Origin of the sequence: Rathayibacter sp. VKM Ac-2927 (genome assembly GCF_022815525.1) — a bacterium.
Lineage (GTDB): Bacteria > Actinomycetota > Actinomycetes > Actinomycetales > Microbacteriaceae > Rathayibacter > Rathayibacter festucae.
Window position 1 is genome coordinate 1 of the sequence record NZ_JALGRT010000008.1, and the last position, 115,343, is coordinate 115,343.

Sequence of the window (115,343 nt, forward strand, 5' to 3'; positions counted from 1 at the left end):
GCCTCCTCAAACGAGCCCTCTGCCGCGAACTCTTCCCCCTCCTCTGCCGACCTTGACAAATAGAAGCTTCGAGATCCTCCGTTGTCGGAGCGGGAGGCGATCGGCCCCTCGTGACGGAGGGGTGGGTCTCGATACGTCCCTGCGGGACTACTCGACCAGCATGAGAGAGAGATGCTGGTCTTACTTCCCCTCGCCACCGGGCCGGGACGGCGTCCCGCGCACGCCCGCCGTAGGCTGGCCGGATGACGTCCCGGGTGCGCCTCCTGCTGGCCTCGTCGCATCCCGGGCCGACCGTCACCGTCACCGTGCTGGCGACCGTGCTCGCCGCGGCGTCCGGGCACGCACCAGGGATCGTCGTCCTCGTGGCGCTCGCCGTCTTCGCCGGGCAGCTCTCGATCGGGCTGGCGAACGACTGGATCGACGCCGACCGCGACCGCGCCGTCGGCCGCACCGACAAGCCCGTCGCGCTCGGCCGGATCAGCGTCGGCGAGGTCCGCGCCGCGGCGCTCGGCACCGCCGCGGTCGCCGTCGTGCTCTCGCTCCTGCTCGGGCCGGTCGCCGCCGTCGCCCACCTCGTCCTCGTCGCCGCGGGCTGGGCCTACGACGCCGGACTCAAGCGCACCGCGTTCTCCGTCGTCCCGTTCCTCGTCGCCTTCGGGCTGCTCCCCGTCGTCTCCGTCGCGGCGGGCGGCGGGCAGCTGCCGGCCTGGTGGGCGGTCGCCACGGGCGCGGTCTTCGGCGTCGCGATCCACTGCACCAACGTGCTCCCCGACCTCGTCGACGACGCGGCGACCGGCGTCCGCGGCTTCCCGCACCGCCTCGGGCTGCGCCTCTCCGGCGTCGTCGCGTTCGGCTCGCTGATGCTCGGCGCCGTGCTCGTGCTGCTCGGCCAGGTCGTGGGTGACGATCCGGTCGGCGGCCCGGGAATCGTCCTCGCCGTCGTCGCGACCGTCGCGGTCCTCGTCCTCGCGGCCGCCGGCGTCCGCCTGGTGCTCACCGGCCCGCCGACCCGCACGCTGTTCCGCCTGGTGATCGCCTCCTCGCTCGTCCTCGTCGTCGAGCTCGGCCTGGCGGGCGCGCGACTCGTCGCCTGACCGGCCCCGGCAGCCCCGGCAGCCCGAGCAGCCCGACCGCCGGCCCTACGACCACCGCATCGAGTACACCCGCGCGAGCAGGTCCGAGGTCGGCAGCGCCAGCAGCGCCCGCAGCAGTCCCTCGCGCCCGAGCAGCCCCGCGCCGCCGGCCGGCCGTCCCGCCGCCATGTTCAGCTCGGCCTGCCGCGCCGCGCGCCGCGCCACTCGCATCCGCCGCCGGGCGAAGGCGGGGAACGGCCCGGCCCCACCACTGCGCACGGCGTCCGCGAGCAGCGGCGCGAGCTCGGCCGCGTCGAGCCAGCCCAGGTTCATCCCCTGCCCGCCGATCGGACTGATCTCGTGCGCCGCATCCCCGATCAGCACCACCCGGCCCACGCCGATCCGCTCCGCCGCGCGCCGCCGCACCTGGAAGCCGCTGAGCATCGTGCAGGTCGCCGGGTCGGGCTCCGCGCCGGTCCGCGCCCGCACCACGGTGCTGAGCGCCAGGGCGGAGGCCGGATCGGGCGCCGCGTCCGGCCGCCACGCGGGCGCCACCAGATCGTCACCCGCGAGCGCCACGTAGCGCCGCCGCCCGCCCGGCAGCGGGAACGACTCGATCACGCCGTCCGGCCCGACGTCGACGAGCGCCGACGACGCCCGCGCGGCCGGCTCCGGGTCGGCGAAGTCGCCCATCACGTAGGAGTCGGGGTAGTCGCGGCCCGTGCTGCGGATCCCGAGCAGCTCGCGCACCGCGCTGCGCGCCCCGTCCGCGCCGACGACGAAGGCGGCGCGCACCGTTACTGGAGCGCCGTGCTCGTCCGCCCCGGTCGCGTCGACGTGGTCTCGCCCGCGGTCGAGTCCGGTCAGCGTGACGCCCGAGCGCAGCGCGTCCGGCGCCACCTCGCGAAGCCGTTCGCGCAGGATCGACTCGGTCCGGTGCTGATCGAGGGTGACGACGTACGGATGCGTGCGCGAGGCCCGCGCGAACGACAGCGCCCCGAGCACCCGGCGCCGGCTCACCGCGACGCCCTCCGCGACCCGGACGCCCTCGGCGAGGATCCGCTCGGTGGCACCGATTTCGGCCATCGCGTCGAGCGAGGGCGGATGGATGCCGATCGCCCGCGACCCGGCGGGCACCGCGGTCCGCCGCTCCCAGACCTGCACGTCGACCCCGCGCCGGGCGAGCAGCGCGCCCAGCAGCACGCCGACCGGTCCGCCGCCGACGACCAGCACGTCGGTCCGCTGCAGGCTCATCCCCCCATGCAATCAGACGCGCGAGAGCGACAGGCCGGAGAAGAACGTCACCGCCCCGAAACAGCCCCGGCATCTGCGCTCCCTAGCCTGGCCACGGTCTCCGCGGTCGGCGCGGAGCACGACGCCGCTGAACGGGGCACACATGAGTGGGAACACGGTCCGCCGCGACGCGATCAAGGACGTCGAAGCCTACGTCCCGCCCGCGGTCGTCTTCGATCAGACCGAGGCGCCGGGCGAGATCTTCGGCTCGAACGTCTTCAGCACGATCGTGATGCGGCAGCGCCTGCCGAAGTCGGTCTTCAAGTCGGTCATGGCCACCATCGAGCACGGGGCCGTGCTCGACCCGCTGGTCGCCGACGCCGTCGCCTCGGCGATGAAGGACTGGGCGCTCGAGAAGGGCGCCACCCACTACGCGCACGTCTTCTACCCGCTCACCGGGCTCACCGCCGAGAAGCACGACAGCTTCTTCGAGCCGGTCGGCGACGGCTCGGCTCTGGCCGAGTTCGCCGGCAAGACCCTGGTCCAGGGCGAGCCCGACGCGTCGAGCTTCCCCAACGGCGGGCTCCGCAACACCTTCGAGGCCCGCGGCTACACCGGCTGGGACGTCACCAGCCCGGCCTACGTGCTCGAGAACCCGAACGGCAACACCCTCTGCATCCCGACCGTCTTCGTCTCGATGACCGGCGAGGCCCTCGACCACAAGACGCCGCTGCTGCGCTCGCAGCAGGCGATGGGCGAGCACGCCGTCCGCATCCTGAAGCTCTTCGGGCACGTCGCGCCGAAGCCCGTCGTCTCGTTCTGCGGACCGGAGCAGGAGTACTTCCTGATCGACCGGCACTTCTTCCTCGCCCGCCCCGACCTGCTGAACGCCGGCCGCACCCTCTTCGGAACCAAGCCGCCCAAGGGCCAGGAGTTCGACGACCACTACTTCGGCGCCATTCCGGAGCGCGTGCTCGGCTTCATGATGGACACCGAGCGCGAGCTGTTCAAGCTCGGCATCCCCGCGAAGACCCGGCACAACGAGGTCGCTCCCGGTCAGTTCGAGATCGCCCCGATGTTCGAGCGCGGCAACATCGCCGCCGACCACCAGCAGCTCCTGATGACCACGTTCAAGTCGGTCGCGAAGAAGCACGGGATGGAGTGCCTCTTCCACGAGAAGCCCTTCCTCGGGGTCAACGGCTCCGGCAAGCACGTCAACTTCTCGCTCGGCAACAGCGAGCTCGGCTCGCTCCTCGTCCCCGGCGACACCCCGCACGAGAACGCGCAGTTCCTGGTGTTCTGCGCCGCAGTCATCCGCGCGGTGCACCGCTACGGCGGGCTGCTGCGCGCCTCCGTCGCCTCCGCCTCGAACGACCACCGCCTCGGTGCCAACGAGGCCCCGCCCGCGATCATCTCGATCTTCCTCGGCGACCAGCTCGCCGACGTCTTCGAGCAGCTCGCGAAGGGCCCGGCGACCTCGTCGAAGGGGCGCGGCGCGATGCAGATCGGCGTCGACACCCTGCCGATCCTCCCGACCGACCCGGGCGACCGCAACCGCACCAGCCCGTTCGCCTTCACCGGCAACCGCTTCGAGTTCCGCGCGCCGGGCTCGATGCAGTCGGTCGCCGGCCCGATGGTGACGATCGCCACGATCATGGCGGAGTCGCTCGACTTCGCGGCGACCGAGCTGGAGACCGCGGTCGCCGCCGGTACCGACTTCGACACCGCGGTGCAGGACCTCCTGACCGCGATCATCACCGAGCACGGCGCGGTCGTCTTCAACGGCGACGGCTACGCGGACGCCTGGCCGATCGAGGCCGAGAAGCGCGGGCTCGCCAACCTGCGCACGACGCTCGACGCCCTGCCCGAGCTGATCACCGACTCCGCCCTCGAGCTCTTCGAGAAGTACCGGGTCTTCAACCACCGCGAGATGCACAGCCGCTACGAGATCGGCCTCGAGCAGTACGCGCTGTCGGTCGGCGTCGAGGCGCGGTTGACGCTCGAGATGGGCACGACCTCGATCCTGCCGGCCGCCGTGCGGCACCAGACCGAGGTCGCGCTGAACGTCGGCGCGCTGAAGGCCGCCGGAGTGGAGCCGGATCTCGCGCCGCTGCACGAGGTGAGCGCGCCGATCGCCGACCTGCGCACGGCGCTCGCCACGCTGAAGGACGCGCTCGCCGCGGAGCCGGGCCACACGGCCCTCGCCGAGGCGGAGCACGCCCGTGCCGCGCTGATCCCGGCGATGGCGGCCGTCCGCGAGGCGGCCGACACCATCGAGGGGCTCATCGCCGACGACCTGTGGCCGCTGCCGACCTACCAGGAGATGCTCTTCATCCTGTAGCCGGGCCAGGCCTGATCGCCTCGCCCTGCTCGCCGCCTCAGCGCGCGCGGAGCAGGGCGAGGAACTCGTCCGCCATCGCCAGCTGGTCCTGCAGCTTCGCGCGGCGGAGCGACGCCTCCTCCTCGAAGGCGGCCAGCCGCGCGCGGATCGCGGCGGTCTCCTCCGGGGTCTCCGCCTGCTCCAGGCTGTCGACGACGCGGAGCAGCTCGGTCATCGCGTCGAGCGTGTAGCCGAGCGGCTTCATCCGGCGGATGAGCAGCAGGCGGTCGAAGTCGCGCTCGGTGTAGAGGCGGAACCCGCCCTCGGTGCGGCCGCTCGGCCGGAGCAGCCCGACCTCGTCGTAGTGCCGGATCGTCCGCAGCGACAGCGACGACCGGTCGGCGAGCTCGCCGATGCGCATGGTCGCCTCGACATCCTCGGCCGTCAGCTCGGTGCTGTGCTCGTCCGTCATCTCGACTCCGTTCCGTCAACCCTCACGTTACGGTAGGTTGGTCCGTCGTGTCCGTCCCCATCAGCCCGACCAGCCTGCCCGGGCCCCGCCCCGCCGTCGCGAACCGCGCGATCACCGTCCTCGACGCCCTCCGCTCACCGCGCCAGCTCTCCCGCGAGGTGCTCGCCGGCATGGTGACGACGCTCGCGCTGGTGCCCGAGGTGATCTCCTTCTCGGTCGTCGCGGGAGTGGACCCGATGGTGAGCCTCGTCGCGTCGATCGTCCTCGCGCTGACCATGTCGATCCTCGGCGGGCGCCCCGGTGTGATCACCGCGGCCGCCGGCTCCGTCGCGCTGGTCATCGCGCCGCTCGTCTCGGAGCACGGCGTCGAGTACGTGCTGCCGACGGTGATCCTCGCCGCGGTCATCCAGATCGTCTTCGGCTTCGCCGGTCTCGCGAGGCTGATGCGGTTCATCCCGCGCTCCGTGATGATCGGCTTCGTCAACGCGCTCGGGATCCTGATCTTCCTGGCGCAGGTGCCGCATGTCATAGGAGTGCCCTGGATCGCCTACGCCCTCTTCGCCGCGACCCTGCTGATCATCTTCGTGCTGCCCCGCTTCACCACCGCGGTGCCGGCTCCGCTGGTCGCGATCGTCGTCGTGACGGCCGTCGTCATCCTCGCGAACCTGGCCGTCCCGGACGTCGCGGACGAGGGACCGCTGACCGGGCAGCTGCCCGGCATCACGCCGTTCCTGGTGCCGCTGGACCTCGCGACGCTGCAGCTGATCCTGCCGACGGCGCTCAGCGTCGCCTTCGTCGGACTGATGGAGACGCTGCTCACCGCCAAGCTCGTCGACGAGATGACCGGCACCCCCTCGCACAAGGGCCGCGAGTCCTGGGCGCTCGGCGTCTCGAACCTGCTTGCCGGCTTCTACGGCGGCATCGCCGGCTGCGCGATGATCGGCCAGACCGTGCTCAACGTGAAGACCGGCGGCGCGCGCACCCGGATCTCGACGATCGTCGCCGGCGTCTTCCTGCTCGCGCTGGTCACCGGGCTCAGCTCGGTGATGGGCCGCATCCCGATGGTGGCGCTCGCCGCGGTGATGATGATCGTCGCGATCAGCACCGTCGACTGGCACAGCCTCCGCCCCTCGACCCTGCGCCGGATGCCCGTGCCCGAGACGCTCGTGATGGTCGTCACCGTGGTCGTCGTCGTCGCGACCGACAACCTCGCGCTGGGCGTGCTGGTCGGCGTGATCCTGGCGATGATCCTCTTCGCCCGCCGCGTCGCCCACGTCATCGCGGTCGAGCGCGCCCTCGCCGACGACGGCGCGTCCGTCCGCTACACCGTGACCGGCCCGCTCTTCTTCGGCAGCAGCAACGACCTCGTCGACCGCTTCGCCTACTCCGACGACCCGGCCGCCGTCGTCATCGACCTCGGCCGCGCCCAGATCTGGGACGCCTCCACCGTGGCCGCCCTCGACTCCATCGAGACGAAGTACCGCGACCACGGCGCCACCGTCACCATCGAGGGCCTCGACGAGCGCAGCACCGGCTTCCACCGCCGCCTGACGGGCCGCCTCGGCAGCTGACCCGCGTCCGTGCTGAGCGAGCGGCCCGCGGATCGGGCCCTCTCATGCTGATCGAGTAGCCCGCGCAGCGGGCGTATCGAGATCCACCACCGTCAGAACGCGAGTCTGCAGCCCCGCCCTGCTGGTGGTGGCGGGTCTCGATACGCCCCTGCGGGGCTGCTCGACCAGCATGAAAAGGGGCGCGGCGCGTCCTCGCCCTCGTCCGGCACGGTCCGGGTTGCGCGCGGGGGACCGAGTGGAGGAGCCTCGGAGGCCCCCGGAGTACGCTCGCGCGCATCCCTTCCGACGCTCAGCAAGGAGCACGACCATGACCGACGACGCTCAGGGCTTCACCCTCACCCGGCTGTTCGACGCGACGCCCCAGGAGATCTGGAGTGCGTGGACCGACCCCGACGAGCTCGCCCAGTGGTGGCACCCGCGCGGGCTGACCACTCCGCGCGACACCGTCGAGGTGGACCTGAAGGTCGGCGGCCGCTATGCCTACACGATGGTCTCGACCGCGAGCGAGGAGACCTACCCGACCGGCGGTGTCTACCGCGAGATCACGGCTCCCGAGAAGCTCGTCTTCACCTGGGGCGAGCCCGGCGACGCGGACGCGCCCGTCGTGACCGTGTCGATCCGCTCGGCCGGCGAGCTGACGCGCCTGACCTTCGAGCTGGCCGGCGTCGACGGCGAGCAGGGCGACGACTCGTTCTACGACGGCTGGGACCAGGCGATCGACGCGCTGGCCGACCACCTCGATCCCGCAGCCTCCGTCGCGGGCTGAGACCTTCGCCTCCCTGCTCGGAAGCGTCAACCCCTGGAGCGGACGCCGCTGCGCGGGGTTGTCTGGTGGGCCCGCTCGACTCCGAGACGCGGGAGAGACGGAGGGCGCCCTTGACCGCGCACACCAGCAGGAGCGGCGACCGCATCGCCGCCATCGAGACCTACGCCGACGACGCCGGCTGGCACAACCGCATCGCGGGCGCCGCCGTCCCGCTCACCCGCCACGACTCCCGCGAGGAGGCGGAGCGCCTCGGCGCCGAGATGGCGCGGCAGCGCGGCGGCGGCCACCGGGTCCTCGCCTAGCGGCGCTGCCCCGACCCGCGCCCGCCGCCGCTGCCCAGGGCCTGCCCAGGGCGCGGTGACACGCTGGCGGGAGCCGATGACGGCGAACCGGACGAGGGAGCAGTACCCGGCAGCACGACAAGACTGACTCGAAGGAGTGAGTCGTCGTGTCCTGGATCGTCCTGATCGTCTCCGGTGTCCTCGAGGCCGTGTGGGCCACCGCCCTCGGCAAGTCGGAGGGGTTCACCCGCCTCTGGCCGTCCGTGATCTTCGGAGTCGGCGTCGTCGCCAGCCTGTCCGGGCTGGCCTACGCGATGCGCGACCTGCCCACCGGCACGGCCTACGCCGTCTGGGTCGGGATCGGCGCCTCGCTGACCGTGCTCTACGGCATGTTCTTCGGCGGCGAGGGCTTCTCGCTCGTCCGCACGCTGCTGGTCCTCGGGATCGTCGGCTGCGTGATCGGGCTGAAGCTGCTGCACTGAGCCGGTGCTTTCCCAGGCGACGTTCCGCGCCAGCGCGTTGCAGGAGAACGATCGTTCCCCTAGGCTCGGAATCCCAGGGAGAGCGCCGGCACGGCAGGTGCTCCCCGCCCCGAAGGAGGAACCATGCCCACTCGTTCTGCACGCACCGCCTGGAACGGCTCGCTCGAGACCGGCGAGGGCCAGGTCGAGCTCTCGAGCTCGAAGCTCGGCACCTACGACGTCTCGTTCCCCAAGCGCGCGGCCGACGACGCCAACGGCTCGACCAGCCCCGAGGAGCTCCTCGGCGCCGCGCACTCGGCCTGCTACGCCATGCAGTTCTCGGCCGTCCTCGGCCAGGCCGGCGGCACCGTCGAGGCGCTCGACGTCCGCGCCGACGTCTCCCTCGGCCCGGACTCGGCCGGCGGCTTCAAGCTGACCAAGATCGCCCTCGTCGTCAGCGGCGAGGTCTCCGGCATCGACGAGGCCGCCTTCCTCAAGGCCGCCGAGGACGCGAAGAACACCTGCCCCGTCAGCAAGGCGCTCACCGGAGTCGAGATCACCCTCGACGCCACATTCGAGGGCTGACGCTCCTCGCCCACGCACACGAGCACCCCGTCGCGCACTGCGGCGGGGTGCTTCTGCGTCCGGCGGGCGGATCCCGAGCACGTGCCCGCGCACAACATGAGCTGAGAAGGGGGTCCCTCCGCTGACAGAGGAGGCCGGGTGCTCTCAGCTGAGGTTGTGCGCGCCGACGCCGGCGACGGCGACCCCATGCTGGTCGAGTAGCCGCGGGACGCGGCGTATCGAGACCCGGGGTCAGGCGTCCGCGCGGTAGCGGAAGCCGGCGCCGAGGTGCTCCTCCGGCAGGCGGTCGCCGCGGCCGTGCAGCTTCTGGCGGAGCGTGCCCTCGACGTACTCGTCGGGGTAGGCGCCGCGGCGGCGCAGCTCCGGCACGATGAACTCGACGACGTCCTCGAAGGTGCCCGGGGTGATCGCGTAGGCGAGGTTGAAGCCGTCGACGTCGGTGTCCTCGACCCACTCCTGCAGGTGGTCGGCCACCTCGGAGGGCGAGCCGACGATGAACGGGCCGAGGCCGCCGATCGCGCCGAGCTTCGCGATGTCGCGGACCTTCCACTCGCTGCCGTCCTCGTTCGCCTCCTGGAAGTTGGCGACGGTCGACTGGATCGCGTTGCTCTTCACGTTGCCGATCGGCTCGTCGAGGTCGTACTGCGAGAGGTCGATGCCCATCCAGCCGGACATGAAGACCAGCGCGCCCTCCTCGCTCGCGTAGGAGAGGTAGTCGCGGTGCTTCGCGTGCGCCTTCTCGCTGGTCTCGTCGGTGATGATCGTCAGCAGCGTGTAGATCTTCGCGGAGTGGCGGTCGCGGCCGGCGGCCTCGAGCGCGTCGCGGATCCGCGAGACGGTGGCCTTCAGGCCCGCCTTGGTCGAGGACGCGACGAAGATCGCCTCCGCGTTGCCCGCCGCGAACCGGATCCCGCGCGGCGACGCGCCGGCCTGATAGATGACGGGGGTGCGCTGCAGCGACGGCTCCGAGAGGTGGATGCCGGGCACGGTGAAGTTCTTGCCGCGGTGGCCGATCTCGTGCACCTTCGCCGGGTCGGTGAACACGCCGGACTCGCGGTCGCGGATGACGGCGTCGTCCTCCCACGACCCCTCCCACAGCTTGTAGAGGACCTCGAGGTACTCGTCGGCGACGTCGTAGCGGTCGTCGTGCTCGAGCTGGTCCTCGTGGCCCATGTTGCGCGCGGCGCTGGGCAGGTAGCCGGTGACGACGTTCCAGCCCACGCGGCCCTTGGTCAGGTGGTCGAGCGTCGACATGCGGCGCGCGAACGGGTACGGGTGCTCGTAGGCCGTGCCGGCCGTGATGCCGAAGCCGAGGTGCTCGGTCGCGGCGGCCATCGCCGAGACGAGCAGGATCGGGTCGTTCACCGGGACCTGCGCGCCGTGCCGGATCGCGGCCTCGTTCGAGCCGCCGTAGACGTCGTAGGTGCCGAGGACGTCGGCGATGAAGATGCCGTCGAAGGTGCCCCGCTCGAGCAGCTTCGCCAGACCGGTCCAGTAGGAGAGGTCCTTGTAGCGCCAGGACTGGTCCTGAGGGTGGCGCCACATGCCCGAGGACTGGTGGGCGACGCAGTTCATGTCGAAGGCGTTGAAGCGGATCTGACGAGTCATCCCTCGATCGTGCCCAGAGTGGCCGGGAATCGGCACCGCTGTCGTCGCACGACGTCACAAAGCGATGGCCGTCGGACTGCACCCGCAACCCGAATCAGCTTCGCCCTTGATTCGGGTTGTAGCTTTAACCCGATACAACGCACCCGCTGGTTCGGGTTGTCGAAGGGAGCCCGATGACGTCCGAGTGGCCGGCGCACGAGTACGAGACGCGCCCCTGGCGACAGACCGTCCGGGCCGGCACGCGCGCTGACCGGATGCTCAGCGAGGTCGTGGTCGCCCTGCCGCCGCTGATCGCGGAGTCCTCCTGGGAGCCGCCGCCCGCCTCCCGGCCGGCCCTCGACGACGCCAGACACGCGGTCATCGCCCTGGACGCCGAGTACGGGAACCGGCTCGGCGTGCTCGGCCGGCTCCTCCTCCGCACCGAGGCGGTCTCCTCCTCCAAGATCGAAGACGAGGACGCGAGCCTGGAGGACTGCGCCCGCGCGACCATCGGCATCCGGGCGAACTCCAGTGCGACGTCGATGGTGGCCGCGGCCGAGGCGATGACGGGCATGGTCGACGCCGCCGGCCGGACGGGCCTGATCGACGAGGCGGCGATCCTCACGGCGCACCGGGTCCTGATGGCCGACGACCCGGTGGACGCCCGGTCCGCCGGGGCCTACCGGCCGATGCAGAACTGGATCGGCGGCAGCGACCACTCCCCGCGCGGTGCGGTGCACGTCCCCCCGCCGCCCGAGACGGTCCCGGCGCTGATGGCCGACCTGATCCGGTTCTCGAATCGGAGCGACCTCGACCCGATCGTGCAGGCCGTGATCGCGCACGCGCAGTTCGAGTCGATCCACCCCTTCACCGACGGCAACGGGCGCATCGGCCGCGCGCTGATCACCGCGATCCTCCGCCGTCGCGGGCTGACGAGGACCACGGTCGTCCCGGTGGCGTCGGCGCTGGTCGCGGATCGCGAGCGCTACTTCGAGCTGGTGAACGACTACCGGGACGGGGCGCTCGCGCCCTTCGTCGACGAGCTCGCGCGCGCCTGCGCGATCGCGGCTCCCGAATCGGCCCGGACGGCCGCCGTCCTCGAGGCGCTCCCGGCCGCCTGGTGGGCCGCCGTCCGGCCGCGGGCGGGGAGTGCGGCGGCGCTCCTCCTCGACGGGCTGCTCGACCACCCGATCGTCACGACCGCCCGCGCGATCGCGCTGACCGGACGGGCGCCCTCGAGCGTCGGCGCGGCGATCGGGCAGCTCGTCGCCGTCGGGGTGCTCACTCCGCTGACCGACCGGAAGCGGGACCAGGCCTGGGTGGCCGTCGACGTCCTGGACGAGCTGGCCGACCTGGAGGACCGCATCGGCACGGCGATGCTCGACGCGCAGTCGGGCTGAGCCGGCCGAGTGCGCGGGGCCGCGCCTACGCCAGCTCGCGGGCCAGGAAGCGCACGTGCTCGCGGATCTGGAACACCTCGCCGCCCTCGTGGCCGTTGAACGGGTAGACCCGGATCTCGCGCGGGCCGGCGTAGCGGTTGTAGGAGGCGTAGACGGTGGAGGGCGGGCAGATCTCGTCGAGCAGGGCGACGGAGAACATCGCCGCGACCTCGGCGTGCGGGGCGAACGAGGTGCCGTCGAAGTAGGACAGCGTGTCGAACACGAACGACTCCGAGCCGCGGTGGGTGCGCAGGTAGCGCACGACCTCGCCGTACGGCATGGTCTCCACGATCCGCACGGCGTGGCCGATGTGGCTGAGGAACGGGACGTCGATGATCGCGGCGCGCGCCGACTCCGATTCGCCGAGCATGCCCAGGACGCCGGCGACGGCGAGGCAGATGCCGCCGCCCTGGCTGCCGCCCGAGATCGCGACGCGCGCGGGATCGACGGCGGGGTGGGCCCGCAGCACGTCGAGCGCGCGGACCGCGTCGGTGAAGACGCGGCGGTAGAAGTGGTCTGCGGGGGACTCGATGCCCTGGGTCATGAAGCCGCTGACGTGCGGGCCGCTGCCGACGGGGTCGGGGGTGTCGCCGCCGCGGTGGCCGGAGCCCTGGCCGCGGGTGTCCATCACCAGGTGCGCGTAGCCGGCGGCGCTCATCGCGGTCCACTCGTCGACCAGGCCGCGGCCGCCGCCGTAGCCGATGTAGGTGACCAGCGCGGGGAGGGGCCCCTCGACGCCGCGGGGGAGGATCAGCCAGCCGCGGATCGGGTGGCCGCCGAAGCCGGAGAAGGTGACGTCGAAGGTCTCCAGGAGCGGGAAGCCGGCGTCGACGGGCTCGAAGACGGGCTCGGTCGCGAGGCCGCGGGCCTCGGCGATGGTCTCGCGCCAGAAGTCCGCGAAGCCCTCGGGCTCCGGCAGGTCGGGCTGGTACTGCTCGAGGAGCTCGAGCGGGAGGTCGAACTGCGGCATCGCGGTCTCCGGGGTCGTTCGTCAGCGGACGCTCGAACCTATCGCGGCGACGCGCGTCCGCGGTGCCTGGACGCGGCGTGGGAGTGCGCCCCAGGACGGAATTCCTCCCCTCCGCGGGCGTTCCCTTCCCCATGACCACTTACGGAATCATCGGAGCAGGCAACATCGGCAGCCAGGTCGCGCGCGCGGTCCTCGCCCAGGGCGACGAGGTCGTGATCGCGAACTCGCGCGGTCCCGAGACCCTCGCCGACCTCATCGCGGAGCTCGGCCCGAAGGCGCGCGCCGCAACCGCGCAGGAGGCGGCCGAGGCCGCGGAGATCGCGGTGGTGACCGTGCCGCTGAAGAACCTCGAGGAGGTGCCGGTCGCGCCGCTCGCCGGCAAGATCGTCCTCGACACGAACAACTACTACTTCGAGCGCGACGGCCGCATCGAGGCGCTCGACAAGGGCGAGACGACCACGAGCGAGATGCTGCAGAAGCACCTCCCGGAGTCGAAGGTCGTCAAGGCGTTCAACCACATCATGGCCGCGGACATCACGACCGACGGCACCCCGGCCGGCACCGAGGACCGCCGCGCGCTCGCCACGTCGAGCGACTACCCCGAGGCCGTGCACTTCGTCACCGACCTCTACGACCGCCTCGGCTTCGACACCGTCGCGATCACGCCGCTGAGCGAGTCCTGGCGCGTCGAGCGCGACCGCCCCGCCTACGTGGTGCGGCAGAACCGCGAGGAGCTCGAGGCCAACCTCGCGAAGGCCCCGCGCACGGTCTGACCGAGCGGTCTGTCCGACCCCTCGTCCCGCGGGAGGGGGGCAGCGCCTGCGACACTGGAGCGAGACCCACCGCGCACCAGTGAGCCCGCCGGCTCCGAGAGGAGAGGTCCGCGCATGCCCCCCGAGATCCCGGACGTCCCCGCCGTCGATCGGCTGACCCGCCGCGGCCTCACCCGCCGCGGCGTCGTGCTCGGCGGCCTCGCCGTCCTGCCGCTGCTGAGCGCCTGCACCTTCGACTCCGCGTCCCCCTCGGACTCCGAGCCGCAGGAGGCGCCGCGCACGCAGGCCGCCGCACCCGCCGGTCCCGTGGCGCTCGCCGCCGACGCCGCGAGTGCGAGCGCCCTGCTGTTCACCGCGGCGCCGCTCGTCGTCGTGGTGGAGGACGTGCCCGCCTCGGTGCTGCTCGCCGCGCAGGTGAGCATCGCCTGGGGCGTGCCGCTGCTGGTGGAGAGTGCCGGATCCACGTCGACCGCGACTCCCTCGGCCTCGCCGTCCGACTCGTCGATCGACGCCGAGCTCTCCCGGCTCGGCACCACCCGTGTCGTCGCCGTCGGCGCCGTCGCGGAGCACGCGGGTGTCGACACCGTGACCGCCGCCGCCGAGGCCGCCGCGATCGAGGAGGCGACCGGAGTCGCGGTCGACCCGCTCGACGCCGCCTCCCTCGTCGCCCTCGCGCCCGGCGCCCCCGCGGCGCCGCCCTTCGGCGCGCTGCCGGCGCGGGCCGAACCGCTCGCCGGGGTGACCGCCCTCGCCCAGGCCGCCGACGTCGCGGCCGTGGCGAACGCGCGCGCCGTCGGCGTGCCGGTGACCCTCGTCGGCGACTCCGTGACCGACCTGCTCGCCTCGGGCCCGGCCGTCACCGCGATCGCCGACGCGGGCGCCTCCTGCACCCTGCTGCTCGGACCGGTCCTCGCCGCGCAGTCGCTGCCGGAGTGGTCGGTGCGCGCCGCCGCGAGCGGCTGGCAGCTGCCCGGCGGCGGGCAGCGCCTCTTCGGCGGGCACCTCTACGTCGCGATCTACGGCACGCCCGGCGCACCCGTCCTCGGCGTGCTCGGCGAGCAGGGTCTCGACGCGACGATCGCGCGGGCGGAGGCGGTGGCCGAGCCGTACCGCTCGCTCACCGATCTGCAGGTGGTGCCGAGCCTCGAGATCATCACCACGGTCGCGGCGGGCAGCGCCGGCGGCGACGGCGACTACTCCAACGAGCTCGACCCAGCGGGCATACGCCCCTACATCGACGCGGCCGCCGCGGCGGGCATGTACGTCGTGCTCGACCTGCAGCCGGGCCGCTCCGACTTCCTCACTCAGGCGCAGGCCTACGAGGAGCTGCTGCGCCTCCCGAACGTCGGCCTCGCCCTCGATCCGGAGTGGCGGCTCGCGCCCGACGAGGTGCCGCTCGCGCAGATCGGCCGCGTCCAGGCCGCCGAGGTCGACAGCGTCTCGAGCTGGCTCGCGGACCTCGTGCAGCGCGAGGGCCTGCCGCCGAAGATGTTCGTGCTGCACCAGTTCCGGCTGTCGATGCTGCAGGACCGCGACAGCATCCGCCGCGACCGCCCCGAGCTCGAGTTCCTGATCCACGTCGACGGCCAGGGCGGCCAGCCCGACAAGCACGCCACCTGGAACGCCCTGCACGAGGGCGCCCCCGAGGGCATCGCCTGGGGCTGGAAGAACTTCTACGACGAGGACCTCCCGATGCTGACCCCCGCCGAGACGATGGCCCAGGTCGCCCCCCTCCCCGACCTGATCACGTACCAGTAGCCCCCCCCTTCCGCGAGATGCCACTTGTGCACGCGACACGCCGTGAAAAGCGTGCACAAGTGGCATCTCGCGGTCGGGGTCAGCGACATGAGCGCCGTCGAGGGAGACCTCGTCGATGTCGACGGTCGTCCTGGTGAGGAGGCGGGTCATGCTTCGTGCAGGCCACGCTCCAGGGTGTCCCCGGAGTGTGCGCTCGCGACCGCCGAGAGGAGTCGGCGAGCGTTCTCCGGGGAGTGGAGCAGATACGCGGTCTCGACCTGCGACTCGTCCTCCTCCGGCGCGCCTGCCATGAGAGGCTCGATCCTCTGACCCATACGAGCATGGTCCCAAGTCCACCCGGCTGACGTGTGAGTTCTCGCGAGATGCCACTTGTGCGCGCGACACGCCGTGAAAAGCGTGCACAAGTGGCATCTCGCGGAGGGGGACGGACGGGGCCGGGGTCAGGAGGGCTGGTGGGCGGCCTCGCGGCGGCCCTCCTCCTTGGCCTGCTCGACGAGGGCGGCGACGCGGCGGCGGGAGCGGGTGCGGCCGGCGAGGAGCGCGGCGAGGATCAGCGCGAGGCCGAGCAGGACGGCGAGCTGGGGCAGGGGGACGGCGGTGGTGGTGGTCGACTCGGTGAGCGGGGCGATGTCGACGGGGTCGAGGCCGTCGGGAGTGACGACGGTGGGGGCGACGGTGAGGTCGATGCCGACGGCGAAGAGGGGCCAGACGTCGTCGAGCGGGAGGGTGACGGCGCGGCGGTCGCCGGGGAGCAGCTCCTGCTGGGCGGCGTCGGCGGCGACGAGCGGTGCGGAGGCGCCCTGGGCGGTGGCGCTGCCGTCGAGGAGGAGGCGGACGTTGCCGGTGTTGACGATGTCGGCGGTGACGGTGAGGGCGCCGGGCTGGAAGGGGTTCCAGGAGAGGCGGTAGTCGCCGGCGAGGTTCTCGACGGCGACGGCGGGGGCGACGTCGCCGGTGACGCGGGTCATCACGCGGAAGCCGATGCGGCTCTCGACGCCGACGGAGGAGCCGCCGACGTCGGTGCCGACGGAGACGAGGGAGGCGGCGAGGCCGGCGGCGTGGTCGCCGGGCTCGGCGTCGTCGGGGACGGTGACGGTGAAGGGGACGATGCCGGTGCCGCCGGGTTCGACGGTGACGGTCTCGGGGGCGGTGATCCAGGTGCCGGCGTCGACGGACTCCTGGTCGGAGGGGAGCATGTTGAAGCGGCCCTTGTCGGTGAAGTAGCCGTCGGCCGCGTCGATGCGGAAGGTGACGGTCTGGTCGCTGAGGTTGCGGACCGCGGCCTGCTCCTCGGCGGTGGCGCCGGGGTCGAGGTCGAGCTCGACCCAGGAGCGCTTGTCGACGGCGCCGTCGGTCGCGGGGCTGACGGCCCAGGTGATCTGGTCGGTCGCGGCGGCGAGGGCCGGGGGAGCGGCGGAGAGCGCGAGCGCGCCGACGAGGACGGCGAGGAGGGCGCGGAGCACGGAGGTCATGGGGAGTCCAGGTTCTCACGGGGTGGAGGGGACGCGGGCCCTCTGCCTGCGGAGCGAGGAGGCAGCGGAGCGGGCTCTCTGCATGCTGATCGAGTAGTCCGCGGAGCGGACGTATCGAGATCCGGCGTGTTCGGCGGGGTGGGTCTCGATACGCCGCCTGCGGCGGCTACTCGACCAGCATGGAAGGGGCACGCCGGCGGCTGCTCGGCCGGCGTGCGCCGGCTCACTCGAAGAGGGAGAGGGTGAGCGTCGAGCTGTAGTCGCCCGCGTCGACGGTGGTCGGCGTCTTGAGGGTCAGCGCCGCGTTCGCGGTCCAGGAGCCCTCCTCGGCGACGCCGGCGGAGTCGTTGGTGATGGCGAGGAGCTCCTGGTCGACGAGGCCGACGCCGTCGGGGCCGCCGTCGAGGGCGGTGTCGACGACGTCGCCCTCGGCGACGAGGCCGGAGTCGCCGCCGTCGATCAGGTTCGGGGCCCAGCCGAGGTTCTCCGCGCCGATGGTGTCACCGGTCGACGAGGTGAAGTCGCTCGCGGTTCCGAGGACGTACCAGCCGGCGCCGTCAGGGATGTCCGCGGCGTCGCGGGTGTCGGTGACGGTGACCGTGGGGAGGGTGCCCGTGAACTGGCGGGCCACGCTGTTCGAGCCGTTCTCGGTCAGGGCGGTGGAGTCGCTCGCGACGGTCATCGAGAGCGAGCCGGGCGTGGTGAGCGGCGCGATCTGCACGTTGACATCGACGTCGTCGGCGCCCTGCTGCTCGTCGGCGAACGCGGTGCCGGCGACGCCGAGCAGGAGCAGGCCTCCGGCGATGCCGGCGGTTCCGCGGAGGAGGAAGGAGCGGGTGTTCATCAGGGTGTTCTCCGTTCTCGAGACGGCGTCGTCGCCGTCCGGTTCAGTGGTGTGGGGTCGGTGGTGTCGGGTGGTCGGTGAGGTCGGTGGGAGGCGCGAGCGCGTCAGCCGCAGCTCGCCGCCGCGTACGGCGCGGTGGCCGTCGCGGTGGCCGGCTTGCCCGCGACGAACGCGGTGGCCGTCGCGGTCGCGGAGCCGGCGGGCAGCGTGGCGGTGCGGGTCGTGAACGAGTGGGTGACCGACTTGCCGGCGGCCACCTCCTCGAACGTCTTCGAGCCCGAGGTCGAGGTGACGACCATCTTCACCGGGAAGGCGTTCGGGTTCGTCGCGACGACCGAGAGGACGACCTTGCCCTGCACGCAGCGGGTCGAGGCGGTGGCGGTCGCCGTGATGGCAGGGGCCGCGGTCGGCACCGTCTGCGGGCTGACGCTGGTGAGGGTCGGGACGACCTTCTGCATCAGGCCGGTCGCCGGGTCGAAGGTCACCTTGTCGATGGTGGTCTCGCGGTGCTGCCCGTCTCCGCCGGGGACGGCGAAGCGGTGGTAGGCGATGTACCAGTCGTCGGTGCCGGGGACGTTGACGATCGAGCTGTGGCCGGTGGCGAGGATGCCCTGCGAGGGGTCCTTCTCCAGGATCACGCCGCGGTACGTCCACGGTCCGTCGATGCTCGTCGAGGTCGCGTAGCCGACCTTGTAGTTCTCGGAGCCGGTGTCGTCGATCGAGTAGGTCAGGTGGTAGAGCCCGTTGCGGTGGTTCATGAACGCGCCCTCGCGGAAGTCCGTGAGGCCCGAGATCGTCTTGATCGTGCCGGCCTTGACCGAGAGCATGTCGTCCGAGAGCTCGGCGTACACGGGTGCGCCGTTGCCCCAGAAGAGGTAGCTCTTGCCGGTGGCCGGGTCGGTGAACGCGGCCGGGTCGATGGCCTGGCCGGACTTCACGGACTCGCCGTTGGTGATCATCGGGGACTGCTGCGCGGTGAACGGGCCCATCGGGTTCGACGCGACCGCGACTCCGATGGTCTTGCGGTCGAGTGCCGCGTTGTGGCCGGAGAAGTAGAAGTAGTACTTCCCGCCCTTCTCGATGATCGTCGGTGCCCAGGCGTTGCCGGTCGCCCACGGGACGTTCCCGTTCGCGCCGTCCAGGGTGAGGATCGGCTGCGCGGAGCGGGTCCAGTCGACGAGGTTCTTCGAGGACCAGGCGTAGAAGGTCTTGCCGCCCCAGCCGGGGAAGCCGTCGGCGGTCGCGTAGAGGTAGTAGGTGTCGCCGAAGACCGCGATGTTCGGGTCGGCGTAGAGGCCCGGGAGGACGGGGCTCTTCATCTCGACGGCCTTGAGCGTCCAGGTGGTGGTCGCTCCGCCGCCGGCCGGGGTCAGCACGACGGTCTGCGGGGTGCGCAGGTCGCGGACGGTGCCGGAGGCGGGGCTCGCGGTGACGCCCGCGGCGGTCGAGTAGGTGGCGGTGAGCTTCGAGCGGTCCGTGCCGGGCTTCACCGGGAGGGTGACGGTGCGGGTCGCCTGGTCGACGATCGGCGCGGTCTTCAGCACGTCGCCGGTGAGCGTCACGTCGGCCAGCACGGTGGTGTTGCCGGAGGAGGCGAGCACCTCCGCCGAGCTCAGCGCCCGGTTGTAGAGGGCGAACTCGCGGACCTGGCCGCGGAAGCGGTTGTCGGCGTCGTAGTTCGAGCGGCCGATGGAGTTCGCCGTGGTCGTGCCGCCGCCGATGTCCTTCGGGTCGGCCGTGACGGTGCCGCCGCCGACGCGGACGCCGTCGAGGTAGAGCGTCGCGGTGGTGCCGGAGAGCGTGTAGGTCAGCTGCGCCCACTGCCCGCGGGGCACGGCCGAGCCGGAGGAGACGGTCTGCTCGGTGGTGTAGTTCCCGGTGGTGAGGCTGGTGCGGTAGTTGTTGCCGGAGGTGAAGAGGTAGCCGTCGCCCGCTCCGTTGGTGGTGTTGCCGAGGCCGTAGAGGAAGTACGCGCCGCTCTGCGCGGGGTCGATCCAGACCTCGGTCTGCACGGTGACGTCGGTGACGCCGGCGAGAAGATTGTCCGGCAGCTTGATGTAGTCGTCGGTGCCGTCGAGCTTCACCGAGCCGGTCTGCCAGGCGCCGCCCGAGACGATCGTGCCGTTCAGGCCGTTGCCCGAGCTGTCGGTGACGGTCGTGCCGGAGCCGCCGTCGAAGGTGTAGCGGAGGATCTCGCCCTTCGCGTTCACCGGCTTCGGGGTCGGTCCGGTGGTCGTGCCGCCGTAGGCCGCGGTCAGGCGGGCCTCCTCGGCGCTGGAGAGCCGCAGCACCGAGCCGTGGCGGAAGGGCTTCGAGAACGAGTAGGTGTTCGCTCCGGTGGTGCCGACGGGCAGGGCGGTGAACCGCATGTCCGCGAGGGTGTCAGTGACGTAGGCGGAGTAGCCGAACGAGTCGCCCATCACGACCCAGCGGCCGTCGGGCAGCTGGTAGACGGTGAGGCCCTCGAGGTGGTCGGCGAGGCCGCGGGAGGTCTCCTCGCCGCGGGCGATCACGCGGGTCCACGGGCCGGCGAGGCTCGAGGCCTTGTCGACGACGGTGCGCCAGTCGGAGGTGGAGAAGCGGTAGTAGACGCCGTTCTCGACGGCGATGGTGGTGTCGATGATGTTCGGGCCGTCGGCGCTGTTGGTCGACGAGTTCTCGTCGAGCCAGACCGTCGGGGTGGAGAAGCTCTGGAAGTCGCGGGTGGTGGAGACGTAGACGCGCAGCGCCCAGTCGTCGGTGCTCACCTGCGTCTTGTCGCGGCCGGACCAGTAGACGTAGTACTGGCCGGTGGCCTCGTCCCAGATCGCCTCGGGCGCCCAGACGTTGCCCGCGTTGGGCGAGCCGGCGAAGACGAGGTTCTGCTGACCCCAGGTCACGAGGTCGGTCGAGCGCCAGACGACGAGCTTCTGGCTGGCGTTCACCTGGTCCCAGGAGCCGCCGCCGGCGGTGCCCTCGGCGTGCAGGTCGGTGCCGAGGATCCAGTACTCGTCGCCGGTGGGGGAGCGGACGAGGTGCGGGTCGCGGACGCCCAGCGTGCCGGCGAGGTTGGCGAGCACGGCCTTGTCGTTGTTGAGCTTCGACCAGTGCAGGCCGTCGGTGCTGGAGCCGAAGTAGATCTTCTCGTAGTCGGTCGACGCGAAGTGGGTCCAGAGGTAGCCGGCGTCGTACGCGGTGTCGAGGTCCGCGGGCGCGGCAGTCACGGTGACCGGGAGCTGCCGGGTGGCGGTGGTGCCGGCGACGGTCGCGGTGAGGGTGACGGGGGTCGAGGCGGCCTGGCGCTTCACGACGCCGGTGGTGCTCACGACGGCGGCGTTCGAGGAGGTCCAGGTGACGTCGTAGGAGCCGGCCTTCGCGGGCAGCGTGACGTTGCCGCGGACGTCGCCGGCGTTGACGATGCTCAGCGCGTCGAGCGCCTTCTGCGCGTCGGCGTTCGCCTCCTGCGCGGGCACGGTGGCGGTGAAGGTGCGGGTCTGCGTGGCGGAGCCGCGGGTGACGGTCGCGGTGAGCACGGCCTGGGCGCTGCCCGTGGCGGGCCGGGTGACGACTCCGCTCGAGGAGACGACGGCGGCGTTGCTGGAGGACCAGGCGATCGCGGAGCCGTTGGGCCCGGTGGTCGGCAGGGTGAGGTTCGCGGTGACGGCGGAGAGGTCGCCGAGGCTCAGTGCGGCGGCGTCGCGGGTGGTGCGCGTGGTGTCGCTCGCCTGGAGGGTGGCGACGTCGGCGGCGCTGAGCGCGCTGCTGTAGATGCGGAAGTCGCGCACCGAGCCGGCGAGGAACTTGTCGCCGGTGTAGACCGAGCGGCCGATCGCATTCGCGGTGGTGCTGCCGCCGCCGATCGCGCCGGGGGTGATGGTCACGCCGGTCTGCTGCGCGACCTGGGCGCCGTCGAGGTAGAGCCGCGCGGTATCGGAGGCGTCGTCCAGCGTGTAGGTGAGCGTCTTCCAGACCCCGCGGGCGAGGTCGGCGCCCGAGTTCACGGTCTGCTCGGTGGTCCAGTTGCCGGTGGCGATCGAGGTCTTGTAGCTGTTGCCCGTCGTGTACAGGTAGCCGTTGCCGGCGCTGTTCGTCGTGTTGCCGAGGCCCCAGATGAAGTAGGGGGTGCCCTGGGAGGGCTTCACCAGGACCTCGGTGCTCACGGTGATCGAGCTGAGGCCGGCGAGCACATTGTCGGGCAGCTTCACGAAGTCGTCGACGCCGTCGAGCGTCACGCCCGCGGCGCCCGAGGCGACCGCGCCGCCGGAGAGGACGCCGTCGCGGCCCTTGCCCGAGCTGTCGACGGCGACCGTGCCGCTCGTCTCGTCGAGCGCGTAGCGGAGGATCAGATCGTCGGCCGGGGCGGCTGCGGCGGACTGCGCCGTCAGCAGCGGGACGGTGAGGGCGAGCGCCGTCACGAGGACGATCGGTCGCAGGAAGGGCTTCATCGCACTTGCTCCTAGTTCGGCACCATTGCTGAAGGGAAAGGCTCCGGCACGCACCGGCGATGTTCACGGTAACACGATGTTGACGTCAACGCGACGGCAGTCTGTCACAAGTTCTCGGACCCGGGCTCGCCCCGGCCCGGGCTCCGAGGTCACCCGTCACAAGCGGTCGCCTTCGACGTCCGGACCCGACCGTTCTCGACGGATCGAGGGGATCCGCGGGGTGTCGTGAGCGCGGGTGCGGCTCAGGATGCGAGCTGCTGGACGCGCTGCTTCGAGAGGCCGAGCATCACGCCGGCGTCGGCCTGGCTCATGTGCGTCGTGCTGAGGAGGGTGCGGACGGCCTCACGGCGCAGGGCGGCGGCGCGGTCCTCGGCCTCCTCGGCCTGCGTGCGCAGAGTCTCCGCCTCGTGCCACGCGGTCGCGACCTCGGCGGGCAGCTCGTAGGAGAGGCGGATCGTCAGCTCCTCCTCCTCGACGTCGAGGAGGGCCGAGACGACACCGGTCGCCATGGCGGGCACCTCTCGGAGCGACCGCGCCTGCGTCACCGCGTCGAGGGCGGGGACGTGGATCATCCACCAGCGGCCCTCCCGGGTCACCACGGCGTCGAACGAGCGCTCCGTGGTGCGCAGCAGATCCGTGCTGGTCATGACGCCCTCCTCCTCCCCCCGCGATGCCGTTCGCACCTGTTGCGGTCGTTCATCGCCAGCCCGCCGGACTGCCCGGCTGGGCCCTGATGACCTGGCGGACGACTCCCGGAGACACCTTGCCGTGTCGCGGAATCGCGAGGACCTGCGTGCCGTCTGGGGAACCCCAGACGTTGTGCGGACCCTTCTCGCGGAGGAGCCGCCATCCGCAGGACTCGAGGAACCGCTCGACCTCGCGCTGCTTGACTTCCTTGACCACGGTAGCGGACCATACCCCCTTGTCAAAGCAGACAAGGGGGTATGGTCGCGCACCGACGCGGGGCGTCGGTCGGCGGGCGTCAGGTCCGGTTGCGGGCCATCACTGCGCGCTGCAGGAGCACGAAGACGAGCAGGATGCCGCCGGTGATGATGGTGGTCGCCTCGGGCGGGATGCCGCCGTCGCGGGTGATCAGGACGTTCATCAGGCCGAGGACCAGGGCGCCGATCACCGAGCCGAGGACGAAGCCTACGCCGCCGGTGAGCAGCGTGCCGCCGATGACGGTCGCCGCGATGGCGTCGAGCTCCCAGCCGGTGCCGGTGATGTTCTGCGCGCTGCCGAGGCGGGCGGTGTAGACCACGCCGGCGAGGCCCGCGAGGGTGCCGCTGATCACGTAGATGAGCAGCTTGGTCCGGACGACGGGCAGGCCCATCAGCGCGGCCGACGGCTCCGAGCCGCCCATCGCGTAGACCGTCCGGCCGAGGCGCGTGCGGTGCAGCACGAAGAACGCGGCGGCGACGACGAGCACGGCGATGATCACGCCGGGGCTGATCACGAAGTCGTTGACCTTCGGTCCGTCGATCAGCTTCATCGGCGTCGCGAGCGACAGCACGGCCGAGTCCTCGGGGAGGCGCTCCGGGACCGTGCTCAGCATCGAGGCGAGACCGCGGGCCAGGAACATCATCGCGAGGGTCGCGATGAACGGCTGGACGTTGAAGTACTGGATGAGCACGCCCGAGATCAGGCCGAACGCGGAGCCGATCAGCACCATCAGCAGCATCACGAGCCAGGGGTTCCAGCCGCTGTTGATGAGCAGCACGCCGCTCACGCTGCTGAAGGCGATCACCGCGCCGACCGAGAGGTCGATGCCGCCGGTGAGGATCACGAAGGTGAGGCCCACGGCGAGGATGATCAGGTGCGCGTTGTTGATCAGCAGGTTCGAGATCGTGCTCGCCTGCAGGATGCGCCCGTAGGCGACCTCGCCGTAGACGATCATGCCCAGGAAGATGACCAGGGCGGCGAGGGTCGGCAGCTTGTCGAGGTGCTGGCTCAGCCACGAGGTGGCGGAGGAGCGGTTCGACTTCGCCGGCGGGGCGGGTCGGGTCAGCACGGCGCTCATGCGGGGATCGCCTCTTTCTGCGGGACGCTGCGGCGCGCCTCGCGACGGTTCTTGAAGGCGGAGCGGACCCGCTCCGACTGCAGCAGGCACAGGGCGACGATGACGATCGCCTTGAAGGCGGGCGTCGCCGAGGACGAGACGCCGAGGAAGACGACCGTCTTGTCGAGGGTGGCGATCAGGATCGCTCCGACGGCCGCTCCGGTGATGTTGAACTTGCCGCCCGCGAGGGAGGTGCCGCCGACCACGACCGCGAGGATCGCGTCGAGCTCGAGCTGGTAGCCGGTGCGCGAGACGTCGACCGTCATCACGCTCGCGGTGGCGAAGACGCCCGCGACGCCGGCGAGCACGCCGGAGCCGATGTAGGCGGTCATCAGCAGGCCGCGGCGGTTGATGCCGGCGAGGCGGGCCGCCTTCGGGTCCATGCCGATGGCCTCGATCATCAGGCCGAGCGCGCTGCGGCGCACCAGGACCCCGACGACCACGACGATCGCGATGGCGAGCAGGAAGACGACGGGGAGTCCGAAGACGTAGCCGTTGGCGAGCCAGCGGAACGGCTCGTTCGTCGCGGCGGTGTTCTGGCCGCCCGTGATGACCTTCGCCAGGCCGCGGCCGGCGAGCATCACGACGAGCGTGCTGATGAAGGGCTGGAGCCCCACCACCGAGACCAGGATGCCGTTCACCGCGCCCAGCACTCCGGCGACCAGCAGCGCGAGGCCGAAGGCGGCCGCGGCGGCGCCGAGCGAGTCCGGCGCGCCCTGGGCGTTGAGGAACTCCATCGAGACGGCACCGGCGACGACCATGATCGAGCCGACCGAGAGGTCGATGCCCCCGGTCGCGACCACCAGGCACATGCCGACCGCGATCATCAGGATCGGGGCGGCGGCGCGGGCGATGTCGATCACGTTGCCGACGAGGTAGCCCGTGGTCGGGCTGACGGTGACGCCGAGGTAGCTCGGGTCCTTGACGACGTTGACGAGCAGCAGCAGCACGATGGCCACCGCTCCCCAGAAGTACTGACGGCGGATCAGGCTCGCGAGGAGCGAGCCCCGGTCCGGTCGCGTGTCGCTGCTCATGATGCGGCCTCCTGCGTGGCGCCTTCGAGAACGACGACGTCCTCGTCGACGACTCCCTCTGCGGCGATGGTAGTGACGATCGACTCCGCAGTGACAGCGGGTCCGTTGAGGATCTCCGCGATCACGCGGTGGTCCTTGAGGACGATGATGCGGTCGCTGAGGCGGACGACCTCGTCGAGCTCGGACGAGATGAAGACCACGGCGACGCCCTCGCCGGCCAGGGCGACGACCTTCTCCTGGATCTCGGCCTTGGCTCCGACGTCGATGCCGCGGGTCGGCTCGTCGAGGATGAGGATCTCCGGGGCGGTGGCCAGCCAGCGCCCGAGGAGCACCTTCTGCTGGTTGCCGCCGGAGAGCTTGCTGATCGGGCGGTCCGGGTCGGCGGGGCGCACGTTGAGCTCGACGAGGTACTTCGCGACGATCTCGTCCTTCTCCTTCTTGGAGAGGGGGCGGGCCCAGCCGCGCTTGGCCTGGACGGCGAGGATGAGGTTCTCCCGGACCGAGAGGTCGCGGATGATGCCCTCGTCGCGGCGGTTCTCGCTCGAGAAGGCGATCTTGTGCGCGAGGCCGGCGGTCGGCGTCGGGACGTCGATCTTCTTGCCGTGCAGCGTGATCTCGCCGGTGTCGGGCTTGTCGACGCCGTAGATCAGGCGGGCGAGCTCGGTGCGGCCGGAGCCGAGGAGACCGGCGAAGCCGACGACCTCGCCGCGGTGCAGGGTGAGGTCGGTGGACTCGATGGAGCCCTTCTTCGAGAGGCCCTTCGCGGTGTAGAGCGGGGCCTCGCGGTAGAGGTGGTCGCTGTCCGCGCGCTCGGAGTCGAGGGAGCGCAGGGCGGCGATGTCCTTGCCGATCATCTTGGAGATCAGCGAGGTGCGGTCCAGCTCGTGGGTGAGGTACTCGCCCACGTAGGTGCCGTTGCGCAGCACGGTCAGGCGGTCGCTGATCGCGTAGACCTGGTCGAGGAAGTGCGAGACGAAGAGGATCGCGACGCCCTCCGCGCGGAGGCGGCGGATGACGACGAAGAGGTTCTCGACCTCGTTCGCGTCCAGGCTCGAGGTCGGCTCGTCGAGGATGAGCACGCGCGAGTCGCTCACCGTGGAGCGGCTGATCGCGACCAGCTGCTGCATCGCGATGGAGAGCGAGGAGAGCGGGCGGCGCGGGTCGAGGTGGCCGAGGCCGAGGCGCTCGAGGGCGCGCTTCGCGGCGTCGTGGGTCGCCCGCCAGTTGATGCCGAAGGGACCGCGCACCTCGTAGCCCAGCATGACGTTCTCGCCGATGCTGAGGTTGGTGCAGAGGTTGACCTCCTGGTAGACGGTCGAGATGCCGGCCGCCTGCGCGTCCGCGGTGCCGGCGAGGCGCCGGGGCGTCCCTCCGACGACGATCTCGCCGCTGTCGATCTTGTAGACGCCGGTCAGCGCCTTGATGAGGGTGGACTTGCCGGCGCCGTTCTCGCCCATGAGGGTGTGGACCTCGCCCGGGAACAGGCGGAAGTCGACACCGTCGAGGGCTTTGACGCCGGGGAAGCTGATCGAGATGTTCTTCATCTCGACGATCGGAGGCGAATCCGCCATGTCGCGTCGTTCCGTTCTCGAGTGGCGCTGCTCTGCGCCGGAGGTGGGAGCGACCGGGACCCGCGGTGGAGTCCCGGTCGCTCCCGGTGGGGGGTGGTGCTTAGAACTTGCGGTCGGGCAGGGCGGTCGCCGCGGCCTCGGGCGAGTCGAAGGTCTCGCTCGGGACGACGATCGAGGACTCGACGGTCTCGCCGGCGAGGGTCTTCTCGACGGCGTCGAGGGCGGTCTCGCCGAAGAGCGGGTTGTACTCGGCGACGAAGCTGAGCTCACCGTCGGCGAGGGCCTGCAGGGCGTTCTTGGTGCCGTCGATCGTGGCGATCTTGACGTCGACGCCCGGGGTGAGGCCGGCCTCCTGGACGGCCTGGACCGCGCCGAGACCCATCTCGTCGTTCTGGGCGAAGACCATCTGGACGTCGTTGTTGTTCGACTTCAGGACGGTCTCGAAGACGCTCTTGGCCTCCTCGGTGGACCAGTTGGCGGTCTGCGCGCCGACCTTGGTGAAGGCGGAGTCGGCGCCGATGACCTCGTCCCAGCCCTCGTTGCGCTCGTTGACGACCGAGACACCGGCGGGGCCCTCGAGGGTGAAGTACTTGGCGCCGTCGGGGAAGGCGGTCTTCGCCCAGTCGGCGACCGAGGTGCTGACCGCGATGTTGTCCGGCGCGATGCGGGTGACGTAGAGGTCGCTGTTGTCCGGCTCGATGCCGCGGTCGATCAGGATGACCGGGATCTCGGCCTCCTGAGCGCGCTCGAGCGAGTCCTCCCAGCCGGAGCCCTCGGTGGCCGACAGCAGGATGATGTCGACGCCCTCGTCCACGAAGGACGTGAAGGAGTCGATCTGCGACTTCTGGTCGCCGTTGGTGGCGGGGGCGTACTTGAGGTCGTAGCCCGCGTCGGCGGTGAACGTCTCCTCGATGTTGGTCTCGTTCGCCTGACGCCACGCGCCCTCGGGGCCGACGGCCACGAAGCCGATGGTGGTGACGTCGTCGCCTCCGCCGCCGGCGGCCGTGTCCGAGCCGCCGGAGCAGCCGGCGAGGCCGAGCGCGAGTGCGCCGACTGCTGCGAAACCGAGGAACTGGCCGAAACGCCTCGTGTTGTACATGGATCTCCTCCTTGAGATCACGGACGCGCGGGAGCGCCCGTGGGTGCGGGCCCAGGGGCCCGGATGTGATGAGTGCAGTGCGGGCCTGGCGCCCGAGGTGCAGTGAGTGCAGGATGTGCGGTGGACGCCCGTCGTGAAGTGACACGTCCGGGTGCGTCCTGGGCAAAATGTTACCGTGAACAATTCTTGTGACGCAACAGCGCCGGAGCGACTTCGGTAACGATCGTGCATTAACGCCGAGGACCCGCCGCCTCCCGGAGGAGGGGGCGGGCCATGAGGAAGCCGCTCCGCGGCTGCTCGACCAGCAGGGGTGCGCCCCTGCAGGGGTCAGACGAGGGCGCCGCCCGCGGCGACGAGCCGGCCGCGGTGCAGCACCAGGCGGTCCGGGTCGCGGTCCATCACGGCGGCGGTGGGAGTGTCGCCCCGCAGGACGACGAGCTCGGAGGGGTCGCCCACCGCGAGTCCCGGGCGGTCGGCGACGGAGGCGAGCCGGTGCAGCCCGCCGTCGATGACCGACGCGCCGCCCCAGGTCGCGACCGCGAGCGCGTGCTCGATGTCGATGTCGTTGTCGAAGCCCTGGCCGTGGGACAGGAGGAACGCCCGCTCGAGCATGTCGCCGTTGCCCCACGGGGACCAGTAGTCGCGCTGGCCGTCCATGCCGAGGCCGACGCGCACCCCGGCGGCGAGGAGGTCGAGCAGGGGGAGCTCGGCGCCGTGGCCGGGCGCGATCGTCGTCAGCGCCACATCGAGCGACGCGAGTGTCTCGATGGCGGCGGCCACTCCCCGGGCGGGTGACGACAGGGCGAACGCGTGCGAGATCGAGACTCTGCCCTGGAGTCCGTGTGCGCGGATCCGCTCGGCGATCAGGTCCATCGAGAAGAGCCCGAGGGAGCCGCGCTCGTGCAGGTGGATGTCGAGTCCGACGTCGTGCTTCTCCGCGAGGGCGAAGACGGCGTCGAGGTGGCGGACCGGGTCGCGGTCGATCTCGCACGGGTCGATGCCGCCGATCAGGTCGCCGCCGAGGGAGAGGGCCTCGTCGAGCAGCTCGACCACTCCGGGCTCGACGAAGACGCCGACCTGGGGGAAGACCACGATCTCGACGTCGCTGCGGTCGCGGTGCGCCTCGCGGGCGGCGAGCACGCCCTCGAACTTCTCGAGCCCGGAGTCGGCGTCCACCTGGGCGTGGCTGCGGACCCGGGTCGCCCCCTTCTCGATCATCGTCCGGAGGGTCGCGGTCGCGCGGTCGGCGACCGGCGCCTCGGCGCTGCGCCAGTGCGCGCGGTCGTTCATGATCCGGCCCCAGCGTCCCTCCTCGCCGGTGCGCGGCCGGAAGGGCAAGCCGAGCCGCGTCGAGTCGAGGTGCACGTGCACGTCGGAGAAGGAGGGGATCAGGATCCCGTCACGCCCCTCGATCACCGCGTCGACCTCGCCGGGTGCCCCCTCGCCGACCGCGGTGATCGCGACGATCCCGGTCTCGTCGACGACGACGTCGCGTGCCTCGCCGCCCCAGGGGCGGACGTCGCGGAGGAGCGTGGAGTGCGGCATGGGCGGAGCCTTTCGGATGCGAGGAGTGGTGGTCACGGGTCAGTCGGCGAACGTCACGTCGCTCAGCACGTACTCGCCGTCGGCGCGGGGCGTCCAGTCGAGGCCGGGGGCGACCGCGTAGTCGGCGTCCGGGGTGAACAGTGGTGCGATGAAGGCGTTGTCGATGTTGGTCTGCGCGATCTCGCCGAACACCGCGGTGCGCTCGTCGCCGGTCACGGTCCGCTGCTCCTCGACCAGGGCGGCGAGCTCGGGCGACTTCGCGTAGTCGTTCTGGCCGCCGGCGAAGAGGTTCGTGGCCGGCATGTCGCCGTCCATCGTCGACGGCGCCCAGGTGTTGAGATAGAGCCCCTCGACCGAGACGGTGCCGTAGATGATGTTCGACAGGCTCGCCTGGTCGGTGCCCTTCAGCTCGACCGTCATGCCCGCCGCCTCGAGGTAGCCGCCGATCGCCTGGGCGATCTCGGACGACAGGGGGATGCGCCCCTCCGTCGCGTACTGGAGAGGGATGGTCTCGCCCGAGTAGCCGGCCTCGGCGAGCAGCGCCTTCGCGGCGTCGGGGTCGTACTCGGTGGCGTCGAGGTCGGCGTAGCCCGCCACGTCCGGCGCCACGATCTGGTCGTTCGGGACCGCGCGGCCGCTGAGGACGCCGTCGACCAGGGACTGCTTGTCGATGGCCAGCCCGATCGCCTGGCGGATGCGGGGGTCGGCGAGCACTCCGGTGCTCGAGTTCATCCCGAGGAAGGTGACGCCGTTCGCCGTGCGCGAGGCGACGTCGACACCGCTCCCGCTCAGCGAGTCGACCTGGTTGGGCGAGATGAGGGCGATGTCGAGGCTTCCCGACGAGACGCCGTTCAGCCGTGCGTCGGAGTCGCCGACGGTCTGGAAGGTGACCTTCTCGACCTCGGGCTCCTCGCCCCAGTAGTCGGGGTTCCGCTCGATGACGTACTCGACGCCGCGGGTGTAGCTGACGAAGCGGAACGGCCCGCTGCCGACGGGAGCGGCGGCGAAGCCCTCGGAGCCGAGCTCGGTGTAGACCGATTCGGGCACGATCGAGATCGCGGTGGTGATCGAGGGCCACGGCGAGAACGGGGCGTTCAGGGTGAAGACGACGGTGGTGTCGTCGGTCGCCTCGACCGACTGGAGGACGCCCATGTAGCCGAGGTTGTCGGAGTCCGGCGAGGCCAGGATCGTGCTGTACGTGAACGCCACGTCGCCGGCCGTGACCGGGTCGCCGTTCGAGAACGTCGCGTCGTCGCGGAGCGTGAACGTCCACGTCGTGAGGTCCTCGCTCGGCGTCCACTCGGTGGCGAGTGAGGGCTCGATCGCCCCGTCCGCATCGAGCTTCGTCAGCTGGTCGAAGACGTTGTAGTAGTAGTTGTAGCCCGCGAGCGACCCGTCCATGATCGGGTCGGGCGCGCTCTCCGGCTCGGCCACCTGGCCGATGACGAGGTCGCGGTCGGCCGAGGCGCTCGAGGCTCCCGAGCAGCCGGTGAGAGCGGCGATCGCGAGGGCGATCGTCGTGAGGGCGAGGGTCGAGGTGGCGCGGTTCCGGGTCATGAGCGGTGGGTTCCTTCGCTGAGGGTGGAGACGGGCTGAGGGGAGGCGGCCGGCGCGTTCGGCCGCTGCCGGGGATCGGAGAGAGGGATGGAGTCGAGGAGCGAGCGCGTGTAGGGGTGCGCGGGGGCGCCGAACACCTGATCGCGGGTGCCGACCTCGACGAACTCGCCGCGGTTCATCACCGCGACCCGATCGGAGAGGTAGCGCACCACCGCCAGGTCGTGGGCGATGAAGAGATAGGAGAGCCCGCGGGCGGCCTGCAGGTCCTTGAGCAGGTTGATGACCTGCGCCTGCACCGACACGTCCAGGGCGGAGACGGGCTCGTCGAGCACCAGCACGTCGGGCTCGAGCGCCAGAGCACGGGCGATGCCGATCCGCTGGCGCTGTCCGCCCGAGAACTGGCCGGGACGCCGCTCCAGCGCGTCGGTCCCGAGGCCGACGTCGTCGAGGAGCGAGACCACGCGGTCGCGGGAGTAGCGGCCGGCGATGCGCAGCGGCTCCGCCACGATCTCGTGCGCCGTCAGCCTCGGGTTCAGGGCCGAGTACGGATCCTGGAACACCAGCTGCATCCGGTTCTGCACGCTCCGGCGCTCGCGGCTGGAGAGGGTGTCGAGCCGGCGCCCGAGCACCTCGATCGAGCCGCTCGCCACCGGGTTCAGGCCGAAGACCGTGCGGACGAGGGTCGACTTGCCGCAGCCGGACTCGCCGACCAGCCCCAGGGTCTCGCCGCGCGCGAGCTCGAACGACACGCCCTTGACGGCCTCGATCACGCGGCGCGAGCGCAGGCCCGTGCGCTGGGTGAACCGCACGTGCAGGTCGTCGACCTTCAGCACGGCGTCCTTCAGTGCCGGGGCGCTCACGCGGTCACCTCCGCGGCGAAGCGCGGGGTCTGCTGCGCGTAGTGGCAGGCGGCCCAGCGGTCGCGGCCGAGGTCCTCGAGCAGCGGCTCGAGCTGTGTGCAGAGCTCGGATTTCGCGGGCAGCTCGCAGCGCGGAGCGAAAGGGCAGCCGCGGGGGCGGTTCTGCGGCGACGGCGGCGAGCCCGGGATCGCGTAGACCCGATCGCCGGAGTCGCGCTCGGCCGAGAGCAGGCTGCCGAGCAGCCCCGCCGTGTACGGGTGCGCGGGCCGGCCGAAGACGTCCCAGACCGAGCCCCGCTCGACCACGCGACCGGAGTAGAGGATGCAGACCGCATCGGCGACCTCGGCCACGAGGCCGAGATCGTGCGTGATGAGCACCATCGCCGCGTCGGTCTTCGCCCGCACGGTGCCGAGGACGGTCATGATCTGCGCCTGGATCGTCACGTCCAGCGCGGTCGTCGGCTCGTCGGCGATGAGCACCGAGGGCTCGTTGGCCATCGCCATCGCGATGACGGCGCGCTGCCGCATGCCTCCCGACCACTGGTGCGGGTACTGGCGAGCGCGCTGCTCCGGCTCGGGGACCCCGACATCGGTCAGCAGTCCCGTCACGCGGCGGCGCACCTCGGCGCGCCCGAGCGCGCGGTCGTGCACCCGGAGGGCCCGCCCGATCTGACCGCCCACCCGCTTGACCGGGTTGAGCGCCGTCATCGGGTCCTGGAAGATCATCGCGAGCTCGCTGCCGCGCAGACCCCGCAGCTCGGGCTCCGGCATCCCGAGGACGTCGCGGCCGCGGTAGTGCACGGTGCCGTCGAGCACTTCCAGGCCCTCGGGCAGCAGGCCGAGCACGGCGAGCATCGTGACGCTCTTGCCCGAGCCCGACTCGCCCACGAGGCAGAGCACCTCCCGCTCGTGCAGGGTGAAGGAGACGCGGTCGACGAGGACGACGGTGTCGCCGTGCTCGTCGGTGTAGCCGACGCTGAGGCTCCGGACGTCGAGGAGGACCGCACGGTCCTCGGGGGAGGCGGTGGTGGTCATCGGAGGCTCCGCTTCACGGATCGTCGTGACGTGCGTCGGACAGTGGTGGCCGAGCCCTCGGCGGTGAAGCGCTGGCTCAGCAGGTTGGTGCCGGCGACCGTGAGGAAGATCGCGGCGCCGGGGATGATCGCGAGGTGCGGCGCCTGGCGGACGTAGTCCTGGCCCTCGCTGATCATCAGGCCCCAGCTCGGTGTCGGCGCCTGCACGCCGAGACCGAGGAAGTCGAAGGAGGAGGTCAGCAGCATGACCGCGCCGATGTCGCTGGAGGCGAGGATCATCATCTGCACCGCGACGTTCGGCACGATGTGCCGCCGCACGGTCCACAGCCCGCCCGCTCCCTGCAGGCGCGGTGCGAGCACGAAGTCGCGGTCGCGCAACGCCATCGCGGTGCTCCGGGCGACCCTCGCGTATCCGACCCAATAGGTCGCGGCGAGCACCGTGATCATCAGCCAGACGCTCGGGCCGAGCGAGGCGGCGAGGGCGATCAGCACCAGGATCACGGGCATCGCGAGCTGGATGTCGGCGAGCCCCATCAGCACGTTGTCGGTCCTGCCGCCGACGTAGCCCGACCAGGTGCCGACGGCCATGCCGACGAGGCTGTTGACGACCACGATCAGCAGGACGATCCCGAGGGTGACCCGGCCGGCGAGCGCGAGCCGACTGGCCTCGTCCCGCCCGAGCGCGTCCGTGCCCAGCCAGTGCTCGGCGAACGCGCCCGGCGCGGCGAGGACGCTCGAGAGGTCCTGCGCGAAAGGGTCGTAGCCCGGCAGCAGCGGATACACGAGCGAGAAGAGGACGATCGAGCCGACCATCGCCGCCCCGAGGACCTGCAGCGCGGGAACGCGGCGACCGCGGGCGAAGGCCGTGGTGATGCCGGCGCGCAGGGCGCCGGTGCGGATGATCTCGGTGGTGGTCATGCGAGCCTCACTCGGGGATCGATGAGCCCGGAGACGACGTCGACGAGCAGGTTGGCGAGGATGAACAGCAGGGCGACGACGATCAGACCCGACTGGACGACCGGGAAGTCGCGGGAGTAGACCGCGCCGAGCATCAGCTGCCCCATCCCGGGCCAGGCGAAGACGTTCTCGACGATCACCAGGCCGCCGAGGAACGAGCCGAGGCTGATGCCGGCGACCGTGAGCACGGGGAGGAACGCGTTCGGGAGCAGCTCGCCGACGACCACGCGGAAGCGGTTCTCGCCCCGGGCGAAGGCGGTGCGGGCGTAGTCCTGCGTCGACTGCTCGGTCAGCGCGTTGTCGAGCAGGCGCGTGTAGAGCACGAACTGACCCGTCGCGATGGTGAGCGCCGGCATGATGATCGCCAGCGGATCCCGGTTGCCGAGCGAGGGCAGCAGGCCCAGCCAGACCGACAGCACCAGCACCAGCAGCAGGCCGAAGAAGAAGTCGGGGATCGCCTGGCGGGTCGAGCCGAGGCCGAGCGAGAGGGCGCGGAGCCCGCGGGAGCGGGTGAGCTGGATGACGACTCCGGCGACCAGTGCGAGCGCCAGCCCGAGCAGCAGGCCGACCGCGCCGAGCGAGAGCGATGCGGGCAGCCGCTCGAGCACCAGCTGCATCGACGAGACGCCCGCCTGACGGTAGGAGTCGCCGAAGTCGCCGGTGAGGAGCCCGCCGAGGTAGCGGAGGTACTGCTGCCAGAGCGGCAGGTCGAAGCCGAGGCGCTGGTTCAGGTCGGCGATCTGCTCGGGTGTCGCGTTCTCGGTGAGCAGGAGCGCCGCGGGGCTGCCGCTGAGGCGGCCCAGGCCGAACGCGATCGTGACGACGGCGAAGATCGTCGCGAGACCCTGGGCGAGTCGTCTGACGAGGTAGGGGCCCATCGCGCCGCCTCCGTTCGAGTGGGTGTCCGTGGTGCTGTCGGTATACAGAATTGCGCCTTCTCTGTTTCGTGCGCGTCTCCGGAGGTTTCCGGGGTGTAAACACTTTTGCGCCGATTAGTATCCTTCTGACCTCCGAAACGCGCCTAAAAGCCGGTATTTGGTGCGTTGCCACTCGTTCTGGATACCAAAATGACGACGCCTGCGATAGACCACGATGATGCGGTTGGGCGGTCAGTGCATACAGAATGAGCGCAGGAGGATCACATGTCGACACGCATCATCACGTCGGAGGAGTGCGAGGCGCTCACCGAGTGGCCCGGTCTGATCGCCGCACTCGCCGACGCCCACCGGGCGCTCGCCAGTGGCGGCGCGGTGCAGCCCGTCCCCGAGGCCCTGCGGATCCCGGGGGACGCCAGCGCCGACGGCCCCGCCGCCGTCCCGATGGTCGCCTTCGCGCCGTACCTCGGTCTCGCCTCGGTGAAGCTGCTGATCGACGCCCCGCGCAACCGCGCGAGCGGGCTGCCGCCGCAGCGCTCGACGGTCTCGCTCTACTCCGCCGACACCGCGGAGTGCCTGGCACTGATCGACGGCCGCGCGCTGACGCGCCTGCGGACGGCGGCGGTCTCGGCGCTCGCGACCTCGGCCCTGGCCCGTCCCGACTCCCGGATCCTCACCCTGGTCGGCGCCGGTCCGCTCGCCCGCGAGCACGCGCTCGCCCTCGGCTCGGTGCTCGAGCTCGACGAGGTGCGGGTCTGGTCGCCGTCGGGCTCCAGCGCCACGGCGCTCGCCGCGGAGCTCGTCGCGAACGGCGTGTCGGCGACGGCTCCCGAGGGTCTGGCGGATGCGGTGCGCGGCTCCGACGTCGTGTGCACGCTGACGCCGTCGGTCGAGCCGCTGCTCGACGCGGCCTGGCTCACCGATGGCGTGCATGTCAACGCGGTCGGGTCGCCGCCTCGACACGGCTACCGCGAGCTCGGCGCCGACGTCTTCGCGCGGGCGGACCGGGTCGTGGTCGACACCCGCGGGATCGCCTTCTCCGAGTCGGACAACGTGCGCCGCTCCGGTCTCCGGCCCGCCGACGTGGCGGAGCTGGGGGAGGTGCTGACCGGCCGGACCGGGGGCCGCTCGTCGCGCGACGATGTGACCGTCTTCAACAGTGTCGGCATCGGCCTGCAGGATCTGGCTGCGGGCGCCCACGTGCTCGCCCGGGCTGAGCGCGCGGCCCTCGGTGTCGAGGTCGAGACGCGGGCCGTCCGGTGACGGTCGCGCCGCCGACCCGGTTGAATAGGGGGAGCCGAGCGAAGGAGGCCCGCGTGACCGGCATCGCCCCCGAGGAGTCGCTGACGGCGCAGACCTATCGCACGCTCCGCCGCGAGATCATCCTGGGCCGGTATCCGCAGGGGTCGCGGCTGGTCGAGTCGACGCTGGCGAGCGAGCTGAAGGTGTCGCGGCTGCCGATCCGCGAGGCGGTGCCGCAGCTCGAGAACGAGGGCTTCGTGCGCACCCTGCCGCGGCGCAGCTCGCGCGTCACGGAGTGGACCACCGCCGATGTCACGGAGCTGTTCGACGTGCGCCTGAGCCTGGAGACGCTCGCCGCCCGCCTGGCCGCCCGGCGCGTCGCAGAGGGCGTGTCACCCGAGCCGCTGCACGAGGCCATCGCAGCCGAGCACCGGGCGCTCGACAGCGAGGACTGGCTGCTCGTCGCCGAGACCAGCACGATCGTGCACGAGGCGATCGTCGACATCGCCGGCAGCGCACTGCTCGGCTCGCTGATGCGGGCGGTCAGCGGGCGGATGACGTGGCTGTTCTATCTGACCTCCGCGCGCGACCAGCACCAGCAGTCCGACGAGCACCAGGGACTGCTCGAGGCGATCCTCTCCGGGAACGACCGTCTCGCCGAGTCGATCGCCTTCACCCACATCGAGAAGGGCCGTGCCCCGTCGCTGAAGCTGCTCGCCGGCTAGCCCGCCGTGCAACTCCCTGAGGGTGCCCGCTTCATGCTGATCGAGTAGCCCGCGTGCGGGCGTATCGAGATGCACCGTGTGCAGTTGGTGGGGTCTCGATACGCCGCTGCGCGGCTACTCGACCAGCAAGGGCTCGCTACGCGCGGGGCGTCGCGCGCCGGCGCAGGAGCAGCGCCCCGCCGCCGAGCAGGAGCGCGAGCGCTCCGAGCGGCAGCAGCGACAGGTCGGTGCCGGTGGCGGCCAGGTCGCCGTCGGGGCCGGCGACCGGCGCGGGCGCGTGCGGCGCGGGATCGCCCGGCGCCGGAACCACGGGCGGCGCGGTCTCGGTCGGCATCGGCACGGCCGTCGCGGTGGCGGTGGCGGTCGGCGTCGGCACCGGCTCCGTCCCCTCCTGCGCGAGCACAGGCACGGTCGACCAGTCGATGTCGCTCGCCAGGCCGTACGAGGTGTACGACGGCTGGTTGTACGCGGTCTGCTGGCGCGCGACCTCGACCCGGTACTGCGGGTCGTGCATCAGCGTGGTCAGCTTGCGGTCGGTGACCTCGGTGCTCGAGTAGATCCGGATCGCGCTCGAGTCCGCGGTCGGCAGCAGCAGCTCCTCGCGCCAGTCGCCGAGCACGTCCGCCACGAGCGACGGGTTGCCCTTCGTGCCGTTGTTCGTCACCGTGCCCTCGGCCGAGAGAAGCACCGTGCCGTCACCGGTGACGATCGTCGGAGTGACGGGCGTCGCGTCCTGCATCGTCGTGCTGGCCACGATCTGCGTGGTCATGTCCGCGGCCCAGCGGATGCTCTGGTTGGTGCCGGGCTGCTCGGCGGGGTCCCCGCCGTCGAGCGGCTCGCCGCTCGCCGAGAGCGTTCCGATCGCCCAGACCTCCTGGCCGGGGATCGCGGGATCGATGTCGCCGATCATCCCGCGGCCGGTGTCCTTGCCGGAGTAGGCGCCGAAGAGCACCTCGCCGGTCGCAGCGTCGCGCAGCGCGTAGCCGTAGGGGGCGCCGACTCCGCCCTCGTGCACGGAGAAGATCTCGAGCCCGGGGTTCGCCGGGTCGATGTCGGTCACGTGCATCGCGTCGCCGTGGCCGAGCTTGGCCTCGGTGCCGGGCGCGCTGCTGCCCTCGGGCAGGGTGTCGTAGGAGCTGTAGAGCAGGCTGCCGTCGTCGTCGAGGGTGGCGGAGCCGTAGACGATCTCCTGCCGGCCGTCGCCGTCGACGTCCGCCGCGCTGAGCGAGTGGAAGCCCTGCGTGGTGAGCGTCGCCCACTCCGGGCTGGTGCCCTCGCGGCCGTGCGGGGTGTCGTTGAAGGGGTTGGTCAGCGGGACGTGGCCGCTGTCGGCGACCCAGCGCTGCGAGAGCTCGCTGCCGTCCCAGTCGTAGGCGACGACGACCGCGCGGGTGTAGTAGCCGCGGGCGAAGACGGCGGACTGCGTCTCGCCGTCGAAGGAGGCGACGCCTGCGAGGAAGCGGTCGTTGCGGTTGCCCGGCTCGATCCGGGAGTAGGCGTAGTCGCCCCAGAGCAGGCCGTCGTCTCCGCGGGCCGGCTCGTAGGCGACGGTCTGCAGCTCCTCGCCGGACTCGCCGTCGAACACCGTGAGGTACTCGGGGCCGGTCAGGATGAAGCCCTCGAAGGTGGTGAGGTCGTTGCGGTCGCTCCGGCTCGGCGCGTAGACGTCGATGAAGTAGTCGGCGAGCTCCGTCGCCCCGGCGCGGTCGAGGGGGTAGGCGTGCGTCGGCGCGATGCCGAACGCCTCCTCGAGCGTCGCGGGCCACTGGCCGGAGGTGACCTCCTCGCGGGTGCCCCAGCCCTCGAAGACCCCGATGAGGTGCTCGCGGTAGCCGGCGGCGGAGAGGCGGTAGTCGTCCTGCGGGGTGACGCCCGCGGCGACGTCCTCGGGGAGGAGCGTGATCGACTCGGCGCGGGCGGTGTCGCCGCCGGGCAGGATCGTCGTGCCCGGCGCGGTCTTCGTCATGATCTCGGAGCGGCCGTCGCCGTCGAAGTCGGAGACGAGGAACTGCGTGTAGTGCGCGCCGGAGCGGATGTTCACGCCCAGGTCGATGCGGTGCAGCAGCGTGCCGTCGGCCTCGTAGGTGTCGAGGTAGGTGCTGCCGGTGTAGCCCTTCTGCGAGACGTCCTTCGCGTTCGAGGGGTACCACTTCACGACGTACTCGTAGTCGCCGTCGCCGTCCATGTCGCCGACGCTCATGTCGTTGGCGCTGTAGGTGTAGGCCTCGCCGGCGGGGGTGACGCCGTCGGCCGGCTTCTGCAGCGGCAGCGTCTCGAAGGCGTCGGCCGAGGCGGTGGCCGGAGCGCTCGGCTCGCCGGGCTCGCCGTCGACGAGCGGGACGACGCGGTACTCGTCACCGGGTGCGCCCGCCGGGTCGTGCAGGTTGGTGCTGTCGGTGACGACCCCGATCCGCTCCGCCCCGCGGTAGACGGCGAAGTCGGCGCCGACCATCCCGCTGTCGGAGGAGCCGGTCACCTCCGTCGCGAGCAGCCGCCAGCTGACGAAGACGCCGCCGTCGGGCGAGGCGAGCGCGACGACACCGCGGTCGAGGTCCTCGAGCTGCGCGGTGAGGACGGGGTTGGCGGGGACGGCGGGCGGCGCGGTGGTCTGCGCTGCGGCAGCGGATGCGCCGGTCAGCGCGAGCCCCGCGGCGAGCGCGAGGCCGAGGCCGGAGCGGAGCGCCCCGGCGGCGGTGGTCGGACGGAACGGACGTGAATTCGGCATTGAATCCCTCGGCATCGATGGTCCGGGATGCAGGAATGCGCTTTCCCCGGTCCCGCGCCACCCTAGTGAGACGTTTCACAGGGGTCAACCGTGTCCACCGGATCTCGATACGCCCTCTGCGAGGGCTACTCGATCAGCAGGGAGCGCGTCACCAGGGGTCGTCGGTCGCGTCGTCGTCCGTCGTGTCGGCGGCGATCATCTCGACGATGGTGTCGACGGTGAGCCAGGGGCCGTTGCTGACCTCGCCGATCTTCTCGCGGTCCTTGAAGACGACGATGCGGTCGCTGAGGCGCACCACCTCCTCCAGCTCGGAGGAGATGTAGACGATGGAGACGCCCTCCTTGGCGAGTTGGGCGATGTGCGCCTGGATCTCGACCTTCGAGGCGACGTCGATGCCGCGGGCCGGCTCGTCGAGCACCAGCAGACGGGGCCGGGTGGCGAGCCAGCGCGCCAGGACGACCTTCTGCTGATTGCCGCCGGAGAGGTACTTCACCGGCATGTCCGGGTCGGCCGGCGTGATGTTCAGCGCCTCGACGTAGGTGGCGACGAGCGTGTCGGTCTCGGCCGCCGACAGCGGGTGCGCCCAGCCGCGCAGCGCCTGCAGCCCGAGCACGAGGTTCTCGCGCAGCGACAGGTCGCCGATGATCCCGTCCTCGCGGCGGTTCTCGCTGGAGTGCGCGATGCGGTTGCGCAGCCCCGACACCGGATCGACGATGTCCGCGTGCTCGCCGTCGATCAGCACCTCGCCGCTGTCCGGCCGCTCCACGCCGCTGAGCAGCGACGCCAGCTCGGTGCGTCCGGAGCCGCGCAAGCCCGCGAAGCCGACGATCTCGCCGCGGTGCAGCTCGATGTCGGTGGGGGAGACGGCGCCCCGGCGGCCGATGCCGACCGCGCGGTAGATCGCGGGGCCGGTGGGCTGGCGGCGGTGCTCGCGGCGGTCGGAGCCGATCTGCCGGAGCGCGTCGATGTCCTTGCCGATCATCTTCGCGATCAGCTCGGCCCGGTCCATCCGCCCGGCCGGGTACTCGCCCTCGGTGCAGCCGTCGCGGAGCACGGTGATGCGGTCGCTGAGGGTGAGCACCTGCTCGAGGAAGTGCGAGACGAAGACGATCGCGACGCCCTGGCCGCGCAGCCGCCGCAGCACCGTGAAGAGCCGGGCGACATCACCGAGGTCCAGGCTCGAGGTCGGCTCGTCGAGGATCAGCACCCGCGGCCGGTCGACCATCGCGCGGCCGATCGCGACCAGCTGCCGGATCGCGGGCGAGAGCGAGCGCAGCGGCAGGCGCGGGTCGAGGTCCTCGAGGCCCAGCTCGGCCAGCATCTCGGCCGCCCGCGCGTGGGTGCGCGACCAGGAGATGCCGAGGCGCCCGCGGATCTCGTGCCCGATCATCACGTTCTCGCCGATGCTGAGGTTGTCGGTCAGCCGCTCGTCCTGGAAGACCGCGGTGATGCCGGCGGCCTTCGCGTCGGCCGGTCCGCTGAAGCGCCGGGCGACGCCGTCGACGACGATCTCACCGGCGTCGGGCTGGTGGATCCCGGTGAGCGTCTTGATCAGCGTGGACTTGCCCGCGCCGTTCTCGCCCATCAGGCCGTGGATCTCGCCCGGCACGAGGCGCAGCCGCGCACCGGCCAGCGCGGGCCCGGAGGAGAAGGAGACGTGGATGCCCGTCATCTCCACGACCGGGTCCGGGCGTGCGGGACCGGGGCGTGCGGGAGTCGTCGTCGACTGAACTGACACGTGCCGTCCTCGGTTCGTGTGCGGGGCGGCGCCGGGGGAGCGTCGCGCCAGGGGTGCCGCCGATGATACGCGAGCGCCGGTCGCGAGCGTCAGCTGCGGGGCGGCGCCGTCGACTCGCGCACCACGAGCTCGGTGGGGATGCGGGTGCGCTGCGGGATCTCCTGGCCACGGATCCGCGCGTGGATCACCTCGGCGACGGTGGTGCCGAGCTTGTCGAAGTCCTGCCGAACCGTGGTCAGCGGGGGCAGGAAGTGCCGGGCGGTGGGCAGGTCGTCGAAGCCGACGATGCTGACGTCCTGCGGCACGCGGATGCCGCGCTCGACGAGACCGTGGATGACGCCGAGCGCCATCTCGTCGTTCGCGACGACCATCGCGGTGAACTCCGGGACCGACTGCAGGCTGCGGGCGAACTCGTAGCCGGAGTCCGGAGTCCAGTCGCCGATGACGATCGGGCGCTCGCGCATCCCCCACGCCTTCGCCCGGCTGTGGAAGGCGCGCTCGCGGGCGCGGGCGTCGAGCCAGTCGAGCGGGCCGGACATGTGCAGCACGTCGCGGTGGCCGAGCGAGGCCAGGTGGTCGACCGCCTGGCTCATCCCGGCCTGCTGGTCGACCGAGACGGTGAGGAAGTTCGCGTCCTTGTCGGACTTCACGACGAGAGTGGGCACGCCGATCTCGACGGTGCGGAGCGTCGCGACGGAGGAGGAGCGCGGCGCGATCACGCAGAGCGCGTCGATCCCGAGGCCGGAGAGGTGCCGGATCGCGTCGACGGGGCTCATGTCCTGGTCGTCGCGCAGCGCGACGGAGGTGACGGAGTAGCCCTTCTCGCGCGCGGCCCGCTCGATGGCCCGGAGGGTGCTGGAGGGGCCGAACTCGGCGCCGCTCTCGATCATCACGCCGATGCGGTCGGTGCGCTGGGTGACGAGGGAGCGCGCCGCGATGTTGGGGCGGTAGTCGAGCTCGGAGACGGCCTCGAGGACCTTCTGCCGGGTCGACTCCTTGATGTTCGGGTGCCCGCTGAGCACCCGGGAGACCGTCATGTGCGAGACGCCGGCGACCGCGGCGACATGCCGGAGGTTGGGCCGATCGGCCATGGCGCGGACCTCCTCCGCTCCCCTGAGGGGAGAGCCGGGCACCCTCGGTGCGGCGGGATGACGAGGGCTCGACATCGCGGGTCCGTTCAGCATAGTCAAGCGGGCCCGGGGGATCGGCTCCGGGGCGATTCAGCCGGTGACGCTCAGGATCAGCGACCGCGCTCCCGGCTCGCCGGGGACGGAGCGGACGGTGAGGAGTCCGGTCCCCGCGTCCCAGCTCGTGCGCCAGGCGGGGAGCCCGGCGGGGAAGGCCGTCCGCACCTCGACCGCGCGGCCGAGGAGGCTGGGGGACGCGAGGGTCGTCTCGCCCGCGTCGTCGCCGCGGTCCCAGAGCGAGAGCGAGATCGCGTCCGGTCCGCGCAGCGCGGAGGCGACCCAGCGGTCGGTCCAGCCCGGCAGGCCGAGCGGCCAGAGCGGCACCGACGCGACCAGGTGCGCCCGGAGCTCGCCGGCGGTGCGCACGGCCTCGGCGACGAGCGCACGCTGCTGCGCCGTCATCCGATCCAGGTGGCCGGTGAGGAGGAGCCGGCCCGCGAGGCCCGTCACCAGCGTGAAGGCGATCGCCTCGTCGCTCATCTCCGGCTGCGGGCAGGCCCAGTTCGCGGCCTGCTCGGGGAGCATCGAGAGCGGGGCCGCTGCGGCGATCGGCGGCGCGAGCACCGGATCCTCCTGGTCGGAGGTCGACTGCAGCTGCAGCCGGGAGAGCATCGCGGAGTCGGCGCGCATCGCTCCGGAGGCGCAGTTCTCGAGGATCAGCTGCGGGTGGCGATCGAGCACGCCGTCGATCCAGGCGAGGTGCGCGCGGGAGTGCTCGAGGAGTCCCGCGCCGGCGCTCGTCGCGTCGCGGTCGGTGCCGGGGCCCGGATCGATGTTGTAGTCGAGCTTGACGTAGCCGATGCCGAACTCGCGGACGAGCCGGTCCACGGTCTCGTCGAGGTGCGCACGGGCTGCAGGATGGCGCAGATCGAGGTGGTGGCGGCCGCTCTCCTCCACCCGGATCCCCGAGCGGGAGAGGAACGCCCCGTCGGGCAGGGACCGGGCGAGCGGGCTGCCGGTGCCGATCACCTCGGGCTCGAGCCAGAGCCCGGGCACCATGCCGTGGCCGCGGATCGCGTCGACGACCTCGCCGAGTCCGCCCGGGAAGCGCCGGGTCGACGGCGTCCACGCGCCGACGGTGTCCCACCAGGACTCGGTCTCGGCGTACCAGCCGGCGTCGACGCAGAACACCTCGGCGCCGACCTCGGCCGCCGCGGCGATCAGCGGCAGGAGCTTCGCGGTCGTCGGGTCGCCGCCGAGGGTGTTCAGGTAGTCGTTGAAGACCAGCGCGGGGCGGCGGTCGTCCGGGTGGGCGCGCCGGGCCGACCGCTTCGCCCGGGTGAGGGCCGCGGCGGCGTGCTCGAGGCCGGTGCCGACGGCGACGAGCGCCGGCACCGAGGTGAAGGACTCACCGGGCGCGAGGAGCACGGACCACTGGTGGTCGCGGTCCGTGGGGCCGGAGGCGGCGAGGTAGGCGTCGCCGATCTGCTCGCCGGCCTCCCAGCGCCACGGGCCGTTGTGCGTGACCTCGCAGAGCCAGGTGACGTCCTGCCGCCGTGAGCGGAGCGCGGCGAGCGGGAGGGCGCCGCCGGTCGACCAGGTGCCGGTCGCGGTGCGGACGACCGACTCGCGCGGGGGCTGCTCGGTGTGCTCCGGATGGAGGTCGGGCAGGAGTGCGCGCAGCTCGCGGGCCTCCCAGCGGCCCTCGCCCAGCCACTCGCTGCGGCCCTCGAGCAGCTCCCAGTCCGCGGCCGGGTCGGCGGCGGCGCCGGCGTCCAGCCGGGTGCCGAGCGGCATCGCCCAGCTGGTGACGGCGGTGAGCAGCACCGGCCCGGTGCCCGCGTTCTCGACGGTCGTGCTCGCGCGGAGGGCGGTGCCGAGCGCGTCGATCGTGGTCGTGGCGCGCAGGCCGTCGTCGCTCGCCGAGACGATCCGAAGGACGGTCGCCTCGCCCTCGCCCCCGCCCCCGGCCTCGTGCGAGACGTAGCGGAGGGAGTCGCCGATCGCGGTCTGCACGAGCCGGTCGGTGGAGGTGACGTGGCCCCGGCCGGCGGTCAGGATCCCGACCAGCGGCAGTGCGTGCTCGAAGCGGATCTCGAGCTCGCCGGAGACGAGTCGCGTGAGGCTCACGGGGGCGTCGGGGGAGCGGCGGAACTCGAGCTCGAGCGGCCCGGCGCGCCAGGAGAGGGTCTGCGCTGACATGGGGGATCTCCGATCGCACGAAACGTTCGCCTCGGACTCTAGGCGCGGTGTGCGGGAGGGATCAAGGGCGGAAGCGAAACGTTTCGCCCCAGTGGTGGGAAGGAGCCGGGGAAGGGCTGCTCGGAGGGGTTTGACCTTGCGCAACTGCCGCTGTTACCGTGAACAAATTCTCGCCCCGGCTCTCGGGGCCGCGCTCCTGCGGCCCGACGGGGGCGCCCGCATCACGATCGACGACGGAGTCATCCATGCACCTGACCGCGCCCGCACCGGGCCTGCGCCGCCGGCTGATCGCCGGTCTCCTGATCCTGCTGGCGGCGATCGTGGCGCTGCCGCTGGCCGCCGCGAGCCCCGCGGCCGCGATCGGCGAGTCGACCTTCACGAATCCGCTCGAGCCGGACACGGCCGACCCGACGATCGAGTTCCACGACGGGAACTACTACCTCGTCGCCACGACCTGGGACAACCGCGTGGTGATGCGCAAGGCGCCGACGCTCGCGGCGCTCGGCACCGCGACTCCGGTGACCGTCTACTCCGACACGAACCCGGGCCGGAACGCGAACATGTGGGCGCCCGAGCTGCAGCGGCTCGAGGGCCCGAACGGCTGGCGCTGGTACCTGATGTACACGATGGGGACCGCCGGGAACTTCGACGGCCAGCACCTCCAGGTGATCGAGAGCGCGGGCGACGACCCGATGGGCCCCTACAGCTACAAGGGCCGGCCGGTCCCGGTCGACTCCTGGAACATCGACGGCGCCTACCTGCAGCTGAACGGCGAGCTCTTCATGACCTGGTCGGCGTTCCAGCCGGGCAACGGGCTGCAGAGCAACTACATCGCCCGGATGTCGGACCCGTGGACCGCGGTCGGCCCGCTGAACGTGCTGTCGGAGCCGGTCGAGCCGTGGGAGACCATCGGCATGCCGGTCAACGAGGGCCCGATTCCGCTGCAGAAGGACGGCCGCACCTGGATCGTCTACTCGGCGAGCTTCTGCGGCACCGAGGACTACCAGCTCGGCACCCTCGAGTACGACGGCACCGGCGACCCCGTGCTCGCCTCCTCCTGGACCAAGAGCGACGGACCGGTCTTCTCGAAGGCGAACGGCGAGTACGGCACCGGCCACAACGACTTCTTCGACTCGCCCGACGGCACCGAGACCTGGAATCTCTACCACGCGAACCCCGGCCCGAACGACGGCTGCAGCCGCCAGCGCTCGGCCCGCGCGCACCTCGTGGACTGGACCGCCGAGGGCGAGCCCGACTTCGGCACGCCTCTCGGCACCGCCGCCCGGATCCCCGTGCCCAGCGGCGAGAACGCGCCGATCACGGCCCGCGTCGATGGTGCGCCCTGGCAGCTGGTCAGCCGCAGCACCGGCCTCTGCGCCACGGTGTCCTCCGCCCAGAGCGGCGACGGCGCCGGCGTCGTGCAGGGCTCCTGCGCCACGCCCCGCGCGAGCTGGACGCTCGACAGCACCGGCGACGGCTTCGTCCGCATCGTGAACGCCAGCAGCGGGAAGTCGCTCGGGCCGGTCGGCTGCTCGACCGCCTCGGGTGCGTCGCTGCAGCAGTCCGCGTGGCTGACCGCCTCCTGCCAGCAGTGGACGGTGGCTCCGGGTTCCGGCGGCTACTCGACGCTGACGAGTCGCACGGGCGGCAAGGCGCTCGACGCGGTCTCCGGAGCGATCCGCCAGTCGACGCCGAGCGCCGCCGCCTCGCAGGAGTGGGCGCTGCGCCCGGTCGGCGCGGTCGCCGTCACCTCGCTCGTCACCGGCAAGGCCTTCGACCTGCCGAACTGCTCCACCGCCGACGGCGCGGTGCTGCAGCAGCGGGAGTGGCTCGGCTCGCCGTGCCAGCGCGTGACGTTCACGGCCGCCGCGGACGGCGCCGTCGAGATGCACCCCGTCTCGGCCGCGGCCAAGTGCCTCGCGGTCACCGGAGGCTCCAGCGCCGACGGCGCGACCGTCACGCAGGGCGCGTGCGGCGTGACCGGCAGCAGCTGGCGGCTCCGCCCGGGCAACGACGGCACCGTCGAGCTCCGCGCCGTTCACAGCGGCAAGGCGCTCGACCTGTCGAACTGCTCGGACCAGAACGGCACCCGGATCGGCCAGTGGAGCGTGCTGAACAACGACTGCCAGCGCTTCCGCGTCTCGCTCGGTGCGCCGGCCGCTCCGGTCGCTCTGCAGCTCGCCGCCACCTCGTCGGTGCGCTGCGTCGCGGGCAAGCCGGTGCTCACCACGACGGTGAAGAACGCGGACGACCTGCCCGCCGACATCACCGTCACCACCGCCTCCGGCACCAAGACCTTCCCGGCGGTCGCCGGCGGGAAGAACGCCACGGCGAGCTTCACGGTGCGCCAGCCGACGCTGGCCGCCGGCTCGGCCTCGGTGACAGGCGCCGGAGTCGACGACGCGGGCCGCGCGGCCACGCAGTCGGCCGCCTACCCCGCGATCACCTGCTGACGCCGGGGTCTCGATACGCCCCTGCGGGGCTACTCGACCAGCATGGGGCGCCCCCTTTTTCTGCTGGTCGAGTAGCCCGCGCAGCGGGCGTATCGAGACCCACCCTTCAGACCACCCGCCCCCCGTGCAAAGGAGCACCATGCCCACCCCCACCCGCCGCGCGCCCTTCCGTGCGGCCCTCGCCGCCCTCGGCCTCGGGGCGGTGCTCGCCGCCGGCCTCGTCGCCCCCACCGCGACGGCCGCCGACGCCGCGGTCCCCACCGCCGGCCTCCTCGCCGACTACCGCTTCAGCCAGACGACCGGCGCGACCGTCCCCAACTCGGCGGGCGGAGCTGTGGGAGCCGCGCGCGTCGTGAACGGGACGGACGCGCTCTGGACCGGCACGTCACTCCGTCTCACCGGCGGCGCGAAGACCAGCGCTGCCCCCTGGGTCGAGCTGCCCGACGACCTGCTCACGGGCAAGACGTCAGGGACGGTCACGATCGAGACCCGCGCCGACGCCTCGATGCTCTCGAACTTCCACTTCCTCTGGAACATCGGCAGCGACAGCACCTCGCAGTACTGGTTCGCCTCTGTGCGCGACAAGGTGCGCACCGCGATCACGACCACCGGCGGCGGCGGCGAGAACAACGCCCGCAGCGCGTCCGGCATCGCGGCCGACCGCTGGTACAGCCTCAGCTCGGTGATCGACGGCGCCGCCGGCACGATCTCGTTCTACGTCGACGGCACCCGCGTCACCTCCGCGCCCACCGCGCTGCGGCCCGCCTCGGTGGCGGACCAGTCGCTGAACGCCATCGGCCGCGCGCCCTACCCCGACCCCTTCTTCAAGGGGGAGGTGTCGACGTTCCGCGTCTACGACCGCGCCCTCACCGGCGAGGAGGTCGCGACCGTGTCGACCGTCGACGCGAAGCTGCACGCCTCGTCGTTCGCGCCGCTGACCGCGGCCGTGCTCGACGGCGTCACTGCGCTGACCATCGACGACTCGACCACGAACCTGCCCGACTACGGTGGCACCGTGACCTGGGCCTCGAACGACCCCACCCTCCGCGTCTCCGCCGACGGCCGCACGCTCGCCACCGATCGCCCCGCCGCGGGCCAGGCCGCCCGCACGTCGTCGCTGACCGCGACCGCGTCGATCCGCGGCGTCGCGCAGTCCCGTGCCGTCGCCGTCACCGTCGAGCCGCAGGTCGGCGTCGACACCCCCTACGGCTATCTGATGGTGCACTTCGTCGAGGACGCGCAGGGCTACGCCGAGAAGATCTACCTCGACGTCTCCCGCGGCGACGACCCGGAGAAGTGGGACCCGCTGAACGGCGGGAAGCCGATCCTCGCGTCCGACCTCGGCACGACCGGCGTCCGCGACCCGTACCTCACCTACAACCCCGAGACGAAGAAGTACTACATCATCGCCACCGACCTCCGCGTCTTCGGCGGCGACCAGGGCTCGGGCTCGTGCACCACCTGGTGCTACTGGACCACGCAGGGCAGCACGAAGATGAACGTCTGGGAGTCGAGCGACCTCGTCTCCTGGAGCGACCTGCGCCAGTTCGACGTCGCGCTCGATGCGGCCGGCGCGAAGCAGCTCGAGGCCGGCATGATGTGGGCGCCCGAGGCGACCTGGGTCGCCGACTACAACGGGGCCGGCAAGGGCGCGTTCGTCGTCTACTGGTCCTCGACCGTGTACCCGAACGCCGCGCACACGCCCGGCACCGGAGCGTCGCGGGTGCTCTGGGGTGCGACCACCGACTTCACCCAGGCCACGTACTCCTACGGCGGCACCTTCATCGACACCGGCGCCGACGTCATCGACACCACGATGATCCAGGACGGCGGCACGACCTACCGCATCTCGAAGGACAACGGCACCGGCCGCGGCATCTACATGGAGTCCACGACCGCGAAGCAGTGGTGGCTGCCGTCCACTGCGTGGACGCAGCTGCAGGACCGCATCGGCGCCGTCTGGGCCGGCGGCAACGCCGGGGGAGTGGAGGGGCCGGCCGTCTTCAAGGACCACGACGCGGATCGCTGGTACCTCTACGTCGACGTCATCCCCTCCACCGGCTACCGGCCGATGGTGACCACCGACCTCGACGCCGGCTGGACCCAGCTGAACGACCCCGGCTTCTCGCTGGCGCCGTCGACCAAGCACGGCGGCATCGTCTCGCTCACCGCCGGCCAGTACACCGAGGTGCGCGCGGCCGACGCCGCGACCGCCGTGCGCTCCGACCTGGGCGAGGTCGGCTCCGTCGCCGCGCTGCCCGCCCGGGCCGACGTCGTCCTCGCCTACGACCGCGGCACCACCTCGCAGCCGGTGACCTGGGACACGTCCTCCGTCGGCACCGCTTCCGGCCGCTACCCGGTCACCGGAGTCGTGCGCACCATCGGCGCGAACGACAACCAGTGGGTCGGAGCGGGCGGATCGACCGCGTACAACGCGCCCGGCCGCGTGCTCTCCAGCTCGACGGCCGTGCGGGTGACCGCGACGGTGGTCGTGTCCGCGGCGACGGCGACCCTGACGTCGTCCACCCGTTGCGTAGCAGGCAAGGTCGTCGTCACCGGAGTCGTGAAGAACACCGGCACCTCGCCGCTGTCCGTCGTGATCCGCTCGGCCTGGGGCACCTCGCCCACGCTGACCGCGGCCCCCGGCGCGAACGCGACCCACGCCTTCACCACCCGCGCCACGTCCGTCCCGGCGGGCACGCTGACCGCGACGGCCGGCGGCGCCACCCTGCAGTCCCCGTACACGGCCCGCACCTGCGGCTGACGCGAACATGCTGGTCGAGTAGTGCGCAGCGCGTATCGAGACCCACCCGTCGGGTGATGGTGGGTCTCGATGCGCCCTCTGCGAGGGCTACTCGATCAGCATGGATCAGGGCAGGTGTGCTGGGCAGGGATGAGCGACCCATGTTGGTCGAGTAGCGCGAAGCGCGTATCGAGACCCACCCATCAGGCGACGGTGGATCTCGATACGCCCTCTCGGAGGGCTACTCGATCAGCATGAGGCGGCGCGTATCGAGACCGGCGTTCGTCAGAACGGGGGCGGTGCGTCGTCGAAGCGGGGGCCCGGCGGGGCGCCGGCGAGGGCGGGTGGGCGGATCGTGACGAGGCGGCCGGTGGGGGTGGTCCAGACGATGCTGCCGTCGGGGCGGGGGACGTAGGTCCAGCGGTCGCCGTGGCGGACGTGGTGGTGGGACGTGCAGAGGGAGACGAGGTTCTCCAGCGATGTCTCTCCGCCGTTCCTCCATTCGAGGGTGTGGTCGGCCTCCGCTCGGGAGGCGGTGCGGGTGCAGCCGGGGAAGCGGCAGGTCTGATCGCGCAGCTGGAGGTGCAGACGCATCTGGGGCGGCGGGACCCGGTAGGTGCGGCCGACGGACCTCACGGCGCGGGTGTCCGGATCGGTGAGCACTCGGGTGAAGGACGCACCGGTCGCGACCAGGGCGCGGGCGAGGTCGGCGGGGATGAGGCCGTAGCCGTCGAGGTCTGCGGGCGCGTCGTCGAGACCGACGGCGGTGGATGCAGCGAGGGTGAGGCGCACCTCCGCGCGGATCCCGGGCACGTACGACGCCGACACCTGAGGTCCGTCGCCCGCGGGGGTGGTGCCGGCGATGTCGCCGTCGCGGAGGAGGTCCGTGAGCACGTCGGCCTTCAGCTGTGCCAGCGTGCGCTCGTCGCCGCCGTCGCGGAGGGAGCGGGCGATGCGGTCGACGCGCTCGGCGATGCCCATCGCGTCCGGCGCGGGCAGCAGCGCACAGAGCGTCGCCATGCCGTCGACCTCCGGCGAGATCCAGACGGCGCGGTCCTGCCGGGCGCGGACGTGCCGCTGGGCGAGGGGCTCCTCGTGGAGCTCGTCGCGGAGTCTGGCGACGATCCGCCTCAGCTGCGTCGGGGTCACGTCCGGTGCGATCTCGGCGGCGCGCTCGTCGAAGCGGGCGCGGGAGGCGGCGGGCAGGGTGGCGGCGGTCGCGCAGACGATCTCGCTCGAGTCCCACAGCAGCCGGCCCTCGGCCAGCAGGGCGCGGGTGCGGGGGAGGTCCTCGACGAGCAGCCGGGCGTGCTCGAGGACCGTCTCCGTGGCCCGCTCGGACAGGCGGAGCTTGACCGCGAACTCGGCTCGGATGGACCGCTCGATCAGGGACCGCGCCTCGCTGCGGGAGAGCGACTTGCCGCGGGCGAACGCGTCGGGGACGGTGACCGCCGCGCGGTAGGCGAGGTGCAGGGTCTGCGCCCGGGAGAGGAGCAGCTGTGCGGAGGTGCGTCCGATCTCCGCGGCGATGTCGGTCAGCGCGTCGACGGCGGCGAGCGCGCTCGGCTGTCCTGCCGCTCCCGGGTCGCTGTGCTCATCCATACGCGTATTGAACAGGGACCACCGACACCCGAGCGGTCGTCGGGTGGAACCCTCGGACAACTCCGCGAGATCGGGTCTGTGGAGGAGAGTGCTACTCCCGTCGCCACTCCTCGAGGAACTCGGCGGTGGTCTTCGTCTCGAGCTCCAGCTCGATCTGCCCGAGCAGGACGTAGGGGTCGCCGATGTCGGCGGGGGTGCGGATGACCTCGGCGCCGGTGTCGAGGCGGGTGACCACGAGATCGTGCGTCGTCATCACGCCGCCGCCGAGCAGGGCGTCGATCGTCATCCGGATCCAGGTCAGCGTCCGGGGCCGCAGCTCGGCCCGCAGGTACTCGGCCGCGACCTCGCGCTCGCCGTCACCCTCGCTGTCCTCGTCCACGCCGTCACTGTAGCGAGCGCGCTGCACGGCTCGGCGTCAGTGGCGCACCTGGAACCAGCGGATCAGCTCGCGCAGCGCCGGCAGCGTCGCGCTCGCGTCGACATCGGTGTCGATGTCCTCGAAGGTGCTGCGGTAGCCCGGCAGCTCGGTCGTCATCGAGTCGGTGATCGCCTCGTACGCCATCGTCCAGGAGGGGAACAGCCGCTGCGCCGGCGCCTCCTCGAGCAGCACGCGCAGCCCGGCGTGCCGGGGGTCGTCGGCGATGATCGCCATCCGCTCGCGCAGCGTCGCGCTCGGTCCCTCGAGCAGCTGCAGGAACCGGCCGTCGCGGAACAGCAGGATGCCGGTCAGGCCGAGGCGCTCGTTGTTCGCGCGGCACTGCTCGAGCAGTGCGGGCAGGTCCGCCTCCTCGAGGCCGGCGGCGGTGTGGCTCGCGTAGACGATGGAGCGGAGGTCGTCGTCCTGGGACGGGCGAGCAGCGGAGTCGGACATGACGCCATCCCATCAGGGGCGCGGCGGGACGGCAGCCCCCTGCCCGGATCGGCGCGGCCCTGCTATGCGCTGCGCCAGGAGGCCTCACAGCAGATCCGTGCCGCCCGTCCGCCGCAGCGTCCTGCGGGCGAGGCCCCAGCCGAGCAGCCCCAGCCCGAACCACGCGGCGCCGAGCACGACGACAGCGCCCGTATGCACCGCGAGCGCGCCGATCGATCCTTCGCCGAGGAGCGTCCGCAGGGCGTCGGAGGCGTACCCCAGCGGCAGCACCCGGGCGACGGCCTCGACGACCGGCGGCAGCTCGGCCACCGGCGCCACGACTCCGCCGAGGACGGTCAGGACCGCCGTGAACGGCCCGACCCAGGCCAGCCCGTCGCGCGAGCGCAGGCCGAGCACCCCGACCGCGAACCCGCAGCCGCCGCCGGCCAGGGCCGCGCAGCCCGTGAGTGCGAGCGCGCCGGCGGCGACCTGCCACGAGACGCCCTGCCCGAACAGCAGGAGTGCCCAGACCAGCGAGACGAGACCCGCGGCGAACCCGACCGCCGCCCCCGCGAGCGCGACCCCGCTCCAGAGCAGGGCCGCCGGCCGGGCGCTGAGGAGGACGCTCCCGAGCACCGCGTCGTGCCGCATCCGGGTGAGCGACACGGTCACGCTGTCGACCGCGGTCAGAGTGGCCAGGAGGAGGCTCGCACCCGCGCCGACCACCAGCGACGGCGACCCGCGCGACCCCGCCACCGCCGCGAAATACAGCACCTGCAGCACCGGCCCGAGCACGACCGCGACCAGGAGCGTCCGGCGCGTCCGCGTGGCGTCGAACGACCGCAGCGCGACCACGATCGACGCCGCCACGAGCCCGCTCACGACAGCGCCAGCGTCCCGGCGAGCCGCGCCCGCCGCAGGGCCGTCCGCAGAATCAGGCGGGCAAGCAGCAAGGAGAGCAGAGACGTGATCAGCCCCTGCGCGCTCCAGAGCGCGATGACGTCGCCGGGCGCGCCACCCGAGACTCCGGCGTGCAGGATCTGCAATGCACCGGTCAGCGGATCGACGACCCCGAGCAGCTGCAGCGGCACCGGCAGCTGCGCGCGGTCGATGACGGCGCCGGAGAGGAGGAGGACGGGAGCGACGAGGACCGGCTCGTAGACCGTCGCGTGCGGTGTCAGCACGAAGAGGCCGGACAGCACGAGCGCGGTCGTCCCGCACGCGGCGAGGAGCAGGACGAGGCCGAGCGCGACGAGGGCGGGGGAGTGCGGCGCGAGTTCGACGCCGAGGAGTCGGGAGGCCACGACCGCGGCCGGGACTGACAGCAGCCCGACGCCGGCGCAGGCGAGTGAGATCGGCGCGAGCGCACCGCCCAGCGGCCGAGGAGTCAGCGCGATCTGCTCCAGCGTCCCCTGCGACCGCTGGTAGCCGAGGATCCCGACCGCCGCCGCGGTCACCGTCCACACGCCGACGACGGCTCCATCGACTCCCAGCGCCGGCCCGCCCCGACCCGCCTCGACGCGCAGGACGACGAAGACGACCGGTGCGATCAGAGCGGCCTGAACGAAGTAGGCGTTGCGGAGCAGCAGCCGCAGGTGGAAAGCGCCCTCCTGCAGCCCCGCGATCACTCCCGCCCTCCTCGGCACCGGTCGACGAGGGCGAGGTAGCCCTCCTCGAGGGTCGCCGGCCGGGTGGTCCAGGTGCCGGTCGGGAGGTCGGCGACGACGGCCGCCAGGGCGCGGAGGTCGGGCCGGCAGGAGTCCCAGCCGACGACCACGACGGGCCGGTCGGCGATGCTGTCGGAGCGGACCGAGCGGACGCCGTCGAGCGCGGAGATCCGGTCCGCGAGTGCCGCGGTGAGCGCCGGAGCGGCCAGGGTCGTCACCTCGCCCAGCCCGCCCGCCGCGGCGATGTCCCGCGGTCGCCCCGCCGCGCGGATCCGGCCGTCGAGGAGGACGAGGCTCCGGTCCGACAGCTCCTCCGCCTCGTGCAGGTGGTGGGTGGTCAGGAGGACGCCCCGCCCGTCCCGGCGCAGCTCGCGGATCAGGGCGCGGAGCACAGCGCCGCCTCCGGATCCAGCCCCACCGTCGGCTCGTCGAGCAGGAGCAGCGGCGGCTCCGCCAGCAGCCCGCGGGCGAGATGCAGCCGCTGGCGCATCCCGCGGGAGAACTCCTCGACGCGGTCGCCACGCCGCGCGCTGAGGTCGACCGCCGCGAGCACCTCGAGAATGCGGCTGTCCCTCCGCCGCCGCGGCACGCCCGCGAGCGACGCGAAGTACCGGAGGTTCTCGAGCGCGGTCGCGCGCAGGAAGAAGCCGCGCTCGCCGCCGAGGACGAGGGCGAGCCGACGCCGCGCCTCGTCCGGCCGCGCGACGGCGTCGACCCCGTCGACCCGGATCGAGCCGCTCGTCGGCGTCAGCAGCGTCGCGATCATCCGCGCGAGCGTCGTCTTCCCGGCGCCGTTCGGCCCGAGGAGCGCGACGACCTCGCCCGCCTCGACCCGCAGGCTCACGCCGCGGACGGCCCAGGATGCCTCCGGCCCGGCGCCGAATCGGCGCGACACTGCCTCGATATGCAGCAGCGGCGCCGTCGAATCCGCTCTGATCGTCACTCTCGTCCGCCCTTCGCCGCGGACCAGCGTTCCCCTTCTCCGCTCCCCGGTCCGCATCGCTGGCGCTCGCTGGGGACGGTGGCGGAGCTCGGCACCCGTGTCTTCGAGCCCGCTCAGCCCGCCTACCGAAACTTCACCGAAAGCGAATTGTTCACGGTAACATCGCGCCCAGTACCGATCTCAACGACGAGAGGCCCCACGAATGACGACGAGACGACGGATCCCGATCGCGACCGCGGCGGTGATGGCGCTGACGGCGGGACTGCTCGCGGTCGGCCCGACCGCGCAGGCCGCACCGGCCACCTCCCTCGACAGCGCGAAGGTGCTCGAGCTGCCCTTCGACGGCAGCATCACCGACACCAGCGGTCGCGGCAACACGGTCGGGATGCAGAAGGGCGCCGCCGCGTACGGCACCGGCCTCGCCGGCCAGGCCTTCGAGTTCACCGGTTCCAACGCGGTGTCGCTCGGCACCGACGCCCGCCTCCAGCCCGCCGACCTCACGGTCTCGTTCTGGTACAAGCCGACCGCCGCGATGACCGGCGAGCAGGTCTTCACCTGGAACAAGACCGCCTACAACTCCGACGGCTGGTACCTCACCTCCGAGAGCGACGCGACCCCGCTCGCGCTCTCGATCGGACCCTCGACCGGACAGCCCTACAAGGTCGCGATCGACACCGCCCGTGCCGGCTTCTTCCCGACGAACGAGTGGACCCACGTCGTCGCCAGCTACGACAAGGCGACCAAGCAGGTCGCCTTCTACCGCAACGGCGTGAAGCAGCCCACCGTCACCAAGTCCGAGGCGACCGGAGCGGCCACCGGCGTGCTCGGCTCCGAGGGCACCTCCACCAAGACCCTCGGCTTCAACGGACCGCAGTACAACGGCGCGCACCTGCGCGGGCTCCTCGACGACTACGTCCTCTACGGCAAGGTAGCCACGACCACCGACGTCGTCGCCCTGACGAAGGCGCACAACGCGTCCTTCGACCCGGCCGCCGTCGCGAAGGCCGACCTCGACGCCGTCACCCTGCCCGCGAGCACGAGCACCGGCTTCTCCGTGCCGACCCGCGGCGCGAAGGGCTCCGACCTCAGCTGGACCTCCTCCGACGAGGCCGCGATCGCGATCTCCGGCGGCACCGCCACGGTCACCCCGCCCACCGGCGCCGCGACGACCGTGACGCTCACCGGCTCCTCGACCTACGGCGGCAGCACGGCCGTCACCCGCACCTTCGCGATCCAGGTGCAGCCGAAGGGCGTGAAGAGCTCGAGCTACCTGCAGGAGGCCGGCCTCTCGGACGTCACCGTCCAGGACCCGTACCTCGACAACGGCGAGCAGCAGACCGTCGAGTACCTGCTCAGCCTCGACCCCGAGATGTTCCTGCACTCCTTCTACACGCAGGCCGGTCTCACCCCGACCACGGCCGGCGGCTACGGCGGCTGGGAGCGCGAGAGCGGCACCCGGTTCCAGGGCCACTTCTTCGGCCACTACATCTCCGGCCTCTCCCAGGCCTACGCGAGCGAGCAGGACGCGACGACGAAGGCCGCGCTGCTCGCGAAGCTGACAGCCTCCGTCGACGGCCTGAAGAAGGTCCAGGACGCCTACGCCCTCAAGGACCCGGCCAACGCCGGCTACGTCTCGCCGTTCCCGGTGAGCTACCTGCCCTCCGGCGCCGACGGTCTGCTCGTGCCGTTCTACAACCTGCACAAGGTGCTCGCGGGCCTGCTCGACGCGCACCAGTACGCGCCCAGCGCCGTGTCGGCGGAGGCGCTCGTCGTCGCCGACGGCTTCGGCTCCTGGATCACGACCTGGGCCGGCCGCCAGGCGGACCCGGCACAGCTGCTCAACACCGAGTACGGCGGGATGAACGAGGCGCTCTACCGCCTCTACGAGACCACGCAGAAGCCGGCGCACAAGCGCGCGGCCGAGTACTTCGACGAGACGGCCCTCTTCCGGAAGCTCGCGAACAACGAGGACGTCCTCAACGGCCTGCACGCGAACACGACGATCCCCAAGCTGATCGGCGCGCTCAAGCGCTACACCCTCTTCACCGACGACCCCGCGCTGTACGCGACGCTGACCGCCACCGAGAAGGCGGACCTCGACATGTACCGCCGCGCCGCCGAGAACTTCTGGCGGATGGTGGACGAGAGCCACAGCTACGCGAACGGCGGCAACAGCCAATCCGAGCACTTCCACGGCGCGGACACCCTCTACCAGTACGCGACCAACGGCCAGACGACCGGCTACGGGGAGAACTCCACCTCCGAGGGCTGCAACATCTACAACATGCTCAAGCTCACCCGGGCGCTGTTCCAGGTGACGAAGGACGTGAAGTACGCCGACTTCTACGAGAACGCGTTCATCAACGGCGTGCTCTCGGTGCAGAACCCGGAGACGGGCATGGTCACCTACTTCCAGCCGCAGACCGCGGGCTACGCGAAGGTGTTCGGCGAGGAGCACGACGAGTTCTGGTGCGATCACGGCACCGGCGTCGAGAGCTTCACCAAGCTCGGCGACTCGATCTACTTCGAGGGGCCGAAGACGGTCTACGTGAACCAGTTCCGCTCGTCGGTGCTGAGCTCGGGCGGCAGCAATCTCAAGGTGACGCAGACGGCCGACATTCCGAACACCGACACCGCGCGCTTCACGATCGCGGCGCTCGGAGCGGGAGCGGTCGCCGACGGCACCACGCTGCGCCTGCGCATCCCGGCCTGGGTCGACGGCGCGCCGACGCTCACCGTGAACGGCGCCGTCCGCGACGTCGCCGCGCTGACCGAGGGCGGCTACGCGGTCGTCCCGGTGGCGGCCGGCGACACCCTCACCTGGAAGCTGCCGGCCGCGGTCGCCGCGGTGGCGAACACCGAGAACGCGAACTGGACGGCCTTCACCTACGGGCCCGTCCTCCTCGCGACCGAGCTGAACCGGAACAACGTCGACGCCTCCTACCCCGCGGGCGTGCTCGTGCAGATGAGCGTCGCCGACAAGACGGTGAACTCGAACGTGGTCGTCGCGAACGCGGCCGCGTGGAAGTCCGCGGTGAAGCAGAACCTGCTCCGCCTCCCGAACGGCGCGAACGGCAACGGGACGACGACGATGCGCTTCGGCATGACGAACGTCGACGCCGCCTCCGAGGCCCGGATCTTCCAGCCGTACTACAGCCTCTACAACGCGCGCTACGCGACCTACATGACGCTCATCGCCCCCGACTCCGCGGAGGCCCAGGCGCTGATCCTCAAGGAGAAGCAGCAGCTGAGGGTGGAGGAGACGACGATCGACTCGCTCACCTCGTTCGACAACAACAACAGCGAGGCCGACAAGAACTACAGGTACAACCGCTCGGCGGTCGGCACCTGGCGCGGCGAGGGCTACCGCGACGGCGAGCGGTCGGCGGACGCGTACTTCCAGTACGACATGATCGTCGACCCGGCGCTGCCGAAGAACTACCTCGGCGTCCGCTACTACGGCGGCGACGCGGGGCGTACGTTCGACGTCTACCTCAACGACGTGAAGCTCAAGACCGAGGTGGTCTCGGGCGCCGCGGGCGCGCTGAACTGGTACGTGCAGTACGACGAGATCCCTCGCGCCGTGCTCGACGGGATCGCGGCGAAGGACAGCTGGAAGCGCAATCAGTCCGGCGCCTACGTCCTCGACGCCCAGGGGAACAAGGTCCCCAAGGTGACCGTGCGCTTCCAGGGCACCGGCACCGCGAGCAACGTCGGCGGCGTCTTCGGCGTCTACACGACGGAGTCGACCGGGTTCGCGACGAACGCGGAGCTGACGAAGCTGACCTCGTCCGTCGGGACGTTCTCGCCGGCGCTCGCCGCCGGGGTGCGCGACCTGACGCTGACCGTGCCGGTCCAGGCGACGAGCGTCGCGCTCGACCTCGACCCGGCCGTGGCCAGCGGACTGGTGAAGGTCGACGGCGTGCTGATCGACGACACCGTCGCCCGGACCGTGACCCTCGCGGCCTCGGGGACCACGAACGTCGTGATCACCTCCTCCGCGCAGGACCACACGACGCTCGCGACCTACCGGCTCGCGATCGTCCGGGCCGCTCCCGCCGCCGTGATCGACCTGACGGTCTCGGCCACGACGCGCTGCGTCGCCGGCAAGGTCGTCCTGACGACGACGGCCCGCAACGACTCGAAGGCCGCGGCGTCGATCTCGATCGCGACGCCCTACGCCACGAAGTCCTACCCGGGTATCGCGGCGGGCAAGAGCGCGACGCAGGCCGACACGACCCGCGCCGCCTCGATCCCGGCCGGCACCGCGACCGTCACCGCGACGGCCACGATCGACGGCACGGCGGTGACGACGACGAAGGCGGCCTCCTACTCCGCCCGCACCTGCGGCTGACCCCGCGCTGACTCCCTCCGCGAGATGCCACTTGTGCACGCTTTTCACGGCGTGTCGCGCTCAAAAGTGGCATCTCGCGGCCGGAGGAGGAGGTCGCAGCGTTACCGATTCGTTACCCGACTCGACCAAACCGGCACCACACTGCGAACGGGCAGGTCAAGGGCGGAGCATGACTCCCATGGAACAGACAGGGAAGAACCCGCGCGTGCCGAAGCTGCGGTTCATCGCGCTCTCGGCCGTGGCCGGCATCGTCGTCGCGGGCGTGCTGCTCGCGATCGCCGAGCTCGTCGCGCTCGCCGTCGCGAAGAACGCCAGCCCGGTGCTCGCACTCGGCGCGTTCGTGGTCGACATCGTGCCGCGCCCGCTCAAGGAGTTCGCGATCGAGACGTTCGGCGCGAACGACAAGATCTTCCTGCTGGCGAGCATCGGCGTCGCCGTTCTGGTCGCCGCGGCCCTCGCCGGCGTGCTGCAGCTGATCCGCCCGCCGCTCGGCCAGATCCTGCTCGTGATCGCCGGCGGCCTCTCGATCGCCGCGATCGTCACCCGCACCGGCGCGACCCCGCTGTCCGCGGTGCCCACCCTGGTCGGCCTCGTCGTCGCGATGATCGTCATGCACCTGACCGTCTCGCGCCTGCGCCGCTGGCGCGCCGCGTCCGCCGCCGAGAAGACCGGGGCGGCCCCCGCCGCCCGCCCGGTCGGCATCGAGCGCCGCGGCTTCTTCCGCGTCACCCTGATCGCCGCCGTCGGCGCCGCCGTGATCGGCGCCGGTGCCCGTGCCGTCAACGCCGCCACCTCGTCGCTCGCCAGCGTCCGCGACGCCCTGCGCCTGCCCAGCCCGCGCAGCACCGTCACGGTGCCCGCCGGCGCCGACCTCGGGATCGACGGGCTCACTCCGCTCTACACGCCGAACGCCGACTTCTACCGCGTCGACACCGCGCTGACCGTGCCCTCGATCGACCCCTCCACCTGGTCGCTGAAGATCTCCGGGATGGTCGACCAGGAGGTCACCCTGTCGCTGCAGGACATCTTCGACATGGGCCTCGACGAGTACGGCATCACCATGACCTGCGTCTCGTACCAGGTCGGCGGCGACCTCGTCGGCAACGCGAAGTGGCTCGGCGTGCCGCTGCGCGACGTGCTGAAGAAGGCCGGCATCCAGAGCGGCGCGGACATGCTGCTCTCCACGAGCGTCGACGGCTACACCGCCAGCACCCCGCTCTCCGCGGTCACCGACGAGAACCTCGACGCGATCCTCGCCGTCGGGATGAACGGCGAGGCGCTGCCCTTCGAGCACGGCTTCCCGGTGCGGATGGTGATCCCCGGCCTCTACGGCTACGTCTCCGCCACGAAGTGGCTGACCGAGCTGAAGGTCACCACCTTCGCCGCCGACGAGGCCTACTGGACCCCGCGCGGCTACGACGCCGAGGCCCCGATCAAGATGTCCTCGCGGATCGACACCCCGCGCATCGACGCCGCGATCCCCGCCGGTGCGACCAAGATCGCCGGCGTGGCCTGGGCGCAGACCACCGGCATCGCCAAGGTCGAGGTCAGCATCGACGACGGCGACTGGCAGGAGGCCACGCTGTCGACCCCGGTCAACCTCGACACCTGGGTGCAGTGGTACGTCGACTGGGAGGCCGCGAGCGGTGCCCACTACGTCGCCGTCCGCGCGACCGACGCCAACGGCATGCTCCAGATCGAGGACCGCGCGGGCGTCGCCCCCAACGGCTCCTCCGGCTGGCAGCGCACCCTCGTCCGCGTCAGCTGACGCCCGCGGCCCCCGCTCCGCGCTCTGCGAGCGCTCCTCGATCAGCATGAATCGGCCCGCCCTGCGACACGGCACGGCCCGCGCCATGCTGGTCGAGTAGCCGCGCAGCGGCGTATCGAGAGCCGGCGTTGCCAGCAGTGCGGCCGTGCAGACCCGGCTCCTGACTGTGGTGGATCTCGATACGCGCTCTGCGAGCGCTACTCGATCAGCATGCATCGCCTCGTACTGGTCGAGGAGTGCGGCGTCAGGCCTCGGGGCGGAAGCCGGCCGCGTGGTGCTCGGGGGCGAGGTGCGGGCCGGTGCCGAGCATGCGCTCGCGGAAGGTGGCGCCGGTGGGCTCGGGGTCGAGGCGGCCGCGGCGCCGCAGCTCGGGCTGCACGAGCTCGATGAAGTCGCGCATCGAGGCGAGGCCGAAGACCGCCTCGAGCATGATGCCGTCGAGGTCGGTCTCGTCCATCATCCGCTCGAGCTCGTCGGCGACCTCGACGGGGTCGCCGGTGATCGCGAAGCCGCGGGTGCCCTTGCCCTTCAGCTCGTCGAGGATCTCGCGCACCGTCGGCGCCGAGCCGTCCGGGCGGGTGAGGAAGCGCTCGATGTTGCTGGTGCCCATCTGCCCGGCCTGGTCGTCGAGCACCAGCTGCTCGGCGAGCGTGCGGTCGAGGTCGTAGGCCAGCAGATCGACGCCCGTGTTGCCGGCGTAGTAGTGCGCGGCCAGCTCGTCGGTCTGCAGGGCGTCGAACTCGGCGCGCAGCTGCGCCGCCTCCGCCGAGGTCGGCGCGACGACGATCGTGACGCCCACCATCACCTTGATCGACTCCGGATCGCGGCCGTTCTCCGCGGCCCGGCGGCGGATGTCCACGATGTCCGCCTTGACCTTGCCGTAGGTCGAGCCCTGCACGAACACGCACTCGGCGTTCTTCGCGGCGAAGGCGCGGCCCACCGGCGAGGTCCCGGCCTGGAAGAGCAGGGGCGAGCGCTGCGGCGACGGCGGCAGCGTGTGGTAGCCGTGCGAGCGGTAGAACTCGCCCTCGTAGGCGACCGGGCGGATCCTCTCGGGATCGGCGAAGACGTTGCGCTCGTGGTCGAGCACGATGACGTCGTCGTCGTTGCCGCCCTCCCAGAAGGAGAAGGCGACGTCGACGTACTCCTGCGCGGCGCGGTAGCGCTCGTCGTGCGGGACCATCGCGGACTGGCCGAGCATCGCGGCCATCGTGTTCTGCGAGGCGCCGGTGACGATGTTCCAGCCGATGCGCCCGCGGGTGACGTGGTCGAGGGTGGAGAACTTGCGCACCGCGTGCAGCGGGTGGTCGGCGCCGGTGGTGCTGGTGACCACGAAGTTCAGGCGCTCGGTGCCGACCGCCAGCGCGGGGATGAGGTACGCGCCGTCGAGCGCGAAGGTCATGCCGGCCTCGACGAGGACGTCGGAGAGCTCGCCGCGGCGGGAGGAGTAGCCGAAGGAGCCGCCCGCGAAGAAGAGGAAGTCGAAGCCGGCGTCGTCGAGGAGGCGCGCCATCCGCTGCCAGTAGTCGATGTCGCGGAAGTCGCCGTCGCGGCTGCGCGGGTGCGACCAGCTGATGGTGCCGCCGACGTGCGGGGTGCCCGCTTCGAAGACCCCGAGGACGATCCGCTTCTGCATGCTCTCCCGCGTTCCGGCCGGCGTCCGCCGGCACTGCTCCGGGAACCCTAGCGAGCGCGCGTTTCGGGGCTGTTGCGGGGGAGTGCGTGGGGTGGGTGGGTCTCGATACGCCCGCTGCGCGAGCTACTCGACCAGCATGGCTGCGGGCCGTCTCTTCCAGCCGACCCGCGCGTCAGCCGCCGACGCCCGTCAGGCCGAAGCGGAACTCGAGGCGGCCGTCGAGCGGCCGGACCTCGTACTCGGGGTGCGGGCGGGCGCCCCAGGAGTCGTCGCCCGCGACGCCGCGGCGGCGCAGCGCCGGGCGCAGCACGGTGCGCTGCACCGGCGGCAGCTCGTTCGGGTGCTGCGCGTTCTCGATCTCGTACGGGGTCCACGGCAGGGCCGAGAACTCCATCCCGCCGGCGCAGTCGAGCCGCAGCCCGAAGCCGGCGTCGTCGGTCACCTCGGCCCAGCGCACTCCGGTGCGGCTGCCCGACTCCTGCGGCTTCAGGTACGGGGTCAGCTCGCGCGCGACGTCGCTCTCCCAGACGTCGAGACGCGCGCCGAGCCGGCGGTCGGAGTAGCACTCGTCCGGTCCGTCGCCGTACCAGCGCAGCCGGTGCGCGTCGGCGCCGGTGGTCAGCTGCATCCCGAACTCGGGCAGATCTGGCAGTCCGTCCGGCACCGTCATCGCGACGGTCACCTCGATCCGCCCGTCACCCGTCACGCGGTAGTCGACGTCGCAGAACGTGCGCGGAGTGGTCGGCAGCTCGTAGCGGAAGCCGACGACCACCGCGTGCTCGTCGACGGACACCCGCGCCGTCCGCAGCGCCTCGCCCGCGGCCCGCGCGTAGCGGCTCGCCAGCAGCCACTGCCCGTCCTCGAAGGGACCGCCCCAGCCGCGCTCGTTCGAGGTCGGCGCGTGCCAGAAGGACGGCATCGGGATCGAGGTGAGCAGTTCCCGTCCGCCCTCGGCTCCGCCGCCCCAGCGGTACGACATCAGCCCGCCGTGCAGCCGGGAGAAGAGGACGCTGAAGTGCTCGCCCACGACGCCCACGTTGTGGGTGCCGTCGATGACCTCGGGCCGCGGCGCGTGCTCCGGCCGCGAGAACCCCGCGACCTCGAAGACGTGCTGCCCGCGCGCGACGACGTGCCCCGCCGGCGCCCACCGCGTGTCCTCGGCCAGCCGCAGCTCGACGTCGAGCGTGTACTCGCCCGGCAGCTCGGGCAGCGGCACCGGCTGCGAATAGGTCGATGACCCGCCCGCGGCCACATCGGTCGCGAGCTCCCGCTCCGCCAGCACGCGTCCCTCCCGCCGCAGCACGACGACCGCCGCGTACGCGGAGGAGGAGGTGGCCAGCAGCCGGTTCCCGATCACGATCTCCGCCGGCGAGACGTCGACGCGGAACGGCTGGTACAGGTGCGCGACCTCCTGCAGCTTCGGCGTCGGCGTGCGGTCGGCGAAGAGGATCCCGTTGCCGCTGAAGTCGCCGTCGTGCGGCGACTCCCCGCTGTCGCCGCCGTAGCCGAGGAACGGCACCCCGTGCCGGTCGGTCATCGCGACGGCCTGGTCCGCGAAGTCCCAGATGAAGCCGCCCTGGAAGAGCGGCTCCCGCTCGGCCAGATCGAGGTAGCGGTCGACCGCGCCGAAGGAGTTGCCCATCGCATGGGCGTACTCGCAGAGCAGGAACGGCTTGTCGCGGTGCTCCGCGAGGTACTGCTCGATCTCGGCGGCCGGCGTGTACATCTGGCTGACCACGTCGGTCGTCTCCGGGTAGCGGGAGTCCCAGTGCACCCCCTCGTAGTGCACCGGACGGTCGTCGACCGCGCGGAACCAGTCGGCGAGATCGCGGAGGACGGTGCCGCCGAACGACTCGTTGCCGAGCGACCACATCACCACGCTCGGGTGGTTCTTGTCGCGCTCGAGCAGGCTCCGCGCCCGGTCGTGCAGCGCGGGCGCCCAGCGGCCGTCGTCGCCGGGCACCGACTCGGCGAGCGGCGCGTCGAGGTAGCGGACGCGGTCCCACAGCCCGTGCGTCTCGAGGTTCATCTCGTCGATCACGAGGAAGCCGTACTCGTCGGCGAGGTCGTAGAAGCAGGAGTTGTTCGGGTAGTGGCTGGTGCGGATCGCGTTGACGCCCACCCGCTTCAGGATCCGGAGGTCCTCCTCCGTCTGCGCCCGGTCGACGACCCGCCCCTGCAGGCCGAACTCGTGCCGGTTGACCCCGCGGAAGACGACCCGCCGCCCGTTGAGGCTGAGCACGCCGTCCTCGATCGCGAAGCGGCGGAGCCCCACGGTCTGCGGGACCACCTCGGTCACGGCGCCGTCCGCGTCCCGCACGCGCACCGTCAGGCGGTGCAGGTGCGGGTCCTCCGGGCTCCACAGCCGCGGCTCCGCGAGCCGGAGGCGGTGCACGCCGTCCGGATCGAGCCGCAGCGGGCCCACGCCGTCGAGCTCGACCGTCGCCGAGCCCGCCCCGTCGAGCCGCAGCTCGACCGCGACCCCGGCACCGTCGTCGTCGACCGTGGTCCGCACGCGGAGGTCCTCGACGTGCGCGCGCGGGCGGCGCAGCAGCACGACGTCGCGGAAGATCCCGGAGAAGCGGAAGAAGTCCTGGTCCTCGAGCCAGGAGCCGGCGCTCCACTTGACCACCTGCGCGGCGAGCAGGTTCTCGCCGGGCAGCAGCGCCTCGGTGAGGTCGAACTCGCCGGGCGAGAAGCTGTCGGCCGAGAAGCCGAGGTAGACGCCGTTCAGCCAGAGCGCGATCGTGCTCTCGGCGCCGCGCACGTCGAGCGCGATCCGCTCGCCGGGCGCGAGCGGCGCGTCCAGCGCGAAGGTCGTCCGGTAGGAGGCCGTCGGATTGAACCGCTCCGGGGCCTGCCCGGGCAGGATGCTCTCGCGCCCGTCCCAGGGGTACTGCGTGTTCACGTACTGCGGGCGGTCGTGGCCGTGCAGCTGGATGTGCGCGGGCACGGGGATGAGGTCCCAGTCGCCCGCGTCGAACTCGGGCCGCTCGAAGCCGGCCGGCGCGTCGGCCGGGCGGGGCGCGCAGTGGATCCGCCACAGCCCGTTCAGCGACTGCTCGAACGAGCTGACGCCCGTCGCGGCCTCCTCCTCGGAGCGGAACCAGCGGTGGTCGGAGTGCGCGGGCCGCCGGTTCTCGGCGAAGAAGCCGGGGTCGGAGAGCCGCGCGAGGTCGAACCCGGCGGTCGACGCAGCCTCGCCCGGGAGCTCCGCGAGGCTCACTTGATCGCCCCGGTGATGCCCTCGGCGAAGGAGCGCTGCAGGACCATGAAGACGATGACGGTGGGCACCGAGGCGAGGAAGACGGCCAGCATCAGCACGCCGTAGTCGACCACGTAGCCCGCGCTGAGGTTCGAGATCAGCATCGGCATGGTCTGGAAGTCGTTGTTCACCAGGATGACCTTGGGCCAGAGGAAGTTGTTCCAGGCGGTCATGAAGGTGATGACCGCAGCCGCGGCGTAGGTCGAGCGCATCGACGGCAGGTAGATCCGGGCGAAGATGCCGAGCTCGCTGACCCCGTCGATCCGCGCGGCCTCGATGATCTCGTAGGGGAACGAGCGCGAGGCCTGCCGGAACAGCAGGATCAGGAACGGGGTCGAGATCGCCGGGATGATGACCGCGCCGAGGGAGTTGATCATCCCGACCTCGGCGAAGACCTGGAAGAGCGGGATCATCGTCGCCGCGAACGGGATCATGATCGCGATCAGCAGGACCGCCATCAGGAGGTCCTTGGCCCGCGAGTGGAAGACCTCGAAGCCGTAGCCGGCGATCGAGCAGACGATCAGCGCGAGCACCGTGGTGCCCACCGCGACGGTCGCCGAGTTCCACATCGCCGAGCCGACGTCCTGCAGATCGAGCAGTCCGGCGAAGTTGTCGAAGAGTGCCAGGCCCGGGATCATCCGCGAGTCGAGGACGTCCTGGCTGGTGTTCGTCGCCGAGACGGCCATGAAGTAGAGCGGGAAGATCGAGAAGAGCGCGAAGACCGAGAGGAAGAGGTACTTCGGCAGGCCGCGCAGCCGCGAGGACAGCGGCGCGCTGCGGACGGGGACGGACTCGCTCGGAGTGACGGACTCGACGTCCTCGATCGCGGGCAGGGTGCTGACGCGCTCAATCACGCTTGTCACCGACTTTCAGCTGAACGAACGCGAGGACCGCGACGAGGATGAGGATCACGTAGGAGAGGGCGGAGGCGTAGCCGAAGTTCGGGTTCTTCAGGAACGAGACCTCGTAGAGGTAGTGCGACATCGACATGGTCGTGTAGGCCGGGCCGCCTCTGGTCAGCGCCCAGGACTCGTCGAAGAGCTGCAAGGTCCCGTTCGTCGACATGATCGCGGTGAGCAGGATGATCGGCTTCAGCTGCGGGATCGTGACGTGCCAGAAGGTCTGCAGCGCGTTCGCGCCGTCCATCCGCGCGGCCTCGATGCTCGAGTAGTCGACGTTCTGCAGCGCCGCCAGGTAGAAGACCATGTTGTAGCCGGTCCAGCGCCAGAGCAGTCCGAGGATGATGACGAAGCGCCCGGTGTCCGGATTGCCGAGCCAGTTGATCGGCGAGTCCATCAGGCCGATGCCCATCAGCACGTCGTTGACGAAGCCGTCGTTGGCGAAGATCGTGCGGAAGACGAGCGAGTAGGCGACGAGCGAGACGGCGCACGGCAGGAAGATCGCGGTGCGCCAGAAGGTCTTGAACTTCAGGTTCCTGGTGTTGAGCAGGTTGGCCAGCACCAGCGCCATGATCAGCATCACCGGCACCTGGATGATCAGGTAGATGAAGGTGTTCTGCAGCGTCAGCCGGAAGATCTCGTCCTGCAGCAGGCGCTCGTAGTTGAGCCAGAACGGCTGCGCGTAGCTGAGGTTCGCCCCGCGGCCGGTCTGCAGCGAGAGCAGGAACGCCTGGATCATCGGCAGGAAGCTCACCAGGAAGATGAGCACCGCCGCCGGCAGGAGGAAGGCCCAGCCGGTGAGGCTGCGGCGGCGCTCCCCGGTCAGGCGGATCGGGCGGCTGCGGAGATCGCGCTGCGGCCGGGGTGGGACGCGCAGGCGCGGGCGCGGAGGGGCGGAGGTCGACACGGGCGGGCTCGCATTCTCGGAAGGAGAGGGACGGGGAGGGACGGGCCGGGGAGGAGGAGTCCTCCCCGGCCCGGGGTGCGAGCCGGCTCGCGGTGACGTCGGGTCTCGGCGACGCCGGCTCGCGGCGAGCCCTAGCTCATGGCGAACTCGACGTTCTTCTGCGCCTCCTCCAGCGCCGAGGCGGGGTCCGCGCCGCCGATGATCTGCGTGATCGCGGCGCTCACGGCGTCGCGGCCCTCGTAGTAGTAGGCGCCGGTGTTGTTGCTCGGCACCTCGGCGCCGAACTCGGCGACCTCGGCGAAGATCGGCTGGCCGGCGAAGAACTCGTTCGGCTGCTCGTAGGCGGTCGAGGAGCCGGCGGGCAGCCAGTTCGCGACGGCGCCGGACTTCGGCAGGATCGTGTCGTAGAGCTCGGTCGAGCCGGCGAAGGTCGAGGCGAGGAAGTCGGCCGCGAGGTCGACGTCGGCGTTCGCGCTGATCGCCCAGGACGATCCGCCGCTGGCCGTGTAGTTGGTCGCGCCGGAGATGCCGTCGAGCGAGGGGACGTTCGTGATCGCCCAGTCACCGGCCTGGTCCTCGGCGGTCTGGATGGAGCCGACGATCCAGATGCCCTGGATGGTGCCGCCGACGGAGCCGTTCACGAAGGTGCCGAGGTACTCGTCCCACGAGTTGACCTCGACGAAGACGCCCGAGTCGACGAGCTGCTTGTAGACGTCGATCGCGGCGAGCAGCGCGTCGTTGTCGGTGATGGTGGGGTTGCCCTCGTCGTCGAAGAGGCTGGCTCCGGCGCTCTGCAGCATCATCATGATCATGTCGGAAGAGCCGGCCTGGCCTGAGAGCAGCGGCGATCCGGTCTTCGCGAGGACGTCCTTGCCCTTGGTGAGGAACTCCTCCCAGGTGATGTCGGTGAAGTCGTCGATCGTGTAGCCGGCCGCCTCGAGGACGTCGGTGCGCAGCGCGGTGACCGCGGTGCCCGAGTCGAACGGCACGCCGTAGTGCACGTCGTCGAGGGTCGAGTAGGCGGCGACGGCCTCGGGGAACTCCGCGAAGTCGACGGCGTCGGCGGGCAGCTCGCTGAAGATCTCGGGGTAGTTGACGAGGTTCTTCTGGAACGCGTTGTTCTGCATCAGGAAGACGTCGGGCAGCTCCTCGTACTGCTGCGACTGGGCGAGGGTGGTCAGCTTGGGCTGCAGGTCGTCCCAGGGGGTCTCGATGATGTCCAGCGTGAAGTCCGGGTGGTCCTCCTGGTAGATCTTCTCGGCCTCCTCGAGGGCCGCGATGTTGAACACCGGGTCCCAGGCCCAGACGCTGAGTGTCTCGTCGCCGTCGCCTTCGCCGGCGGCGTTCCCGCCACCACCGCCGCCGCCGGCCGCGCAGGCGCTCAGCGCGAGGACGAGGGGCAGGGAGACGGCCACGACGGTCGTGAACTTCTTGGAGCTTCTTCGCACGGATTCGTTCCTTCTGTGTGGGTGGGGTGCTGCTGCGGATGCAGTGGTGCTGCGGGAGGGAAGACAGTGGTGCTGTGGGAGGGAGGAGGAGGGGCGCTCGGGCTCAGCCGAGCGGCTGCCAGGGCCCGTACGGGTCGCCCGGGGCCTGGTTGCGGGTCCACCACTTCGCGCGGTAGCGCTGGCCCTGGTGGACGACGACGTCGCCGGTGTCGAAGATGCGCGAGGCGGTCCAGACCGCGGTGCCGTCGGGCGCGGTCGCGAGCTGCTGCCACGGGCCGTTCGGGTCGCCGGGGGTCTGGTTGCTCGTCCACCACGAGGCCCGCCAGAGCGAGCCCTGGAAGAGCACGCTGTCGCCCTGCTGGTAGACGGAGGTCGCCGACCAGGTGGCCGCGGCCTGGCGCCGGAGGGTCAGTGCGTCGACCGTCAGGCCCGCGCCGCCGGGGCCGCTCGCGAGGATCGCGACGGTGGCGGTGCCGGCCGGCAGCGAGAACTCCGCCGAGCGCACGTCGGCCCAGCCGCTCGTCGCCGGGATCTCGGTGCGGTGCTCGACGCCGTCCGCGCCGGTGACCACGATCCGCGCGGAGTCGAGTCCGCCCGGCCGGTCCGCGCGGAGCGACAGCGTGTAGACGCCAGCGGGGACCTCGTCCTGCTGCTGCACGCCGCCCGAGAAGGCCTGCGCCGCGCCGAGCCGGAGCGCGAAGCGCGAGCCGTCGGCGCCGGGCGAGGGGTTCGAGACGAAGCCGGTGGTCGTCGAGGCGGGGTCGGTGGTCTGCGTCCAGCCGGTGACCGTGGTCACCGCGATCCGGTCGGCGGCGAAGTCGGGGTTGAGGATCCAGTTGTTGCCGGCGCCCGCCCGCCACTCGCCGGAGCGGGCGTTCAGGTCCCACTCGCTCAGCGACTCGAACCGGACGTCCGCGCCGGTCCCGCTGAGCGGCAGCCACTGGTTGTAGCCGAGGCCGTTCCAGGCGAAGTCGGCCCAGCGGTCGCCGGCGTAGATCACGGTGTCCTGCTCGGTGCCCTGCACCGTCAGGAAGAAGCCGCTCTGGGTGACGTGGCTGTAGTCCTTCTCGGTGCCGGGGAGCACGTACATGCTCGAGTACGGCCCCTGGATCCGGCCCTCCAGCGAGCGCACGAGGTAGGTCTGCGAGGTGTTCCAGCCGTGCAGGTCCGAGCTCGCGACGTAGTACTGGCCGTCGAGCTTGAACATCGCGTTGCCCTCGCGCCCGGCGCCGCGGTAGACCTCGACGGCCGTCTCGACCGAGAGCGAGTCGGTGTCGCTGATCCGGCCGACGTAGGTGCGGCTGCGGCCGTCGCGGTAGGAGAAGACGAGGTAGTCCGCGCCGTCGTCGTCCGTGAAGACCGTCTGGTCGCCGGTGCCCTGCTCCCAGCCCGGCTTGCTCGGGTTCCGGTAGACGCCGGGGATGTGGGTCTGCAGGTTCGCGTACTCGAAGTCGGCGACGGGCGAGTCCCCGCTGAGGAAGAGGACTCCGGCGTTCGTGACGCGGGCCGGGTCGGGGCTCTCGAACTGGGTGAGCAGGACGTACTTCCCGGTCTGCTCGTTGTAGGCGACGCCGAGCCGGCCGATCCAGACCGCGTCGGCGAGCGTGTCCATGTCCGAGAAGTAGCTGCCCGTGACGTCCTTCGAGGCGGGGATGTGCAGCGCGGTGTCCCTCGTGGCGACGTCGTTCTCGAACGTCCAGTGCACGAGGTCCTCGGAGGAGTAGGCCGTCACCGCGACGAAGTCGCCCTCGCCGGCCCGGGTGTAGGTGCGGGTCGGGGAGTCGTAGTAGAGCTGCGAGCCGGTGTACTCGACGCCGTACCAGTAGTAGCGGTCGCCGAAGCGGAAGATCCCGCCGCCCTGGGAGAAGATCGGCTCGCCCGCGGTGTCGAGCCAGAACCGGTCGTTCTCGATGGTCTCGAGAGTGCCGTCGGCGAGCGGGACGAGGGCGGCGGCGGTGGTCTGCAGACCGTTCTTCGCGGCGACGACGGCCGCGGCGCTCGCTGCGGGGTCGTCGAGGAGCTCGCCCGCGGTGACCGTCGCCGCGGCGAACGGCGCCCAGGACGCGGCGGTGTAGGCGGAGGGGACGCGGGTGCGGTACTCGTCGAGCCGCTCGCGCAGTCCCGAGATCCGGACGAGGCCGGTCTCCGCCGTCTCGAGAGCGCCGCGGGCGGCGAGCAGGGCGGCGTCGGTCGAGGCGGCGTCGTCGCGGGTGGCGGTCGCGGTCGCGAGGGCGGTCGAGAAGGGGGCCCAGGAGGCGGCGGTGAAGTCGGCCGCGGCGAGCGCGCTCACCCGGTCGAGCGCGGCGGCGAGGCGGGCGCGCTCGTCGACGAGCACGGTGCTGGTGAACTCGGCGGAGGCGTGGTTGATGAAGCCGACCGTGACGACCCGGAGGACGTGGTCGCCGGGTGCCAACCCGGTGAAGCTCGCGATCGGGACCGTCGTGGTCGATCGGGCGCCGCGGTAGTCGGCCGAGCCGATCTTGACGCCGTCGACGAAGACGTCGGCGGTGCCGTTGGTGGTGGCCTTCCGGCCCGAGAGGGCGACCGTCTCGCCGGTGAAGGCGATCTCGAAGGCCGCGCCGCCGGTCGCCCAGGTGTGCGTGCTGTTCTTCGACCAGGCGCCTTCGTAGAAGGTGGCGTTCGGCGTGCCGCGCACGGTCGTGGTCTCGGTGAAGGCGACCGTCGTCGTCCGGATCTCGGCGGCCTCGGCGGTCTGCCCGGCGAGAGGCGACTGGCCGGCGAGCACGAGCAGCCCGGCGAGCAGAGCAGCGATCAGGGCGGGGAGCCGCCTCGTCGTCGTACGCGTCATGTCGTGCCTCCGTCATCGCAGGTCCACCGTGGTACAGCGCTGTACCACGAACGCGAATCTAGCCTGGAGGATCCTGTGAGGGCAAGGAGACTTTTCTCTGATCAGCGTGTCGTGCCGCGGGCGACGACCTGCGATCGGGCGAAGAGCGTGGTCGCGGGAGCCTCCACCCGGTCGATCCGCGCGACCAGGCGCTCGAGCGCCGTGCGGGCGATCCACTCGATCCGCGAGTCCATCGAGGTGAGCGGCGGGGAGAGGAACGCCGACTCCTCGATGTCGTCGAAGCCGATCACCTGCACCTCGTCCGGGATGCGCAGTCCGCCCTCGCGCAGGGCCGAGATCGCGCCGGTCGCGAGGACGTCGTTGAAGCAGACCAGGCCGTCGAACGGCACCCCCGCCTCGACGAGCGCGCGGGCGACCCGGAAGCCGGAGCCGATCGTCCAGTCGTAGCCGGTGACGCCCACCAGGCGCGGATCGAGCGCGCGACCCGCGGCGGCGAGCTCCTCGACGACCCCGCGCAGCCGCTGCTCGGCGTTCCCCTCGCGGGCGGCGCCGATCCGGTCGGCGTCGAAGGGCGAGTGCGCGCCGACGACGGCCAGTGCGGTGCTGCCGCGTGCGAGGAGGTGCGCCGTGGCCGCGCGGGCGTCGGCGACGTCGTCGGTCGTCACCCGGTCCACCAGCTCGTAGGTGTCGCGGGTCCCCAGGCAGACCAGGGGGTACTCGACGGCGAGCGCCGAGCGGTCGAGGGTCTCGTGCTCGGACAGCGAGAGCAGCAGTCCGTCGGTCAGCTGCGAGTTGAAGCGCTGCAGCAGCCGGCGCGAGCCGTCCCCGCCGTCGTCGGGGTAGGTCGTGACGGAGACCGCGAGGTCCATGTCGCGGGCGGTCTCGATGACCGCCTCCGCCAGCTCGGCGAGATAGGCGGCCTTCAGGGTCGGCACGGCGAGCGTCACCGCGTCGGTGCGTCCGCGGGTCAGATTGCGGGCCGCGACGTTCACCGTGTAGCCGAGCTCCGCGACCGCGGCCCGGACGCGCTCCCGCGTGCCGTCGGCCATCCGGCCCGTGCCGTTGACCGCGTTCGACGCCGTCTTCAGCGAGACCCCGGCGCGCTCGGCGACCGACTCGAGCGTCGCCTTCCGGCGCGGTGGGGCCATGTCGTCGCGCCTTCCGTCGTCCCGGGCGGTCCGCCTGCGCCCTCCCCATGGATACACCACGGCTCGGATCTCGTCCTGCGCGAGGGCCGAGGTCAACCCTCCCCGGCGCACGGAGCGCGCCGGAGGAGAGCGGCGGATACTGGAGGGGCACCCGATAGCAGACAGATGTCGGACTGCGCGGAGCGCGGCCCGGCGAAGGAGGAACCGTGAAGGCACTGCGCTACACCACCGTCGGACAGGCCCCCGAGGTCGTCGAGATCGAGAAGCCCGTGCCCGGTCCGGGCGAGATCCTGCTGAAGGTGACCGCCGCCGGCGTCTGCCACTCCGACGACTACGTGATGAGCCTCCCCGAGGAGGACTACCTCGCCCAGCACTACCCGCTGCCGCTCACCCTCGGCCACGAGGGTGCGGGCGTGATCGAGGAGTTCGGCCCCGGCGTCGAGACCGGCCTGCGGATCGGCGAGGCCGTCGCCGTCTACGGACCGTGGGGCTGCGGCCACTGCCTCAACTGCTCGCGCGGCGCGGAGAACTACTGCACCAACGCCGAGGCGGAGGGCATCCGCCCGCCCGGCCTCGGCAACCAGGGCTCGATGGCGGAGTACATGATCGTCGACGACGTCCGCCACCTGATCCCGATCGGCGACCTCGACCCGGTGAAGAACGTCTCGCTCACCGACGCCGGGCTCACGCCGTACCACGCGATCAAGCGCAGCCTCCCGAAGCTCGGCGCGGGCACCTACGCCGTCGTCATCGGCTCGGGCGGACTCGGCCACGTCGGCATCCAGATCCTCAAGGCGCTCTCCGGCGCGACGGTGATCGTGCTCGACGTCAGCGAGGAGAAGCTCGAGCTGGCGAAGCACGTCGGAGCGGACGTCACGCTGATCAGCGACGCCTCCGCCGCCGAGAAGATCCGCGAGATCACCGGCGGGCTGGGCGCGGACGCCGTGTTCGACTTCGTCGGCGCCGGCCCGACCATCGCGACGGCCACCGCTGTCGCCGCCGTCGAGTCGGACGTCACCATCGTCGGCATCGGCGGCGGCCAGGCGACCGTCGGCTTCGGCACGATCGCCTACGACGCGGCCCTGCGGATCCCCTACTGGGGCTCCCGCAGCGAGCTGATCGAGGTCTTCGAGCTCGCCAAGGCGGACCGCATCGACGTCGAGGTGCAGCGCTACGCCCTCGCCGACGCCCCCCGGGCCTACGCCGACCTGCACGACGGCACCGTCCGCGGCCGCGCGGTCATCGTCCCGTAGGTCCGCGACTGCCGCAGGGGCGGCCTCCCCTGCTGGTCGAGCAACCGCGGAGCGGTGACCCATGCTGGTCGAGTAGCCCGAAGGGCGTATCGAGACCCACGTCCTCCAGAACGCCGGATCTCGATACGCCCTCTCCGAGGGCAACTCGATCAGCATGAAAGATCTAGCCTTCGAGGATGCGCTCCCGGCTCCTGCACGCCCGCGAATCGTTCTGGTTCCTGCCCACCCTGTTCGGCGTCCTCGCGATCGCCCTGGCCTTCGGGCTGATCGAGCTCGACCGGCTGCTGATCCGCGCGGGCATCCAGGACCTCCCCCTCGTCGAGGACCTCTCCGCGACCGGCGGCCGGGCGATCCTCTCCGCGATCGGCGGCACGATGCTCGGGGTCGCCGCGACCTCGTTCTCGATCACGATCTCCGTCCTCGCCACCACGTCCTCCGCCTACGGGCCCCGGCTGGTCCGCAACTTCATGGCCGACCGCGGCAACCAGGTCGTCCTCGCGGTGCTGACCTCGACGTTCCTCTACTCGCTGATCGTGCTCCGCTCGGTGCACACCGAGGAGGACGCCACCCTCGCCTTCGTGCCCGTCGTCGCGGTCGGCTTCGCGGTGGTGCTCGCGGTCGGCGACGTCGCCGTGCTCGTCTACTTCATCCACCACATCGCGCTGTCGGTGCAGGTGACCACGCTGCAGAAGCGCGTGCTCGGCGAGCTCGAGGATGTCATCGCGGAGCTGTCGGGCGACGAGGACGAGCAGGACCGCCGGGAGGAGCCCTTCCCCGCCGGCGGTGTCGTGCTGACGGCGCCCCGCTCCGGCTACGTCGAGCAGCTCGAGTTCGAGCGCCTCGTCGCGCTCGGCGCCCGCCACGACGCGGTGCTGCGGACGCTCGCCGCACCCGGCGACCACGTCCTCGCCGGCGATCCCGTGCTCGAGCTCGTCGGCGGGAGAGACCTCGAGGAGGCGGCGCTCGCCGCGGTCGTGATCGCGGACGCGCGCACCCCGCACCAGGACCTCCGCTACGCCGTGCAGCAGGTCGTCGAGATCGGCGTCCGCGGCCTGGCGACCGGCACCAACGACCCGTACACCGCGGTCAGCGCGCTGGACGCCCTCACCGGCGCGCTCGTCGACCTCTGCCGGGGCGACGGCCCGCGCACCCGCTTCCGCGACGCCGACGGCGTCGCCCGGCTGTGGTGCACCTGGCCGACCGCCGCGGACCTCCTGGCCGAGGTCTACCTCGCCCTGCGCGCCTACGCGCTGGACCAGCCGCTCGTCGTCCGCGCCGGCCTCCGCCTGGCGCAGCGCCTCGAGCCCGTCGCCCGCGGCACCGCGCGCACCGAGCTGCACCGCCAGCTCGAGGCCTTCGCGAGCGCCTACGACGCCGCCGACCGCGACGCGCTCGAGGCCCCCGTGGTGCGCCGCGACCTGGCGGAGCTGCTCGCCCGCCTGTCCACCGGGGAGCACGCGCGCGACTGAGGAGGGCACACATGCTGGTCGAGTACCCGCGCAGCGGCGTATCGAGACCCACCGTCCTCAAGAGGGCGGGTCTGCAGACCCTTGTGCTGACGGTGGTGGATCTCGATACGCCCTCTCCGAGGGCTACTCGATCGGCATGAGGCAGGCGGCTCTTCCCATGCTGGTCGAGTAGCCGCTCAGCGGCGTATCGAGACCCGGCGTCAGCGCAGCGGTGCCGTCGACGAGCGCAGCACCAGGCGGGCGGTGACCGCCGTCCGCTCCTGGCGCTCGCCGGTGCGGATGCGCGCGGCCAGCATCTGCAGGGCCTTCTCGCCCAGCAGCTGGTGGTCGAGGTGCATCGTCGTCAGCGGCGGCGAGTAGTAGGCGGAGTCGGGCATGTCGTCGACGCCGACGATCGAGTAGTCGCCGGGCGCCGTCCGGCCGCGCTCGGACATCGCGCGGAGGAAGCCGAGCGCGATCTGGTCGTTGGCGGCCGAGACCGCGGTGAACGACTCCGGATCGACGGCCCGGCCCTGCGCGGCTCCCGACTCGGCGTCCCACTCCGCACAGCGCAGCACGTCGAGCGGGGCGACCCCCGCCTCCGTCAGCGCCGCCCGGTAGCCGCGCTCGCGGTCGACGGCCTCGTTGCGGTCGCCGGGGCCCGCGAGGTGCAGGATCCGCCGGTGCCCGAGCTCGAGCAGGTGCCGGGTGCCGAGGTAGCCGGCGCCGTAGGAGTCGGCGTAGGTCGAGTCGCCCACGGGGCCGCCGCGCTCGGAGCGCGTCACGACCGGCACCGAGGCGGCGATGTACTCGACCAGCTCGTCGAGCCCGCCGTACGGCGTGCCGACGATGATCCCGTCGACCTGGAAGGAGAGCAGCTTGTCGACCGCGTGCCGCATCTCCTCGCGGGCGCCGGGGGCGTCCGGCCCGACCTCGAGCAGGGCCGTGATCAGCGAGAGCCCCTCGGCGCGCGCGGCGCGGCTCACCCCGGTCAGCAGCTCGGAGTGCCCGTAGTTCAGCGGCCCCATCGCGAGGAAGCCGACCGTGTCGGTGCGCTGGACCCGGAGGTTCCGGGCGACGCGGTTGTGCCGGTAGCCGAGCTCGGCGATGGCCGCCTCGATGCGCACCCGGGTCGCCGGAGCGACGTAGCCGCCGGTGAAGAAGCGGGAGACGGTCTGCGCCGAGACCTCGGCGTGCCGCCCGACGTCGGCCATGCTCGGCCGCGCGCGGGGCAGGGACGTGCTCGACATCGAGGCTCCCTCCCTGGCGGCGACCCGCTCACTCTACTGAGCCGATTCCGGGCCGATCGCCGTTACCCGATCGTGACCCATCAACCGGTTGCACGCATTGTCGCCCGAATGTGTTATCGATAACGTATCCCTTATCCACCGCCGCTGGAGCTCCAGTCCCGGCCCTGATCGGCGGATCCGACGTCGATGTCGCGCTGCTGCGATGTCGAGCAGCGAAAGGACGCGACGATGCGTGCTCTGACCCGTTCCCATGCTCTGACCCGATCCGTCGCCCTCGCCACGGGCGCTCTCCTCCTCGCAGGCCTGGCCGGCTGCTCCGCGAGCGGCGGCGACTCCGGCGGCAAGACCGAGATCACCTGGTTCAAGCTCACCGAGTCGGCCGACTCCGCGAACGCGACGATCAACGAGATCGTCAGCGACTTCGAGGAGGCGAACCCCGACATCACCGTCAAGGTCGAGCAGCGGGCGGTGGACGCGCACAAGGACGCGCTGCGCACCACGCTCGGCACGAGCGGCGCCCCCGACCTCTTCTTCTCCTGGGCCGGCCCCGGTCTCGGCGGCGAGTTCATCGACGCCGGCGCGAGCCTGGACCTGAAGGAGTACTACGACGAGTACGGCTGGGCCGACCGCTTCTCCGACACCACGATGTCCACCGTCACCCAGTACGGCGGCTACGACGGCGTGCCCTACACCCAGCGCACCGAGGCGGTCTTCTACAACAAGGACCTCTTCGAGCAGGCCGGCATCGACGCCGCGCCCACCTCCTACGACGAGCTCGTCGAGGACGCCGGGAAGCTGAAGGACGCGGGCATCACCCCGTTCGAGTTCGGCGGCACCGTCAACTGGCACGTGATGCGCCTGCTCGACAGCCTGCTCGAGACCGAGTGCGGCGCCGACGGCTACCAGGCCCTCGTCACCGGCGAGGCGAGCTGGGCCGACGAGTCCTGCGTCACCGACACCTTCACCGAGTTCGCCACCTGGACGTCGGACTACGTCAACGACGGCTTCATCTCGATCAACAACGACGAGTCGAGCTCGCTCTTCTTCGCCGGCAAGGCGGCCATGGCGATCGAGGGCGACTGGTTCAACCAGCAGATCCGCGACGCCGGGATGTCCGAGGACTCGGTCGGCATCTTCGCCTTCCCCACGGGCACCGACCGCATCTACGGCTTCAACGAGAACAACTACATCTCCGCGAACTCGGAGCACGCCGACGAGGCCGCGAAGTTCCTCGACTACCTGACCTCGCCCGAGGCGCAGGCGAAGTTCATCGCCACCTTCGGCAGCCGCTCGGTCAACGTCGACGTCACCCCCGAGGACCAGAGCGCCTTCGACGCCCTCTGGAACCCGATCACCGAGGCGGCGACCGGCGTCTACATGAACAACGACCAGAACCTCTCGCAGTCGCAGACCACTGAGTACTGGCGCATCCAGAACCTGGTCGCGACCGGCGACCTCGACCCGGCCGACGCCGGCGCCGAGTTCCAGAAGTTCATCGACCAGCAGTGACGCCCGGGGCGGAGGGGGCCGCGCGTCCCCTCCGCCCGAGCGCCGCCGTGCCCGAGCACCCCGCGTCCGAGACGTCCGAGAGGTCCGCCATGACGACATCCACCCCCGCCCGCCCGCGGCAGTCCGCGCCGGAGCAGCCGCGGAGGAAGCATCCGCGCCGCCGGGCCCTCGCCCGCTTCGGCGGCACCGGCTTCCTCGCCGCCCTGCCGTTCCTCGCGCCGGCGCTCGCCGCCTACCTCGTCTTCGTGGTCGGCCCCTCGCTCGAGTCGGTGCGGCTCAGCTTCTTCGAGTGGTCCGGCTTCCAGGGCGCCCCGCAGGTCTTCGTCGGACTGCAGAACTACGTCCGCATCTTCACCCAGGACCCGGTGTTCTGGACCGCGTTCTCGAACACGCTGATCTGGGTGGTGCTCTCGCTGTTCATCCCGGTCGGCCTCGGGCTGGTGATGGCGCTGGCGCTGAACCGGCCGCTGTTCGGGCGCAACGCCTTCCGCTCGCTCTTCTACATCCCGGGCGTGCTCGCCCCGATCGCCATCGCGAACATGTGGCGCTGGATGTACAACCCCAATTACGGCGTGGGCGTGAACCTCGCGCAGCTGTTCGACCTGCCGTGGCTGGCCGAGGTGCAGTGGCTCGGGGACAAGAACCTCGCGCTCTACTCGATCTTCGCGGCCTTCGTCTGGCAGATCGCGGGCACGAACATGGTGCTCTTCCTCGCCGGCCTGCAGAGCGTCTCGCCCGATCATGTCGAGGCGGCCCGGCTCGACGGCGCGAACGCCTGGCAGGTCTTCCGCAACGTGACGATCCCGGCGCTGCGGCCGACAACGGTCATCGTCGTCGTCCTCACGATCATCAACTCGATCAAGGTGTTCGACCTGATCGTCGGCATGACCGGCGGCGGCCCGGCGCAGCAGACGCAGGTGCTCGCACTCTGGTCGTTCCAGCAGTCCTTCAACAACCACGAGTACGGCCAGGGCAACGCGATCGCCACGGTCCTGCTCGTGATCACCCTCGTCATCGTCGTCCCGTACATGGTGTGGACGGCTCGTCAGGAGAAGAACTCATGAGCGTCACGAGCATCCCGACCAGCGCACCCGGCCTGGTCGCGCCGCCCAAGCGCACCCGCCGCCCGGTCGGCGGCCGCGACTACATCCGGATCGGCCTCTGGATCGCGCTGGTCTTCGCCGTCCTGATCTGGGCCGTCCCGCTGATCTTCATGGTCTTCACCTCGCTGAAGAGCGAGGCCGACATCTTCAGCACGCCGGCCTTCGTGCCGCCGTGGTCGCCCGACTTCGGCAACTACGTCGAGGCGCTCGACCGCGGCAACCTGCTCACCGCGGGCGGCAACAGCCTGATCATCGCGCTCTTCAAGGTGCCGATCGGCCTGTTCATCTCGGCGGCCGCAGCCTTCGCTCTGGCGCGGATGCGGTTCCGCCGGCAGCGCCTGCTGATGGGCGTGATCGCGCTCGGCGCGATGGTGCCGATCCAGGTCGCGATCGCGCCGCTCTTCCAGGTCATCAACGGGCTGGGGCTGCTGAGCAGCAATTTCGGCATCATCCTGCCGTACATCGCCTTCGGCCTGCCGTACCAGACCTTCATCCTCTACGGCTTCTTCCGGCAGATCCCCGAGGAGATCGACGAGAGCGCGCGGATCGACGGCGCCGGCAACTGGCGGCTGTTCCTGACGATCATCCTGCCGCTGGCCCGCCCGGCTCTCGCCGCGCTGTTCATCCTCGACTTCGTCTCCACCTGGAACGAGTACTCCATCGCGCTCGCGCTGCTGCAGAGCCAGGACTCCTGGACGATCCCGCTCGCGCTGCAGGGCTTCCAGTCGCAGTTCACCAGCTCGTACGGGCCGCTGAACGCCTTCACCATCATGTCCGTGTTCCCCGTGCTGATCGTCTACCTGATGTTCCAGCGCTACTTCGTCGAGGGCGCCTTCGCCGGCGCCGTGAAGGGCTGACCGTGCCGCACACCACCGACACCGCCGAGCGGTTCTCGCGCGAGACGCGCCTGTTCGAGGTCCTCCGGGACCCGCGCGGGCACGCGATCGTCGAGCGCCGCCTCCCCGGGCTGGTGCACTCCTCGATCCTGCACACCCTGCACAGCTATCCGCTCGGGCTCGTCGTCGACACCGAGGAGTCTCTCGACGCGGCCGAGCGCGAGGCGCTGCTGGCCGAGGTCGCCGCGATCCCGACGGAGGAGCCGGCGCCGGTCCGCGAGCAGGAGCGGTTCGTCGAGCCCTCCGGGGACTACGAGACCGCGGACGTGCCGCTGGCCTCGGCCGGCGTGTCCGCGCCGGCCACCGCCACCGTCTTCGGGCGCTTCGAGATCGAGCTGCGCGGCCCCGCGCACGGCAACCCGTTCGTCGACGTCGCGCTCTCGGCGATCGTCGACGGGCCCACCGGCTCGGTGCGCGTGCCCGGCTTCTACGACGGCGACGGCGTCTACCGGCTGCGCTGGATGCCGGAGGCCGCCGGCGAGTACGCCTGGACCACCTCGAGCAGCGCCCGCTCGCTCGACGGCGTCACCGGCTCCGTCTCGGTGACCGCGGCGGTGGCGGGGCAGCACGGCCCGGTGCGGGTGGCCGACACCTTCCACTTCGCGCACGCCGACGGCACCCGCCACCGCCCGCTGGGCACCACCTCCTACGCCTGGACGCACCAGGGCGACGAGCTGGAGGAGCGGACGCTCGCCGCGCTCGCCACCGCCCCCTTCACCAAGATGCGGATGTGCGTCTTCCCGAAGTCGTACCTCTTCAACGAGAACGAGCCCGAGCGCTACCCGTTCGAGGGCTCGCCCGGGGCGGGGTTCGACTGGCAGCGCTTCGATCCGGCGTTCTGGGCGCACCTCGAGCGGCGGATCGAGCAGCTCGGCGAGCTCGGCATCGAGGCGGACCTCATCCTCTTCCACGCCTACGACCGCTGGGGCTTCTCGACGATGGACGCCGTCGCCGACGATCGCTACGTGCGCTACGCCGTGGCGAGGCTCGCCTCGTTCGCGAACGTCTGGTGGTCGCTCGCGAACGAGTACGACCTGCTGTTCGAGAAGACCGAGGAGGACTGGGAGCGCTTCGCCGGGATCGTGGGAAAGGACGACCCGTCACGGCACCTGCTCTCGATCCACAACTGCCGCGAGTTCTACGACCACTCCCGGCCGTGGATCACGCACGCCAGCATCCAGCGGCAGGACGTCTACAAGACGGCCGAGATGACGACCGAGTGGCGCCGCTGGGGCAAGCCGGTCGTCATCGACGAGTGCGCCTACGAGGGCGACATCGACCAGGGCTGGGGCAACATCACCGGCGAGGAGCTGGTGCGGCGGTTCTGGGAGGGCGCGCTGCGCGGCGGCTACGTCGGGCACGGCGAGACCTACGTGCACCCGGACGACGTGCTCTGGTGGTCGAAGGGCGGCGAGCTGCGCGGGACGAGCCCGGCGCGGATCGCGTTCCTGGAGTCGGTCCTGGCCGAGGGGCCCGCTCGCGGCCTCGAGCCGATCCCGCTCGACTGGGACGTGCCGCGCGCCGGCGTCGAGGGCGAGTATTACCTCTACTACTTCGGCTTCGACCGGCCGACGTACCGCCGCTTCCTGCTCGAGCCCGACGTCTCGTACACGGTCGACGTCCTCGACACCTGGGCGATGACGGTCGAGCGCCTGCCCGGCACCTACTCGGGCCGCTTCCGCATCGACCTCCCGGGCCGCGAGTACATCGCGGTGCGCCTGCAGCGCGCGGACTGACGCCTCCCTGCTGACGACGGCGGGTCTCGATACGCCCCTGCGGGGCTACTCGACCAGCATGAAGCTGTCCTTCGCCGGTCACTGCATGCTGGTCGAGTAGCCGCCGCAGGCGGCGTATCGAGACCCACCCCCCTGTTTATCGAGGACTCGAATCAATTCGACTAGGCTCGACGGCATGACCGAGAACACAGGCACGACCGAGATCCCGGGGGAGCTGCGCGTCGGCGTCGTCGGCCTCGGCTTCGCCGGCACCACCCACCTCGACGCCTTCCAGGCCCTCCCCGGTGCGCGCGTCGTCGCGCTCGCCGGCCAGGAGGAGGAGCGCCTCCGCGAGCTCGGCGCCACCCGCGGCGTCCCCGACCTCTACGCCGACTGGGAGGAGCTCGTCGCCCGCGACGACCTCGACGTCGTCTCGATCGGCGTGCCCAACCACCTCCACCACCCGATCGCCGTCGCCGCGCTCGCCTCCGGCAAGCACGTCTTCTGCGAGAAGCCGCTGGCCACCACCGCCGAGCTCGCCGCCGAGATGGTCGAGGCGGCCCGCGCGAACGACCGCGTCCTCGAGATCGCCTACAACCACCGCCGCCGCGCCGACGTCGCCTACCTCCGCACCTACCTCGACGACGCCCCGCTCGGCGAGATCTACCACGCCCGCGCGAGCTGGCAGCGGCGCACCGGCATCCCCGGCATCGGCTCCTGGTTCACCAGCAAGGAGCTCGCCGGCGGCGGACCGCTGATCGACCTCGGCTCGCACGTCCTCGACATCGCGCTGCACCTGCTCGGCGAACCGCGGGTGACCAGCGTCTCCGCCGTCGCCTACGGCGAGATCGGCCGCTCCGGTCGCGGCGGGCGCCCGCACGGCGTCGCCGCCACCGGCACGCACGCCTTCGAGGTCGAGGACTTCTCCAGCGCGCTGCTCCGCCTCGACAACGGCCGCAGCCTGCAGCTCGACGCCTCCTGGGCCAGCTACTCCAAGGTGCACGAGGACATCGAGGTCGAGCTGCTCGGCTCGGCCGGCGGCGCCCGCCTGCACGTCGCCGACTACGCGACGGAGGGGACGCTCACGTTCTACTCCGAGGTCGCGGGCGCCCCCACCACGTCCCGCCCCGACGTGCCGGTGCCCGCCGGGCACCACCGCTCGGTGATCGCGGAGTTCCTGGCCGCGATCTCCTCCGGCGCCGACGCTCCCGCCGGCGGTCCCCGCTACGCCGGCCACTACGGCGACTACGCGCTGCACCGCAGCCGGGTGGTCGACGCGATCTACCGCTCCGCCGCCGAGAAGAAGGAGGTGGCGGTCGCATGAGCGCACCCCTCGAGGTCCTGGTCTGGAACGAGTTCCGCCACGAGACGCGCGGCGATGAGACCGTCATGCGGCACTACCCCGACGGCATCCACCGGGTGATCGCCGACGGCCTGACGGAGTCGCTCGGCGACGCCGTCTCGGTGCGCACCGCGACCCTCCCCGAGCCCGAGCACGGGCTGACCGAGGAGGCGCTCGCGAAGACGGACGTCCTGCTCTGGTGGGCGCACATCGCGCACCCGGAGGTGTCGGACGAGGTCGTGCAGCGGGTGCTGCGGCACGTGCAGGAGGGCATGGGCATCCTGATCCTGCACTCCGGCCACTACTCGAAGATCTTCCAGGCGCTGATGGGCACGACCTGCTCGCTGAAGTGGCGGAACGACCACGACCGCGAGCTGGTCTGGACGATCGCGCCGACCCATCCGATCGCCGAGGGCGTGCCGAGCCCGATCGTCATCCCCGAGCAGGAGATGTACGGCGAGTACTTCGACATCCCGGTGCCCGAGGAGACGGTCTTCCTCTCGACGTTCTCGGGCGGCGAGGTCTTCCGCTCCGGAGTGACGTACACCCGGGGCCTGGGCAAGGTGTTCTACTTCTCGCCCGGCGACCAGGACTACCCCGTCTACCACCACCCCGACATCAAGCGGGTGCTGGCCAACGCCGTGCAGTGGGCGCGCCCGAAGCGCGAGCGCACCCCCCTGACGGCCGACCACCACCCCCGAGGCTGGTTCGAGTCCTGACCCCTCCCGCGCCGAGCATGCTGATCGAGTAGCCCGCGGAGCGGGCGTATCGAGATCCACCCCCGCCGACACGTCGGCCTCGATACGCCGCTGCGCGGCTACTCGACCAGCATGCTGGGGTGGCGGGCGTGCCAGGCGCGCAGGGCCGCGACGCCGAGGGCGGCGACGACGAGGGCCGTCGCCGGCGTGCGGAGCGAGACGGCCGGGAGCATCAGCGCGCTGGTGAAGACGGCCTGGGTGTAGTCGAGCATCTCGAGCGGATGGCGGGCCAGCACCCGCGAGCCGGCGGCGGCCGAGACGGCGGTGACCAGCACCGGCCCGACCCAGAGCACGGCGAGGCTCACGATCCAGGCGATCACGCGGCCGGCGGAGAGCACCCCGCACCAGGCGAGGGCGAGGCCGGCCAGGATCCCCGGCAGCCACTGCACCGCGTTCAGCAGCGCGACTCCGGCGGCCGAGCCGTCGCGGCTGAGCGGCGCCACCACTCCGGTCAGCCACCCGCCGGCGGCCACCGCAGCGAACGAGATCGCGACGGCCGCCCCCGCCCGAGGCGCCCGGGCGATCACGAGCAGGAGCAGCGCTCCGACCGCGATCGCGGCGACGGTGCCGCCGACGATCGCCGCGAGGTAGAGGTCGGAGTCGCGGTCCTCCCGCAGCCCGGCGGACACGGTCAGCGCCGACTGCACCAGCGCGACGACCTGCACGCCGACCGCTCCGAGCGCGGCGCCGAGCGGGCCGATGCCGCGCCGCCGGCCGACGCGGGCCGCGAGTCCCGCGAGGGCCGACCCGACCACGATCACCGAGACGATCAGCGTCAGGAAGTACTGGCTGAACGGCAGCAGCGCGAGCGGCATCTCCTCGGGCAGCACGTCGGTCGCCCAGAGGTTCTGCAGCGGCAGCCGCAGCCCGGTGAGCAGCCACGGCAGCAGTCCGAGCACGCCCGCCGCGACGCCCACCCCGAGACTCGGGAGCAGGCGCGGGCGAGGGTGGACGGGCGCTGCGGAGGAGGTCACCCGACCATCCTCGCGCGAGTGCTGTCCCGCGGGGGCCCGCTCGTGCGACTGTGAGGAGTCCCCGCTCCTCCCCGCACCTGCGCCCCACACGAGAGGAGGGCCGCCGTGGCCCTCGACCAGACCGTCCGCTCCTCCGCGGCCGAGCTCGACCGCCTCGACCCGCTCGCCGGCTACCGCTCCCGCTTCGTCGGCGCGGACGACCCGGCGCTGCCCGCCTACGTCGACGGCAACTCGCTCGGCCGCCCGCTGAAGGTCCTGACCGAGCGCTACGCCGCGTTCGTCGAGCAGGAGTGGGGGACCCGCCTCATCCGCGGCTGGGACGACAGCTGGTTCCAGCTCCCGCTGACGCTCGGCGACCGCCTCGGCCGCTCCGTGCTGGGCGCCGCTCCCGGCCAGGTCGTCGTCGGCGACTCGACCACCGTCTCGCTCTACAAGCTGATCCGCACCGCGCTGACCGCCCGGCCCGGCCGCTCCGAGATCGTCATCGACCGCGGCAACTTCCCGACCGACCGCTTCGTGGTCGAGGGGATCGCCGCCGAGACCGGGGCGAGCATCCGCTGGATCGAGACCGAGTCGGGCTCCGGAGTCACGCCGGACGACGTCCGCGCGGTCGTCGGCGCCGACACGGCCGTCGTCGTGCTGAGCCAGGTCGCCTACCGCTCCGGCTACGCCGCCGACGTCCCGGCGATCACCGAGATCGTGCACGAGCACGGCGCGCTGGTGCTCTGGGACGTCTGCCACTCCGTCGGCGTGCTGCCGATCGAGCTCGACGCCTGGGGCGTGGACCTCGCGACGGGCTGCACCTACAAGTACCTCAACGGCGGACCGGGCGCCCCCGCCTTCCTCTACGTCCGCCGCGAGCTGATCGCCGGCGCTCGGCAGCCGATCCAGGGCTGGATGGGCGTCAAGGACTCGTTCCGGATGGGCGAGGACTACGACCCCGCCGACGGCATCCGCCGCTTCCTCAGCGGGACGCCGCCGATCGTCGGGATGCTCGCCATGCAGGCGATGCTCGACCTGATCGAGGAGGCCGGCCTGCCCGCGATCCACGCCAAGTCGATCGCGCTGACCGCCTTCGCCGTCGAGCTGTTCGACGAGCACCTCGCTCCGCTCGGCGTCGAGCTGTCGACCACCCGCGAGCCCGCGCGCCGCGGCGGCCACATCACCGTCGACCACCCGGACTTCGCCCCGATGGTCCCCGTGCTCTGGGAGCGCGGGATCATCCCGGACTTCCGCACGCCCAGCGGCATCCGGCTCGGGCTCTCCCCGCTCTCCACGTCCTTCGCGGAGGTCGAGACCGTGGTGCTGGCGGTGCGCGACCTGCTCCTCGAGGGGGCGCGCGAGTCCCGAGAGGTCCGCGGCGGGGCGTGAGCGGGGTCCTCGACCTCGTGGCGCGCGAGGCCGACCAGGTGCTCCGCTACGGCGAGGCGCCGGAGCAGATCGCCGAGCACTACCGCGGCTCCGGTCGGGGTCTCGTGCTGTTCGTGCACGGCGGCTTCTGGCGGGCGCGCTGGGACCGGAGTCACGCGCGCCCGCTGGCCGCCGCCCTCGCCGACGCGGGCTGGTCGGTGCTGCTGCTCGAGTACCGGCGCGTCGGCGACCCGGGCGGCGGATGGCCGGGCTCCTTCGACGACGTCCTCGCGGCCGTCGCGGCGCTCCCGCCTCTGGTCCCCGCGGAGGAGCGCCCGCGCACGGTGCTGGTCGGCCACTCGGCGGGCGGCCACCTGGCCGTGTGGTCGCAGGCCGCGCATCCGTCGCCGCACGTCGACGCCGTCGTCTCGCTGGCAGGAGTGACCGACCTGCGTGCCGCCGCGGACGAACGACTGGGCGACGGCGCCGTGGCGGAGCTGCTCGGGTTGGACGGCCCGCTCGACGACCTCGACCCGGCGCGGCTCCCCGCACCGCCGATGCCGACCGTGCTCCTGCACGGCGCCCTCGACGACGAGGTCCCGATCGCGCACAGCCGCCTCTACTGCGCTGCGCACCCGTCCGCGCGCCTCGTCGAACTCCCGGACGCCGACCACTACGACCCGATCGACCCGCGCACGCCCGCGCTCGCCGCGCTCCTGGCCGTCCTCGATCGTGTGCGCGCGTCGCCTCAGAGGTGATCGTCCGCTGCGCGCGGGAAGACGACCGTGCGTCGTGCGCCATCTCGACAGTCCCCCTTTCCTTGTCGTCGTTAGGGGGGCTGTAATATCTTGGTGCCGAAGCCGCAGAAGTATCGAGACGTCGTATCGTTCCTTCGCTCGCGCGGGTGGGTGCTCCTGCGGCGGGGCAAGGGCAGCCACGAGATCTGGGGTCTGCCTGACGAGTCGGTGAAGGAGACGATCCCACGGCATGCCGAGGTATCGGCGGGCGTGATTCGTCAGCTAGGCAAGAAGTTTCCCGATGTCCCGAGGGAATGGCGTTAGGAGGGTGACCGTGACGAAGTACGACCTTGCAGCGACCGCCGAACGGGACGGCCGCTGGTGGCTGGTGACGATCCCCGAGCTCGACACCGTGGGTCAGGCCCGAACGGTGGGCGAGGTCGACGCCGTTGCTCGCGAAGTGGCCGCGCTCTTCCTGAACGTCCCTGAGGAGGACGTGAGCGTCACAGTCACTGTGCACGTGACTCCCGCCGCCGAGGCGGCGTGGCGCGAAGCCGAGGAGGCCGAGCGCGAGTCGCGAGAGGCGCAGGAGCGCTCGGCCGCCGCTCGACGCCGAGCGGTCGCGATCGCTCGAGCCGACCGGTACACGCTCGATGCCGCCGCCGCCGCCTTCGGTGTGTCCCGGACCAGGGTGCAGCAGCTCGAGCGCGGGACGACGCCCGTCGCTTCCTGAGTAGCGCTGAGAGGACGTCGCTTCACGTCGTCATGCTGGGGGTGGGAGTGCGGCCGCTGCGCGTCGTCATGCTGGTCGAGTAGCCCCGCAGGGGCGTCTCGAGAGCCGCTCACCCTCGGCGCGGCGGGGTCTGCAGGTCGTCCTGCTGGCGGTGGTGGATCTCGATACGCCCGCTTCGCGGACTACTCGATCAGCATGGATATCCGCACGGAGGCGGTGAGCGATCCGCGAGGCGGCGGGGGCCGCCGCTACAGGGCGGGCGGGTAGAGGAAGAGGGGGACCTGCGCCGTGGGGAAGGTGCGGGTGACGTAGCTGTGGCGGCCGCCGTAGTTGTACTCCTCGAGGAGGACGGTGCCGTCGTCGTTGACCTGCTGCACGTAGGAGACGTGGTTGTAGGTCCACCAGGCGACGCAGCCGACGATGGGGACGGAGCTCGTGGCCCAGCCCTTCGCGGCCCAGTTGTCCGGCCACTCCCAGGCGCTGCCGCCCATCGGCGTGATGTTGCCCCAGGTATACTTCCACGGCGCGGCGGTCGCGCCGGCGTCGCGGTTGAGGCGCCAGGCCACGAAGTCGACGCACTCGCGGTAGTAGTAGCCGAGCGGGGAGAGCCCCCCGCCGTCGTCGTCGATCGTCTCGTAGGGCCACGGGTAGTCGTCGCCGACGGCGCGGGTCTGCACGGTGCTGAAGCCGCCGCCGTTCGCGTTCTGCAGCACGGCCGCCTGGCGGCTGGCCTCGTCGAGCTGCGCCTGCGTCGGCGCGGCGAACGCGTCGCGGACGGCGGTCTGCCCGGCCGCCTCCGACGAGACGGTGAGGTTCTGCAGGCCTGCGCGGTTCGCGGCGGTGCCGGCCGCGGTGGCCGCGGTGCTTCGGGCGCCGTACGCGGGGAGCGCGGCGGTGGCGAAGAGTCCGCCGACGATCGAGAACGTGGCGAAGCCGAGGGTGCGCCGGCTGAGCCCACCGGAGCGAGCGGGCTGCGAGGCGGCGGGAGGGCGCGGGGCGACCGTGGCGCGAGGAGTCGCGACGGGCACGGAAGCGACGGGCACGGAGGCGACGGGCACGGAGGCGACGGGCGCGGAGGCGACGGGCGCAGAGGCGACGGCCGCGGCAGCGACAGGCACAGCGGCACCGGCCGCCCGTGAAGCGGCGGCCGCCTCAGCGGCGCGGGCCTCGCGGCGGGTGAGGTGCGCCGGCGCGGAGGGAGAGGTGTCGTGACACTCCTGCGGATCGGGAATGCCAGTGGTCGACACGCGTGCGCTCTCCTCGGGTGGGCGGACTGGGGTGGTGCAGGGGGGCCTGCGGGGTGGTGCGGGGCGCCGGCAGGGCCCGGCGACTCGTCACTCTAGCCCGCCACCGTGCGGTAACGGAATGATCACGACGGAACTCGTCGCGCAGCGTCTCCTCCCGCTCCGGCCCCGGTGGGAGGATGGAAGGACCAGGGAAGGAGCCGTCCATGACCGAATCCACTCCCTCAGGACCCGTGCTCGTCGGCGTCGTCGACGGGCAGCGTCCCGAGGTCGTCCGCACCGCCGCGCAGCTCGCCTCCGGGCTCGGCGCGCCGCTGCTGCTGCTCACCGTGGTCGCCGATCCGTACCTCGTCGGCGAGTACGTCGACCCGATGACCGGCGGCATCCCCGTCGGCCTCGTGCCGCGCTCCGGCGGCACCGGCGCCGGTCCGACCGAGCCGCCAGGACTCCGCGAGGAGATGGGCGCGGCCCTCGCCGGGACGGACGTCGACTGGACGCTGCGCACGGTCCAGGGCGAGCCGGCGCTGGTCCTCACCGACGTCGCCGAAGAGGTCGACGCCCGGATGATCGTGGTCGGCACCCGCGACGCCGGAGTGCTCGCGAGCATCGCCGAGTTCCTCAGCGGCAGCGTCGCGGTGCACCTCGCGCACCGCCAGCGCCGCCCCGTCCTCGTCGTGCCCCGCGCCGACGAGGGCACACGCCGTCGCGTCCCCTGGGACACGGGGGAGTGACGCCGCCCCGCACCGGGCCGCCCAGCACCGCGCCGCTCAGCACCCGGCCGCCGCACCTGCGGCCGGGCGCGATCCTCCTGGTCGCCGCGGGCGGCGCCGTCGGCACGGCCGCCCGCTACGGGACCGCGCTCGTACTGCCGCCGCTCGGCGCCGTCCCGGTGGCGACGATCGCGGTCAACCTCGTCGGCGCCTTCCTGCTCGGCCTGCTGCTCGCCGGCCTCGCCCGCCGCGGACCGGACACCGGCGGCCGGCTCACCCTCCGCCTCCTGCTCGGCACCGGAGTGCTCGGCGGCTTCACGACCTACAGCACCTTCTCCCTCGACACCGTGACGCTCCTCGAGGGCGGACGCTGGGCCGACGGCGTCCTCTACACCGGCGTGACGCTCGTGCTCGGCACCCTCGCGGCAGCGCTCGGCGTCGTCCTCGCGGGCCGGCGGCGGAGCGGGGCGATCGCGTGACCGAGCCGCTCCTCTTCCTGGGCATCGCTCTCGCCGGTGGCGTCGGCGCCGCAGCCCGCCTCGTCCTCGACGGCGTCGCGCGCTCGCTGATCCCGGTCCGCTGGCCCGTCGGCACGCTCCTGATCAACGTCTCCGGCTCGCTGCTGCTCGGCGTCGTCACCGGGCTGGCCCTGACCGGCGCTCTGGACGACGCGTGGCGCCTCGTGCTCGGCACCGGCGTCCTGGGCGGCTTCACCACCTTCAGCACGGCGAGCGTCGAGGCCGCGCGGATGCTGCTCGAGCGGCGCTGGGCCGCCGGCCTCGGCTACGGCCTCGGGATGTGGGCGGCGGCGCTCGCCGCGGCGGCCGGTGGGCTGGCGCTGACGGGGGCTCTGCTCGCGCGCTGAGACCGGATGTCTCGTCGACCGGTCCGCAGGGCGCTCCGACGGTGGGACCGTGCCCCCCATTGACGGGGGTCAAGCGGCTCTGAGCACGATCTCCGCCGATCCCGCCCCCGGCGCCGGGACAAGATATGCGGTGTGACGTTCGGGGGCGGTCTGCGGGAGCTGCGGCTCGCCGTCGTCGACGACCAGCCGCTCTACCGGCAGATGCTCGCGTCGCTGCTGCGCGCGGTACCCGGAGTCCGCAGCGTCGTCGAGGCGTCCTCGGCCGCCGAGGCGCGCGAGCGGCTGCGACCCGCCGAGCTCGACGTCGCCGTGATCGACATCGAGCTGGGCGACGGCGACGGGATCGAGCTCGGCCGCGAGCTGCGCGCCGGCGACCCCGAGCTCGCCGTCGTGCTGCTCTCGGCGGTCGACTCGATGCACCGCTTCCTCCGGCTCGGCCGCGACGAGGTGCGCGGCTGGAGCTACCTCTCGAAGAGCTCGTCGCTCTCGTCCCCCGCGCTGATGACCGCGATCCGGGCGACGCTCGACGGCCGGACCGTGCTCGACCCCGCCCTGGTCGCCGCGCGCACCGCCCGCCGGAGCTCGCCCGTCGACGCGCTCAGCCGCCGGCAGTACGAGGTGCTCGGCGCCCTCGCCTCGGGCCTCACCAACGCCGCGATCGCGGTGCGGCTCGGCATCGCGGTGCGCTCGGTCGACAATCACGTGAACGCCCTCTACGGAGCGCTCGGACTGCGCTCCGACGGCTCGCGCAACCCCCGCGTGGAGGCGACCCTGCTGTTCCTGGAGCACACCCGGTGACCCTCCCCGACGACTCCCGGCCGCGCCGCGCGGACGACGCCGAGGACAACCGGATCCTCCGCGGGACCGTCGCGATCCTCGGCGGGGTGCTGGCCGTCCTCGCGGCGCTGCAGGCGGTCTTCGCGCTGGGCATGCTGTCGCAGACCGTCCGGGGGGTCGAGAGCGGGCCTGTCGTCGACGTCGTCGTGCGCGTGGTCGTCAACATCGCGTCGATCGGCCTCGCGGTCGCGCTCGTCGCGCTGCTGCGTCCCGAGCGCCGCGCGCGCACCGGGCGGCTGCTGGTCTCGGCGGGGATCGCGGCGGTCGTCGCCGTCGTCCGCGTCGGGCTGCAGCTCATCGTCGGGGTCTACCTGCCGACCGCGCTCGACGCGCTCGTGGTCGAGCTCGTGGTGGGCGCGGTGGTCGTCGGCCTGATCGTCTCGTTCGGGTTCCTGCTCGTCGATGCGACCCGACGGGTGCGCGAGAAGGAGCGGGAGCGCGCCCGCGTGCTGCTGCAGGCCGTCGACGCGGTGCAGGCGCTCCAGCAGGAGGAGCTGCGCGTGCGCCGCGAGGTCGCGCAGGGCCTGCACGGCCGGCTGCAGAACACGCTCGTGGTGCTGGCCGCGGAGCTGCGCGGGCTGGCCGCGACTCCTCCCTCCGCCGCGACCGCCGAGCGCCTGAGCGGCATCGCGAGCCGGCTCGACGAGCTGCGGGAGCAGGAGGTCCGCGCGGTCAGCGGGGCGCTCTACCCGGTCGACATCGAGCACGGGCTGGTCGCCGCCGCCCGCGATCTGCTCTCGCGCCTGCCGCCGGAGATCGCCGTCGACCTGGACGTCCACGACGACTACCCGGGTCTCGAGGAGCGCGGTGTCCCGATCGAGCAGCGGGTGCTGCTGGTGCGGCTGATCGAGGAGGCGCTGGCCAACGCGCTCAAGCACGGCGGCGCGCGGGCCGTGCGGCTGCAGCTCGACGTGGCGCGCGGGGAGAGGGAGCACGCCGTGGTGATCGGTCTCGACGACGACGGCGGCGGGCTCGCGGCCCCGCCGGTGCTCTCCGGGATCGAGCGCCTCTCGCGCCAGTTCGCGGTCTACGGAGGCTCGATCGAGCTGGCCCCGTCGGCCGCCCTCGGCGGTGCGCGGCTCGCCGGCCGGCTGCCACTGCGGCCGTCCTGAGCCGACGAGCCGTCCTGACGCGACGAGCCGTCCCGACGCGACGAGCCGTCCTGACACGACGAGCCGTCCTGACGCGACGAGGGGGAGGCGGTTCCGTGCCTCCCCCTCGCTCCGCGCCGTCTCTCCGGCGCTCAGCCCGCCGTCAGCTCTGCGGCGGCGTGTAGAACTGGAGGTCGTTGCCCTCGGAGTCCTTGAAGGGGAGGATGCGACCCCACTCGTGGTCGCTGATCTCGCCCTCGATCGACGCGCCGCGCGCCTTCAGCCGCTCCAGCTCGTCCTCGATGCTGCCGTCGGGCTGGAACGAGATGACCGCTCCGCCGCTCTCCGCGACCGAGGCCGACTCGCGGGCGTTCAGCCCGATCATCAGTCCGCCCGCGTCGAGCTCCGACCAGTCGCTCGAGGTGCTCTTCACGTCGAGGCCGAGGGTGTCGCGGTAGAACGCGACCGCCCGCTCCATGTCCTCGACCGGCACCCATACCGTCGCCACTCCTGCTGCCGCCATGATCCGGTCTCCTTCGATCGATGTTGCCGTCCGCTCACGGTAGGGCGGGGCTCGAGGCGTGCAGGGGCGTCCTCACCGTTCGTCCAGCCGGCGGCCCGGTGACTGACGGCCGACGACGCGGAGATCCACAGCAACGCAGGCGGCCAAGGGGTTGCTTCTTGGCCGGGCGTATCGAGACCCACCTCCCTGCGAACGCCGGCCTCCTCCCCGCCCTGCGCCCGAACCTGACGCGCTCCCTCCGCTCGATACGCTGACGGGAGACCGCGGTCGATCGCGTCGGTGCCCGCCGCGCCGTTCGCCGCTCGCCGCTCGAAGGGACTCCCGTGACGACGCCCGCTCCGACTCCGCCCCGATCGACCGAGCCCGGCGCGGCCCGCACCGGACGCCTGCGCGTCGTGGCCGCCACGCCGATCAGCGACGAGCTGATCGTGCGGGTGGTGGAGCTGGAGCCGCGGATCGACTTCGTCGCCGACCAGAGTCTGCTGCCGCCGATGCGGCACCCGGGCGATCACGGCGGCGACCCGGCCTTCGAGCGCACCGCGGAGCAGCAGGCGGCGTTCGAGGAGCTGGTCGATTCCGCCGAGGTGCTCTACGGTGTGCCGGACGAGACGCCGTCGGAGCTGGCTCGCACGGTCGCCGCGAACCCGGGGCTGCGCTGGGTGCAGACGATGCCCGCGGGCGGCGGCGCGCAGGTGAAGAAGGCCGGCCTGAGCGAGGAGCAGCTCGCGCGGGTCGCGTTCTCCACCTCCGCGGGCGTGCACTCCGATCCGCTGGCCGAGTTCTCCCTGTTCGGCCTGCTGGCGGGCGCGAAGACGCTGCCCAAGCTGCAGGCGCTGCAGGGCGCCCGCGAGTGGGGCTCGCGCTGGACGATGAGCCTGCTCTCGGAGCAGACGATCCTGATCGTCGGGCTCGGCACCATCGGCCGGGCGACAGCGCAGAAGCTGTCGGTCCTCGGCGCCCGGGTGATCGGCACCAGCCGGCACGAGAGCGCCGTCGAGCACGTCGACGAGATCGTGCCGCCGTCGGCGATCGCCGACGTCGCGGGGCGGATCGACGGCGTGGTCGTCACCCTCCCCGGCACCGAGCAGACCGAGAAGCTCGTCGGCGCGGACTTCTTCGCCGCGCTGCGCCCCGGAGCGACGCTGGTCAGCGTCGGCCGCGGCACCGTGATCGACGAGGACGCGCTGCTCGCCGCGCTCGAGGACGGCCGGGTCGGCTTCGCCGCCCTCGACGTCGTGGCGGAGGAGCCGCTCGCGCAGGACAGCCCGCTCTGGAGCCACCCGAGCGTGCTGCTCAGCCCGCACACCGCCGCGCTGAACGCGGCCGAGGACCGCCTGATCGCCGAGCTCTTCGCCCGCAACGCCACCCGCTACCTCGACGGCGAGGAGCTGATCAACCGGGTCGATACCGTCGAGTTCTACTGACGGCAGGGCCCGCGCGGCCCCCCGAGACCCCTCCACAGCCGCCGATCCGGCGCGAATGCCCGCTCAGAGGCCGGATCTGCGCTCGCGCGCGCCTCCGACGGCCTACCGTTGCACTATGGCGTCCACCGATACACCCGAACCCGCCCCCCAGGCCGACGGCGCGACCGCGCCCGCCGCCGACAGCACCGCCCCGGCCGCGCCGGCAGACGAGACCGCCCCCTCGCTGGTCTTCTCGGACCTGGGTCTCAGCGACCCCGTCCTCAAGGCCCTCAAGGAGGTCGGCTACGAGACGCCCTCGGCGATCCAGGCCGCGACGATCCCCTCCCTCCTGTCCGGCCGCGACGTCCTCGGCGTCGCGCAGACCGGCACCGGCAAGACCGCGGCGTTCGCGCTGCCGATCCTCTCCCGCCTCGACGTCTCGCAGAAGACCCCGCAGGCGCTCGTCCTCGCGCCGACCCGCGAGCTCGCGCTCCAGGTCTGCGAGGCGTTCGAGCGCTACGCGTCCGGCCTGCGCGGCGTGCACGTGCTCCCCGTCTACGGCGGCCAGGGCTACGGCACCCAGCTCTCCGCACTGCGCCGCGGTGTCCACGTCGTCGTCGGCACGCCCGGCCGCATCATGGACCACCTCGAGAAGGGCACCCTCGACCTCACGCACCTGAAGTACCTGGTGCTCGACGAGGCCGACGAGATGCTCAAGATGGGCTTCGCGGAGGACGTCGAGACGATCCTCGCCGACACCCCGGTCGAGAAGCAGATCGCGCTGTTCTCGGCGACCATGCCGTCGCAGATCCGCCGCATCTCGCAGAAGTACCTGAAGGACCCGGAGGAGATCACGGTCAAGGCGAAGACCACGACCTCCGCCAACACCACCCAGCGCTACCTGATGGTGTCGTACCCGCAGAAGGTCGATGCGCTGACCCGCATCCTCGAGGTCGAGAACTTCGAGGGCATGATCGTCTTCGTCCGCACCAAGAGCGAGACCGAGACGCTCGCCGAGAAGCTGCGCGCCCGCGGCTACACGGCCGCCGCGATCAGCGGCGACGTCGCCCAGGCCCAGCGCGAGCGCACCGTCGAGCAGCTGAAGTCGGGCAAGCTCGACATCCTCGTCGCGACCGACGTCGCGGCCCGCGGTCTCGACGTCGACCGGATCAGCCACGTCGTCAACTACGACATCCCGATCGACACCGAGTCCTACGTGCACCGCATCGGCCGCACCGGCCGGGCCGGCCGCAGCGGTGCCGCGATCAGCTTCGTGACCCCGCGCGAGCGCCGCCTCCTCTCCGCCATCGAGAAGGCGACCCGCCAGCCGCTGACCGAGATGCGCCTCCCGAGTGTCGAGGACGTCAACGTGACGCGCCTCTCCCGCTTCGACGACGCCATCACCACGGCGCTGGCCGACCGCGAGCGGCTCGACCGCTTCCGCGACATCATCGGCCACTACGTCGAGCACCACGACGTGGTCGAGTCCGACGTCGCCGCCGCGCTGGCGATCGTCGCCCAGGGCGACGAGCCGCTGCTGCTCTCGCCGGACGACCCCCGCTTCCGCCGCGAGGACAGCCGCGGCGACCGCCCGGAGCGCTCTGACCGGTCCTCGTACGACAACGACCGCGAGCGTCCCGAGCGCCGCCAGCGCTCGTCGAACAGCAACCTCGCGTCCTACCGGATCGAGGTGGGCCGCCGTCAGCGCGTCGAGCCCCGCCAGATCGTCGGCGCGCTCGCGAACGAGGGCGGCCTCAACCGCGGCGACTTCGGGCACATCGACATCCGCCCGGACTTCTCGATCGTGGAGCTGCCGGCCGACCTGCCCCAGGACGTGCTGGACCGCCTCGCCGGCACCCGCATCAGCGGCCAGCTGATCGAGCTCAAGCCCGACCGCCGCCCCAGCCGCGCCGGCGCCGACCGCGGCGCTCGCCCCTCGGGCCCGTCCCGCTCCTCGGAGCGCCCGGAGCGCAAGCCCCGCTACTGAGCCCTGCCCCCTCCCCTCCGCGAGATGCCACTTGTGCACGCCTTTCACGGCGTGTCGCGTACACAAGTGGCATCTCGCGGAGGTGGTTAAGGCGTCAGAGGATGTCGGCGTCGGCCAGGGCCTCGGGGCGCAGGAGTGCGCGCGCGCCGAGGATCTCGACGCCGATGAGGTGTCCGGCGGCGTCGAAGTCGAGGATGATCTCGCCGAACCCGTGCGGGTCGGCGATGTCGTGCACCTGCTCGACGGACTCGCCGGCCTCGGGTTCGCGCCCGACGGGCAGGTAGGCGGCGTTCGCTTGCGGGTCGTATCGGATCCTCATGACACCCACCGTGCTGACTCCTCCCGCGAGATGCCACTTGGGCACGCTTTTCGCGGCGCGTCGTGTACGCAAGTGGCATCTCGCGGAGAGGGAGGGGACGCGCGGGTCAGCGGCGGAGGACTCGACGGGCCAGGACGTTGCCGAGCAGCTGGACGAGCTGGACGATCACGATGATGACGAGCACGGCCGCCCAGGTGACGACGGGCTCGAACTGGCGGTAGCCGTACTGGATCGCGAAGGTACCCAGGCCGCCGGCGCCGATGTAGCCGGCGACGGCCGACATGTCGATGATGGCGACGAAGACGAAGGTGTAGCCGAGGATCAGCGGTCCGAGCGCCTCGGGCAGCAGGACCGTGCGGACGATCCGGAAGCGGCTCGCGCCGACCGAGCGGGCGGCCTCGATCACGCCGGGCTGCACGGTCAGCAGGTTCTGTTCGACGATGCGCCCGATGCCGAAGGCCGCGGCGAGCGAGAGTGTGAAGACGATCGCGTCGGTGCCGATGCCCGTGCCGACCACCAGGCGCGCGAGCGGCTGGGCGGCGGCGATGAAGATGATGAACGGGATCGGCCGGAAGACGTTGACGATCACGTTCAGCAGGCCGAAGACGAAGCGGTTGGCGTAGAGCGCGCCGCCGCGGGTGACGGCGAGGCCGAGCCCGATCAGCAGGCCGCCGATCCCGCCGAAGAGCAGGCTGAAGGCCACGATGTAGAGGGTCTCGCCGGTCGCCTCGGCGAGCTGGGGCAGCAGGGGGATGAGCTCGTTCATCGGGGCACCTCCGTGAGGGCGACGCGGGCGCCGAGGCGGGCCAGCAGGGGGTCGATCACGGCGTCGGACGCGTCGAGCGCGACGGTGAGGTGGCCGAAGGCGCGACCGCGGACGTCGGTGATGCCGCCGTAGACGAGCTCCAGCGGGACGCCGGCCTGCGCGATCTCGGCGAAGACGTCGCCCTGCGAGGCGGAGCCGTCCGAGAAGGACAGCGTGACGAGGCGGCCGCGGTGGCGCGCGCGCAGCACCGCCGCCTCCTCCCGCGAGGGCACCGTGCGCACGACCGTGGAGACGAAGCGGCGGGTGACCGCCTCCCGCGGGGCCGAGAAGACGTCGAAGACGGGGCCGCGCTCGACGATGCGGCCCGCCTCCATCACGGCGACCTTCGTCGCGAGCTGCTGGACGACGTCCATCTCGTGCGTGATGACGACGATGGTGACGCCGAGCTCCTCGTTGATCCGGCGCAGGAGCGCGAGCACCTCGCCGGTGGTGTCCGGGTCGAGGGCGCTGGTGGCCTCGTCGGCGAGGAGGATGCGCGGCGAGGCGGCGAGGGCGCGGGCGATGCCGACGCGCTGCTTCTGGCCGCCGGAGAGCTGCTCCGGGTGGCTGCGGGCCTTGTCGGAGAGGCCGACGAAGCGGAGCATCTCGTCGACGCGGGGGCGCAGCTCGGCACGCGGCGTGCCGGCGACCTGCAGCGGATAGGCGACGTTCTGCTCGACGGTCTTGGAGCCGAAGAGGTTGAACTGCTGGAAGATCATGCCGATCCCGAGGCGCAGCCGGCGCAGCTCCCGCTCGGGCAGGCCGACGATCTCGCGGCCGTCGATCTCGATGCTGCCGCCGGTGGCGGGCTCGAGGGCGTTGATCAGGCGCGCGAGCGTGCTCTTGCCGGCGCCGGAGTAGCCGATCACGCCGTAGACGTCGCCGGCCTCGATGTCGAGGCTGACGCCGTCCACGGCGGTCAGGGCGGACGCGCCGCGCGCGAGCGGCGGGTAGACCTTGCTCACGTCGGCGAGGCGGATGAGCGGCACGGCGCTTCCTTCACTGCTGGGGTCGGGCACTGCTGGGGTCGGGCACTGCCGGGTCGGGCGCTGCTGCGCCGCGGGGTCGCGGCGGGGGAGGGGCGGATCAGCCCTGGGCGGCGGCGTCGGCCTCGACGGTGGCGAGGGTCGACTGCAGCTCGGCGGCGGGGGTCGTCGCGAAGACGGCCGTGCCGCCCGACTGCTCGGAGACGCCGTCGAGCACGTCCTGCGAGGTCTGGTAGACGTCGACGAGCTTCAGGTAGGTCTCGTTCTCGGCGTCGTCCGCGCGGGCGGCGAACACGTTGACGTAGGGCACCGCGGTCGGGTCGGTCGGGTCGTCCTGCGCGAGGGCGTCGGTGGCCTCGAGGCCCGCGCCCGCGAGGTAGTCGTTGTTGACGACCGCGGCGGCGACGTCGGGGAGCGAGGTCGGCACGAGCGCCGCGTCGAGCGCGGTGACGGTGACCTTCGAGGCGCCGGTGTCGATGACGTCGAGGCCGGAGAAGGCGGTGCCGCCGTCCGTCAGCTCGATCAGGCCGGCCGACTGGAGGACGAGGAGCGCGCGGGCCTGGTTGGTCACGTCGTTCGGGACGGCGACGCTCTCGCCCTCGGGGATGTCCTCGACGCTGTCGTACTGGGTCGAGTAGAGGCCGAGCGGGTAGATCGCGGTCGCGCCGATCGGCACGAGGTCGGCGTCGGCCGAGGTGTTGTACTGCGCCAGGTAGACGAGGTGCTGGAACTGGTTGAGGTCGATCTCGCCCTCGGTCAGCGCGGGGTTGAGCTGGTTGTAGTCGGTGAAGTCGACGATCTCGACGTCGATGCCCGCGTCCTCGGCGGCCTGCTCGTAGGTCGCCCAGTAGGGGTCGCCCGCGCCGACCACGCCGATGCGGACGGTGTCGTCGCTCGCGCCGGCGGCGGACGAGCAGCCGGCGAGGAGGAGGGCGGAGGCGGCGATCGCGGTGGTCGCGAGGAGAGTGCGGCGCAGGGACATGCGGTGGATCCTTCCGTGGAGAGGATCCGGGCGGCGTCCACGGGCGGTGCTGGTCACCGCCGGCGCTGCGACCGGCCTCCGGTCGCTCGACGCCGCGACTGCGCGGATCCCGGAGACCACCGTACGCAGGGCGCCACCGGGCGCGCGAAACACGCCCGTAACACGGCGACTTCCGCGGGGGAGGGAGAGCGGGGGAGGAGGGTCAGCCGGCGAGGGCCTGGTCGCCCGACTCCGCCGCGAGGGCCTCGTGCTTGGCCAGGCGGGCGGCGATCGCGTCGCGCTCGGCCCGGAGGGAGGCGATGGTCGGCTGGTCCAGGCGCGGGTCGGCGAGGTCTGCGAACGGGCTCGAGGTGCCGGTGCGGGCCGAGACGAGCGCCGAGTAGGCCTTCGTCGCGGCGCGGAGCTCGGACGCGGCGCGCGCGACCTTGCTCGGCTTCGACGACTTGTCGCCGACGAGGCCGGCGTGCTTGTCGAGGGCTGCTACCAGGGCGCGATGCGCCGCGTCAATCTTCTTGCTCATCCAGGAAGTATGGCGCAGGATCGCCTCACGAGGCGAAGCCCCCGAAGCGCCCCCGCCGACCCCCTCCGCGAGATGCCACTTGTGCGCGGATTCTGCGGCGTGTCGTGCTCACAAGTGGCATCTCGCGGAGGGCGACCGGGGACCCGGCGCGCGTGTCACGGGGTCGGGGTCAGGGTCCAGGCGCCGTCGGTGCGGAGGGCGACGACGCCGGGCAGGGTGGCGTCGACGACGCGGGCGAAGGCCGTGGTGTCGCCGAAGGTCTGCCGGGTGCCGGCGGTGCCGAGGACGCGGCCGGAGAGCGAGTCCTCGCTGCTCGCCGGGCCGTAGGCGACGTCGAGGCTGTCGACGTCGTCCGAGAACGCGAGCACCGCGGATCCGCTGCCCGACTGCTCGCCGGAGACCTCGGGCAGGTCGTTCCAGCTCTGCAGAGTGAGCGTCCAGTGGCCGGCGGTCCGCACGAGGAGCGACTGGTCGACGGGGTCGGTCGCGACGGTCTCGAGGAGCCACGACGACTGCGTCCCCGCCGCGGCCTCGCCCACCGGAGTGCTGCGGCCGGGCGCGGACACGGTGACGGTCCCGGAGCAGGCCGAGCAGTCGAGCGCGACGACCACCGCGAAGTCGCCCTGCCGCTGATAGGAGACGTCGACGGTCCCCGCGGCGGAGACCCTCGCCGAGGTGCCGTCCGCCACGCCACCGGCACCGACCGCCGCCGGCCCGGACTCCGCCTCCACGCAGCCGCCCAGCAGCAGCGCGACGACCGCGACGGCCGCCGCAGAACTCCCTCGTCGGCGCATCGCCCCAGCCTGGCACTCCGTGCCCGACGGAGACGCTGCACCCTCTCGGAACCGTTCGACACTCGGCTCGCAGTCCAGCGAGGGAAGGATGAGGAGGATCACTCGATTTCCCAGCAGGCTGCTGGGAGATCTCCTCTGCCAAGATCAGCGCGGTGCCTTCCGGCGTCAGACCGGGCCGGTGCCGCGCTGCACGGGGGTGGACTCGGAGCGGTTCGCGGCGCTCGTCGAGACGGCGGCGAGGACGCGCTGGACCTCGAGGGCGTCGGCGAAGGTCGGGGTGGCAGGGGTGCCGGCGGCGATCGCCTCGACGAGGTCGACGACCTGGTGGCTGAAGAGGTGCTCGTAGCCGATGCCGTGGCCGGCGGGCCACCAGGCCGACATGTACGGGTGCGAGGGCTCGGTGACCTGGATGGTGCGGAAGCCCTGCGCGTCCTCGGGGTCGCGGGCGTCGTAGTACTCGAGCTCGTTCATCCGCTCGAAGTCGAAGGCGATGCTGCCGGTCTCGCCGTTGATCTCGATGCGGTTGGCGTTCTTCCGGCCGGTGGCGACGCGAGTCGCCTCGAAGACGCCGAGGGCGCCGCCCTCGAAGGAGGCGGTGAAGGCGGCGGCGTCGTCGACCGTGACCGGGCCGCGCTCGGCGCCCTCCTCCGCGCGGCCGCCGAGGCCCGCCTGCGTCGCGAGCACGGGGCGCTCGGTGGTGAAGGTGCGCAGGACCGCCGAGACGGAGGCGATCGGGGTGCCGGTCAGCCACTGCGCGCTGTCGATGATGTGCGCGCCGATGTCGCCGAGTGCCCCCGAGCCGGCCTTCGCGGCGTCGAGGCGCCAGGTCAGCGGGGCCTCGGAGTCGCTCAGCCAGTCCTGCAGGTACTGGGCGCGGACGTGGCGGATCGCACCGAGCCGGCCCTCGTCGACGAAGCGCTTGGCCAGCGCCAGCGCGGGGGTGCGGCGGTAGCTGAAGCCGCACATCGCGACGCGGCCCGAGGCGGCGGCCGCGGTGACCATCCGCTCGGCCTCCTCGACGGAGTTGGCCAGCGGCTTCTCGCAGAGGACGTGCTTGCCGGCCTCGAGGGCGGCGATCGCGATCTCGGCGTGAGTGTCGCCGGGGGTGCAGATGTCGACGAGGTCGATGTCGTCGCGCGCGATCACCGCGCGCCAGTCGGTCGACGACTCGCTCCAGCCCAGGGTCTCGGCGCGCTCGGCGGTCCGCTGCGGGTCGGTGCCCACCAGGACGGCCAGCTCGGGGCGCAGCGGCAGCGGGAAGAAGCGGGGGGCGGTGCGCCAGGCGTGCGAGTGGGTGCGGCCCATGAAGGCGGTCCCCACCATCGCGACGCGCAGTGCTCGGTCGTTCGACATCGTCGTCCTTTCGTCGGCGGGTCGACCCTCCCATGCCCGCGCTCGGCTCCGCCAGCTCTTTCTGCTGAGCGGGAGGGCGGCGACGGAGGGCCCGGGAGGCCGCAGGTCACGATCCGGTTGCGGCCCGGACGGGATTCATAGGGTCGGAGAGCGCTCTACGACGGGACGTGGTGTCTCGACACGCCGCGCATTGCGCCGTCAGATGTCGCCTAAACCCGCGGATCCCAGGGCTGGCGCCGGTGACGGAAGCGTTTCGACGCGCTGGGCGACCGCCCGGATCTCCTTCGAAACGACTCAGAACTTTTGGTTGACCCGCGACTTAAGTCGTTGTAGCTTCGTCCGCATGGTCAACGCAGACCCCGGCGACACCGCCGCCCAGCCTCTTTCCCGCACTCAGGACACCGCGTCAGAACTGCTTCTGCAGATGCGCGGGATCGTCAAAGTCTTCCCCGGAGCACGAGCCCTCGACGGCGTCGACCTCGACGTCCGCCCGGGCGAGGTGCACTGCCTCCTCGGCCAGAACGGCGCCGGCAAGTCCACGCTGATCAAGACGCTCGCCGGGGCCCACCAGCCCACCGAGGGCGAGATCCTCGTGGACGGGAAGGTCGTCACGATCCCCTCGCCGACGGCCGCGCTCGCCCTCGGCATCGCCACGATGTACCAGGAGCTGGACGTCGTCGACGGCCTCTCCGTCGCCGAGAACATCCACCTCGGCCACGAGCTCTCCCGCGGCGGCTTCACCGCCCGCTCCAAGGCCGCGAGGATCACCCGCGAGCTGATGCAGCGCCTCGGCCACCCCGAGATCGCCCCGCACCGCGAGGTCGGCAGCCTCTCCGCCGCCGGCAAGCAGATCGTGCAGATGGCGCGGGCCCTCTCGCACGACGCGCGGGTCATCATCATGGACGAGCCCTCCGCGGTGCTCGACTCGGAGGAGGTGGAGAACCTCTTCCACGTGGTCCGCCAGCTCACCGCCGACGGCGTCGCCATCGTCTACATCTCGCACCGCCTCGAGGAGATCCGCGCCATCGGCGATCGGATCACCGTCATCAAGGACGGCGCGACGGTCGCGAAGAACCTCGCCGTCGCCGACACCCCGACCTCGAAGCTGATCACGCTGATGACCGGCCGCGCCGTGGAGTACGTCTTCCCGGACCGCACCGAGCTCCCCGCCGAGGCCGAGACGCTGCTGAAGGTGGAGAACCTGGGGCTGCGCGGCTCGTTCGCCGACGTCTCGCTCGAGATCCGCGCCGGCGAGGTCGTCGGCCTCGCGGGGCTGGTCGGCTCCGGCCGCTCCGAGATCCTGGAGACCATCTACGGGGCCCGCCGCGCCAGCACCGGCACCGTCAGCGTCGCCGGCAAGCGGCTGCGGGCAGGCTCGGTCACCTCCGCGGTCGACGCCGGCATCGGCCTCTGCCCGGAGGAGCGCAAGAGCCAGGGCCTGCTCCTGGACGAGCCGGTCTACCGCAACATCACCCTCTCGACCTTCGACCGCTTCGCCAAGCGCGGCTTCCTCGACGAGCGCTCCGAGCGCGCGGCGGCGGCCGAGCAGGCGGTGGCGCTCGACCTCCGCCCGCACGGCGTCGACCGCGACGCCCGCACGCTCTCCGGCGGCAACCAGCAGAAGGCGCTCCTCGCCCGCTGGCTGGTGCGCGGCTGCCGCGTGCTGCTGCTCGACGAGCCGACCCGCGGGGTCGACGTCGGAGCGCGGGCCGAGATCTACACCCTGATCCGGGACCTCGCGACCAACGGCGCCGCCGTGCTCGTGGTCTCCAGCGAGATCGGCGAGGTCCTCGGGCTCTCGGACCGAGTGCTCGTGATCTCCGACGGCGCCGTGGTCCACGAGGGCCCCGCCGATTCGATCGACGAGCACCGCGTGCTCGATCTCGTCATGGAAGGAAGTGCAGCGTGAGCGGACAGCTCGACACCGCGTCACCGTCGATCGGCGGTCCGCAGGAGGACGCCGGACGTCACGCCTCGGCCGCGACCGGAGGGCCGAGCGGCGGGACCCCGTCGAAGGACGCCCGCTCCGGGCTCGCGGGGATGATGGGCGGCTCGCTCGGCCGCAACATCGGCCTGGTGCTCGCGCTGGTCATCCTCTGCATCGTCGGGTTCGCCACCGCGGGGGAGCGCTTCGCCAGCGTCGACAACGTGCTGACGATCCTCCGCCTGGCCGCCGTGATCGGCGTGCTCAGCATCGGCATGACCTTCGTCATCACCTCGGGCGGCATCGACCTCTCGGTCGGCTCGGTGATGGGGCTCGCGACGGTCTGGGCGAGCACGGTCTCGACGCAGTACTACGCGGCGAACACCTCCTGGCTGGTCATCGTGCTGACCGCGGTGCTCGTGGGCCTGGTCTGCGGGCTGATCAACGGGGCGCTGATCGCCTACGGCCGCGTGGTCGCCTTCATGGCGACACTGGCGATGCTCGTCGCGGCCCGCGGCTTCGCAGAGCTGATCTCGAACCGGCAGACGCAGATCGTCACCGTCGACCCGTTCCTCGACTTCTTCCGCGCCGACGTGCTCGGCATCCCGGTCCTCGTGCTGATCTTCGCGCTCGTCGCGGTGGCCGGCTGGATCCTGCTCAACCGCACCACCTTCGGCCGCCGCACCGTCGCGGTCGGCGGCAACCCGGAGGCGGCCCGCCTCGCCGGCATCAAGGTCCGCCGGCACACCATGTACGTCTACGGCCTCGCCGGCCTGACCGCGGGCATCGCCGCGGTGATGATGCTCGCCCGCACCACCGCAGGCTCCTCGACCAACGGCACGCTCTACGAGCTCGACGCCATCGCGGCGGTCGTGGTCGGCGGCACGCTGCTCGCCGGCGGCCGCGGCACGATCGTCGGCACCGTGTTCGGCGTCCTGATCTTCACGACCCTCACCAACGTCTTCACGCAGAACAACATGTCGACCTCGGCCCAGGCCGTGGCGAAGGGCGCGATCATCGTCGCCGCCGTCCTGCTGCAGCAGCGCTTCGCCGCCCGCGGCAAGTCCTGACCCGAGGGGCCGCCGGCCCCACCTCTTCCCGGGGCGCTCGCCCCGCTTCCCAGCACCAGCAGCATCCACCTCGACCACTCCGGTCACCCTCCGCAGGCACCGCTGTGCCCTGCGGGCCCTCATGGATCCATCGAAGGAGATCACTTCCATGTCCGTTCGCAACCCCTCCGGCTCCCGCCTGGACCGCACCACCCGACTGGGCCGCACCGCCCGCCTGGGCACCGCCGGCTTCGCCTTCGGCGCCGTCGCGCTGATGCTCACCGGCTGCATCTCCAACGCCCCCGTCGAGACCGGGAACGCCTCCGGTGGCGGCACCGCCGCCGCGGTCGCCGCCTCGGACAACGACGCCTCGGGCGACAACGTCGTGATCGGCTTCACCGCTCCCGCCGCCGACCACGGCTGGATGGGCGCCGTCAGCCGCGCGGCCATCGCCGAGGCCGAGAAGTACGACGACGTGGAGCTGCGCACCGCGGAGGGCACCAACGACGTGAACCTGCAGATCAGCCAGGTCGAGACCTTCATCAACGACGGCGTCGACGCGATCGTGCTGCTGCCGATCGACGGCGCCGCGCTGACCGAGGTCGCGACCGAGGCGATGGAGGCGGGCATCACCGTCATCAACGTCGACCGCGAGTTCTCCAGCCCGTTCGCCGCCCGCTCGACGGTGCTCGGCGACAACTACGGCATGGGCGTCAGCGCCGGCACCTACCTCTGCGAGCAGCTCGGCGACAACCCGGACGCGGTCGTGGCCGAGATCGCCGGCATCGACTCGCTGCCGCTGACCCAGGACCGCAGCCAGGGCTTCGCCGACGCGCTCTCGGGCTGCGGACTCGACGTGGACAACCGCGTCGCCGCCGACTTCACCGTCCAGGGCGGCGAGCAGGCCGCGGCCAACCTCCTCCAGGCGGCGCCGCAGATCGACGCGATCTGGAACCACGACGACGACCAGGGCGTCGGCGTCCTCGCCGCGATCGACACCGCGGGCCGCGACGAGTTCATCCTCGTCGGCGGCGCCGGCTCGGCGAACGTGATGCGCTCGATCGAGGCCGACGACTCCGTGGTCAAGGCCACGGTCGTCTACCCCTCGACCCAGGCCGCGGACGGCATCAAGCTCGCCCGCCTGATCGAGCAGAACAAGTCGATGAGCGACACCACCTCGCTCGGCGTCCCGCGCCAGATCCAGCTCTTCGCGCCGGTCGTCACCAAGGACAACGTCGCCGAGTACCTGCCCTCGGCCTTCGAGTCCTGATCCGCTGATCCGCTCGGATCACTGATCCGCTCGGATCACTGATCCGACCGGCCCACTGACCCGCCGGCGCGGGGGAGACCCCGCGCCGGCCCGGACCAGCCGGAACCGCTCCCTTATTAAGAGGAGCGACCGGCGCCGCGACAGCATCCCGCGAGAGGAGGCGACGACGAAGACATCGGCCCGCGGGCCGACCAGAGGAGACCGGATCCGCACGTCGTGCGGACAGAGACGGATCCGGCCTCTGCGATGAACACCTCGTTGAAGGAATCACATCACGCATGAATGGTAAGCGATCCACGAAGAGAAGCATCAGGTCTCTCTTCGCCCTCGGCATCGCCGGGATGGTGACGGTCTCCGGACTCACCGCCCTCGGCCTGCCCGCCTCGGCCCACGACGGAGTGGACCACGGCTCGGAGCCGGGCGCGGAGTCCGCGCTCGACTGGAGCAACTACGAGAAGGTGCTGCTGACGAAGAACGTCGGCGAACCGATCGACCTCGCCGTCCTCCCGGACAAGTCGGTCCTCCACACGGCACGCAACGGCGAGATCCGCCACACCGATCCGAAGACCGGCACCACGCGCGTCGTGGCCACGATCCCCGTCTACCAGAACTCGGAGGACGGGCTCCAGGGCGTCGGCGTCGACCCCGACTTCGCCGAGAACCAGTGGGTCTATCTGGTCTACGCGCCCCAGAGCGGCACGCCGACCGGTGCGGCCCCGAACATGCTCCCCGCGGGTGAGGACGAGAGCTACTGGGACCAGTGGAAGGGCGTCAACCGCCTCTCCCGGTTCAAGTGGACCGGCTCCGGTCTCGACCTGGCGAGCGAGCAGAAGATCATCGAGGTCGAGGCGCAGCGCGGGCAGTGCTGCCACGTGGGCGCCGACTTCGACTGGGACGCCGACGGCAACCTGTACCTCTCGACCGGTGACAACACGCCGGCGAGCGCTCCGGGGGCCGCGGGCTTCGCGCCGAACAACGACGCGCCCGGCATGAACCCCGGCTTCGACTCGCGTCGCGGTGCGGGCAACACGAACGACCTGCGCGGCAAGATCCTCCGGATCACGGTCCAGGAGGACGGCTCGTACACGATCCCCGAGGGCAACCTCTTCCCGGTGGGCACCGAGAAGACCCGTCCCGAGATCTTCGTGATGGGCGTGCGCAACCCGTTCAAGATCGACGTCGACGCGGAGACGAACACCCTCTCCTGGGGCGACTACGGTCCCGACGCGACGAAGGCCGCCGCGGCCGACGGCGTGCGCGGCCCGATGGGTCTCGTCGAGTGGAACGCGACCGGACTCGACCAGCCGCAGAACTCGGGCTGGCCCTACGTGCACGGCCCGAACCTGCCGTACAACGAGTGGGACTTCGAGACGGCGACGCCCCGCGGTTTCTTCGACCCGCAGAACCTGAAGAACAACTCGCGCTGGAACACCGGCCTCGTGGACATCCCGGCGGCCACGCCGGCGACCGTCTACTACGGCGACAACCCGGGCGACCAGCCGTTCGACGAGCTCGTGAACTTCGGCACGGGCACCGGCCAGGGCCCGATGGGCGGACCGGTGTACCACTTCGACGAGGAGAACACCTCGACGTCGAAGTTCCCGGCCTACTGGAACGAGAAGACCTTCTTCGGCGAGTTCTCGCAGGACTACATCGCGGCGTTCACGCTCGATGACGACCGCGCGGTCACGCACATCGAGGACTTCCTGCCCAACACGGCGCTGAGCTCGCGCAACCAGCCGATCCACGACAACCCCATGGACATGGAGTTCGGCCCCGACGGGTCGATGTACGTGCTCGAGTACGGCGACGGCTTCTTCCGCGCCAACCCCGACGCCGGCCTGTACCGGATCGACTACGCCGAGGGCAACAAGGCCCCCCAGGCGCGCTTCACCGCGACGCCGCTGTCCGCCTCCGAGACGCCGCTCGAGGTGACGTTCGACGCCACGGGATCCTCCGACCCCGAGGGCGACGCGCTCACCTACGACTGGGACTTCGACGGCAACGGCACCTTCGACGCCACGGGCGTCACCGTGAAGAACACCTACACCGAGCTCGGCCAGTTCACGGCCCGCCTGCGCGTCACCGACGCCAAGGGCAAGTTCAGCCTCACCTCCCGGGTCATCTCCGTGGGCAACCAGGCGCCGCAGATCGAGATCACGACGCCCGGCAACGGCTCGTTCTTCGAGTGGGGCGACGCGATCCCCTACCGGGTGACCGGCCGTGACGCGGAGGACGGCGACCAGATCGTCGGCAGCCGCGTGGCGTGGACCTACGGTCTCGGCCACGACGAGCACGCCCACCCCGAGGTCACCGGCACCGGTGCCACGGGAGCGTTCCCGACGTCCGCCGACTCGCCCGAGCACGGCCCCGGCGCGCTGCTCTACGGCACCGTCGTCGTGACCTACACGGACGCCGGCTACAACGGACTGCCCCCGGCCGCGGCCGAGGCGACGCTGCGGCTGAACCCGAAGACGCAGGAGGCGGAGCACGCCGCCCGCGAGGGCGTCCTGCCCTACGCGGACACCACCGCCAGCGGCGGCAACGCGGTCAGCGGACTCGGTGCGGGATCCTTCCTGCGCTGGGACCCGGTGAACCTCGCCAACCTGACCGGCGTCGTGGTCCGCGCCACCGGTGAGGGCACGGTCGACCTCCGCTGGAACGCCGCCGACGCGGCGCCCTTCGGGACGGCGACCATCCCCGCCGGCGCCGGCTGGCAGGACGTCCTCGTGCCGTTCTCCGGCCAGCCCACCGGCACCGGCTCGCTCTACGTGACCTCGCCCTCCGGTCTGTCCCTCGACTCCCTCACCTTCCAGGGTGCGGGTGCCGGCGACACGACGGCGCCGACCGTCAGCGCGACTCTCGACCCCGCAGCGCCCACCGGCGTCGGCGGCGTCTACAACCGCGCGGTGAACCTCAACCTGGCGGCGGCCGACAACGGCGCGCTCGCCAGCGTGCAGTACTCGGTCGACAACGGGACGACGTGGACCACGGTCCGCGCCGCGAACGGCGCCTACTCGGTGCCCTTCACCACCAACGGCGCCCGCACGGTCCAGTACCGCGCCACCGACACCGGCGGCAACGTCTCCGCGGTCGGCACGGTCTCGTTCACGATCGACCTCGCTGCGGGGAACGCGCCGACCGTCGACTCGACCACGACCGTGGCGCTCGGCGCCCCTCGCGTGACCTTCGGCGCTCCCGGATCGGCGACGGTCACCGTCTCCGGCCAGGGCGGCACCCCCGGCGGCGAGGTCGTCCTCTACGAGGGCGACACCGAGATCGGCCGCAGCGCCCTCGAGGGCGGGAAGGCGACGATCGCCCTGCCGCAGACCCTCGGGGCCGGGACGCACACCTTCCGCGCGGCCTACGGAGCGGACGGGACCTTCAAGGCCTCGGCCGGCACCGCCCGCCTGATCGTGTCGAAGGCCGACTCCGTGCTCACCGCGACCGTCTCGCCGAACCCGGTCAAGCCGGGCGCCAGCGCGCAGGTCTCGGTCGAAGCGAAGACGTCGACCGGCGTCGCCGGGACCGGGCAGGTCACCGTGATGGTGAAGAGGAACCTCTCCACCGTCGCGATGCTCACCGGCACTCTCGACGAGAACGGGAAGGTCGTCGTGACCTTGCCGAAGCTCGCCGCGGGCAGCTACAAGCTGACCGTCACCCACACCGCCACGGCGAACACCAACGCCGCGTCCAGCCTGCTGAACCTCACCGTCCAGCAGTAGCCGCGGCGGGACCGGCCGGCTCGCGCCGAGAGCCCGGGCCGGCCGGTCCCCCCCCTGATCCATCTGCATGTTCCGTTTCGAAGGAGAGACAATGCACCACCACCACGGATCCATCACGGCGAAGCCGATGAGCCGACGCGCGCTGATGACGGCGCTCGCCGCCTCCACGGTCGCCGTCGGAGTCGGGGCCGGCGCGCTGGCGCCCGGCGCCCTCGCCGCTCCCGCGCCCTCGTCCGGCGCCAACCGGCTCGTCCCGATCAACCGGATCGGGATCCAGCTCTACAGCGTCCGCGACAAGGTCTCGTCGCTCGGCTTCCGGGCCGTCTTCGAGGAGCTGGGCCGCATCGGCTACAGCGAGATCGAGTTCGCCGGCTACACCCAGGGCAACGTCGGCGCGATCACCCCCCAGGAGATCCGCCAGCTGCTCGACGACAACGGCCTGCGGGCCGTCGGCTCGCACGTCGGCACCAACCTGCTCCGCTCGGAGCTGGGGAAGCAGATCGAGATCGCGCAGATCCTCGGCACCCCGCACCTCGGCACCGGCAACGCCCCGACCAACGTCAACACCGTCGCGGGCTACCGCGCGGCCGCGGACGAGTGGAACGCCTGGGGCGCCCAGGTCACGGCCGCGGGCATGAAGCTCTACCAGCACAACCACGCGGGCGAGTTCGCCTTCGGCTCGGACGACCCGAAGACGCGCCTCTACGACGTGTTCTACGACAACACCGACCCGAAGCACGTCTACCTCGAGATGGACGTCTACTGGGCCTACGTGGGCAAGAAGCTCTACCCGGGCTTCGAGCCGCTCGACTACATCAAGCGCAATCCGCGCCGCTACCCGATCCTGCACCTCAAGGACGGCAAGACGAACAACGCGAACACCAACGGCTACGACATCGTCGAGTTCGGCGCGGGCAATCTGCCGTACCAGGCGTTCCTGTCGGAGCTGCGCGACCGCGGCCAGCGCTACGGCGTCTGGGAGCAGGACACCGCGCCCACCCAGGCCGTCGCGCCCAACCCGGTGAACTCGCTCGGCAACGCCGCGCGCAGCTACGACGCCATCGAGGCTCTCCGTGGCTGAGTCCTCGCGCCGCGCCGGCGCCTCCCTTCCCCGCACCACCACGCGCACCGGCGCACCGAGGAGAACCCCCATGAAGTGGAAGACGACCACGGCGGTCCTCGCGGCCGCCTCCCTCGCTATGGTCGCCGCGCCGTCCGCCTTCGCGGCGACGACGGACTGCACGACCGAGCTCGGCAACACGACGATCGCGGGCGACCTGACCGTCGCCGCCGGCGAGACCTGCGTGCTGGGCAACGTCGTCGTGCAGGGCTCGATCACCGTCGGCGACGACGCCTGGCTCGACGCCACCTCGGCGACGATCGAGGGCGACGTCATCGGCACGGACGCGTACGGCATCTCGATCGACGGCACCAGCGTCGGCGGCGACGTCGTGTCCTTCTCCGAGGGCTCGCGCGCCGGCTTCCTCTACCTCCGCGACCTCACCGTCGCGGGCATGGTCGAGGCGGGCGGCATCGACGTCGAGCTCAGCGACGTCTCGGTCGACGGCTCGGTCAGCACCGACGCGGCGAACTACGTCGACGTGGCGCGCACCAGCGTCGGCGGCGACGCGACCTTCGCCGGCAGCGACTTCGGCGTCAGCGTCGGCGGCGCGATCGTCGGCGGCTCGCTGACGGTCAGCGGATCCTCGCGCGGCGTGCTCCTCGGCGCGAACGAGGACGGCTCCGCGGCCGCGCTCGGCAACACCGTCGGCGGGAACCTCGTGCTCTCGGGCAACTCCGGCAACGTCCAGCTCGCGGGCTCGACGGTCGGCGGGCGGATCACGCTCGCCGAGAACGCTCCGGCGGTCAACTTCGGCGCGGGCAACACCGCCGCCGGAGTGGACGGGGACTTCACCGGCACGGCCGCCGGCGCTGCGGCGCAGGGCGACCAGGCCGTCGCGGTCATCGTGCCGGACGCGCGCGAGGGCGAGCTGACCTGGAGCCTCGAGGGCACCAGCAACCTGGTGAACCTCGGTGTCGCCGAGGAGCAGGGCGACCACTTCGCCGCGTCGGGCGAGCTCGTGCCGGTCCGTGTGACCGACTCGCGCCTGTCCGGACCGGAGTGGTCGGTGACCGCTCAGATCAGCGACTTCCGTGCCGGCGACCAGACGGTCTCGGGCAAGTACCTCGGCTGGACCCCCAAGGTCCTGGAGAACGAGGGCGGTGCCGTCGCCGGTGCCCCCGTCGTCTCCGGGTTCGTCTCGGGCGAGGGCCTCGCCACCGCCCGCGTCCTCGGCTCCGCCGCGGCCGGACACCCGACCGGATCCTCGGTCCTCGGCGCCGACCTCGACCTGCAGCTCCCGCTGTCGGTCGGAACCGGCACCTACACGGCGACGCTGACGCTCACCGCGCTCGGCTAGCCACCCTCGGCCGGCCGCCGGAGCCCCGGCGGCCGGCCCCCCTCCTTCCTCCTCCGCGAGATGCCACTTGTGCACGCCTGACACGGCGTGTCGCGTGCACAAGTGGCATCTCGCGGAGGGACCCACCCCCTCGAAAGGCTGGACGATGATGTTCCGCTCCACACTCCGCTCGCTCGGTGTCCTCCTCGTCGTGGGGGTCGCGGGTGCCGTGCTGCCGGCGCAGGCCCTCGCGGAGACGGCGAGCTCGCAGGCGAGCTCGGCCGTCACCTGGGGGGTGCGGCCCGCCGACACCGAGCAGGGCAGCGACCGGCCGAACTACGCCTACGCGCTCGAGCCGGGCGGGCAGCTGAGCGACGCGCTGATCGTCTCCAACTACGACGACGAGGAGCAGACCTTCCGCGTCTACGGCTCCGACGGCTTCCTCACCGAGGCGGGGCAGCTCGATCTGCTGCCGGCCGCCGAGCCGTCCACCCAGCTGGGCAGCTGGATCTCCTTCGAGGCCCCGGACGTCGTCGTCCCCGCGGGCGAGAGCGTGCAGATCCCGTTCCAGCTCGAGGTGCCGGCCGACGCCGTGCCGGGCGACTACGCCGCAGGGGTCGTCTCCTCGATCCTCGTCCAGGGCGAGACCGGGGTCTCGGTCGACCGCCGCCTCGGCTCGCGGATGTACCTCCGCGTCGGCGGCGACCTCGCCCCGCGCCTCTCGGTCGACGGCCTCGCCGTCTCGTACCAGGGCGAGTGGAACCCCTTCGCCCCCGGCACGACCACCATCGACTACACCGTCACCAACGCGGGCAACACCCGCCTCGCCCCGGGCGCCGAGCTCGCGGTCTCCGGTCTCCTCGGCCTCGGCAGCGTCGCCGCGACCGATCCGGAGCCGCTGCCCGAGCTGCTCCCGGGCAGCTCGACCAGCCGGAGCGTCACCGTCGCCGGGGTCTGGCCGCTGTTCGTCGCGACCGCCCGGATCGCGCTGACCGGCACCGTCGTCACCGCCGACTTCGCGGGGCAGGCCACCGACCCGGCCGCCGTGCCCGAGGTCGCCGCCGTCTCCTCCGAGGCCTCGACCGCGGCCGTGCCGTGGAGCGCCCTGCTGATGCTGGCGCTGCTGATCGGGCTGATCGTGCTGGCGGTCGTGCGCCGACGCCGCCGCGCCGCGGGCGAGCAGCAGCGGATCGACGCCGCCGTCGCCGCTGCGGTGGCCGGTGCCTCGACGACCGGCGCCTCCGCGACTCCGCGAGATGCCACTTCTGACGAGGATTCACGGCGTGTCGAGCTCACAAGTGGCATCTCGCGGGAGACGACCGACCCTTCCGCCTCCGACCGTGCGGGGGTGCGCTCCTGACCTCCGTCGTCGCCGGGGCGCCAGTCGCCGGCGAAGGCTCAGCGCTCGGCGAGGCTCTGCTCGCGGAGCTGCTCGAGGAACGCGTCGACGTTGCTCGGGCCGAGGAGGTGCTGCCGCAGCATCAGCGCCGCGCCGCGCACGCCGCCGCTGCCGCCGAGCTCGGCGGTCACCACGTGCAGGCGCTGGGTCGCCAGCGGCAGGGAGCGCCGGTCGACGACCTCGCGCACGCCGGCCAGGATCTCCGGGGCGGCGAGCGCGACGCTGCCGCCGAGCACGATCACCGACGGGTTCAGCAGGCTCACGCAGGTGGCGAGGACCTCGCCGATCTGCAGGCCCGCGAGGCGCGCCGCCTCGATCGCCTCCGGGTCGCGGTCGCGCAGGAGCGCCAGCAGATCGCGGACCGAGTGCACGTCGCGGCCCGCCTCGGCCAGCGCGCGCACCAGGGCCCCGCCGCTCGCGAGCGCCTCGAGGTCGCCGTCGCGGCCGTCCGCCGCCTCCGGAGCGGTGCGCGGCACCTGGACGTGACCGAGATCGCCGGCCGCGCCGAGCGCACCGCGCTGCAGGACGCCGCCCGAGACGATGCCCGAGCCGATGCCGGTGCTGATCTTCACGAAGATCAGGTCCTGCGCGTGCGGGAAGCGCGAGGCGCGCTCGCCGAGGGCCAGCAGGTTCACGTCGTTGTCGACGAGCACGGTGGTGTCGACGCGGCGGCGGATGTAGCCCGGGATGTCGAAGCCGTCCCAGCCGGGCATGATCGGCGGGCGCACCGGGCGGCCGCTCGCGTGCTCGACCGGGCCGGGCACGCCGAGGCCGAAGCCGGCCAGCGCCTCGGGCGCCAGGTGCGCATCGGCGAGGATCTCGTCGCAGACGTCGAGCGCGTGGTCGAGCACCCGGATCGGGCCCTGCGCGATGTCGAGCTCCTCGCGGCGCTCGACGACGATGCGGCCGTCGAAGTCGGTCAGCGCGATCGTCGAGTGCGTCGCGCCGAGGTCGATGGTCAGGAACGCGCGGACCGACGGATCGAAGACCAGCCGCGCCGACGGACGGCCGCCGGTCGACGGCGCGCGGTCGAGGTGCGTGATCAGGCCGAGCTCGAAGAACAGGTCGAGCCGCGTCATCACCGCCGTGCGGGCGAGTCCCGTCTCCTCGACCAGCTCCGCGCGGGTGCGCGGACGGCCGTCGGCGAAGAGCCGCAGCAGGTCGCCGGTCTGCGAGCCGGCCCGCCCGCTCACGCGGAGCGCCCGCCGTCCGTGCAAGCG

The 115,343-nt window shown here is 71.9% G+C and carries 91 protein-coding genes and 1 riboswitch; of the genes, 42 read left to right on the plus strand and 49 right to left on the minus strand.

The annotated features are described in order from the left end of the window. Positions 1-242 precede the first annotated feature (242 nt). On the plus strand, positions 243-1,094 hold the full coding sequence (locus MT353_RS19240) for a UbiA family prenyltransferase (protein ID WP_243625635.1): 852 nt from the start codon (positions 243-245) through the stop codon (positions 1,092-1,094). 45 nt (positions 1,095-1,139) lie between these two features. On the opposite strand, the gene MT353_RS19245 is transcribed toward MT353_RS19240, so the two are convergent. Continuing rightward, a complete protein-coding gene (locus tag MT353_RS19245; RefSeq protein ID WP_243625636.1) occupies positions 1,140-2,327 on the minus strand; it encodes an NAD(P)/FAD-dependent oxidoreductase in 1,188 nt (395 codons plus the stop codon). A 142-nt stretch (positions 2,328-2,469) separates the two neighbouring features. Here MT353_RS19245 and MT353_RS19250 point away from each other — a divergent pair, with 142 nt between their 5' ends. Further along, on the plus strand, positions 2,470-4,647 hold the full coding sequence (locus tag MT353_RS19250) for a glutamine synthetase III (protein ID WP_127888167.1): 2,178 nt from the start codon (positions 2,470-2,472) through the stop codon (positions 4,645-4,647). Positions 4,648-4,684: 37 nt separating this feature from the next. Here the strand turns inward: MT353_RS19250 and MT353_RS19255 are convergent, their stop codons facing one another. Then, entirely contained in the window at positions 4,685-5,098 is a 414-nt protein-coding gene (locus MT353_RS19255; RefSeq protein WP_243625637.1) for a MerR family transcriptional regulator, read from the minus strand. A 74-nt stretch (positions 5,099-5,172) separates the two neighbouring features. Here MT353_RS19255 and MT353_RS19260 point away from each other — a divergent pair, with 74 nt between their 5' ends. The 5 genes from MT353_RS19260 (at position 5,173) to MT353_RS19280 (ending at position 8,762) form a co-directional block, all read left to right on the plus strand. Then, a complete protein-coding gene (locus tag MT353_RS19260; protein ID WP_243625759.1) occupies positions 5,173-6,669 on the plus strand; it encodes a SulP family inorganic anion transporter in 1,497 nt (498 codons plus the stop codon). A 307-nt stretch (positions 6,670-6,976) separates the two neighbouring features. Then, complete coding sequence (locus tag MT353_RS19265) at positions 6,977-7,435, plus strand: SRPBCC domain-containing protein (protein WP_243616411.1); 459 nt, start codon at positions 6,977-6,979, stop codon at positions 7,433-7,435. Positions 7,436-7,545: 110 nt separating this feature from the next. Continuing rightward, positions 7,546-7,737 carry a DUF2188 domain-containing protein gene (locus tag MT353_RS19270; protein WP_243599715.1) on the plus strand — a complete coding sequence of 64 codons (192 nt, stop codon included), beginning with the start codon at positions 7,546-7,548 and terminating at the stop codon, positions 7,735-7,737. Positions 7,738-7,804: 67 nt separating this feature from the next. Further along, positions 7,805-7,870: riboswitch (guanidine-III (ykkC-III) riboswitch) on the plus strand. Between the two features lie 13 nt (positions 7,871-7,883). Then, positions 7,884-8,198: a multidrug efflux SMR transporter gene (locus MT353_RS19275; RefSeq protein ID WP_123444485.1), complete on the plus strand. Its 315-nt coding sequence runs from the start codon at positions 7,884-7,886 to the stop codon at positions 8,196-8,198. A 123-nt stretch (positions 8,199-8,321) separates the two neighbouring features. Then, positions 8,322-8,762 (plus strand): OsmC family peroxiredoxin, encoded by a 441-nt coding sequence (locus tag MT353_RS19280; protein WP_123444486.1) that lies wholly within the window; start codon positions 8,322-8,324, stop codon positions 8,760-8,762. A 231-nt stretch (positions 8,763-8,993) separates the two neighbouring features. Here the strand turns inward: MT353_RS19280 and MT353_RS19285 are convergent, their stop codons facing one another. Beyond that, on the minus strand, positions 8,994-10,370 hold the full coding sequence (locus tag MT353_RS19285; protein WP_243599716.1) for an LLM class flavin-dependent oxidoreductase: 1,377 nt from the start codon (positions 10,368-10,370) through the stop codon (positions 8,994-8,996). Between the two features lie 173 nt (positions 10,371-10,543). On the opposite strand from MT353_RS19285, the gene MT353_RS19290 reads away from it, so the two are divergent. Next, the gene (locus tag MT353_RS19290; RefSeq protein WP_243625638.1) at positions 10,544-11,749 is read left to right on the plus strand and encodes a Fic family protein; all 1,206 of its coding nucleotides are present in this window, start codon (positions 10,544-10,546) and stop codon (positions 11,747-11,749) included. Positions 11,750-11,774: 25 nt separating this feature from the next. Here the strand turns inward: MT353_RS19290 and MT353_RS19295 are convergent, their stop codons facing one another. Then, the gene (locus MT353_RS19295) at positions 11,775-12,758 is read right to left on the minus strand and encodes an acetylxylan esterase (protein WP_243625639.1); all 984 of its coding nucleotides are present in this window, start codon (positions 12,756-12,758) and stop codon (positions 11,775-11,777) included. A 131-nt stretch (positions 12,759-12,889) separates the two neighbouring features. On the opposite strand from MT353_RS19295, the gene MT353_RS19300 reads away from it, so the two are divergent. Both MT353_RS19300 and MT353_RS19305 read left to right on the plus strand, forming a co-directional pair. Beyond that, a complete protein-coding gene (locus tag MT353_RS19300) occupies positions 12,890-13,531 on the plus strand; it encodes an NADPH-dependent F420 reductase (RefSeq protein WP_173250901.1) in 642 nt (213 codons plus the stop codon). Between the two features lie 114 nt (positions 13,532-13,645). Then, the gene (locus tag MT353_RS19305; RefSeq protein WP_243625640.1) at positions 13,646-15,289 is read left to right on the plus strand and encodes a hypothetical protein; all 1,644 of its coding nucleotides are present in this window, start codon (positions 13,646-13,648) and stop codon (positions 15,287-15,289) included. Between the two features lie 440 nt (positions 15,290-15,729). Here MT353_RS19305 and MT353_RS19310 read toward each other — a convergent pair whose 3' ends face one another. From MT353_RS19310 to MT353_RS19385, 15 genes are all read right to left on the minus strand, one after another. Further along, a complete protein-coding gene (locus MT353_RS19310) occupies positions 15,730-16,761 on the minus strand; it encodes a WxL protein peptidoglycan domain-containing protein (RefSeq protein WP_243625641.1) in 1,032 nt (343 codons plus the stop codon). Positions 16,762-16,984: 223 nt separating this feature from the next. Further along, complete coding sequence (locus tag MT353_RS19315; protein ID WP_243625642.1) at positions 16,985-17,605, minus strand: hypothetical protein; 621 nt, start codon at positions 17,603-17,605, stop codon at positions 16,985-16,987. A gap of 104 nt (positions 17,606-17,709) precedes the next feature. Further along, positions 17,710-22,029, minus strand: a complete 4,320-nt coding sequence (locus MT353_RS21765; protein ID WP_279400920.1) for a family 43 glycosylhydrolase — start codon at positions 22,027-22,029, stop codon at positions 17,710-17,712. Between the two features lie 242 nt (positions 22,030-22,271). Next, positions 22,272-22,676, minus strand: coding sequence for an antitoxin HicB (locus tag MT353_RS19330; RefSeq protein ID WP_243599724.1), 405 nt, complete (start codon positions 22,674-22,676; stop codon positions 22,272-22,274). A gap of 49 nt (positions 22,677-22,725) precedes the next feature. After that, the gene (locus MT353_RS19335) at positions 22,726-22,932 is read right to left on the minus strand and encodes a type II toxin-antitoxin system HicA family toxin (protein WP_243616416.1); all 207 of its coding nucleotides are present in this window, start codon (positions 22,930-22,932) and stop codon (positions 22,726-22,728) included. Positions 22,933-23,011: 79 nt separating this feature from the next. Beyond that, on the minus strand, positions 23,012-24,049 hold the full coding sequence (locus MT353_RS19340; protein ID WP_123446514.1) for a sugar ABC transporter permease: 1,038 nt from the start codon (positions 24,047-24,049) through the stop codon (positions 23,012-23,014). Beyond that, complete coding sequence (locus MT353_RS19345; RefSeq protein ID WP_127888177.1) at positions 24,046-25,122, minus strand: ABC transporter permease; 1,077 nt, start codon at positions 25,120-25,122, stop codon at positions 24,046-24,048. Before MT353_RS19345 ends, MT353_RS19340 begins: the two co-directional genes overlap by 4 nt. Next, a complete protein-coding gene (locus MT353_RS19350) occupies positions 25,119-26,693 on the minus strand; it encodes a sugar ABC transporter ATP-binding protein (RefSeq protein WP_243599726.1) in 1,575 nt (524 codons plus the stop codon). The genes MT353_RS19345 and MT353_RS19350 overlap by 4 nt, the downstream gene beginning before the upstream one ends. Positions 26,694-26,793: 100 nt before the next feature. Then, on the minus strand, positions 26,794-27,792 hold the full coding sequence (locus MT353_RS19355) for an ABC transporter substrate-binding protein (RefSeq protein ID WP_123446517.1): 999 nt from the start codon (positions 27,790-27,792) through the stop codon (positions 26,794-26,796). Positions 27,793-28,119: 327 nt separating this feature from the next. Beyond that, positions 28,120-29,337 (minus strand): amidohydrolase family protein, encoded by a 1,218-nt coding sequence (locus MT353_RS19360; RefSeq protein ID WP_160086791.1) that lies wholly within the window; start codon positions 29,335-29,337, stop codon positions 28,120-28,122. A gap of 39 nt (positions 29,338-29,376) precedes the next feature. Next, positions 29,377-30,894 (minus strand): ABC transporter substrate-binding protein, encoded by a 1,518-nt coding sequence (locus MT353_RS19365; protein WP_160086793.1) that lies wholly within the window; start codon positions 30,892-30,894, stop codon positions 29,377-29,379. Then, positions 30,891-31,754 carry an ATP-binding cassette domain-containing protein gene (locus tag MT353_RS19370; RefSeq protein WP_208543728.1) on the minus strand — a complete coding sequence of 288 codons (864 nt, stop codon included), beginning with the start codon at positions 31,752-31,754 and terminating at the stop codon, positions 30,891-30,893. The genes MT353_RS19365 and MT353_RS19370 overlap by 4 nt, the downstream gene beginning before the upstream one ends. Continuing rightward, entirely contained in the window at positions 31,751-32,788 is a 1,038-nt protein-coding gene (locus tag MT353_RS19375) for an ABC transporter ATP-binding protein (protein WP_160086795.1), read from the minus strand. The genes MT353_RS19370 and MT353_RS19375 overlap by 4 nt, the downstream gene beginning before the upstream one ends. Then, positions 32,785-33,705 (minus strand): ABC transporter permease, encoded by a 921-nt coding sequence (locus MT353_RS19380; RefSeq protein ID WP_243625643.1) that lies wholly within the window; start codon positions 33,703-33,705, stop codon positions 32,785-32,787. Before MT353_RS19380 ends, MT353_RS19375 begins: the two co-directional genes overlap by 4 nt. Continuing rightward, positions 33,702-34,622 carry an ABC transporter permease gene (locus MT353_RS19385; RefSeq protein ID WP_160086799.1) on the minus strand — a complete coding sequence of 307 codons (921 nt, stop codon included), beginning with the start codon at positions 34,620-34,622 and terminating at the stop codon, positions 33,702-33,704. Before MT353_RS19385 ends, MT353_RS19380 begins: the two co-directional genes overlap by 4 nt. 264 nt (positions 34,623-34,886) lie before the next feature. Between MT353_RS19385 and MT353_RS19390 the strand changes: the two genes are divergently transcribed. Both MT353_RS19390 and MT353_RS19395 read left to right on the plus strand, forming a co-directional pair. Next, on the plus strand, positions 34,887-35,882 hold the full coding sequence (locus tag MT353_RS19390; protein ID WP_243625644.1) for an ornithine cyclodeaminase family protein: 996 nt from the start codon (positions 34,887-34,889) through the stop codon (positions 35,880-35,882). A gap of 53 nt (positions 35,883-35,935) precedes the next feature. Continuing rightward, positions 35,936-36,586, plus strand: a complete 651-nt coding sequence (locus tag MT353_RS19395) for a GntR family transcriptional regulator (protein WP_160086803.1) — start codon at positions 35,936-35,938, stop codon at positions 36,584-36,586. A 136-nt stretch (positions 36,587-36,722) separates the two neighbouring features. On the opposite strand, the gene MT353_RS19400 is transcribed toward MT353_RS19395, so the two are convergent. The 4 genes from MT353_RS19400 to MT353_RS19415 form a co-directional block, all read right to left on the minus strand. Further along, positions 36,723-39,311, minus strand: a complete 2,589-nt coding sequence (locus MT353_RS19400; RefSeq protein WP_243625645.1) for a rhamnogalacturonan lyase — start codon at positions 39,309-39,311, stop codon at positions 36,723-36,725. A gap of 148 nt (positions 39,312-39,459) precedes the next feature. Continuing rightward, positions 39,460-40,983, minus strand: coding sequence for a sugar ABC transporter ATP-binding protein (locus MT353_RS19405; RefSeq protein WP_243599800.1), 1,524 nt, complete (start codon positions 40,981-40,983; stop codon positions 39,460-39,462). 155 nt (positions 40,984-41,138) lie between these two features. Next, positions 41,139-42,140, minus strand: coding sequence for a LacI family DNA-binding transcriptional regulator (locus tag MT353_RS19410; protein WP_165908983.1), 1,002 nt, complete (start codon positions 42,138-42,140; stop codon positions 41,139-41,141). 129 nt (positions 42,141-42,269) lie between these two features. Beyond that, positions 42,270-44,378: a glycoside hydrolase family 36 protein gene (locus MT353_RS19415; RefSeq protein WP_243625646.1), complete on the minus strand. Its 2,109-nt coding sequence runs from the start codon at positions 44,376-44,378 to the stop codon at positions 42,270-42,272. A 245-nt stretch (positions 44,379-44,623) separates the two neighbouring features. On the opposite strand from MT353_RS19415, the gene MT353_RS19420 reads away from it, so the two are divergent. After that, the gene (locus MT353_RS19420; protein ID WP_243625647.1) at positions 44,624-46,831 is read left to right on the plus strand and encodes an RICIN domain-containing protein; all 2,208 of its coding nucleotides are present in this window, start codon (positions 44,624-44,626) and stop codon (positions 46,829-46,831) included. Positions 46,832-46,970: 139 nt separating this feature from the next. Beyond that, a complete protein-coding gene (locus MT353_RS19425) occupies positions 46,971-49,595 on the plus strand; it encodes a LamG-like jellyroll fold domain-containing protein (RefSeq protein WP_243625648.1) in 2,625 nt (874 codons plus the stop codon). A gap of 264 nt (positions 49,596-49,859) precedes the next feature. Here the strand turns inward: MT353_RS19425 and MT353_RS19430 are convergent, their stop codons facing one another. The 7 genes from MT353_RS19430 to MT353_RS19460 all read right to left on the minus strand — a co-directional run bounded on the left by MT353_RS19430 (position 49,860) and on the right by MT353_RS19460 (position 54,588). Continuing rightward, complete coding sequence (locus MT353_RS19430) at positions 49,860-51,176, minus strand: HNH endonuclease signature motif containing protein (protein ID WP_243625649.1); 1,317 nt, start codon at positions 51,174-51,176, stop codon at positions 49,860-49,862. Positions 51,177-51,267: 91 nt separating this feature from the next. Then, entirely contained in the window at positions 51,268-51,555 is a 288-nt protein-coding gene (locus MT353_RS19435; protein WP_243625650.1) for a hypothetical protein, read from the minus strand. A gap of 36 nt (positions 51,556-51,591) precedes the next feature. Continuing rightward, positions 51,592-52,047 (minus strand): BLUF domain-containing protein, encoded by a 456-nt coding sequence (locus MT353_RS19440; RefSeq protein WP_123734659.1) that lies wholly within the window; start codon positions 52,045-52,047, stop codon positions 51,592-51,594. Between the two features lie 84 nt (positions 52,048-52,131). Beyond that, positions 52,132-52,908: an ABC transporter permease gene (locus MT353_RS19445; protein WP_243625651.1), complete on the minus strand. Its 777-nt coding sequence runs from the start codon at positions 52,906-52,908 to the stop codon at positions 52,132-52,134. Then, entirely contained in the window at positions 52,905-53,654 is a 750-nt protein-coding gene (locus MT353_RS19450) for an ABC transporter permease (protein WP_243625652.1), read from the minus strand. The genes MT353_RS19445 and MT353_RS19450 overlap by 4 nt, the downstream gene beginning before the upstream one ends. Continuing rightward, the gene (locus MT353_RS19455; RefSeq protein ID WP_243599737.1) at positions 53,651-54,085 is read right to left on the minus strand and encodes a hypothetical protein; all 435 of its coding nucleotides are present in this window, start codon (positions 54,083-54,085) and stop codon (positions 53,651-53,653) included. The genes MT353_RS19450 and MT353_RS19455 overlap by 4 nt, the downstream gene beginning before the upstream one ends. Further along, positions 54,070-54,588, minus strand: a complete 519-nt coding sequence (locus MT353_RS19460; RefSeq protein ID WP_243599738.1) for an ABC transporter ATP-binding protein — start codon at positions 54,586-54,588, stop codon at positions 54,070-54,072. The genes MT353_RS19455 and MT353_RS19460 overlap by 16 nt, the downstream gene beginning before the upstream one ends. Before the next feature lie 250 nt (positions 54,589-54,838). On the opposite strand from MT353_RS19460, the gene MT353_RS19465 reads away from it, so the two are divergent. Together MT353_RS19465 and MT353_RS19470 are read left to right on the plus strand one after the other, a co-directional pair. Then, positions 54,839-58,990 carry a beta-L-arabinofuranosidase domain-containing protein gene (locus MT353_RS19465; RefSeq protein ID WP_243625653.1) on the plus strand — a complete coding sequence of 1,384 codons (4,152 nt, stop codon included), beginning with the start codon at positions 54,839-54,841 and terminating at the stop codon, positions 58,988-58,990. A 178-nt stretch (positions 58,991-59,168) separates the two neighbouring features. Continuing rightward, complete coding sequence (locus MT353_RS19470; protein WP_243625654.1) at positions 59,169-60,758, plus strand: molybdopterin-dependent oxidoreductase; 1,590 nt, start codon at positions 59,169-59,171, stop codon at positions 60,756-60,758. Positions 60,759-61,002: 244 nt separating this feature from the next. On the opposite strand, the gene MT353_RS19475 is transcribed toward MT353_RS19470, so the two are convergent. From MT353_RS19475 to MT353_RS19505, 7 genes are all read right to left on the minus strand, one after another. After that, the gene (locus MT353_RS19475) at positions 61,003-62,394 is read right to left on the minus strand and encodes an NtaA/DmoA family FMN-dependent monooxygenase (protein WP_243625655.1); all 1,392 of its coding nucleotides are present in this window, start codon (positions 62,392-62,394) and stop codon (positions 61,003-61,005) included. A gap of 172 nt (positions 62,395-62,566) precedes the next feature. After that, entirely contained in the window at positions 62,567-65,620 is a 3,054-nt protein-coding gene (locus MT353_RS19480; RefSeq protein ID WP_243625656.1) for a glycoside hydrolase family 2 TIM barrel-domain containing protein, read from the minus strand. After that, positions 65,617-66,513: a carbohydrate ABC transporter permease gene (locus MT353_RS19485; RefSeq protein ID WP_243581115.1), complete on the minus strand. Its 897-nt coding sequence runs from the start codon at positions 66,511-66,513 to the stop codon at positions 65,617-65,619. The genes MT353_RS19480 and MT353_RS19485 overlap by 4 nt, the downstream gene beginning before the upstream one ends. Then, positions 66,506-67,465 (minus strand): carbohydrate ABC transporter permease, encoded by a 960-nt coding sequence (locus MT353_RS19490; protein WP_243599744.1) that lies wholly within the window; start codon positions 67,463-67,465, stop codon positions 66,506-66,508. The genes MT353_RS19485 and MT353_RS19490 overlap by 8 nt, the downstream gene beginning before the upstream one ends. Before the next feature lie 131 nt (positions 67,466-67,596). Further along, entirely contained in the window at positions 67,597-68,913 is a 1,317-nt protein-coding gene (locus tag MT353_RS19495; RefSeq protein ID WP_243625657.1) for an extracellular solute-binding protein, read from the minus strand. Between the two features lie 103 nt (positions 68,914-69,016). Then, positions 69,017-71,722, minus strand: coding sequence for a carbohydrate-binding protein (locus MT353_RS19500; protein WP_243625658.1), 2,706 nt, complete (start codon positions 71,720-71,722; stop codon positions 69,017-69,019). Positions 71,723-71,823: 101 nt separating this feature from the next. Further along, positions 71,824-72,870: a LacI family DNA-binding transcriptional regulator gene (locus MT353_RS19505; protein WP_123734665.1), complete on the minus strand. Its 1,047-nt coding sequence runs from the start codon at positions 72,868-72,870 to the stop codon at positions 71,824-71,826. A 206-nt stretch (positions 72,871-73,076) separates the two neighbouring features. Between MT353_RS19505 and MT353_RS19510 the strand changes: the two genes are divergently transcribed. Both MT353_RS19510 and MT353_RS19515 read left to right on the plus strand, forming a co-directional pair. Then, entirely contained in the window at positions 73,077-74,123 is a 1,047-nt protein-coding gene (locus MT353_RS19510) for an NAD(P)-dependent alcohol dehydrogenase (protein ID WP_243625659.1), read from the plus strand. A gap of 176 nt (positions 74,124-74,299) precedes the next feature. Next, positions 74,300-75,592: a DUF2254 domain-containing protein gene (locus tag MT353_RS19515; protein WP_243625660.1), complete on the plus strand. Its 1,293-nt coding sequence runs from the start codon at positions 74,300-74,302 to the stop codon at positions 75,590-75,592. A 200-nt stretch (positions 75,593-75,792) separates the two neighbouring features. Here MT353_RS19515 and MT353_RS19520 read toward each other — a convergent pair whose 3' ends face one another. Further along, positions 75,793-76,821 (minus strand): LacI family DNA-binding transcriptional regulator, encoded by a 1,029-nt coding sequence (locus MT353_RS19520; RefSeq protein ID WP_243599750.1) that lies wholly within the window; start codon positions 76,819-76,821, stop codon positions 75,793-75,795. Positions 76,822-77,049: 228 nt separating this feature from the next. On the opposite strand from MT353_RS19520, the gene MT353_RS19525 reads away from it, so the two are divergent. From MT353_RS19525 to MT353_RS19550, 6 genes are all read left to right on the plus strand, one after another. Then, positions 77,050-78,330 carry an ABC transporter substrate-binding protein gene (locus MT353_RS19525; protein ID WP_243599751.1) on the plus strand — a complete coding sequence of 427 codons (1,281 nt, stop codon included), beginning with the start codon at positions 77,050-77,052 and terminating at the stop codon, positions 78,328-78,330. 89 nt (positions 78,331-78,419) lie between these two features. Beyond that, a complete protein-coding gene (locus tag MT353_RS19530; protein ID WP_159423673.1) occupies positions 78,420-79,394 on the plus strand; it encodes a carbohydrate ABC transporter permease in 975 nt (324 codons plus the stop codon). Then, positions 79,391-80,290, plus strand: coding sequence for a carbohydrate ABC transporter permease (locus MT353_RS19535; protein WP_243599752.1), 900 nt, complete (start codon positions 79,391-79,393; stop codon positions 80,288-80,290). The genes MT353_RS19530 and MT353_RS19535 overlap by 4 nt, the downstream gene beginning before the upstream one ends. A 2-nt stretch (positions 80,291-80,292) precedes the next feature. Further along, complete coding sequence (locus MT353_RS19540; RefSeq protein ID WP_243616428.1) at positions 80,293-82,065, plus strand: DUF5605 domain-containing protein; 1,773 nt, start codon at positions 80,293-80,295, stop codon at positions 82,063-82,065. Positions 82,066-82,240: 175 nt separating this feature from the next. Next, the gene (locus tag MT353_RS19545) at positions 82,241-83,368 is read left to right on the plus strand and encodes a Gfo/Idh/MocA family protein (protein WP_243616429.1); all 1,128 of its coding nucleotides are present in this window, start codon (positions 82,241-82,243) and stop codon (positions 83,366-83,368) included. Next, the gene (locus tag MT353_RS19550) at positions 83,365-84,105 is read left to right on the plus strand and encodes a ThuA domain-containing protein (RefSeq protein WP_123705721.1); all 741 of its coding nucleotides are present in this window, start codon (positions 83,365-83,367) and stop codon (positions 84,103-84,105) included. Before MT353_RS19545 ends, MT353_RS19550 begins: the two co-directional genes overlap by 4 nt. A gap of 98 nt (positions 84,106-84,203) precedes the next feature. Here the strand turns inward: MT353_RS19550 and MT353_RS19555 are convergent, their stop codons facing one another. After that, positions 84,204-85,118 carry a hypothetical protein gene (locus tag MT353_RS19555; protein WP_243625661.1) on the minus strand — a complete coding sequence of 305 codons (915 nt, stop codon included), beginning with the start codon at positions 85,116-85,118 and terminating at the stop codon, positions 84,204-84,206. Positions 85,119-85,223: 105 nt separating this feature from the next. Here MT353_RS19555 and MT353_RS19560 point away from each other — a divergent pair, with 105 nt between their 5' ends. The 4 genes from MT353_RS19560 (at position 85,224) to MT353_RS19575 (ending at position 87,938) form a co-directional block, all read left to right on the plus strand. Beyond that, complete coding sequence (locus MT353_RS19560; protein ID WP_243625662.1) at positions 85,224-86,489, plus strand: aminotransferase class V-fold PLP-dependent enzyme; 1,266 nt, start codon at positions 85,224-85,226, stop codon at positions 86,487-86,489. Beyond that, entirely contained in the window at positions 86,486-87,226 is a 741-nt protein-coding gene (locus MT353_RS19565) for a S9 family peptidase (protein WP_243625663.1), read from the plus strand. Before MT353_RS19560 ends, MT353_RS19565 begins: the two co-directional genes overlap by 4 nt. Before the next feature lie 93 nt (positions 87,227-87,319). Continuing rightward, positions 87,320-87,529: a type II toxin-antitoxin system HicA family toxin gene (locus MT353_RS19570; protein WP_308197541.1), complete on the plus strand. Its 210-nt coding sequence runs from the start codon at positions 87,320-87,322 to the stop codon at positions 87,527-87,529. A 10-nt stretch (positions 87,530-87,539) separates the two neighbouring features. Further along, the gene (locus tag MT353_RS19575) at positions 87,540-87,938 is read left to right on the plus strand and encodes an antitoxin HicB (RefSeq protein ID WP_243599758.1); all 399 of its coding nucleotides are present in this window, start codon (positions 87,540-87,542) and stop codon (positions 87,936-87,938) included. A gap of 248 nt (positions 87,939-88,186) precedes the next feature. On the opposite strand, the gene MT353_RS22070 is transcribed toward MT353_RS19575, so the two are convergent. Then, complete coding sequence (locus MT353_RS22070) at positions 88,187-89,185, minus strand: CHAP domain-containing protein (RefSeq protein WP_308197542.1); 999 nt, start codon at positions 89,183-89,185, stop codon at positions 88,187-88,189. Positions 89,186-89,388: 203 nt separating this feature from the next. On the opposite strand from MT353_RS22070, the gene MT353_RS19590 reads away from it, so the two are divergent. From MT353_RS19590 to MT353_RS19610, 5 genes are all read left to right on the plus strand, one after another. Beyond that, positions 89,389-89,913, plus strand: a complete 525-nt coding sequence (locus tag MT353_RS19590; RefSeq protein WP_243625664.1) for a universal stress protein — start codon at positions 89,389-89,391, stop codon at positions 89,911-89,913. Further along, positions 89,910-90,371, plus strand: coding sequence for a fluoride efflux transporter CrcB (gene crcB, locus MT353_RS19595; protein ID WP_243625665.1), 462 nt, complete (start codon positions 89,910-89,912; stop codon positions 90,369-90,371). Before MT353_RS19590 ends, crcB begins: the two co-directional genes overlap by 4 nt. Next, positions 90,368-90,757, plus strand: a complete 390-nt coding sequence (locus MT353_RS19600) for a CrcB family protein (protein WP_243599762.1) — start codon at positions 90,368-90,370, stop codon at positions 90,755-90,757. The genes crcB and MT353_RS19600 overlap by 4 nt, the downstream gene beginning before the upstream one ends. A 132-nt stretch (positions 90,758-90,889) precedes the next feature. Continuing rightward, positions 90,890-91,555, plus strand: a complete 666-nt coding sequence (locus MT353_RS19605) for a response regulator transcription factor (protein WP_243599763.1) — start codon at positions 90,890-90,892, stop codon at positions 91,553-91,555. Beyond that, the gene (locus MT353_RS19610; protein WP_243625666.1) at positions 91,552-92,706 is read left to right on the plus strand and encodes a sensor histidine kinase; all 1,155 of its coding nucleotides are present in this window, start codon (positions 91,552-91,554) and stop codon (positions 92,704-92,706) included. The genes MT353_RS19605 and MT353_RS19610 overlap by 4 nt, the downstream gene beginning before the upstream one ends. Before the next feature lie 142 nt (positions 92,707-92,848). Here the strand turns inward: MT353_RS19610 and MT353_RS19615 are convergent, their stop codons facing one another. Further along, on the minus strand, positions 92,849-93,208 hold the full coding sequence (locus MT353_RS19615) for a VOC family protein (protein WP_123444608.1): 360 nt from the start codon (positions 93,206-93,208) through the stop codon (positions 92,849-92,851). A gap of 323 nt (positions 93,209-93,531) precedes the next feature. Here MT353_RS19615 and MT353_RS19620 point away from each other — a divergent pair, with 323 nt between their 5' ends. Together MT353_RS19620 and MT353_RS19625 are read left to right on the plus strand one after the other, a co-directional pair. Beyond that, positions 93,532-94,632: a D-2-hydroxyacid dehydrogenase gene (locus MT353_RS19620; protein ID WP_243625667.1), complete on the plus strand. Its 1,101-nt coding sequence runs from the start codon at positions 93,532-93,534 to the stop codon at positions 94,630-94,632. Between the two features lie 115 nt (positions 94,633-94,747). Further along, positions 94,748-96,598 (plus strand): DEAD/DEAH box helicase, encoded by a 1,851-nt coding sequence (locus MT353_RS19625; protein WP_123705713.1) that lies wholly within the window; start codon positions 94,748-94,750, stop codon positions 96,596-96,598. 94 nt (positions 96,599-96,692) lie between these two features. Here the strand turns inward: MT353_RS19625 and MT353_RS19630 are convergent, their stop codons facing one another. The 7 genes from MT353_RS19630 to MT353_RS19660 all read right to left on the minus strand — a co-directional run bounded on the left by MT353_RS19630 (position 96,693) and on the right by MT353_RS19660 (position 102,357). Then, a complete protein-coding gene (locus MT353_RS19630) occupies positions 96,693-96,917 on the minus strand; it encodes a DUF2283 domain-containing protein (RefSeq protein WP_243599766.1) in 225 nt (74 codons plus the stop codon). Positions 96,918-97,023: 106 nt separating this feature from the next. Beyond that, complete coding sequence (locus MT353_RS19635) at positions 97,024-97,683, minus strand: methionine ABC transporter permease (protein ID WP_243599767.1); 660 nt, start codon at positions 97,681-97,683, stop codon at positions 97,024-97,026. Next, positions 97,680-98,711, minus strand: coding sequence for a methionine ABC transporter ATP-binding protein (locus MT353_RS19640; RefSeq protein ID WP_243625668.1), 1,032 nt, complete (start codon positions 98,709-98,711; stop codon positions 97,680-97,682). The genes MT353_RS19635 and MT353_RS19640 overlap by 4 nt, the downstream gene beginning before the upstream one ends. 97 nt (positions 98,712-98,808) lie before the next feature. Next, positions 98,809-99,690: a MetQ/NlpA family ABC transporter substrate-binding protein gene (locus MT353_RS19645; protein ID WP_243625669.1), complete on the minus strand. Its 882-nt coding sequence runs from the start codon at positions 99,688-99,690 to the stop codon at positions 98,809-98,811. A 202-nt stretch (positions 99,691-99,892) separates the two neighbouring features. Continuing rightward, entirely contained in the window at positions 99,893-100,210 is a 318-nt protein-coding gene (locus MT353_RS19650; RefSeq protein ID WP_123444613.1) for a hypothetical protein, read from the minus strand. Positions 100,211-100,365: 155 nt separating this feature from the next. Next, positions 100,366-101,004: a hypothetical protein gene (locus MT353_RS19655; protein WP_243625670.1), complete on the minus strand. Its 639-nt coding sequence runs from the start codon at positions 101,002-101,004 to the stop codon at positions 100,366-100,368. 165 nt (positions 101,005-101,169) lie between these two features. Next, a complete protein-coding gene (locus MT353_RS19660) occupies positions 101,170-102,357 on the minus strand; it encodes a Gfo/Idh/MocA family protein (protein WP_243625671.1) in 1,188 nt (395 codons plus the stop codon). Positions 102,358-102,781: 424 nt separating this feature from the next. Here MT353_RS19660 and MT353_RS19665 point away from each other — a divergent pair, with 424 nt between their 5' ends. The 7 genes from MT353_RS19665 (at position 102,782) to MT353_RS19695 (ending at position 114,084) form a co-directional block, all read left to right on the plus strand. After that, positions 102,782-104,266 (plus strand): sugar ABC transporter ATP-binding protein, encoded by a 1,485-nt coding sequence (locus MT353_RS19665; RefSeq protein ID WP_243625763.1) that lies wholly within the window; start codon positions 102,782-102,784, stop codon positions 104,264-104,266. Between the two features lie 131 nt (positions 104,267-104,397). Next, positions 104,398-105,351, plus strand: coding sequence for an ABC transporter permease (locus MT353_RS19670; RefSeq protein ID WP_123445318.1), 954 nt, complete (start codon positions 104,398-104,400; stop codon positions 105,349-105,351). Between the two features lie 148 nt (positions 105,352-105,499). Beyond that, a complete protein-coding gene (locus tag MT353_RS19675; protein WP_374204726.1) occupies positions 105,500-106,600 on the plus strand; it encodes a substrate-binding domain-containing protein in 1,101 nt (366 codons plus the stop codon). Positions 106,601-106,878: 278 nt separating this feature from the next. Then, a complete protein-coding gene (locus MT353_RS19680) occupies positions 106,879-110,325 on the plus strand; it encodes a PQQ-dependent sugar dehydrogenase (RefSeq protein ID WP_243625672.1) in 3,447 nt (1,148 codons plus the stop codon). Positions 110,326-110,416: 91 nt separating this feature from the next. Next, a complete protein-coding gene (locus MT353_RS19685; protein WP_243616440.1) occupies positions 110,417-111,406 on the plus strand; it encodes a sugar phosphate isomerase/epimerase in 990 nt (329 codons plus the stop codon). A 70-nt stretch (positions 111,407-111,476) separates the two neighbouring features. Then, positions 111,477-112,745, plus strand: a complete 1,269-nt coding sequence (locus tag MT353_RS19690; protein ID WP_123444620.1) for a hypothetical protein — start codon at positions 111,477-111,479, stop codon at positions 112,743-112,745. Positions 112,746-112,890: 145 nt separating this feature from the next. Further along, positions 112,891-114,084: a DUF916 domain-containing protein gene (locus MT353_RS19695; RefSeq protein ID WP_243625673.1), complete on the plus strand. Its 1,194-nt coding sequence runs from the start codon at positions 112,891-112,893 to the stop codon at positions 114,082-114,084. Positions 114,085-114,122: 38 nt separating this feature from the next. Here the strand turns inward: MT353_RS19695 and MT353_RS19700 are convergent, their stop codons facing one another. Further along, the gene (locus tag MT353_RS19700) at positions 114,123-115,316 is read right to left on the minus strand and encodes an ROK family protein (RefSeq protein ID WP_243599774.1); all 1,194 of its coding nucleotides are present in this window, start codon (positions 115,314-115,316) and stop codon (positions 114,123-114,125) included. Positions 115,317-115,343: the final 27 nt, after the last annotated feature.

Bases quoted from the DNA above. Each gene is read 5' to 3' on its own strand.
- MT353_RS19685 (WP_243616440.1), top strand. From the start codon at position 110,417: ATGCACCACCACCACGGATCCATCACGGCGAAGCCGATGAGCCGACGC.
- MT353_RS19440 (WP_123734659.1), bottom strand. From the start codon at position 52,047: ATGTCCGACTCCGCTGCTCGCCCGTCCCAGGACGACGACCTCCGCTCC.
- MT353_RS19310 (WP_243625641.1), bottom strand. From the start codon at position 16,761: ATGACCTCCGTGCTCCGCGCCCTCCTCGCCGTCCTCGTCGGCGCGCTC.
- MT353_RS19515 (WP_243625660.1), top strand. From the start codon at position 74,300: ATGCGCTCCCGGCTCCTGCACGCCCGCGAATCGTTCTGGTTCCTGCCC.
- MT353_RS19680 (WP_243625672.1), top strand. From the start codon at position 106,879: ATGAATGGTAAGCGATCCACGAAGAGAAGCATCAGGTCTCTCTTCGCC.
- MT353_RS19380 (WP_243625643.1), bottom strand. From the start codon at position 33,705: ATGACCACCACCGAGATCATCCGCACCGGCGCCCTGCGCGCCGGCATC.
- MT353_RS19530 (WP_159423673.1), top strand. From the start codon at position 78,420: ATGACGACATCCACCCCCGCCCGCCCGCGGCAGTCCGCGCCGGAGCAG.
- MT353_RS19300 (WP_173250901.1), top strand. From the start codon at position 12,890: ATGACCACTTACGGAATCATCGGAGCAGGCAACATCGGCAGCCAGGTC.
- MT353_RS19670 (WP_123445318.1), top strand. From the start codon at position 104,398: ATGATGGGCGGCTCGCTCGGCCGCAACATCGGCCTGGTGCTCGCGCTG.
- MT353_RS19505 (WP_123734665.1), bottom strand. From the start codon at position 72,870: ATGGCCCCACCGCGCCGGAAGGCGACGCTCGAGTCGGTCGCCGAGCGC.
- MT353_RS19615 (WP_123444608.1), bottom strand. From the start codon at position 93,208: ATGGCGGCAGCAGGAGTGGCGACGGTATGGGTGCCGGTCGAGGACATG.
- MT353_RS19295 (WP_243625639.1), bottom strand. From the start codon at position 12,758: ATGCCGCAGTTCGACCTCCCGCTCGAGCTCCTCGAGCAGTACCAGCCC.
- MT353_RS19285 (WP_243599716.1), bottom strand. From the start codon at position 10,370: ATGACTCGTCAGATCCGCTTCAACGCCTTCGACATGAACTGCGTCGCC.
- MT353_RS19340 (WP_123446514.1), bottom strand. From the start codon at position 24,049: ATGAGCGCCGTGCTGACCCGACCCGCCCCGCCGGCGAAGTCGAACCGC.
- MT353_RS19315 (WP_243625642.1), bottom strand. From the start codon at position 17,605: ATGAACACCCGCTCCTTCCTCCTCCGCGGAACCGCCGGCATCGCCGGA.
- MT353_RS19265 (WP_243616411.1), top strand. From the start codon at position 6,977: ATGACCGACGACGCTCAGGGCTTCACCCTCACCCGGCTGTTCGACGCG.
- MT353_RS19415 (WP_243625646.1), bottom strand. From the start codon at position 44,378: ATGTCAGCGCAGACCCTCTCCTGGCGCGCCGGGCCGCTCGAGCTCGAG.
- MT353_RS19305 (WP_243625640.1), top strand. From the start codon at position 13,646: ATGCCCCCCGAGATCCCGGACGTCCCCGCCGTCGATCGGCTGACCCGC.
- MT353_RS19665 (WP_243625763.1), top strand. From the start codon at position 102,782: ATGCGCGGGATCGTCAAAGTCTTCCCCGGAGCACGAGCCCTCGACGGC.
- MT353_RS21765 (WP_279400920.1), bottom strand. From the start codon at position 22,029: ATGAAGCCCTTCCTGCGACCGATCGTCCTCGTGACGGCGCTCGCCCTC.
- MT353_RS19645 (WP_243625669.1), bottom strand. From the start codon at position 99,690: ATGTCCCTGCGCCGCACTCTCCTCGCGACCACCGCGATCGCCGCCTCC.
- MT353_RS19635 (WP_243599767.1), bottom strand. From the start codon at position 97,683: ATGAACGAGCTCATCCCCCTGCTGCCCCAGCTCGCCGAGGCGACCGGC.
- MT353_RS19690 (WP_123444620.1), top strand. From the start codon at position 111,477: ATGAAGTGGAAGACGACCACGGCGGTCCTCGCGGCCGCCTCCCTCGCT.
- MT353_RS19390 (WP_243625644.1), top strand. From the start codon at position 34,887: ATGTCGACACGCATCATCACGTCGGAGGAGTGCGAGGCGCTCACCGAG.
- MT353_RS19280 (WP_123444486.1), top strand. From the start codon at position 8,322: ATGCCCACTCGTTCTGCACGCACCGCCTGGAACGGCTCGCTCGAGACC.
- MT353_RS19500 (WP_243625658.1), bottom strand. From the start codon at position 71,722: ATGACGCGTACGACGACGAGGCGGCTCCCCGCCCTGATCGCTGCTCTG.
- MT353_RS19675 (WP_374204726.1), top strand. From the start codon at position 105,500: ATGTCCGTTCGCAACCCCTCCGGCTCCCGCCTGGACCGCACCACCCGA.
- MT353_RS19355 (WP_123446517.1), bottom strand. From the start codon at position 27,792: ATGTACAACACGAGGCGTTTCGGCCAGTTCCTCGGTTTCGCAGCAGTC.
- MT353_RS19655 (WP_243625670.1), bottom strand. From the start codon at position 101,004: ATGCGCCGACGAGGGAGTTCTGCGGCGGCCGTCGCGGTCGTCGCGCTG.
- MT353_RS19420 (WP_243625647.1), top strand. From the start codon at position 44,624: ATGCACCTGACCGCGCCCGCACCGGGCCTGCGCCGCCGGCTGATCGCC.
- MT353_RS19245 (WP_243625636.1), bottom strand. From the start codon at position 2,327: ATGAGCCTGCAGCGGACCGACGTGCTGGTCGTCGGCGGCGGACCGGTC.
- MT353_RS19525 (WP_243599751.1), top strand. From the start codon at position 77,050: ATGCGTGCTCTGACCCGTTCCCATGCTCTGACCCGATCCGTCGCCCTC.
- MT353_RS19240 (WP_243625635.1), top strand. From the start codon at position 243: ATGACGTCCCGGGTGCGCCTCCTGCTGGCCTCGTCGCATCCCGGGCCG.
- MT353_RS19545 (WP_243616429.1), top strand. From the start codon at position 82,241: ATGACCGAGAACACAGGCACGACCGAGATCCCGGGGGAGCTGCGCGTC.
- MT353_RS19330 (WP_243599724.1), bottom strand. From the start codon at position 22,676: ATGACCAGCACGGATCTGCTGCGCACCACGGAGCGCTCGTTCGACGCC.
- MT353_RS19535 (WP_243599752.1), top strand. From the start codon at position 79,391: ATGAGCGTCACGAGCATCCCGACCAGCGCACCCGGCCTGGTCGCGCCG.
- MT353_RS19695 (WP_243625673.1), top strand. From the start codon at position 112,891: ATGATGTTCCGCTCCACACTCCGCTCGCTCGGTGTCCTCCTCGTCGTG.
- MT353_RS19405 (WP_243599800.1), bottom strand. From the start codon at position 40,983: ATGACGGGCATCCACGTCTCCTTCTCCTCCGGGCCCGCGCTGGCCGGT.
- MT353_RS19465 (WP_243625653.1), top strand. From the start codon at position 54,839: ATGACGACGAGACGACGGATCCCGATCGCGACCGCGGCGGTGATGGCG.
- MT353_RS19475 (WP_243625655.1), bottom strand. From the start codon at position 62,394: ATGCAGAAGCGGATCGTCCTCGGGGTCTTCGAAGCGGGCACCCCGCAC.
- MT353_RS19430 (WP_243625649.1), bottom strand. From the start codon at position 51,176: ATGGATGAGCACAGCGACCCGGGAGCGGCAGGACAGCCGAGCGCGCTC.
- MT353_RS19630 (WP_243599766.1), bottom strand. From the start codon at position 96,917: ATGAGGATCCGATACGACCCGCAAGCGAACGCCGCCTACCTGCCCGTC.
- MT353_RS19290 (WP_243625638.1), top strand. From the start codon at position 10,544: ATGACGTCCGAGTGGCCGGCGCACGAGTACGAGACGCGCCCCTGGCGA.
- MT353_RS19550 (WP_123705721.1), top strand. From the start codon at position 83,365: ATGAGCGCACCCCTCGAGGTCCTGGTCTGGAACGAGTTCCGCCACGAG.
- MT353_RS19400 (WP_243625645.1), bottom strand. From the start codon at position 39,311: ATGCCGAATTCACGTCCGTTCCGTCCGACCACCGCCGCCGGGGCGCTC.
- MT353_RS19360 (WP_160086791.1), bottom strand. From the start codon at position 29,337: ATGCCGCACTCCACGCTCCTCCGCGACGTCCGCCCCTGGGGCGGCGAG.
- MT353_RS19385 (WP_160086799.1), bottom strand. From the start codon at position 34,622: ATGGGCCCCTACCTCGTCAGACGACTCGCCCAGGGTCTCGCGACGATC.
- MT353_RS19365 (WP_160086793.1), bottom strand. From the start codon at position 30,894: ATGACCCGGAACCGCGCCACCTCGACCCTCGCCCTCACGACGATCGCC.
- MT353_RS19375 (WP_160086795.1), bottom strand. From the start codon at position 32,788: ATGACCACCACCGCCTCCCCCGAGGACCGTGCGGTCCTCCTCGACGTC.
- MT353_RS19520 (WP_243599750.1), bottom strand. From the start codon at position 76,821: ATGTCGAGCACGTCCCTGCCCCGCGCGCGGCCGAGCATGGCCGACGTC.
- MT353_RS19345 (WP_127888177.1), bottom strand. From the start codon at position 25,122: ATGAGCAGCGACACGCGACCGGACCGGGGCTCGCTCCTCGCGAGCCTG.
- MT353_RS19350 (WP_243599726.1), bottom strand. From the start codon at position 26,693: ATGGCGGATTCGCCTCCGATCGTCGAGATGAAGAACATCTCGATCAGC.
- MT353_RS19410 (WP_165908983.1), bottom strand. From the start codon at position 42,140: ATGGCCGATCGGCCCAACCTCCGGCATGTCGCCGCGGTCGCCGGCGTC.
- MT353_RS19250 (WP_127888167.1), top strand. From the start codon at position 2,470: ATGAGTGGGAACACGGTCCGCCGCGACGCGATCAAGGACGTCGAAGCC.
- MT353_RS19660 (WP_243625671.1), bottom strand. From the start codon at position 102,357: ATGTCGAACGACCGAGCACTGCGCGTCGCGATGGTGGGGACCGCCTTC.
- MT353_RS19625 (WP_123705713.1), top strand. From the start codon at position 94,748: ATGGCGTCCACCGATACACCCGAACCCGCCCCCCAGGCCGACGGCGCG.
- MT353_RS19650 (WP_123444613.1), bottom strand. From the start codon at position 100,210: ATGAGCAAGAAGATTGACGCGGCGCATCGCGCCCTGGTAGCAGCCCTC.
- MT353_RS19590 (WP_243625664.1), top strand. From the start codon at position 89,389: ATGACCGAATCCACTCCCTCAGGACCCGTGCTCGTCGGCGTCGTCGAC.
- MT353_RS19425 (WP_243625648.1), top strand. From the start codon at position 46,971: ATGCCCACCCCCACCCGCCGCGCGCCCTTCCGTGCGGCCCTCGCCGCC.
- MT353_RS19470 (WP_243625654.1), top strand. From the start codon at position 59,169: ATGGAACAGACAGGGAAGAACCCGCGCGTGCCGAAGCTGCGGTTCATC.
- MT353_RS19255 (WP_243625637.1), bottom strand. From the start codon at position 5,098: ATGACGGACGAGCACAGCACCGAGCTGACGGCCGAGGATGTCGAGGCG.